Here is a 114,531-nt window from a genome sequence, read left to right as displayed (position 1 = left end):
GAGAAACGCCACGTTGCAGCGGTCGTGTTGCAACGTCGCGATATGTTTTGGATCGTGGCCCCACAGGACCACGTCGTGACCATTTCTTGCCAGCGTGATGGCAAGAGCGGTGCCGTAAGAGCCGGCACCGATCACAGTCATTGACGCATTAACAGTGCTCATCAGGCATCCTGATGTTGTTCGGCACCTTCGCCAGCCTGCTGCTGCAAATAGTTCATAAACAGCGCATCAAAGTTAACTGGCGCAAGGTTCAGTTGCGGGAATGTACCGCGAGAAACCAGGCTGGTGATGCATTCACGCGCATACGGGAACAGGATGTTCGGGCAGTATGCACCCAGGCAATGCGCCATCTGGTTGCCTTCGATGCCGCCGATGGAGAAGATACCGCCCTGCTGTACTTCGCACAGGAATGCAGTTTCTTCGCCCAGAGAGGCGGTCACGGTGACACGCAGTACGACTTCATACACGTCATCCGCCAGCTGGGTGGATGCGGTATCCAGATCAAGTTTAACCTCTGGCTGCCAGTCTTTCTGGAAAACGTGCGGCGCGTTTGGCGCTTCGAAAGAGACATCCTTGGTGTAGATGCGCTGGATCTGGAAAGTCATCTCGGTGTTGTTTTGTTCTGACATGGAAAAACCCTTTTTAATTGTCCTAAAGTCTCTAGCTCAGCAGCGGATCGAGTCCACCGCGGGCGTCGAGCGCATACAAGTCATCACAGCCGCCAATGTGCTGCGCATCAATAAAAATCTGTGGAACCGTTGTGCGACCACTGCGTTGGATCATCTCTTCGCGTTTAATCGCGTCACCATCGATCGGCAGTTCCTTGAACGTTACGCCTTTGCTGGACAGCAGCGCTTTCGCTCGGTGGCAGAACGGGCACGTTGCTTTGGTGTAGATCTCAATATTGGCCATCACTTAACTCCTTATTTACCGCGCACTAAAGGAAGATTCTCCCCGCTCCAGCCGGAGATGCCTTCTTTCAGCACCGTTACGTTTTCAAAGCCTGCTTTATGCAGTGCGTTGGCAGATTCCTGCGCCTGCATGCCTGTGCCGTCAACAACGATAATCGGCTGGGCTTTATGCTTCTCCAGCTCACCAATGTTGTTCGCTTTGATTTCCGCTGGCAGCAGGTTGATAGCACCTGCGATATGGCCCTTGCGGAAATCGTCGCGCTGACGCAGATCAACCACAACGGCGTCCTCTTTGTTGATCAGACGTGTCGCTTCACCGCGGGTGATCACCTTAATTTTAGACGTCAGTCCCTTAAATGTGGTGAACAGTACAGCGACCAGCAGGCCAATCCACGCGATGCTCAGAACCGGGTGGCGGCTAACGAATTGCATAATTTCTTGCATGGGGGGTAACAACTCCCGACTTAGTGATTAAAAAAACCAGGACAGGAGTATACCTGTGCGCTGTGGCAAATACAGCCAGCGACATAAAGCTAATCTATTTTCTGCGGCATGCCACGAAAAAAAAGCCTCAAAATGGCCCGAGAACGGCCTTGCCTCCACGCTTTCTTTGATCTTCTGCGGCTATTTTATCGATTCAGCTGTAGTAAAATTACGCAAATTTTTTGTCTCTTGAGCATGAGGTTGTCGCAATGTCGGTTTCTAAAAAACCTATGGTACTGGTGATTCTGGATGGCTATGGCTACCGTGAAGATCAGCAGGATAACGCCATTTTCAACGCCAAAACCCCGGTAATGGATGCGCTTTGGGCAAAACGTCCCCACACCCTGATTGACGCGTCTGGTCTGGAAGTCGGGCTGCCGGACCGTCAGATGGGCAACTCTGAAGTGGGTCACGTGAACCTGGGCGCAGGCCGTATCGTCTATCAGGACCTGACGCGCCTGGACGTTGAAATCAAAGAACGTACATTCTTTGCCAACCCAACGCTCACCGGAGCAGTGGATAAAGCTGTCGCCGCAGGCAAGGCCGTTCACATTATGGGCCTGCTCTCTGCGGGCGGCGTTCACAGCCACGAAGATCACATTATGGCGATGGTTGAACTGGCCGCTGAACGCGGTGCGGAAAAAATCTATCTGCACGCCTTCCTGGACGGTCGCGATACGCCGCCACGCAGCGCTAAGGGCTCGCTGCAAGCCTTTGAAGAGAAATTTACCGCATTGGGCAAAGGCCGCGTGGCGTCCATCATTGGCCGTTACTATGCAATGGACCGCGATAACCGCTGGGACCGCGTTGAGCAAGCCTACGATCTGCTGACCCTGGCAAAAGGTGAATTCCAGTTCCCGACCGCCGTCGCAGGTCTGGAAGCGGCTTACGCGCGTGATGAAAACGACGAATTCGTGAAAGCAACCGTGATCCGCGCTGAAGGCCAGGCCGATGCCGCCATGGAAGATGGCGATGCGCTGATCTTCATGAACTTCCGCGCTGACCGCGCGCGCGAAATCACCCGTGCTTTCGTCAACATTGATTTCGACGGTTTCGCCCGTAAGAAAGTGGCGAAGCTCGATTTCATCCAGCTGACCGAGTATGCAGCGGATATCAAGGCTCCCTGCGCGTATCCGCCAGCGTCGCTGGAAAATACCTTCGGCGAGTGGATGGCGAAAAACGATAAAACCCAGCTGCGTATCTCCGAAACGGAGAAGTATGCGCACGTGACCTTCTTCTTTAACGGCGGCGTAGAAGAGCCGTTCAAAGGCGAAGACCGCATCCTGATCAACTCGCCGAAAGTCGCGACTTACGATCTCCAGCCAGAAATGAGCTCTGCGGAGCTGACCGAAAAACTGGTGGCCGCGATCGAAAGCGGTAAATACGACACCATCATCTGTAACTATCCGAACGGTGACATGGTCGGCCATACCGGCGTAATGGAAGCGGCAGTGAAGGCGGTTGAAGCGCTGGACCACTGCGTAGAGCAGGTCGCAAAAGCGGTTGAATCCGTGGGAGGCCAGCTGCTGATCACCGCCGATCACGGTAACGCAGAACAAATGCGTGACCCGGCAACCGGTCAGGCGCATACCGCCCATACCAACCTGCCTGTTCCACTGATTTATGTGGGTGATAAATCAGTGAAAGCAGTGGAAGGCGGCAAGCTTTCCGACATCGCGCCAACCATGTTGTCGCTGATGGGTATGGAAATCCCTGAAGAGATGACTGGCAAGCCGCTGTTCATCGTGGAATAATCGCTCCCCATGAGGGGAAAGGCGATTTTTTCAATCACATGGGTCGTGAAGCCGCTTCGGTTATCAGTCAGACCTCTGCTTTGCGCCAGCGCACTCAGCGCTGGCGTATTGCTGTGCGCCGCATCCGCCCACGCGGATGACCGCGACCAGCTCAAATCCATTCAGGCCGATATCGCCGCTAAAGAGCGTGCGGTACGCCAGCAGCAGCAGCAGCGTTCTGCCCTGCTTGCCCAGCTTAAAAAGCAGGAAGAGGCCATTTCCGCCGCTGCGCGTAAGCTGCGTGAAACGCAAAACACCCTTGCCCAGCTCAATAAGCAAATCGATGAAATGAACGCATCGATTGCGAAACTGGAGCGCCAGCGTGACGCCCAGGAACGCAACCTGGCTGCACAGCTTGATGCCGCTTTCCGTCAGGGTGAACACACTGGCCTTCAGCTGATCCTCAGCGGTGAAGAGAGCCAGCGCGGCCAGCGTTTACAGGCCTATTTCGGCTATCTCAACCAGGCTCGTCAGGAGACCATCGCGCAGCTGAAACAGACGCGCGAAGAAGTCACCACGCAAAAAGCCGAGCTGGAAGAGAAGCAGAGCCAGCAGCAAACGCTACTCTACGATCAGCAGGCGCAGCAGGAGAAGCTTGAGCAGGCGCGCAATGAGCGTAAGAAGACGCTCGCCGGGCTGGAGTCCTCTATCCAGGCAGGAAAAAGCCAGCTGAGCGAAATGCGTGCCAACGAATCGAAACTGCGTAACAGCATCGCCCGGGCAGAAGCCGCAGCCAAAGCGCGCGCTGAAAAAGAAGCGCGCGAAGCGCAGGCGGTGCGTAATAAGCAGCAGGAAGCCTCCCGGAAAGGCACCACCTACAAGCCGACTGAAAATGAACGTTCCCTGATGTCGCGTACCGGCGGCCTCGGTTCCCCTCGTGGTCAGGCCTACTGGCCCGTTCGCGGTACGATCCTGCATCGCTATGGCGAACAGTTGCAGGGTGAGCTACGTTGGAAGGGGATCGTTATCGGTGCATCTGAAGGTAGCGAAGTGAAAGCCATCGCCGATGGCCGCGTGATCCTGGCCGACTGGCTACAGGGTTACGGGCTCGTGGTGGTGGTCGAGCATGGTAAAGGCGACATGAGTCTTTATGGCTACAACCAGAGCGCGCTGGTCAGCGTCGGTACTCAGGTGCGCGCCGGTCAACCCATTGCCCTTGTGGGCAGCAGTGGCGGTCAGGGCCGCCCGTCACTCTATTTCGAAATTCGTCGTCAGGGTCAGGCGGTCAATCCACAGCCGTGGTTGGGAAGATAAGTTTTGCTTCAATTTCGTCGAATTGTTTTTTCCGTCGCCAGCGCACTGGCGCTGGCTGCACCGGTTTATGCAGGCAAACTCGCGATTGTGATTGATGACTTCGGTTATCGACCACACTATGAAAATCAGGTGCTGGCGATGCCGTCAGCCATCTCTGTTGCCGTCCTGCCGAATGCGCCTCACGCGCATGAAATGGCGACCAAAGCACACAATGGCGGCCATCAGGTGCTCATCCATCTGCCGATGGCTCCCCTCAGCAAGCAGCCGCTGGAAAAAGATACCCTGCGCCCGGACATGAGCAGCGACGAGATCGATCGCATCATCCGCGATGCGTACAATAAAGTGCCGTATGCCGTGGGTCTGAATAACCATATGGGCAGCGCGATGACCTCCAGCCTGTACGGTATGCTGAAGGTGATGCAGGCGCTGGAGCGTTACAATCTCTATTTCCTCGACAGCATGACCATTGGCAACAGCCAGGCGATGCGTGCCGCTCAGGGTACGGGGGTGAAGGTCATCAAGCGCAAAGTCTTCCTGGACGACTCCCAGAACGAAGCGGATATCCGCGTGCAGTTCAACCGCGCGGTTCAGCTGGCGCGCCGTAACGGTTCGGCGATTGCCATCGGGCACCCGCATCCGTCTACCGTTCGCGTTTTGCAGCAAATGTTACCGAGCTTACCCGCTGATATCACGCTGGTGCGTCCGAGCGATCTGCTCAACGAACCTCAGGTGGTTACCTCTCGCCCGGGTAGTGCGCAACCGCCCGCAACGCAGCCGCGTAACCCGTTCCGTAGCGTGAAGAACTGCACGCTGAAGCAGCCGCCTGAACCGGTGTATGCCACCCGCTTCTTCACGGTAATTGGCGAAAGCGTAAGCCAGAGTACGCTGGTGCAGTACTTCCAGCACCAGTGGCAGGGCTGGGGGAAAAAAACAGCAGCGAGCCCAACCCAGTGACAGGCGATTAAGGTAGAAAGATGCCGCAACGACACAAAATTCTGCTCCTCGATACCGGTAAAGAGTGGGGAGGAGGCACCAACAGCATGCTCGAACTTCTGAAGCGGATTAACCGCGAGAAGTTTGATATTACCTGTTGTTTTTACAGCGATTACAGCCGGGCCGAAGGTCAAACCATCGGCCAGGTGTTGAACGGCATTGGCATCCCGTTAATTGTCATTCCGCAGAAAAAGCAGCCCGGTTGGGCGAAGGTTGCGAAAGAGCTGGGCCGTGGCCTGCTGTTTTTCTCGCGCAGCGCCCGCAAGGCGTTTACCCGACATATTGATACGCTCTGGCGCATCCGGCCCAACGTCAGCAAGATCGAGACGATTTTCAGGGAAGGCGGTTTCGATACGCTTTACATGAACAACCAGCCGGGCTCTAACGAAGAAGGGTATCTGGCGGGCGCGAACCTGCATGCGCGGATAATCCAGCACTGCCGGATTGAACCGGTGCTGACCCCGCCGCTGGTGAAGCTGGTGAATGCCCACGCCACAAAAATCATCGCCGTCTCGCACGGCGTTGAACGCGTGCTTCTTCAGCATGGTGTCCGGCCAGCGCTGTGCACCACGGTCAACAACGCCATTGACATCCACCAGCCCTTGCCCGACCGACGCGCCATGCGCCAGCGTCTGAACATTGATGACGACACGTTTGTGTTCGGTAGCATTGGATCGTTAATCCCCCGCAAGGCCAACCACCACACGCTGGAGGCGCTGGCCCAGTTCAACCAGAAGCACCCGCAGGCAAAATGGAAGATGGTGCTGGTCGGTGAAGGGGCTGAACGCGGCGCGCTGACGGCGCAGGCTGACGCGCTGGGGATTGCTGAGCACGTCATTTTTACCGGTTTCCAGAATACGCCTTTTGACTATCTCGCCACCTTTGACGCGTTTATTCTGGCTTCAAAGAGCGAAGGTTTGCCCCGCGTCGTACTGGAGGCAATGCTGCTGAACATCCCAGTGATTGGCTCAAAGGTGACCGGCACGGCAGAATTGATCGACCACGAGTCGACCGGGCTGCTGTTCCCGTGGAGCGATGTGTCGCAACTTGCTCAACATCTGGATAATATCTGGCAGGATCCTGCTCTGCGCGCCCGGCTCGCCGCAGCCGCGCACCAGAATGTCTGCAACGCGTATGCAATTGAAAGCTATGTTAACGGTGTCGAGGCCGTTCTTGGCGCGCAATAACCAAACGAGAAGAACATGTTTAAATTTCTGAATGCTCGCTACCGCCACATTACCGGGCGTCATAACATTCCTTACGCTTCCCTTCCGGCCACGCGCGATCTCGTTGCGGTTGATTCCATTGTGATCCCCTGTACGGGCGCGGATTTCGTCGAAGAGGCGTTATTGTCAGCGACCTTTGCAGCGCGTTACGCCACCGACGTCAGCGAGATTGTTATCGTCAGCGATCAGCCTGAATCCGCTTTCGGCGAGCTGCCGCCCAAAACCCGCGTTGTGACCCTCACGCTGCCAAAACGTGAAGAGGGGTACCGCTATAAGCAGATCTACCTCAGCCGTCTGGTGAAGCTTAACGCTCCGCTTCAGGCGCGCGGTGAAGGGGTGCTGATGATCGACTCCGATCTCAACCTGCTGAAGATGCCCCAGATCAACATGGCCGATATGCACATTTACTCCAGCTTCCGTCAGGGCAAAATGATTGCCAAGCTGGACGGCGCCCCCGCAGAAAAAGTGCCGGCCTATTACAAAGAAACGGTGCGCCCGTATCTGGTCGATCACGTTAACGGCGCGTTTCTTGCCGCAACCAAAAAAACCTGGCGCCGTATCTGCCCGCTGTGGCTGACGCTGTTCCAGGATACCTGGGAGCTGATGGACGACACGCAGCCGCCGACCGATCAGCTGCCGCTCGCTGCGCTGCTGGACATGCTGGATATAAAAACAGTTAACCTGGGCGACTGGATGAACTGGCCGGTCTCCAAGAAGATCGGCGGACAGGAAGCCGTTGTGCCGAAAGAGGTGATTGGCGCGCACGGGGGTTTCCCGCTTTCCGAATGGCAGAAGTATCTGGAATCGCCGGATAACAAACTGCTGTTCAAAGGGCAGGACTACACCCGCAAGGTGCGCTACCTGACGGATGAAGAGAAAAAGAATCAGTAAAAAAAGGGGCCTGAGGCCCCTTTTTGTTTACTTATCCCAGCTCAGGATCACTTTCCCTGACTGGCCGGAACGCATCGCGTCAAAGCCCTGCTGGAACTCATCGATGGAGAATCGGTGAGTGATAATCGGGGACAGATCCAGGCCGGACTGGATCAGCGCTGCCATCTTGTACCAGGTTTCGAACATCTCGCGGCCATAGATGCCCTTGATGAACAGCCCTTTGAAGATGACTTTGTTCCAGTCGATGGACATATCTGACGGCGGAATGCCCAGCATCGCGATACGCCCACCGTGGTTCATGGTGTCCAGCATGGTGCGGAACGCCGGCGGCGCGCCGGACATCTCCAGACCGACGTCAAACCCTTCGGTCATACCCAGCTCTTCCATCACGTCGGTCAGGCTCTCTTTCGAGACATCCACCGCGCGGGTGACGCCCATTTTGCGCGCCAGCGACAGGCGGTATTCGTTCACGTCGGTGATCACCACGTTGCGCGCACCCACGTGTTTCGCCACGGCTGCCGCCATAATACCGATTGGGCCAGCGCCGGAGACCAGCACGTCTTCACCGACCAGGTCGAAGGAGAGCGCGGTGTGTACCGCGTTGCCGAACGGATCGAAAATGGAGGCCAGATCGTCAGAGATATTGTCCGGGATTTTGAAGGCGTTAAACGCCGGGATCACCAGATATTCCGCAAAGCAGCCCGGACGGTTTACGCCCACGCCGACGGTGTTGCGGCACAGGTGGGTGCGACCGCCGCGGCAGTTGCGGCAGTGACCGCAGGTAATATGGCCTTCACCCGAGACGCGATCGCCAATGCTAAAGCCTTTTACTTCCTGGCCGATGCCGACCACTTCACCAACATATTCGTGACCGACAACCATTGGGACAGGAATGGTTTTTTGCGACCACTGATCCCAGTTGTAGATGTGAACGTCAGTACCGCAGATGGCGGTTTTACGAATTTTGATCAGCAGATCGTTATGACCGACTTCCGGCTCCGGCACGTCGGTCATCCAAATCCCTTCTTCCGCTTTCAGTTTGGATAACGCTTTCATCACACGTCCTCAGGCAATTACGCCCAGCTGTTTGCCGATGCGGGTAAAGGCTTCCACCGCACGCTCAATTTGTTCAGGCGAATGCGCCGCAGACATCTGGGTGCGGATACGCGCCTGACCTTTTGGTACCACCGGGAAGAAGAACCCGGTCACGTAAATCCCTTCTTTCTGAAGCTCGCGGGCAAACTGCTGCGCCACAACTGCGTCGCCCAGCATCACCGGGATGATCGCGTGGTCAGCGCCGGCCAGGGTGAACCCTGCGGCGCTCATTTTTTCGCGGAACAGACGGGCGTTTGCCCACAGGCGGTCGCGCAGCTCGGCGCCGGACTCCACCATCTCCAGCACTTTGATGGAGGCGGCCACAATCGCCGGCGCCAGGGAGTTGGAGAACAGGTACGGGCGGGAGCGCTGGCGCAGCCACTCAACCACCTCTTTACGCGCAGCGGTATAACCGCCGGACGCGCCGCCGAGCGCTTTGCCCAGCGTACCGGTGATGATGTCCACGCGGCCCATCACGTCACAGTATTCGTGGGAGCCGCGGCCATTTTCGCCGACAAAACCGACCGCGTGGGAGTCATCGACCATCACCAGCGCGTCATATTTATCCGCCAGGTCGCACACGCCTTTCAGGTTGGCGATCACGCCGTCCATGGAGAACACGCCGTCGGTCGCGATCAGCACGTGGCGGGCCCCCGCTTCACGGGCCTCTTTCAGGCGGGCTTCCAGTTCAACCATATCGTTGTTGGCGTAGCGGAAACGCTTCGCTTTACACAGGCGAACACCGTCGATGATAGAGGCGTGGTTCAGGGCGTCGGAGATAATCGCATCTTCTGCGCCGAGCAGGGTTTCAAACAGACCGCCATTGGCGTCGAAGCAGGAGGAGTACAGAATCGCGTCTTCCATTCCGAGGAAGTTCGCCAGCTTTTGCTCAAGCTGTTTGTGGCTGTCCTGGGTGCCGCAGATGAAGCGCACGGAGGCCATGCCGAAGCCGTGGGTGTCCATGCCGTTTTTCGCGGCGGCAATCAGCTCAGGGTGATTCGCAAGACCTAAGTAGTTGTTCGCGCAAAAGTTGATCACATGGCTGCCGTCGGCAACGGTGATGTCCGCCTGCTGGGCAGACGTGATAATACGCTCTTCTTTGAACAACCCTTCCGCACGTGCGGTGTCGAGGTCGCTGTTTAACTGTTTGTAAAAATCACCACGCATTGCAATTCTCCAGACTCGGCAAATTTTGGCACATATTACCCAAACCTATAGTTCATGACGAGATGACGCCGTATCTCTTCTCGTTTTTGCAGCATAAATCACGTGTACCCCTGCTGCATATCGGTGAATGGCTGAAGACCGGGCATTGTGATGATATGATATGACTATTAGCGTCCGGGATTGTCCCCGGGCTCAACACTTCAAAGGTTACAGTTATGATCATCGTTACCGGCGGCGCGGGCTTTATCGGCAGCAACATTATTAAGGCCCTCAATGATAAGGGCATCACCGACATTCTGGTGGTGGACAACCTGAAAGACGGCACCAAGTTCGTTAACCTGGTGGATCTGAACATCGCTGACTACATGGATAAAGAAGACTTCCTTATCCAGATTATGGCGGGTGAAGAGTTCGGCGAGATCGAAGCCATCTTCCACGAAGGTGCGTGCTCTTCCACCACAGAGTGGGACGGCAAGTACATGATGGATAACAACTATCAGTACTCTAAAGAGATCCTGCACTACTGCCTGGAGCGTGAAATTCCGTTCCTGTATGCCTCCTCAGCAGCAACCTACGGCGGGCGCACCTCGGACTTCATCGAATCCCGCGAATACGAGCAGCCGCTGAACGTCTACGGCTACTCCAAGTTCCTGTTTGACGAGTACGTGCGTCAGATCCTGCCGGAAGCGAACTCGCAGATTGTCGGCTTCCGCTACTTCAACGTTTACGGGCCGCGCGAAGGGCACAAGGGCAGCATGGCGAGCGTGGCGTTCCACCTGAACACGCAGCTGAATAACGGCGAAAGTCCAAAACTGTTCGAAGGCAGCGACGGCTTCAAGCGTGACTTCGTCTACGTAGGCGACGTTGCGGCCGTAAACCTGTGGTTCCTGGAAAACGGCGTCTCCGGCATTTTCAACCTGGGCACGGGCCGCGCGGAATCCTTCCAGGCGGTGGCTGACGCCACGCTGGCGTACCATAAGAAAGGCAGCATCGAGTACATTCCGTTCCCGGATAAGCTGAAAGGCCGCTACCAGGCGTTCACCCAGGCGGACCTGACCAACCTGCGCGCCGCAGGCTACGACAAGCCGTTCAAGACCGTTGCCGAAGGCGTGACGGAATATATGGCCTGGCTGAACCGCGACGCATAAGCATGAAGATTCTGGTGATCGGCCCGTCATGGGTGGGCGACATGATGATGTCGCAAAGTCTCTATCGCACGCTCAAGGCGCGTTATCCCCAGGCGATAATCGACGTGATGGCACCCGCATGGTGCCGTCCGCTGTTATCGCGCATGCCGGAAGTGAACGAGGCGATCCCGATGCCGCTCGGCCACGGGGCGCTGGAAATCGGCGAACGCCGCAAGCTCGGCCATAGCCTGCGCGAGAAGCGCTACGATCGCGCATACGTGCTGCCTAACTCCTTCAAATCCGCCCTTGTGCCCTTCTTTGCGGGCATCCCGCACCGTACCGGCTGGCGCGGCGAAATGCGCTACGGCCTGCTGAACGATGCCCGGGTGCTGGATAAAGAAGCCTGGCCGCTGATGGTGGAGCGATACGTGGCGCTGGCCTACGACAAAGGCGTGATGCGCAGCGCGAAAGACCTGCCTCAGCCGCTGCTCTGGCCGCAGCTTCAGGTTAACGACGGGGAGAAATCCCACACCTGCAATGCGTTTGGCATTTCCTCTGAACGCCCGATGATTGGCTTTTGTCCCGGCGCGGAGTTTGGCCCGGCAAAACGCTGGCCGCACTACCACTACGCTGAACTGGCGAAACAGCTGATCGACGAGGGCTATCAGATTGTGCTGTTTGGCTCGGCGAAGGATCACGAGGCGGGCAATGAAATCCTCGCCACGCTCAGCACCGAGCAACAGGCCTGGTGCCGCAACCTGGCTGGAGAAACGCAGCTTGAGCAGGCGGTTATCCTGATTGCCGCCTGTAAGGCCGTGGTAACGAACGACTCCGGTTTAATGCACGTCGCCGCCGCGCTGGATCGCCCACTGGTCGCGCTGTATGGCCCGAGCAGCCCAGACTTCACGCCGCCGCTGTCGCACAAGGCGCGCGTTATTCGTCTCATTACCGGCTATCACAAAGTCCGCAAAGGCGATGCGGCAGAAGGTTACCATCAGAGCCTGATCGACATTACGCCGCAGCGCGTTCTCGAAGAACTCAACGAACTGCTGTTGAGCGAAGAAGGATAACGGATGCGGGTATTGATCGTTAAAACCTCCTCAATGGGTGATGTTCTGCATACGCTGCCGTCGTTGACGGACGCGATGCGGGCCATCCCCGGTATCCGTTTTGACTGGGTGGTGGAAGAAGGCTTCGCGCAAATCCCCACCTGGCATGAAGCCGTTGACCGCGTGATCCCGGTGGCCATTCGCCGCTGGCGCAAAGCGTGGTTCTCCGCACCGATTAAAGCCGAGCGTAAAGCCTTCCGTGAAGCGGTACAGGCGCAGCGTTACGACGCGATCATCGACGCCCAAGGGCTGGTGAAAAGCGCGGCGCTGGTCACGCGTCTGGCGCACGGCATAAAGCACGGCATGGACTGGCACACCGCCCGCGAACCGCTGGCGAGTCTGTTCTATAACCGCCGCCACCACATCGCAAAGCAGCAGCACGCCGTAGAACGCACCCGTGAGCTGTTCGCAAAGAGTCTCGGCTATGCAAAACCCGACGTCCAGGGTGACTACGCCATCGCACAGCATTTTCTCCGCGAAACGGAGAAGGATAGCGAGCCGTATCTGGTCTTCCTGCATGCCACAACGCGCGACGACAAGCACTGGCCGGAAACGCACTGGCGAAGACTGATTGAACTAATGCAACCTTGCGGTATCCATATTAAACTCCCGTGGGGCGCTGAACATGAGCGGCAGCGCGCGGAGCGTCTGGCAGCAGGCTTTTCCCACGTCGAGGTGTTACCCAAACTCACGCTGGCGCAAGTTGCCGCACAACTGGCGGGCGCTAACGCCGTCGTTTCTGTGGATACAGGGTTAAGCCATTTAACCGCCGCACTGGATCGTCCTAATATCACGATTTTCGGCCCGACCGATCCGGGGTTGATCGGGGGTTACGGTAAAAACCAGCATCAGATGGTCAGCTCTACGCAACAAACGAAGGATATTAGCGCAGATGCTATTTTTTCATTTTTACAGGGCAGCCATCGGCTTTCCAACAGGGATATTTAACCCATGAGTTATGTATTTCTGCTGATTTTACTCTTTCCGGTGAAGCTCCTCCGGAAGCTGTTTCGGAAAGACACGGGCAAAAACCTTGTCATTCAGACAGCCAAAATCGGTGACTTTATTAATGCGACACCTCTTCTGGCACATCTGCAAAAAAGCGATGTGTTGGTCAGTCGCAGCGTTGGCGCGCTGGCGAAGCATGATGAGACTATCGAGCAGATCTATTTTATTGAGCAGCATAAGCGCAGCCTGTGGCGTAAGCTCTGCTTCGCTTGCAGGATCATGAACCGCTACGATAACGTCTACCTGCTACAGCCCAACAGCGTAAACCTCTTTTTTGCCGCCGTCTGCAATGCAAAAAACAAACAATTTTTAAACATTTACACGCGCAGGTGGTATCACGGGATTTTCTATCTCGCGGCCGACGGTACCGTTGAGCACGGCAAAAAAACGCTTTCGGTGACGAACTACCTGAAACTGGCCGACCGTTCGCTCACCTGGCAAGACTCTCCCAAGCACGCCACAAAGCCGCTCTTCAAACCGACGACTTACCCGGCCATTCTTGATAAACCAGACGTTATCCGCATCGGCATCAGCATTGCGGCGGGTAATAAAGCCAAAACGGTGCCGCCTGCCATCTGGAAGCGGATTGTGGATCGTCTCGCCGATTTACCCTGCGAGTTTTATGTCTTCGGCGCGCCAAACGAACAGTCGTGGATGGACGATATCACCCGCCTTTACGGTGACATCCCGAATTTTATCAATCTGATTGGCAAAATTTCGCTCGAAGAGCTTCCCTGGGCCATTTCTAAAATGGACTGCTACATCGCGTCTGATTCGGGCAATGTCTACATTGCTGACGCTGTCGGCGTGCCGGTGGTTCTGCTGTTTGGGCCTTGCTGCCACTATGAACAGCGTCCGCTTGGCAACGTGATGCTGATTGGTAATGACGACAACATTTGCTCTTATGTCTTTGAAACACGTTATTATTTCCCTCAGGAGAGGGAAGAGCTTTTCGCGGTGACTGAACCCGCTTTAGACGAACTCCAGCAGTTTATTCGACGCTTGCCGAAAGCCCGCTCACTGGATCGCGCTACCGACGCTCAAGGACTCTAATTTTTATGGCTTTTTTAAGCGTCATCATTGCTGCGCATAACGCTGAAGATACGCTGCCCGCCACGCTTTCGAGCCTGCTGGCAGCAACAGACCAAGACACAGAAATCATTATTTTTAACGACAATTCTGAGGATGCCACGCAGGCAATAATTGACGAGTGGTCGCCTAAATTTCCGCAGGTCATAACCCGGACCGTGAACTTTCGTAACGTAGGCCAGGTCCGAAACAGTGCCGTCGCGCTGGCATCGGGAGAGTACATTACGATGCTCGACAGTGACGATTGCTTAAAGCCGGGTAGCCTGAGAGACGCAATCACCTTCCTGAAAGCACAGCGCCCGGACATGCTGCTGACGCGTTTGCTTGAGATTCGCGATCCCCGGAAAATAAGCGCAGAGTGGCGGGGATTTAACCCTATTTCCTTGTCACAGCATGAAGCAATCTCCCGTTTCTTACGCCACAAAGATTTTCAGGCGCATCTCATCGGTCAGTTTGTTCATCGTAAGCTATATGAAAACAATCCGATTCCCTCTCTGCAATGCTATGAGGATTTCGCTGTTTTTCCCGGCATGCTAATGCAGTCGAGTAAAATAGCTTATCAGCGCCAGGGCCACTATTATTATATTAAACGCAGCGACAGTTTATCGAGCGTTCTGGATGCCAGCAAAATATCTACGCTGGTCGGGTGTACGCTACAGATGGAAAACACATTTCCATCCTCCTACAGGCATCTCGTCAATTGCCACTGGTTTGATATCTACAGCAACCATCGGACATATCTTTCAGACCAACACCTGGCGCTCGTTACGCAACGCGTAAAATCCATGTATACATTGTCGTTTTTCCTTTCCACCGATGTTCGTTTTAGCTACAAAAAAAGGGTTATTGAGGCGTTATGGAAAAAATAAGACCACGACTGTATCAGCTGACACTCATTTTGAGCCTCATCTCTTTGATGTTGGCATTGGTTAGTTCAGGAAAACAGAGAGAGTTTTTCTATATTGCTATTTACGTCAGCATTATCGGCCTGGCGTTTGAATATAAAAAAATCACGCTACGTCCCTTTACCATAGCGCTGCCGATTTTATTGATTGGATTACTGAACCTTAGCTGGTATGTCATCTATGAGTACCATAATCAGGGGATGAATCTTTACAGCGATTATCTCGATTCAAGTAAAAAATTAATCCTGGCGAGCGTTCTGATATTCTATATTGACCGTTTTAAATCCTATCTCGATAAAGAGACCTTTAAAAAATATTTCCTTTACGCCTCAGCTGCGGGGTTTGTACTCGCAACGGGATATGGCCTGTGGCAGGCAACGCAAGGGATGGCTCGCGTTGAAATGGCGATTAACCGAGCCACCGTTTCAGCTTATGTGTATTCCGTGTTATCGCTGGCATTCGTATACAGTCTTTACCTACAGAAGAACGTGACGCTTTACGTTGTTGCTGGTTTAACCATTTTACTTTCTTACTTCGTCATACTGCTCACGGGCACGCGCGCTGCAATGGGGCTTTATCTGCTCCTGGCGATAGTGCTGACGCTCTATCACTTCAGGCGTATTCACCTTAAATCCACCCTCATCTTTTTATGTATTGTGGCTGGTATTATCATCGTTAGCTACAAGCCGTTAATATCGCCTAAAATATCGCAAACACAGCTTGAATATCAGAGATATCAACAGGGTATTGACCGCACGTCCCTCGGCGCTCGTTTTTCCATGTGGACGGTAGGTATTCAGAATGGACTTGCCCATCCGTTAGGACAGTCACTCGAAGAGCGTGAAGCATGGACGCGGCAGTATATTAAAGACGGACATCCACACCTTGGCAGCGCGCTCGAATACATCAAAGTCCACCTGCACAACGAATTCATTGAGAAGTTCTCTTTGCAGGGGATCCCCGGCGTAGCGGTAATGCTCTTTTTCTTTGTTTCGATGATTGCGTATGCCCTGCGAAACAGAAATGCGCTGCTGCTAACGTCGATGCTTCTTTTGCTTTTGTATGGACTGACGGATGTCATACTGCTCAGCTCAGAAGCCCTCATCTTCTTTATGATTATCTTTGCGTTGAGTACACCTTTCTCGCAAACAAAGCAGCAATAGCAAATATGCCCGCCTGGCGGGCATTATGCTTTTTTGTACTGGTAAAACTCCGCCAGCGTCATTCCCACCGTTTTATCTGATAGCCAGGTAAAGAGCTGCTCCAAATCCTGATATAAACCTTCAATCGCCGCCTCATCTTTAAACGTCGGGCTGCCGCCAGGCATAAATTCTGACGAATGAAGCATGAACTCCACGTAGTCATTCCCCTGAGACAGACACTGCTGCGCAACCTTAATCATCTCCGCCGCGTTCCCGCCGGACGGGCGTAACCAGTTAACTGACGGAGAACGGTATTTACCACGAAGACGATCATAACCCTGCTTCAGGGAATTCAGCCATGCCGGGTGTTTATACTGGATGCTCATCGGCACTTCGAGTAACGGGCTGTTTCCAGGACGGGAAATATCGTCTGCGTCCAGAAAGTAAGCGCGATCGGGAAAATGCTGGTAATTCGTTCCGCCACTTCCCTGAGGGGCGCCTTTCGCATTTCGCCAGTTCACGCGCGGCGTGACGGAACAATCTACCTGATATCCCAGTTCAATCAGCAGCCTGGCGTAACGGCTGTCAAATGCCCAGCGCCCGGCGCGATGGCTGAGCATTTTTATCTGGAAGGTCTCTTCCAGTAAGCGGGTCATAAATACCACTTTCTCACGCATCACCTCGTCTGAAAACTCAATCAGATAAGGCTGCCAGAGCCAGTCATCACCGGTAAGATCGTGCTCCGGAGGGCTGTTCCAGGCATGGAGATGCATCCCCACCTCACCCTGGCCGCGGGCTATGACCTCTTTAGCGAACGCAATAAACACCGGCTCGACTGCCATCTCGTAGTTGGTCAGCCAGACGGGCTTAAAGCCGAAACGTTCACAAAGCGCCTGAAACCGCGCCAGGTAGCGCGCGTTTTCCGTTTTGATCACCCGGTGGTTCTGCCAGAGATTATCCCCTTCGGTATCGATCGTGATGATAAACGCTGGTTTTTTCATAATGAGCCCGCAAGACAAAATAGTTAGCGCTATGTTACGCACGCCCGAAAGCAGGAGTAAACCCTTCCGGGGAAATTCCCGACATTATGGAGAAAGAGTGCAAGTCGTTACCAGGTCTATTAGAATTGCCAATAGTACAACGCCGATAAGATGATGATGAATAACTTACCTGACACGCCTGATTTGCGCATTTTACTGATCAAACTTCGCCATCATGGTGACATGTTACTCACTACCCCCGTCATCAATTCATTACGCCAAAAATGGCCTGAAGCCCAAATCGACGTGCTTCTCTATGAAGAGACGCGAGACATGCTCGCCGCGCATCCGGCAATCGGTACGATCTACGGTATCGATCGTAAATGGAAGCAGCTGGGGACGCTGAAGCACCTGCAAAAAGAGTGGCAGCTGCTTCGTGCGTTGCGCGCTCAGCATTATCACCTGGTGATTAATCTGGCCGATCAGTGGCGCAGCGCTATTGTCACCCGCTTCACCGGCGCACCGGTTCGGCTCGGGTTTGCCTTTAACAAGCGCAATAATGCATTCTGGCGTTTTTGTCACAGTGAACTGGTTTCTGTGGCTAGCCATCAGTCGCTGCATACCGTTGAACAAAATCTCTCCATACTGTCAGCGCTGCCGGTAGCGTCCAACCCTACCGTCACCATGGCTTACAGCGCGGATGACTGGCACCACGCTCAGCAAAAGCTTATGCAAAAGGGCGTGGGAGAAGGCTTCATCGTTATTCAACCCACTTCACGCTGGTTCTTTAAGTGCTGGGACGAAGGCAAAATGGCGCAAACTATCGCCGCGTTGCAGCAGGACGGCCATACCATCGTTCTTACCGCAGGTCCGGATAAAAAAGAGCTGGCGATGATTGACCGCATCCTTGCCGCCTCCCCGCAAACGGGTGTTGTTTCGCTGGCAGGACAGTTAACCCTGCGCCAGCTGGCCGCGCTTATCGATCATGCGAACCTGTTCATCGGCGTTGACTCCGTACCCATGCACATGGCCGCCGCCCTTCAGACGCCCTGCGTGGCGCTGTTTGGCCCGTCAAAATTGACGTTCTGGTCGCCATGGCAGGTTAACGGCGAGGTCATCTGGGCAGGTAACTACGGCCCGCTTCCCAACCCTGACGCCATTGATACAAAAACGACGGAACGTTATCTCGACGCTATACCCGTTGATGCTGTCGTCTCCGCCGCAAGGAGATACCTGCAATGAAGCTTCATCGTCTGGCCATCGTGCGCCAAAAATATCGTCCGGATGGGGGAGCGGAACGTTTTGTCTCCAGGGCACTCACCGCGCTGAGCAATCAAAACCTTGAGCTCAACGTCATCACTCGCGAGTGGCAGGGCGAAAAGCAGGACGACTGGCACATTCATATTTGCGATCCACGGAAATGGGGCCGCATCAGCCGTGAACGCGGCTTCGCACATGCCGCGCGCGCGCTCTGGCAGCAACAGCAGTTTGATATTGTGCAGAGCCACGAACGCATTCCGGGCTGTGATATTTACCGCGCCGGAGATGGCGTGCATCGACGCTGGCTGCTACAGCGGTCGCGTATTCTCCCCGCCTGGCGCGCGAAGCTGCTTATGCACGATCGCTATCACCGCTACGTAATGCACGCAGAGCGTGAAATGTATCAGGCGCCCGAGCTGAAAGCCGTTATCTGTAATGCGGAGATGATCAAACGCGAAATCGTCGAAGACTTTGATATTGACGCAAAAAAGATACATGTGATTTATAATTCAATAGATTCCAGCCGCTTCGTTCCGGCAGAAGAGCGTCAGCGTGCTGTACTGCGTCAGCAATTTGGCTTACCCGCTGATGCCGTCATTTTCTGCTTCGTGGGTTCGGGGTTTGAACGCAAGGGTCTGGCAAGCGCTATTCAGGCGATAGCAGGAACATCGGCGTGGCTGATTGTGGTCGGTCAGGATAAAGCGGAAAGCCGCTATCGCGACCTCGCCCGTTCATTAGGCTGTGAGGGGCAAATCCGTTTCCTGGGGATGCAAAAAGAGACGCTGCCATTTTATCAGCTTTCTGATGGTTTACTGCTGCCGACGCTGTATGATCCTTTTCCTAACGTCATACTTGAAGCAATGGCCTGCGGACTGCCCGTCATTACGTCAGAGAGTTGCGGTGGATCAGAATTTATTGCGCAAGGCCAGAACGGGTTTTACTGTGATGCACTTGATATCCGCACATTGAAGGAGGCCGTCGTGTCCATTCCTTCACTGGCAAAAAATAACAATATGGGACTTGCGGCGCGTGAACGCGTCAGAGAAGCAACCCCTGAAAAACTGTCAAGTCAGCTTATTTCGCTTTATCAAAAATTACTGGATTAATAATGCGCATCCTAATGATTATTGATGGTTTACCCGGTGGAGGAGCTGAAAAAACGGTTCTCACCCTCTCCAGCGGACTGACAGAACTGGGGCATCAGGTTACCCTTTTCTCCTTACGGAAGGTGTGCGACTACGCCATTCCGGAAGGCATCGATTTTCAGGTTGTGCAGGATACCTGTAAAAAACCCTGGCGGAAGCTGACCGAGATCCCGCGTCGCGCCCGTTTGCTGGATCGCGCCATTGAGCAGGCAGAACGCAGCGGTAAATTTGACGTTGTCTTCTCGCATCTGCATAAAACCGACCGTATCGTGGCGCACAGCCGCGCGCTGGATCGGGATAAGGTCTGGTTCTGCGTACACGGGATGTTCTCTTTCTCCTATTTACGCCATCGCAGCGGGCTTTCCCGCTGGTTTAAGCATTATAAAATTCGCCATACCTATGAAAACCGCAACGTTGTGGCGGTATCCGGCGCCGTACTGCACGATCTCGCTGAAGTACTCGCTATCCCCCTGCGGCGCAAAGCGGTTATCCATAACCCCTTCGATATCCCTGAAATTCAGCGTCTGGCAGAAGCGCCCTTTGAGATGCAGGGGCAGGATTACATTATCCATGTTGGCCGTTTTCATGAACACAAGCGACACGACCGGCTTCTGCGCGCGTTCGCGCTGAGCAAGATTGACGCATCGCTGGTGTTAATGGGCAAAGGCTCTGACGCCAAAATAGACCAGCTCAAACAGTTAGCCGCTGAGCTTGGAATCGAAAATAAGATTATTTTCCGCCCGTTCGAAACCAACCCCTATCCGTGGATCAAAGGGGCTCGCCTTTTAGTGTTAAGTTCCGACTGCGAAGGTTTTGGTAATGTACTGGTGGAGTCCATTATCTGTCAGACCCCACCGGTGAGTACAAACTGCCCTGGCGGCCCTGCTGAGATCCTTACTGGCCCCCTGGCGCGTGGTCTGACAGCGTTAACCGACGAATCACTGGCGAAAACACTGGCAGAACTGTATGCCTCTCCGCCGGTTGTTGATCGCGAAACGATCGCATCGTTCGGTATCAACGCCATTTGCCAGCAATACATTGCTTTGGTCGACAACCAAAAATAATCAGGTTTCATATGCAAAATTCAGCGCCTTTATTAAGCGTGGTGGTTGCCGTTTATAACGGTGAAGCTTTTCTCGATCAGTTCTTTACCTGCCTTGTCAATCAACATATCGACAGTATGGAAGTCATCATTGTCAATGATGGCTCCACTGATAGTTCGATGCAGATTGTCGAAAAATGGCGTGAAACGCTGCCACAGATGCAGGTTATTGAACAACCTAATCAGGGCGTGTCCATCGCGCGTAATACCGGCCTGGCCGTAGCGACCGGCCAATATCTCTCTTTCCCGGATATTGATGACGTCTTTAAACCCGGCATGTACCAGCGTCTGCTGGATATGGCCGTCACGCAGAACCTGGACGTCGCCACCTGCAATGGCAACTACGTCTGGGAAAATAACAAAAAACCGTCTCGCCCTATCTTCCCTGAAGATAAGCTCGCCTCAACGGGCGTCATGAATGGCGCGGCATGGCTAAAAAAGGCGCTGGATTCACGTAAGTTCCTCCATGTGACCTGGCTGAATATCTATCGCCACGATTTTATTCGTCAGAACGGTTTCCGCTTCGAGCCTGGCCTGCGCCATCAGGATATCCCGTGGACTACCGAGGTGCTGCTTGCTGCGGAACGCGTTCAGTATACCAGCGAACGCTTTTACGACTACTACATACACTCCGCCTCGGTATCGCACACCCCGGATAATGACGACACGCTTATTCGCTCCGCGCGTCATTACATGAAGATCCTGAAGATGCTTGATGCCATTAACCAGCGTTACCCGGATAAAGTGAAAAATATCCCTGCCTGCCACTGGCAAATCGCCAAAGAGGGGCTGGGAATTATTCATACCTTCGACAACATGAAGGATGAGGCGAAGAAATCAATGATAATCAAAGAGTTCTTCGACACCGGGATCTGGAAGCTCATCTGGAAAAGTGCCAAAAGCCCGCGTTTGCGCTGGCGCCTGGGCCGCCGCTACTTCCGTTTAAAACGGTATCTGGCATAAGAGATAGCTTTAGCACGCTTAAATGCTTAGAATTTCCCGGCCGAAACTAAAAAAACGGATAATCGCTTGGAATTGTTGTATACCGCCCTGCTCTACATCATTCAGCCACTGGTGTGGCTGCGACTGTTGCTCCGTAGCCGTAAAGCGCCTGCGTACCGTAAACGCTGGGCCGAACGCTATGGCTACTGCCGCAATAAAGTGGCGCCGGACGGTATTCTGCTGCATTCCGTGTCAGTCGGGGAAACGCTGGCGGCCATTCCGCTGGTGCGTGCCCTGCGCCACCGCTATCCGTCGCTGCCCATCACCGTCACCACAATGACGCCAACCGGCTCAGAGCGTGTGATGTCTGCTTTCGGTAAAGACGTGCATCACGTCTATCTGCCGTACGATCTTCCCTGCGCCATGAACCGTTTCCTGAATACCGTTCGCCCTAAACTGGTGATCGTCATGGAAACCGAACTGTGGCCGAATATGATTTCCGCCCTGCATGCCCGTAAAATTCCTTTGGTTATCGCCAACGCGCGTCTGTCAGAACGCTCGGCGAAAGGGTACGGCAAGCTGGGTAAATTTATGCGTCGCCTGCTCAGCAAAATCACGCTGATTGCCGCGCAGAACGAAGAAGATGCCGCGCGCTTTATCGCCCTCGGGCTGAAACGCAACCAGCTTGCGGTCACGGGTAGCCTGAAGTTCGATATTTCCGTCACTCCAGAACTCGCCGCCCGTGCGGTCACGCTGCGTCGACAGTGGGCGCCGCGTCGCCAGGTCTGGATTGCCACCAGCACTCATGATGGCGAAGAAGCGATTATTCTTCAGGCTCACCGCCAGCTGCTGGAAAAATTCCCTGATTTACTGCTGATTCTGGTTCCCCGCCATCCGGAGCGTTTCAAAGATGCCCGCGAAATGGTGCAAAAAGGCGGTTTCAGCTTCACCCTGCGCAGCAGCGGGGAAATCCCCTCAGGCAGTACGCAGGTGGTGATTGGCGATACGATGGGCGAACTGATGCTGCTGTACGGCATTGCGGATCTCGCCTTTGTCGGTGGCAGCCTGGTAGAGCGCGGTGGCCATAACCCGCTGGAGCCGGCGGCCCACGCTATCCCTGTGCTGATGGGGCCACACACGTTTAACTTCAAAGATATCTGCGCTAAGTTGCAGCAAGCCGACGGCTTAATCACTGTGACCGACGCGGATTCGGTGGTCAAAGAGGTCTCTACCCTTCTGACTGACGAAGATTACCGCCTGTGGTACGGTCGTCATGCCGTTGAAGTCCTGCATCAGAACCAGGGCGCACTGACCCGTCTGCTGCAACTTCTGCAACCTTATCTGCCGCAGCGGAGCCACTGATGTCAACGCGTCTGTCGGTCGTGATGATCGCCAAAAACGCCGCCGACCTGCTTCCGGATTGCCTGGCCTCCGTTGCCTGGGCTGACGAAATCGTCATTCTCGACTCCGGAAGTACGGACAACACGGTGGACGTTGCCCGTGCAGCAGGTGCAAAAGTCTTTACCGACACCGACTGGCAGGGCTACGGCATTCAGCGCCAGCGTGCGCAGGGTTTCGCCACGGGCGATTATGTGCTGATGATCGACACCGACGAGCGCGTCACCCCGGAACTCCGGCAGGCCATTCAAACGGTGCTTGCCGCGCCGCAGCCTGGCGCGGTCTACAGCATCGCGCGTCGTAACTATTTCCTGGGCCGCTTTATGCGCCACAGCGGATGGTATCCCGACCGCGTGATGCGCCTCTATGCGCGTGAGCGTTACCAGTACAACGATAACCTTGTCCATGAGTCGCTGGCCTGCGATAACGCTCAGGTGATCCCCCTGACGGGCGATCTGCTTCATCTGACCTGCCGTGATTTCGCCAGCTTCCAGCGTAAACAGCTCAACTATGCCACCGCATGGGCGCAGGAACGCCACCAGCGCGGCAAGAAGGCCACGCTGACGGGTATCTTCACCCACACGCTTGGCGCGTTTCTGAAAACGCTGCTGCTGCGCGGCGGCGTGCTGGACGGCAAACAGGGCTGGTTACTGGCGGTGGTCAATGCCCAGTATACTTTCAACAAATACACCGAGCTGTGGGCGCTGAACCGCGGCTACTAAGAGAAAACGTGAGCCATGAGCACAAAAGCGATTTATCCGGGTACCTTCGATCCAATCACTAACGGTCATCTTGATATCATCACCCGTGCGGCGTGTATGTTCGACAAGGTGATTCTGGCTATCGCCGCCAGCCCGAGCAAAAAGCCGATGTTCGACCTGAACGAACGCGTGCAGCTGGCCACCGATGCGATTTCGCATCTGTCGAATGTTGAAGTCGTCGGGTTCAGCGATTTGATGGCAAATTTTGCCCATGCTCAGCAAGCCAATATCCTGATCCGCGGGCTTCGCGCGGTAGCAGACTTCGAATACGAGATGCAGCTGGCGCACATGAACCGCCATCTGATGCCAGAGCTGGAGAGCGTATTCCTGATGCCCTCCAAGGAGTGGTCCTTCATCTCGTCTTCGCTGGTGAAAGAGGTGGCGCGCCATCACGGGGACGTTACCCACTTCCTGCCGGTTAACGTCCACCAGGCGTTGATGGAAAAGCTAAAGTAACCTTACTTCTGGCACTGACGGCAGTAGAACGTGGCCCGCTGGGCATGCTTCGTGGCAATAATCGGCGTCCCACAGGCCCTGCATGGTTCACCCTTACGGCCATAAACCTGCAACTCCTGCGCAAAATAGCCCGGCTTCCCGTCGCTTTGCAGGAAATCCTTCAGCGTCGTCCCGCCCTGCTCAATTGAGCGCAGCAGTACCGCTTTAATCACTCTGACCAGCAGCTCGCACTCCTGTGCCGACAGCGAAGAGGCCAGCCGATCGGGATGGATCCCGGCGGCAAACAGCGATTCGCTGGCATAGATATTCCCCACGCCCACCACCAGCTTATTATCCATTAGCCAGGGTTTAATCGGGGTCTTCTTCTTCGCACACTTCTCTTTGAGATAATCCGCGTTAAACGCCTCTGAGAGCGGCTCAGGCCCGAGATGCGCCAGCACGTTGTGCCCTTCCAGCTCTTTGGTCCACAGCCATGCGCCAAAGCGACGCGGGTCGGTATAACGCAGCACTTTGCCGTTGCTCATCACCAGGTCAACGTGATCGTGCTTTTCCGCAGGCAATTCTTCGGTGAGGATGCGCAGACTGCCCGACATGCCCAGATGGATAATGATCCAGCCGTCAGGCAGCTCCAGCAGCAGATATTTCGCGCGGCGCTGCACGCTCAGGACGGGTTTATCGCTTAACGCGTGGATCTCATCGGAAACCGGCCAGCGCAGACGCCCGTTGCGAACGACAGCATGAAGAATAGTCGCGCCGACCAGATACGGCTCAATACCGCGGCGGCTGGTCTCTACCTCAGGTAATTCAGGCATGGTTCCTCCGTTGAGATGCAGAATGCAAAAAACCCCGCAGATGCGGGGTTTTCAATACAAGGAGACTAAAATTATTTGATTTTAGCTTCTTTGTACAGTACGTGCTGGCGTACAACTGGATCGAATTTTTTCAGTTCCAGTTTTTCCGGCTTAGTACGTTTGTTCTTCGTGGTGGTGTAGAAGTGACCTGTACCAGCAGAAGAAACCAGCTTGATTTTCTCGCGAATACCTTTAGCCATGATTTATTTCCTCTTTAAGTACTTAGTACTTTTCGCCACGGGCACGCAGTTCGGACAGAACTGTATCGATGCCTTTCTTATCGATTACACGCATACCTTTAGCAGATACGCGCAGGGTGACAAAACGCTTCTCGCTCTCAACCCAGAAACGGTGAGAGTGCAGGTTCGGCAGGAAACGGCGTTTAGTCGCGTTCAGTGCGTGGGAACGGTTGTTACCGGTCACCGGACGCTTGCCAGTAACTTGGCAGACTCGGGACATGTCTATTCTCCAAAAATCAAATTAGCTCGAGCTTCGTATGGGGTATCGGCGCCTCGTCAGGCTTTACAGCCCGGTCATCGCATAGTTCTATTGAACTCTCGATTGCCAGGCCCAAATGCCAAACCCGAGATTCTCAAAGGTGGCGTAGTATACGCTGACTCGGCGGTGTGCTCAAGTCCCGAACAGACAAAGATCCCGATGGATCGCGAGAAAAGGCCTAAATCCAGCCACGTTCGGCAAAAGAAATGTACTCTCCGCGGCCAATTATCAGATGGTCCAGCACACGAATGTCCATGAATTGACAGCATTTGATAATACGTTCGGTAATGGCTTTGTCAGCTCTGCTTGGTTCTGCACAGCCAGAGGGGTGATTATGCGCGAGGATCACGCCGGCTGCATTCACTTTTATCGCTTCCCGCACAATTTCACGCGGATGCACCTCAACATGGCTCAATGTTCCCGAAAAAAGGCGGGTATGTTTCAGTACCCGGTTTTTGTTGTCGAGAAAGATCACCATGAAGATCTCCCGCTCCAGATCGGAGAGCTGGCTTTGCAGAAATTCGCGGGTCATGTCCGGGGTCAGGATCGGGTCTTCTTCCTCCATACGCACGTTATAAAATCGCCGGGCAAGCTCCGCAATGCCCCGCAGCTGGGCATATTTCGCCACGCCGATGCCCTCCACGTGCGTAAACGCCTCCAGCTCGGCGGTCAGCAAACCATGCAGTGAACCAAAATGGTCTATCAGCTCTTTCGCCAGCGTAAATACCGTTTTTCCCTGCGTGCCGGTGCGTAAAAAAAGCGCCAGCAGCTCGTCGTCTTTTAGCAACGTGACGCCATGGCGCAGCATTTTTTCACGCGGTAGCAGCAGTTCAGTCTCTTCCATGCCCGGCCTCCTTCTGTTTGCCATTATGCTGCCACAGGCAAATTCGGGGCTCGACGCTGACGTTTCGTTCTTGCGTAACGCCTCGCAAAGTGAATAAAGGACATCATCACCCCGTTTTAGGGATTGTGATAAAATGCCCGCTCTCTGGTGAACCCAACAGGAAAGAATCATGATGAGCCTGGCCGGTAAAAAAATCGTTCTTGGCGTAAGCGGCGGTATTGCTGCCTATAAAACGCCAGACCTGGTGCGCCGTTTGCGCGAGCGCGGGGCCGACGTACGGGTCGCGATCACCGAAGGCGGCAAAGCCTTTATCACCCCGCTAAGCCTGCAAGCCGTCTCGGGATACCCGGTATCCGACAGCCTTCTCGACCCGGCGGCCGAAGCCGCAATGGGCCACATTGAGCTGGGGAAATGGGCCGATCTGGTTATCCTTGCTCCCGCCACGGCAGATGTAATTGCCCGCGTGGCGGCGGGTATGGCGAACGATCTGGTATCGACCATTTGCCTCGCCACGCCTGCGCCCGTCGCGGTTGTGCCCGCCATGAACCAGCAGATGTACCGCAATGCCGCCACCCAGCATAATCTGGAAACGCTGGCCTCACGCGGCCTGCTGATTTGGGGACCGGATAGCGGCAGCCAGGCCTGTGGCGACGTGGGGCCGGGCCGTATGCTCGACCCATTGACGATTGTTGATATGGCCGCCGCCCATTTCTCGCCTGTCAACGATCTGCAACATCTCAACATCATGATTACCGCGGGCCCAACGCGCGAGCCGCTGGATCCGGTGCGTTACATCACCAACCACAGCTCCGGCAAAATGGGCTTTGCCATTGCCGCCGCGGCGGCCAAACGCGGCGCGAACGTCACGCTGGTAAGCGGCCCGGTGTCGCTTACCACACCGGCGTTTGTGCAACGTATTGATGTGACGACCGCGCTGGAAATGAACGCCGCCGTACAGGCGCATGCACAACAGCAGCATATTTTTATCGGCTGTGCGGCCGTCGCTGATTACCGTGCTGAAACCATTGCTGACGCCAAAATTAAAAAGCAAGGCGATGAATTAACAATAAAAATGGTGAAGAACCCGGATATCGTTGCCGGTGTCGCCGCATTGAAAACTCATCGTCCTTACGTTGTTGGGTTTGCCGCAGAAACGAATAATGTGGAAGAATATGCCCGGCAAAAACGTACCCGCAAAAACCTCGATTTAATTTGCGCGAACGACGTATCGCTGTCCACGCAAGGATTTAACAGCGACAGCAACGCATTGCACCTTTTCTGGCAGGATGGAGATAAAGTCTTACCGCTTGAGCGCAAAGCACTCCTGGGCCAACAATTACTGGACGAGATCGTTACCCGTTATGATGAAAAAAATCGACGTTAAGATTCTGGACCCGCGCGTTGGCGAGCAATTTCCGCTGCCAACGTATGCCACCTCCGGCTCTGCCGGTCTTGACCTGCGCGCCTGTCTCGATGACGCCGTAGAACTGGCGCCGGGTGCAACGACCCTGATCCCGACCGGACTGGCGATTCACATTGCTGACCCGTCACTGGCAGCAGTGATCCTGCCGCGCTCTGGCCTGGGCCATAAGCATGGCGTCGTGCTGGGTAATCTGGTCGGCCTGATCGACTCTGACTATCAGGGTCAACTGATGGTCTCCGTCTGGAACCGTGGCCAGGACAGCTTCACCATTGAGCCGGGCGAGCGTATCGCGCAGATGGTGTTTGTACCGGTGGTGCAGGCAGAATTTAACCTGGTGGCAGACTTCGACGCCACCGACCGTGGCGAAGGCGGCTTCGGCCATTCCGGGCGCAAATAACCGCCCGACAAACACGCATCTCACAGCGCCATAATGCAATAACAAACCGCAAACGTCAGTTTGCGGGTCGCTGTGTGGTTGCCAGCCTGACAAGTGCTTATTTTCAGGGGTATTTTGTAACATGGCAGAAAAACAAACCGCGAAAAGGAATCGTCGCGAAGAAATACTTCAATCTCTGGCTCTGATGCTTGAATCCAGCGACGGCAGTCAACGCATCACCACCGCAAAGCTGGCGGCCTCTGTGGGCGTGTCAGAAGCGGCGCTGTATCGTCATTTTCCGAGTAAAACCCGGATGTTCGACAGCCTGATCGAGTTTATTGAAGATAGCCTGATCACGCGCATCAACCTGATTCTGAAGGATGAAAAAGACACCAGCGCGCGTCTGCGTCTGATTGTGCTGCTGATTCTGGGCTTTGGTGAACGTAACCCGGGTCTGACCCGTATTCTGACCGGCCACGCGCTGATGTTTGAACAGGATCGTCTGCAAGGCCGTATAAACCAGCTTTTTGAGCGTATCGAAGCTCAGCTGCGTCAGGTTCTGCGCGAGAAAAAAATGCGGGAAGGTGAGGGATATACTACTGATGAGACCCTGCTGGCAAGCCAGATCCTGGCATTTTGCGAGGGAATGCTCTCTCGGTTTGTGCGCAGCGAATTTAAATACCGACCAACGGACGATTTTGACGCCCGCTGGCCGTTAGTGGCAGCACAATTGCAGTAATGCCATCGCCGGATGGCGGCTTCGCCTTATCCGGCCTACGAACGGGTAGGCCCGGTAAGCGTCGCGCCACCGGGCAACGCAATTAAACCCCGAACGCTTCGCGATACGTTTTTACCGCTGCCAGATGGTCCGCCATCTCAGGCTTCTCTTCCAGATACGCAATCAGGTCTTTCAGGGTGATAATCGACGTGACCTTGCAGCCATAATCGCGTTCCACTTCCTGAATAGCAGAGATGTCGCCGCGCCCGCGCTCCTGACGATCGAGCGAAATCAGCACGCCCGCAAGCGTTGCACCGTTAGCCTGGATAATCTCCATTGATTCACGGATCGCGGTGCCTGCGGTGATCACATCATCGACCAGCATCACGCGGCCCTGCAACGCACTGCCTACCAGATTGCCGCCTTCACCGTGGGTTTTAGCCTCTTTACGGTTAAAGCAGTACGGCACGTCGCGGTCATGGTGCTCCGCCAATGCCACCGCCGTGGTGGTTGCAATCGGAATGCCCTTGTACGCGGGGCCAAACAGCAGGTCGAAATCAATCCCGGAATCCACCAGCGCTTCGGCATAGAAACGGCCTAACAGTGCCAGGTCGCGCCCGGTATTAAACAGCCCGGCGTTGAAGAAATACGGGCTTTTACGCCCCGATTTCAGCGTGAACTCGCCAAACTTAAGTACCTGCTTGTTAAGCGCAAACTCAATAAACTGGCGCTGATACGATTTCATGGATTTGCTCCTTTCATTTTTTCTGTCTTACAGGCAAAAAAAAGGCGACTCATTGGTCGCCTTAAAATCAATTTTCTAACGCCGCTTTCTGCGTCGTTACAATGGATTCGATACCCCCTCGGGCCAGCGCCAGCAAGGTAAGCAGCTCTTCGTGGGTGAATGGCTCGCCTTCCGCCGTGCCCTGCACTTCAATGATGCGACCATCTTCGGTCATCACCACGTTCATGTCGGTTTCTGCGGTAGAATCTTCAACGTATTCCAGATCGCAAAGTGCTTCGCCGTTAACGATACCGACGGAGACAGCGGCAACCATCCCTTTCATCGGGTTCGTTTTCAGCTTACCGGCGGCAACCAGCTTGTTCAGCGCATCTGCCAGCGCCACGCAGGCGCCGGTAATGGAGGCGGTACGCGTGCCGCCATCGGCCTGGATCACGTCGCAGTCCAGGGTGATGGTGAACTCGCCCAGCGTTTTCAGGTCAACCGCGGCGCGGAGCGCACGCGCGATCAGGCGCTGGATCTCCATAGTACGCCCGCCCTGCTTACCCTTTGCCGCTTCACGGGCATTACGGGTATGGGTTGCGCGCGGCAACATGCCGTATTCGGCGGTGATCCAGCCCTGGCCCTGACCTTTCAGGAAGCGAGGCACGCCCTCTTCGATGGACGCGGTGCAAAGCACTTTGGTGTCACCAAACTCAACCAGCACGGAGCCTTCAGCGTGTTTTGTATAGTTACGGGTCAGGGTGACGGGACGCACCTGATTGGCGCTACGACCTGCTGGACGCATGATGGATTCTCCGGCTTGAAACGAATGTGGCTGCGCATTATACGGATAAAGGACGCTTATTCCTATCCTGAGAAGCCCCTGAAAGCTATAATCCCCCCATCTCTCCTTTAAAAACGGGAATGTCTATGATCCGCAGTATGACCGCCTACGCCCGGCGTGAAATCAAGGGTAGCTGGGGTAGCGCTACCTGGGAAATGCGCTCGGTAAACCAGCGCTATCTGGAAACATATTTCCGTATGCCGGAACAGTTCCGCAGCCTGGAGCCTGTGGTGCGTGAGCGTATCCGTACGCGTCTGACCCGCGGGAAAGTGGAATGTAATCTGCGTTTTGAGCCCGATGCCAGCGCGCAGGGCGAACTGATCCTTAACGAAAAGCTGGCAAAACAGCTCGTTAATGCGGCGAACTGGGTCAAAATGCAAAGCGACGAAGGCGAGATCAACCCGGTTGATATTCTGCGCTGGCCTGGCGTGATGGCCGCCGGAGAGCAGGATCTGGACGCGATTACCGCCGAAATCCTAGCGGCACTCGACGGCACGCTGGATGACTTTATCGTTGCCCGCGAAACCGAAGGCCAGGCGCTGAAAGCAATGATTGAACAGCGTCTTGAGGGCGTGAGCGCCGAAGTGGCTAAAGTTCGCGCTCATATGCCAGAAGTGCTGCAATGGCAGCGTGAGCGACTTGTCGCCAAACTGGAAGAGGCGGAAGTCCAGCTCGAAAACAACCGTCTGGAACAGGAATTGGTGCTGATGGCGCAGCGCGTGGACGTGGCTGAAGAGCTGGATCGTCTGGAAGCGCACGTTAAAGAGACCTACAACATTCTGAAGAAGAAAGAAGCTGTGGGCCGCCGTCTCGACTTTATGATGCAGGAGTTCAACCGCGAGTCGAACACGCTGGCGTCTAAGTCTATCAATGCAGAGGTGACCAATTCAGCGATTGAACTGAAGGTCCTCATTGAGCAGATGCGCGAGCAGATCCAGAATATCGAGTGATCACTTTCCGGGTGGTGCTGCCTCGCGCATCACCCATTACTTTTTCTAATCCTTATTTAGCCTTACCTTCTCTCTCTCCCGCCTTAAATCAAGCCCGCCCGCCGTGCGCTGATAAATTCCTTTAGGGAAAACCACCTCGCCTTAGAAAATCTCAATCGTGATCTTCCGCACAAATCGTTAATCTCCCCCTCTTCATTCCGGAGGTTTTATGCTGCTTCACGTTCTCTATCTCATTGGCATTACCGCAGAAGCCATGACCGGCGCACTCGCTGCCGGACGTCGCCGTATGGACACCTTCGGCGTGATCATTATTGCCACAGCCACTGCGCTCGGCGGCGGGTCCGTACGCGATATCCTGCTTGGCCATTATCCACTCGGCTGGGTCAAAAACCCTGAGTACGTCATTATCGTGGCAACGGCAGCCGTACTCACCACGATTGTGGCTCCGGTGATGCCTCATCTGCGCCGCTTATTCCTGGTGCTTGATGCGCTTGGGCTGATTGTTTTTTCCATCATTGGTGCGCAAATCGCTCTCGATATGGGTGAAGGCCCGGTTATCGCCACCATTGCGGCGGTGATCACGGGCGTGTTTGGCGGGGTGCTGCGCGATATGTTCTGTAAACGTATCCCGCTGGTTTTCCAGAAGGAACTGTATGCCGGCATCTCCTTTGCCGCCGCAGTGCTGTATGTTGCCTTGCAGCACTATGTCACCAGTCACGATGTGGTGGTTATCTCCACGCTGCTGTTTGGTTTCACCGCGCGCATGCTCGCATTGCGCCTGAAGCTTGGCCTGCCCGTTTTCCATTACAAACACAATGCGCATTAATGTCAGAACGGGCAGGCGCCGGATTATCAGTTACTCGAATAGGTGTAGCCGTAGTGATGATAGCCGTAGCCGTAAGCGTTGCTTGCCCGCTTAACGACGCCGTTCAGGATCACCCCTTTGGTGTTGACGCCGCTCTGCTCCAGGCGTTGTACGCAGACCAGCATCTCCTTCACGCTGTTCATCCCGAAGCGGGCAACCAGCAGCGTGGTGCCTGCGCGGTGGCCGACTACCGCTGCGTCGGTAACCGCCAGAATCGGCGGAGTATCAATAATCACCAGATCGTAGCGTTCGTTCGCCCAGTCAAGCAGCTGCTGGAAACGCGCGTGCATCAGCAGCTCCGCCGGGTTAGGCGGGATCTGCCCGCGCACGATGATGTCGAATCCGCCTTTATCGAAGGTCTGAACGCTCTGCGTATACACCGCTTTGCCGGATAAAATCTCCGACAGGCCGCAGGTATTGTCGAGCTTAAATAGATCGTGGGCATACCCGCGGCGCATATCCGCATCAATATAGAGTACTTTCTGCCCCGCCTGCGCCACGACTGCCGCCAGGGTACTGCTGACAAACGTTTTTCCGCTGTCCGGCGTAGCGCCAGAGATCATCAGTATATTGTTCGCTGACTCCATCATCGCGAAATGCAGGCTGGTGCGCAGGCCGCGAATTGCCTCGACGGAGAGATCGACAGGGTTATCCGTCGCCAGGAAGGGGATATTTTTTGTCTTATGGCGCAGACGCGGGGACATAAACGCTTTTTTGCGCGAACGCATCTTTTTAGCCAGCCATTCCGACAGCGGCACGGTGGCATAAACGTTAATCCCGTGCTCCTCCAGCTGCTCTGGCGTTTCAATGCCCATACGCAGCATACCGCGCGCCAGGATCCAGCCCGAAGAGACGAACAGACCCAGAATAACCCCCAGCACCACGACCAGTGCTTTTTTCGGCTTGATCGGCTGCGGCCGGGTCACGGCCGGATCGATAATGCGGACGTTACCAATCGCGCTCGACTGGGCGATGCTCAGCTCCTGCTCGCGATTAAGCAGCTGCTGGTAGATGACGCGCCCCGACTCCACGTCGCGGCTCAGGCGCAACACCTCCTGCTGGGTGGCCGGCATCGACGATACCCGTTTATTCAGGCGATTTTTTTCCTGTTCCAGCGTCTGGCGTTTCTCCATCAGCGCCCGGTAGGTGGGGTGATCTTTTTTGTAGAGCTGCGAAATTTCCGCTTCCCGGAAGGTCAGTTCATTGAGCTGATTGTCTGCATTCACAATCTGCTCCAGCACCGCTTTTGCCTCCAGGTTCAGGTCAACGGAGTCGTTTTGCTGACGATAGCGGTTGAGCTTCTCCTCGGCCTGGTCCAGCTCGCCGCGCACCTGCGGAAGCTGCTGCTTCAGAAATTGCAGGCTTTTCGCATCCTGCGCCGCCTGGCGAGCCACGTTCTGGTGCAAATAGTTGTCGGCGATACAGTTAAGCACGCGGGCCATCTCAACGGGATCTTCCCCCGTGATGGTCAGGCCAAGCATTCCGCTATCCTTGCTGCGCTCGCCCACGGTAAAGCGCTGCTGTAGCGCGTCAATCGCCTCCAGCTCGCTCAGCTGCGTAATCGTAAACCGGGTACCCGGCTTCGCCTGGATATCGGCAATTTTAATGGCGAGATTCGCCGCGCTCAGCTGCCGCCCCACGACGCCCTGTAACGTCACGTTATTCCCTTCCAGCTGATAGTGGCCCTTCTCGCCGACGGTCAGCGTCAGCTTTTGCGCCCGGCCCGCGACAGGAGGGAGATTGAGCATGCTAATATCGACGATGCCAGGCTGCTGGCCGGTGAGCCGTGCCCAGCCGCGTCCGACGACGGGAAAATAGTTTTCGCTCACCTGCGTGCGCAGGTTCAGGTCATCAATCGTTTTACCGAGGATCATTCGCGACTGTAGAAGCTGAAGTTCCGGCGCCGACTCCGGCGAAGAGTCAGGAATAAACTCGCTAAGGTTACTGAGCAGCGCGTTGCCCTGCTTCTGTTCCACCTGTATCAGCGCATCGGCCTGATAAACCGGCGTGGCAAAGAGCGCATAAAGCAGCGCTGCCAGCGTGAACAGTGCGGTAAGGGCGAGAATAAATTTTCGGTGGTCGAGCAGCTCACCAAACAAACGCACCAGATCGATCTCGTTATTCGCGGCAGACGCATCATGGGCGTGAAGAGTATTTGTTGACATAAAACGTGACTATCCCGTGTGATTAACTGAGCCGTTTTGCCCATTCCTGACTGGCCTGCTCCAGCAGTCCATAAACATGTTCAAATGCGTTCCGGTTTTTACGGTAGGGGTCCGGGATCTCTTTTCTGCCCGTCCAGTGACCAAAGAGCATCATTTTGCCGCGCGCCTCCGGTGCGATAGCCGTGACCTGCTCAATATGTTCCAGCTCCATCGCCAGAATCAGATCGTAGTCGCGCACCATGGCGGGGGTGAGCCTGCGCGCAACGTGGCCCTCAAGCAGAGTGCCGCGTTCGGCGGCGATCGCTGTCGCCAGCGAATCGGCTGCGTGCCCTTCCAGACCGCAAATTCCCGCCGAATCGACCCGGGCGGCGGGCAGCAGCCGGCGCAGCAGCCGTTCTCCGATGGGGGAGCGGCAGATATTGCCGGTACAGATCACCAGGATGGCGTTAAGCGTTAATTTGGCCATGTTCTGACATATCTCCCTGTTTCAGTCAGGTCATGTACGCCGGTAATGGTCGGTACCAGCTGAGATATCACGCGGTTCCAGCGCACCAGCGGCGCGGTGGTGACATAGACGATGTCGTAAGGCTCCAGCTGAAATTCGGTGCTCAGCACCATCGCGGTCGCATCCCGGGCGTTCAGCTGGTAGACGCTGGCAATTTTGCCGTTCTGCTTGCCCTGTAACGGACGAATCACAAAGATCCCCGTGGCGTCGGCCATATCCTGATTCACGCCCTGCGCATTACCCAGCGCTTCCGCCAGCGTCATGCCGCTACGATCCATCTTCAGGGTGCTCTGTTTGCCGACCTCGCCCATGACAAACACTTTCAGGTCGTCATTACGCGGAATGAAGAGAATATCGCCCGGATAGAGGAGTTTGTTTTGGGTAAGGTCGCCGCGCTGCATCAGCGCGTAGAGAGAAATGTGCGTGTCCTTGCCGTTGTGGGTCAGCACCACGTGGCGCCAGTCCGCCTCCGACGTCAGGCCGCCTGCCGCATTGATCGCATCCATTATCGTCAGCGGAATGTTGGTAATGGGCTGCTGGCCCGACTTAGCCACTTCGCCCGTCACGTAGGCTTTTTGCGATCGGAACGCCGCCACGCTGACATCCACCTGCGGGCTCTCAATCACCGAGTCCAGCCGGGCGGCGATCTCATCGCGCACCTGAGCCAGCGTCTTGCCGACCACGTAAATTTTGCCGATATAGGGATAGAAGATCGTACCATCCGCATTCACCCAGTTGCCCGTATCGCTGGCGCTACGGTACTGGCCTGCGGGGGTAGTCAGCTCCGGGTGATCCCAGACGGTAACCATCAGCACGTCGCCGACGCCGATGTGGTATTGATAGCTCTGGAGCTGGTGGTCCAGTTCAGGATTGGCGCGGGAGTCGACTTTGCCAGGCAGCAACGCCTCGACCAGCCCCGGCGTGAGCGGATAGACGTTGACCATCTTATCCAGATCGTAACTGCTGTCAGGCAGATCGATAATATCTTTGCCATGGGTGCTGAGCCCCTGGCCCGGTACGATAGTACAACCGCTTAACGTCATCATAACCAACGCAAGCACGGAAAATTTAACGTTTTTCATTCAGGAAAATCATCTGGTTAAGTAATGTCTGTTTCATCCGGTACTACTGCCCTACCGGGGTTTCGCGTTCTGACGTCATGCTATAAAGCTGATATTTACGGCCTAACATCTGGCCGCCATCACGCGTGAGGGGCGTCCACGAGACCACCGCCCGGTTGCGATTTGGGCCGATCGTCATCAGATCGAGCGGGATCGAGATGTAGAAGCCTTTGCTAAAGCCACCTTCCCCATAATCCTCTTTCGAGACGTTCGTCAGTGCCGCCCAGACGCCTACCGTCACGCCGCTGTCGAATCGCTTCGCGACGTCGAGGGTGGCGCCTTTATCCTTCGCCAGGTACTGCCCGATGCTCAGCTTCATCAGCACGCTGTTGAGCTTCCTCGGGTTCCAGTAGCCGGTGATAAATCCGGTTGGCGCGCTGTAATCGGTAAAGCGCATCATGTCGTCCCAGTCGCGCTGTTTGACGTAGTTCGCATCCACACCCAGCGCCCAGTCACTGTCCAGTGGGCGCCAGAGCGCCTCTGCCCCCACGCCGCCGTACATGGTTTCGAGGTAACCGCCATAAATCTGGGCATAGAAGCCGTGCCCCAGCGCATCGACGTAGTTGGCCTGTAAGTTGTTGATGTAGACGTCATTGCCGACATAATCGCGAATATGGGTTCTGACGCGCGGCAGGCTGGAGTCGGCGGGGAGTAGCGAGGATTTAAACTTGTCGTAGTTGTTATAGAGGTTGGCGAACACGCCGCCGTCGAGCAGCAGACGATCGGACAGCCAGTAACTGGCGCTGGCCATCACTCCCACCTGGAACATGTAGAAATCTTCCGGACCGCCCAGCGACTGCGCCAGCGTTGGTTTAACGCTGTAGCTGAAGCGATCGGCGCGAATACGGTAGCCGCGCCCGAACGCTGTAGTATCCACAGGCTCGACGCGCTGCTGCCTGAGCGTCTCTTCCTGGCCGAGCGGCTGCCCCGCCAGCCGTTTGCGCAGGCTGGCGACATCGGTTTGCGTCGTGACCAGCGGCAGATGGTCACGCTGCTGGGTGATATCGATCGTGTCGACCCCGTCGGGCAGGTTATTGATGATAATACGGTTGGCGCGATCTACCGCTTCGCGCGGATCGCGATAGCGATACTGCTCGCCGGTCATGTATAACGTATTGCCGTGCTGAAGGATCTCCGGCGCATCGAAGCCTGCGTTGTACTTAAGCGCGGTGAGCTGGTTTGCCGCCGAGGTATAGTTCAGCGTCTCGCCTGCCGGTGCCGGTTGCCAGGCCGGTTTCGGGTTATCACGCAGCGCGGGGCGCAGGTCGTTGAAGTTGGTCCGCAGCGTAAAACCAAACATCAGCGTATCGCCGCGTTCATAGCTGAGATTGAGATCCGCCCAGTCGGCAACGCGATAGACCGCCCCCACGTTGATATGGCTCGACTGCTTAAGGGAGCCGGCAAAATCATCGGCATAGTTGTTGCCGTCATACTCCAGCTTCAGGCGCAGGGGCTGCCAGGGCGTCTGATACTGTAGGCCGCCAAACAGCGACGCCGGACCACGAAACATATCGCTAAAGCTGATATCCCCGGCATCATGCGACTCGCCGCGGGTGCAATAGGTATTGTTGTCGTGGCAAAGCGGGTTGCCCACGTTGTTACTATTACCGGGATATCCCCAGGCAATTCCAAAGGTAAAATCGACCGGACCGGCCATTTTGCTGGCAACCAGATATTCACCGTCGAACAGGCCGGTGCCCGCAATGTCGCGCTTGCCGAGCGCTATCTGCGGCAGGCTGTAGCCCTCTTCCCACAGACGAACCTTAAAGTCGAACGACTTATCCTTGTAGCTTTGCTCGCCGCTGAAATCCTCGTCGCTGCTGTATTTGCGGGTGCGGACGTCGGTATAACGAATCGTCCCTTCCAGCCACGGAAAGAGCACGACGGAAGAGGAGTAAAAACGGTACTGATCGTTATCGCGATAGTTGACGCTAAACTCTCCCTCCCTGCCAAAGCGCGCGTCGGGCATTTGCATCAGGCCGGTGCCGCCAAAGTCGGACTGCGAAGGTCCAGTGGGATCGGGCCAGGTACGCAGCTCCGCGTGGCAGGCAGCAGAGATAGCCAGAGCAAGGCCGCTCAGTAAAAAAAGTTTGTTCATTAGTCAGGTATCCGCCGCGTCAGGAGCGCAACGATTTGCTCATTCAGCCCGGTAAAATCGTCCGGCACCGTCCGGGGATCAAAACCCACCCACAAAACAGCGCCCGGCTCTGCTTCAATATGGCGTGCGTTCCAGTACGCCACCGGCGCAACAACCGTACTGCCGTCAGGATCGATAACGGTCACGTTATTCCTGTCGGCTCCGGCCAGCCGCGCCTGCCCCTGTAAGTAATCCCGAACGCTTGCGCCCGGTCGCCAGGCCAGTTTCCCCGGCGTAGCGACCGCCCCCATCAGCGTGACGGTGCGAGGTGCAGGCGAGAGCCACAGATCGTAACGGCCCTTCAGGGGACGATCGCCGTGGGCGTCGGTACGCACTGCGTCTGGATCGAGGCTGACAAACTGCCGCCCGACGATCCGCAGGGACTGGATCTGCGCAGCGACAGCACGAACGGTCGCGGTCCGCCCGTCATCAGCGCGATTCTGCCAGGCTGAAAGCGCCGCCAGCACCTGCTGCTGCGTCTGCTGCGCGCGCAGCGTGGCGGAAGGGGTTGCGATCGCAGCGCCCTGCCACCAGACGTTGTTCAGCTGCGGCTGGGTAACCAGTTGGGAGAGCGTGTCGGCCTGTCCGGCAGACCACGTTTTTCCCGGCTGATGCACGGTAACGACGCCTGCACATAAGCCGGGCAGGCTGAAGAGTGATAGCCCTACGCCAGGTAGCCATTTTTTGAGTCTGTTCATGGGGCGGGCTTCAACATCGTCATGGCGACAGGGAATACGCCAGCGCCGAGCATCTGTTCACTCTGGCGTACCTGGCCGGTGGCGGAATCAATCCAGAAGGTGTTCTGCCAGCGACGACCGAGGCCGTCGGCCTGCACCGTCTCCTGCCAGACCTGGCAATGCAGCGTATCGCCGGCAATGGTCAGATTTTCAGTCCCGCTCAGGGAGAAGCGCGAGGTCAGGCGTGCGGAGCGATAACGCCCCTCTTCCTGCCAGCGCACATCGCGCGACCACCGGCTGCCGTCGTGGAGCTGCTGCGCGTGGCGCAGCGGATCGTGCTCCAGGCTGGACACCTCAAGCAGGTTATAGGGAAGCTTCAGCGTGTGGATAAGGCGACCGTTATGCGTGACGATCATCGCATTATCCTGCGATAACCATTTACTGTTTTCCTGTTCGATATATCCGAGAACCACCAGGATCCTCGGGCCATTATCAAGACGCAGGTACATGGTTGAGTAAGGGAGCGCCTGAATCTGCCCGTCCGTTAGCGTCACATCCTGGCGCCCGGCCAGGCTGGCGTTAAAGGTCTCAATGATGCTCTGCTGACTCGGCGTACAGCCCTGGATCGGCAGAATCATGATGAGCAGAATAAACAGTCTCACCAGAAATCTTTTATTAAATAACATTAGAATCAACTAAATACCCGGCGTTGATGTTGCCACCGGGTCAGGTTGTTGCGCTGTTAAGCGGAAGGCTATTTCGCCTTGCGCACCAGCAGCCTTAGCGGGTAACTGTCGTCGTGGAAGTACCGTTGCCTGAGTCATCGCCACTGTCGCTTGCCGCGACAACGGCTAACGACGCTACACCGGCAATCGCAGCGGTGGTGACAACAGCGGTCGTGCCAATCGCACCTGCCGCCAGCCCTCCCGTGGTGCCAGCGGTAGCTCCCACCGTTGCACTGGTTGTCGCTCCGGTTGTTGTCCCGGTCGCTGTACCGGTTGTCGCTCCGGTTGTTGACCCGGTTGTCGTTTCGCCGGTTGCTGCGCTGGCGCTACCTGCTTCGGTGGTTGCCCCCATAGCAGGCAGTGCTGCCGCCAGCGTGAGTGCCGTAAGCACTGTACAAAGCCTCTTTTTCATTTATGTTCCTCATTCAAATGAAGGAAAGATGAGCACCTGGAAACCAGGCCCCCGTTAACGGGCAAAACGCCCGGGGCTGAATCCCGGCCCGACAGGGACGGGAAATCATCCATGTAAAAGCCCTGAGCTCTGAACACCAGCGCACATAAACCGTCAGGATATATTTCAATACTCTTAATGGCTTCAATAGGAGTTCAGATAGTTAACTCCCTTACGGGGCGCAAAAGAAAGGAAAACGCAGAAGTGATGCAAATTGCACCCCAGCGGTCACTACCTTAATAATTTCAGATAAGATAATTCTTAAAATAATTTGACGCAATGATTTCCGCCAGAATAAATATGACTAATTGTTAACCTGGAAAACGTTCAGCACATTATTAATAAAATAATTAAGTCACTGAAATAATAAGAAATAAGACCCCAAAAACCCAAGACAACGCCTCCATGAAACCTTCATGCCAGTCTATTATTCTTGATTAATAATGATTGAGATCAATTAAACCGATCCTTGAAAGAGTTGGCAGGAATAATATCCCATCAAATATATATGTCGTGAATACTTTATTTTTACTCATAATTATTATGTATATTAAACCCCTTTTCATAAATACGCGTATTAACAACAGCGTAATAATGCGCCCCTTGCCAGTCTCTTCAGGAGCGCACGCAGATTAAAATCCACCAATGTGCTGTGCGGCCAGCCACCTCGCCAGCGCATCAATCTGCGGCTGATGCAGCCAGTCTACGATCTGACGGGCCTTCTCCTGTCCGGTACCCGGCAGCCTCCGCCACTCCGCTTCGCTTCGTTGAACCAGCGCCTGCCAGGAGCGATCCCCTGCCGCCTTCAGCGTCGACCGGGACAGCGGTATTCCCATCGCGGCGATCCAGCGGATAAAAGGACGCTCCCGCGCCAGGTTAAACTGATGCCATAGCGCAGCGCCATGCGTTGCCGATATCCCCGGCGTCGCAGCGAGCTGCGCCTGCGTGAGCTGTAGCCAGGAGAAGAGATGCTCAAACCGATGCGCCTGATAGAGGTTACGCCACCCCGACTCGCCCATCCCTTTGATATCTAACGCCTGGCTGGAGCTTAGCCACGTCAGCCGGGCAAAAAATTGCTCCATGCATTCCGTGGAGGCGTAGAAACAGGTTAAGCCGTTATAGCGCGATGAGGGCGGCTGTGGTTTATGGCGATCCACATTGCGCCATACCACCTTATCCAGCCGGGGAATACCTTGTCCCGCCAGGCTTACCAGCACCTGATCGCCGGGCGCAATATCCAGCATCTGCCAGCGGTTGACCGATCCCAGGCTCACGCGCTGTACACGTTTATCGTCGAGCATAAGCGGCTCAAGCTGCGCAATCGCCGTGATCCGCCCGGTACGGCCAACGGTAAAATGAATGGCTTTGACTTCCGTCACCTGGGCCACAGGACGATATTTCCACGCGATGACCCAGTTCCCTTCTCCCGGCAGCCATTGCTCGCCCGGCGGCTCTGCCGAGGCGCGAACCACAATGCCATCCGTGGCAAAGGGTAACGAAGCCTTAAACCAGGCCGTCCGCTGCGCTTCCACGTCAGTCGCGTTTTTAACCGGCAAGGTATAACGCGCAGTCAGGGTAAAACCGGCCTCGGCCAGCGCGGAAAGGCGTGCTTTCATCATTTTTGGACCGTTCGGCCAGGCCCAGATAAAAATGCCTGTCTGCTTCAGCGCTGCGCGATCGGTCGCGCGCATCATCGCTCCCGCCACCTTCGCTCGCGCATTCATACCGCCCATCTGCTGTTGAATATGCCCCTCGCGAAGCAGAAAAAGTTCACCCTGCAATACGCTGTTGGCAAGCGGCCCGGACAGCGTTTGCGGGATAGCGGGGATCATTCGCGCCTGAGCCGTCCACTCTTCCCCCTGCAAACCATCGCCGCGGCTGATGGCCTGCACCAGCCTTCCGTTTTTGTAGACCAGGGTGACCGCTACGCCATCCACCTTTGGCTGCACCCAGAGATCCTGCTGCGCGGCCATCCAGCGGCTAAGCGCCTGCTGGCTATCTGCCTTATGCACGCCGGTATGGGCGAAGGGGTGCTTCACCGTCCCGCTGGCGGCAGGGAGATCGTCGTGCAGCGGCTCATCGTGAAAACAGCGCTGCCACTGTTTTAATCGGGCGTTAAGCCTGTCGTAAACGTCGTCGCTCACCTCGCTGCTGCCCTGCTTCCAGTAAGCATCTTTCCAGCGGGCCAGCTGCGCCTTCAGGGCCGCGATCTCCTGCCCGGCCTTCGACGGCGACCAGACCGGGCAGATTGCCATCGCCCCGCTGCTTAAGAAGAACATCAGTATGCTTATCCATCTCACCATTATCATCCCTCCCGGTTTTGCGAAGGGTATACCCCGCCCGGGAGCCGCAGACCAGCGGCAAAAAGGCATTTTACGAGCGTGCTTCAGCGCATTGTTTTTATTGCAGCAAAAGGAGGGTAAAACCTGAAAACGGCACGCAAAATCAATAATCCAGGGGAAAAAGTGTGACAAAGGCTACGTCACACAGCGGCGACGTGTATAATAAGCCCGTATGTAGGACTTCTTCGTTAACACATACAAAAGACTCTCATGGCTCAAGGCACGCTTTATATTGTTTCTGCCCCTAGTGGCGCGGGTAAATCCAGCCTTATTCAGGCACTGTTAAAAACCCAACCGTTGTACGATACGCAGGTTTCTGTTTCTCACACCACGCGGGCGCCGCGTCCGGGTGAAGTGCACGGTGAACACTATTTCTTTGTGAATCACGATGAATTCAGGGCGATGATTGGCAGAGACGCGTTTCTTGAACACGCAGAAGTTTTCGGTAACTACTACGGAACCTCGCGTGAAACCATTGAGCAGGTTCTGGCGACAGGCGTGAACGTGTTCCTGGATATCGACTGGCAGGGCGCGCAGCAAATTCGCAAGAAAATGCCTGATTCGCGCAGTATCTTTATTTTACCACCATCGAAAGATGAGCTGGATCGCCGCCTGCGTGGTCGCGGTCAGGACAGCGAAGAAGTTATCGCAAAGCGTATGGCGCAGGCTGTTGCAGAAATGAGCCATTACGCGGAATATGATTACCTTATTGTGAATGATGATTTTGATGCCGCGCTGAGCGATCTCAAAACTATCCTTCGCGCAGAACGTCTGCGTATGAGCCGCCAGAAGCAGCGACATGACGCATTAATCACCAAACTGTTGGCAGACTGAACCCACTTTCAGTATCATGCCCAGTCATTTCTTCACCTGTGGAGCATTTTAAGTATGGCACGCGTAACTGTTCAGGACGCTGTAGAGAAAATTGGTAACCGTTTTGACCTGGTGCTGGTCGCCGCGCGTCGCGCTCGTCAGATGCAGGTAGGCGGTAAAGATCCGCTGGTACCGGAAGAAAACGATAAAACCACCGTTATTGCACTTCGCGAAATCGAAGAAGGTCTGATCAACAACCAGATCCTCGACGTGCGTGAGCGCCAGGAGCAGCAAGAGCAGGAAGCCGCTGAATTACAAGCTGTTACCGCTATTGCTGAAGGTCGTCGTTAATTAAACCTGCGGGTCGCCCTTGTATCTGTTTGAAAGCCTGAATCAACTGATTCAAACCTACCTGCCTGAAGACCAGATTAAGCGTCTTCAGCAGGCGTATCTCGTTGCACGTGACGCTCACGAGGGCCAGACACGTTCAAGCGGTGAACCTTACATCACGCACCCGGTAGCGGTAGCCTGTATTCTGGCCGAGATGAAACTCGACTACGAAACGCTGATGGCCGCCCTGCTGCATGACGTGATCGAAGATACCCCTGCCACCTACCAGGATATGGAACAGCTGTTTGGCAAAAGCGTTGCCGAACTGGTGGAAGGGGTCTCTAAGCTTGATAAGCTGAAATTCCGCGACAAGAAAGAGGCGCAAGCCGAAAACTTTCGCAAGATGATCATGGCGATGGTGCAGGATATCCGCGTCATTCTCATCAAACTTGCTGACCGCACCCACAATATGCGCACGCTGGGCTCACTTCGCCCGGATAAACGTCGCCGCATCGCCCGTGAAACCCTCGAAATCTACAGTCCGCTGGCGCACCGTTTAGGTATACATCACATTAAAACCGAGCTGGAAGAGCTGGGTTTTGAGGCGTTGTACCCGAACCGCTATCGCGTGATTAAAGAGGTGGTGAAAGCCGCTCGCGGCAACCGTAAAGAGATGATTCAAAAGATCCTCTCTGAAATCGAAGGGCGTTTGCAGGAAGCCGGTATACCGTGCCGCGTGAGCGGTCGCGAAAAGCATTTGTACTCTATCTACTGCAAAATGGTGCTTAAAGAGCAGCGTTTTCACTCAATCATGGATATTTACGCGTTTCGCGTGATCGTCCATGACTCAGACACCTGCTATCGCGTGCTGGGGCAGATGCACAGCCTGTACAAGCCACGTCCGGGGCGCGTCAAAGATTACATTGCCATTCCAAAAGCGAACGGATATCAATCTTTGCACACCTCCATGATTGGCCCGCACGGTGTCCCTGTTGAGGTGCAAATTCGTACCGAAGACATGGATCAAATGGCAGAGATGGGTGTCGCGGCGCACTGGGCCTATAAAGAGCACGGTGGCGAAAGCAGCACTACCGCGCAAATCCGCGCCCAACGCTGGATGCAGAGCCTGCTGGAGCTGCAACAGAGTGCAGGTAGCTCGTTTGAATTTATCGAGAGCGTTAAATCCGATCTCTTCCCGGATGAGATTTACGTTTTCACGCCGGAAGGGCGCATTGTCGAACTGCCTGCGGGCGCGACACCGGTCGACTTCGCGTACGCCGTGCATACCGATATCGGTCATGCCTGCGTAGGTGCCCGCGTCGACAGACAGCCTTACCCGCTCTCCCAGCCGCTCTTCAGCGGACAGACGGTAGAAATTATTACCGCGCCGGGCGCACGGCCTAACGCCGCCTGGCTGAACTTTGTCGTGAGCTCAAAAGCGCGCGCAAAAATCCGCCAGTTGCTGAAAAACCTCAAGCGTGACGACTCCGTCAGTCTGGGGCGTCGTCTGCTCAATCACGCGCTGGGCGGCAGCCGCAAACTGGCTGAAATCCCGCCAGAGAACATTCAGCATGAGCTGGAGCGTATGAAGCTCGCCTCGCTGGATGACCTGCTGGCTGAGATTGGCCTCGGCAACGCCATGAGCGTGGTCGTGGCGAAGAATCTGCAACAGGGCGAAACGACAGCCGTTCCAGCTAACGCACAAAATCATGGTCACCTGCCGATCAAAGGCGCTGACGGGGTGCTCATCACCTTCGCCAAATGCTGCCGTCCTATCCCGGGCGACCCGATTATTGCGCACGTCAGCCCAGGTAAAGGGCTGGTGATCCACCACGAATCCTGCCGTAACATCCGTGGCTACCAGAAAGAGCCTGAGAAGTTCATGGCGGTCGAGTGGGATAAAGAGACGGCGCAGGAATTTATTACTGAAATCAAGGTGGATATGTTTAACCACCAGGGTGCACTGGCGAACCTGACGGCAGCGATCAACACGGCCTCGTCCAACATTCAGAGCCTGAATACGGAAGAAAAAGATGGCCGCGTTTACAGCGCCTTTATTCGCCTGACCGCCCGTGACCGCGTGCATCTGGCGAATATTATGCGCAAGATCCGCGTGATGCCGGACGTCATTAAAGTCACCCGAAACCGAAACTAGCATTATGAATTCAAAACGTTACGAGCGAATCTGCGAAATGCTCGCCAGGCGTCAGCCTGATCTGACGGTCTGCATGGAGCAGGTCCATAAACCTCATAACGTCTCTGCTATCGTTCGCACCGCAGATGCCGTCGGCGTGCATGAAGTACACGCCGTCTGGCCGGGCGCGCGTATGCGTACCATGGCCTCCACCGCCGCAGGCAGCAACAGCTGGGTATCCGTTAAAACGCACCAGAGCATTGGTGAAGCGGTCTCGCACCTGAAAGGGCGTGGTATGCAGGTTCTGGCAACCAACCTCTCTGCTAAAGCCGTGGATTTCCGTGAGATCGACTATACCCGTCCAACCTGTATTTTAATGGGCCAGGAGAAAACGGGGATCACGCAGGAAGCACTGGAACTGGCCGATCGGGACATCATCATTCCGATGATCGGCATGGTCCAGTCGCTCAACGTGTCGGTCGCCTCTGCGCTGATTCTGTACGAAGCGCAGCGCCAGCGTCAGAACGCCGGAATGTACGAGCGCAGCAACAGCATGCTGCCGGAAGATGAGCAGCAGCGCCTGCTGTTTGAAGGTGGCTATCCGGTGCTGGCTCGCGTTGCGAAGCAGAAGAAATTGCCTTACCCCCACGTCAACGCGCAAGGCGAAATTGAAGCCGATGCCGAGTGGTGGTCCACCATGCAGTACGCAGGGTAAAAGATGAAAGGCCGCCTGCTGGACGCCATACCGCTCAACAGCCTGACGGGCGTGGGCGCGGCACAAAGCAGTAAACTGGCCAAAATTGGCCTGCACACCGTGCAGGATCTCCTGCTCCACCTCCCCCTGCGTTACGAAGACCGCACCCAGCTTTATAAGATTGGCGATCTGCTGCCTGCCATCTATGCCACCGTTGAAGGGGAAGTGCTGAACTGCAACATCACCTTTGGCGGACGCAGGATGATGACCTGCCAGATCAGCGACGGGACCGGCATTCTTACCCTGCGCTTTTTCAACTTCAGCGCGGCGATGAAAAACAGCCTTGCCACGGGACGACGCGTGCTCGCGTACGGCGAAGCGAAACGTGGCAAATACGGCGCGGAGATGATCCACCCGGAATACCGCGTGCAGGGCGATCTTAGCTCACCTGAGCTACAGGAGACGCTCACGCCGGTCTATCCGACCACCGAGGGCATCAAGCAGGCAACGCTGCGCAAGCTCACCGACCAGGCGCTGGAGCTGCTCGATACCTGCGCCATTAACGAGCTGCTGCCACCGGAGCTGGCGCAGGGCATGATGAGCCTGCCGGAGGCGTTGCGCACCCTGCACCGTCCACCGCCAACGCTTCAGCTTATTGATTTAGAAAGCGGTAAACACCCCGCCCAACGGCGTCTTATCCTTGAGGAATTACTGGCTCATAACCTGAGCATGCTGGCACTGCGCGCAGGTGCGCAGCGCTTCCACGCGCAGCCATTAAGCCAGCGCGATGAACTTAAAGATAAGCTGCTGGCCTCACTCCCGTTTAAACCCACCGGCGCACAGGCGCGGGTCACCGCCGAGATCGAACGCGATATGGCGCTTGATGTGCCGATGATGCGTCTGGTGCAGGGCGATGTCGGTTCCGGTAAAACGCTGGTCGCCGCGCTGGCCGCGTTACGCGCCATCGCCCACGGCAAGCAGGTGGCGCTGATGGCGCCGACGGAACTGCTGGCCGAGCAGCATGCCAACAATTTCCGTAACTGGTTCGCCCCGCTGGGCATAGAAGTGGGCTGGCTGGCCGGGAAGCAGAAGGGCAAAGCGCGCCTTGCGCAGCAGGAAGCCATTGCCAGCGGGCAGGTGCAGATGATTGTCGGCACGCACGCTATTTTCCAGGAACAGGTGCAGTTTAACGGCCTGGCGTTGGTCATTATCGACGAACAGCACCGCTTTGGTGTGCATCAGCGTCTGGCGCTGTGGGAGAAAGGCCTGCAACAGGGCTTCCATCCGCATCAGCTGATCATGACCGCCACGCCTATCCCGCGCACCCTGGCGATGACGGCCTATGCCGATCTGGATACCTCCACCATCGACGAACTGCCGCCAGGCCGTACGCCGGTGACCACGGTCGCCATTCCGGACACGCGCCGCAGCGACATTATTGACCGTGTGCGCAACGCCTGCACGCAGGAAGGCCGCCAGGCTTACTGGGTCTGTACCCTGATTGAAGAGTCTGAGCTGCTGGAAGCCCAGGCTGCCGAAGCCACGTGGGAAGAGCTGAAGCTCGCCCTGCCGGAGCTGAACGTTGGTCTGGTGCACGGGCGCATGAAGCCCGCCGAGAAGCAGGCGGTGATGCAGTCGTTCAAGCAGGGTGAGCTGCATTTGTTGGTCGCCACGACGGTCATTGAAGTGGGCGTGGACGTGCCAAACTCCAGCCTGATGATTATTGAGAACCCGGAGCGCCTGGGTCTTGCGCAACTCCACCAGCTGCGAGGCCGCGTGGGCCGTGGCGCGATCGCCTCTCACTGCGTGCTGCTCTACAAAGCCCCGCTGTCGAAAACCGCGCAGATGCGGTTGCAGGTCTTACGCGACAGCAATGACGGCTTCGTCATTGCGCAAAAAGATCTGGAGATCCGCGGCCCGGGCGAACTGCTGGGCACGCGTCAGACGGGTAACGCCGAATTTAAAGTGGCGGATTTGCTGCGCGATCAGGCCATGATCCCCGAAGTACAACGCCTTGCGCGCCATATTCATGAACGCTACCCCGAACAGGCGGCAGCGTTGATTGAACGCTGGATGCCGGAAACCGAGCGGTATTCCAACGCCTGACGGTCAGCCAAACATCGGCAGCATCAGGTAGAGCTTAATGACCAGCGCGTTGACGATATCAATGAAGAATGCGCCCACCATCGGTACCACCAGGAACGCCATGTGCGACGGGCCGAACCGTTCGGTGATCGCCTGCATGTTGGCGATGGCCGTTGGCGTTGCCCCCAGTCCAAACCCGCAGTGTCCTGCTGCCAGCACCGCCGCATCGTAGTTTTTGCCCATCATGCGCCAGGTGACAAAGATGGCATACAGCGCCATAAACACGGCCTGCACCGCCAGAATCGCCACCATCGGCAGCGCCAGCGAGGCGAGTTCCCACAGCTTGAGGCTCATCAGCGCCATCGCCAGGAACAGCGACAGGCTGACGTTCCCGAGCACGGACACCGCGCGTTCAAAGACGCGGTAGAAGCCCATCTGCGCCAGACCGTTGCTCAGGATCACCCCGATAAACAGCACGCAGACAAAGGTTGGCAGTTCGAACGCCGTTCCCGCCAGCCATTGCGCAACGATTTTGCCCACGGTGAGGCAGATGGCAATCATGGCGATGGTTTCAATCATCACCAGCGAGGTGATGCTGCGGCCAACGTCCGGTTTTTCAAACGCGGTCGGGACCATTTCATCGTCTGGTCTGCCTTCCGGCGTGGTGGAGTGCTTTACCAGATAGCGCGCCACCGGGCCACCAATCAGGCCGCCAAGCACCAGACCAAAGGTCGCGCAGGCCATCGCCACTTCCGTTGCGTTTTCAAAGCCATAGCGTTCGATGAACAGCTTGCTCCACGCCGCGCCCGTTCCGTGGCCGCCTGACAGGGTAATCGACCCCGCCAGCAGGCCCATCAGCGGATCCAGCCCCAGCAGCGACGCCATACCGATACCGATGGCGTTTTGCATCAGCAGCAGGCCCACCACGACAATCAGAAAAACGCCCAGCACCTTGCCGCCCGAACGCAGGCTTGCCAGGTTGGCGTTCAGGCCGATAGTGGCAAAGAAGGCCAGCATCAGCGGATCTTTCAGGGACATATCAAAATCGATTTCCCAGCCCATGCTTTTTTTCAGCACCAGCAGGGCCAGCGCCACCAGCAATCCACCGGCGACGGGTTCAGGAATGGTGTACTTTTTCAGAAAGGAAACACTGTGTACCAGCTTGCGACCAAGCAGAAGAACCAGCGTTGCGGCAACAAGGGTCGACAACGTATCGAGATGAATCATAGAAGGCTCCTGTTATGCGCGTGTTCCATACACACGCGGCGTTATCCTGGGCCGGGTGATGCTCGTCATGAGCCGCCGGCGCGAAAAGTGTAATTTTTTTTTCCTGTTGGTTGTAGAAAACCTGCTCACACCGGCAGATTTTCTCTCTTTTTTTTGCTGGCAATCGTTTGCTTTTACCAGGTGGTCAGCTAAAATGCCCGCTTTTCCACCGTGGGATTGCCGCCGATGTCTGTTAACACTCTGGAGTCTTCTGATGCGCAACCGATTGCGCAGAAGCAAAACAGCGAACTGATTTACCGCCTTGAAGATCGTCCCCCGCTGCCTCAAACCCTCTTTGCCGCCTGTCAGCACCTGCTGGCGATGTTCGTGGCGGTCATCACGCCGGCGCTGCTGATTTGCCAGGCGCTGGGGTTACCGGCACAGGATACGCAGCACATCATTAGTATGTCTTTGTTCGCCTCCGGCGTGGCCTCCATCATTCAAATTAAGGCCTGGGGTCCGGTGGGATCGGGCTTGCTGTCGATTCAGGGCACCAGCTTTAACTTTGTGGCACCGCTGATCATGGGCGGTACGGCGCTAAAAACCGGCGGCGCGGACGTGCCGACCATGATGGCGGCGCTTTTCGGCACCCTGATGCTGGCAAGCTGCACGGAGATGATTATCTCCCGCGTTCTGCACCTGGCGCGCCGGGTGATCACCCCGCTGGTCTCCGGCGTGGTGGTGATGATTATCGGCCTGTCGCTGATTCAGGTAGGTCTGACCTCCATCGGGGGCGGCTACGCGGCAATGAGCGACCATACCTTTGGCGCCCCGAAAAACCTGCTGCTGGCAGGCGTAGTGCTGGCGATCATTATTCTGCTTAACCGCCAGCGTAACCCGTACCTGCGCGTTGCATCACTGGTGATCGCCATGGCGGCCGGTTACCTGCTGGCGTGGGCGCTGGGTATGCTGCCGGAAAACACCGCGCCGACCAACAGCGCGCTGATTACCGTGCCAACGCCGCTCTACTACGGCCTGGGCATTGACTGGAGTCTGCTGCTGCCGCTGATGCTGGTCTTTATGATCACCTCGCTGGAAACCATCGGCGATATCACCGCCACCTCCGACGTTTCCGAGCAGCCGGTCTCTGGCCCGCTGTACATGAAACGCCTCAAAGGCGGCGTGCTGGCAAACGGGCTGAACTCGTTTGTCTCGGCGGTATTCAACACCTTCCCGAACTCCTGCTTTGGCCAGAACAACGGCGTGATCCAGCTGACCGGCGTGGCCAGCCGCTACGTGGGCTTCGTGGTGGCGCTGATGCTGGTCGTCCTCGGGCTGTTCCCGGCAGTGAGCGGGTTTGTGCAGCACATTCCTGAGCCGGTACTGGGCGGCGCGACGCTGGTCATGTTTGGCACCATTGCCGCCTCCGGCGTGCGTATCGTCTCCCGCGAGCCGCTGAACCGTCGTGCAATCATGATTATCGCGCTGTCGCTCGCCGTGGGTCTGGGCGTCTCCCAGCAGCCGATGATTTTGCAGTTTGCTCCGGACTGGGTGAAAAACCTGCTCTCTTCCGGCATCGCCGCGGGCGGTATTACCGCTATCGTGCTGAACCTCGTTTTCCCGCCTGAAAAGAACTGATCCCCCTCACGGCAGGCTGTCAATGCCTGCCGTGACACCTCTTTACACCATTCCCGCCTTGAGCATTGCGCATAAATCGTGCATAACTCCTTTATGTACGTTTCGCGGGAAGGAAGACCATGAAATTTATTGGAAAGCTGCTCATCTATCTTCTGGTAGCCCTGCTCATCGTAGTGCTCGCCTTTTATTTTCTGCTCCAGACCCGCTGGGGCGCATCGCAGGTCAGCAGCTGGATCACGGTGAATACCGATTACGAGCTCAACTTTGACCTGATGGATCACCGATTTTCATCCCCTTCTCACATCCTTCTGGAAAACGTCACCTTTGGACGAGATGGCAAACCGGCCACGCTGGTCGCTAAAAAGGTGGATATCGGCTTAAGCAGTCGCCAAATCACCGACCCTCTGCACATGGACGCCATCACCCTGTCCGACGGCACGCTGAACTTATCGCCGCAGACGGCGCCGCTGCCGTTCCAGGCCGACCGTCTGCAACTGAATAACATGGCCTTTAACAGCCCGAACACGGCGTGGGATCTCAGCGCGCAAAAGGTCACGGGCGGCGTCAGCCCGTGGCAGCCCGAGGCGGGAAACGTGCTGGGGAAAAACGCGCGCATTCAGATGAGCGCCGGCTCGCTCACGCTCAACGGCATACCGGCGAATAACGTGCTGATTCAGGGGCAGCTGAACGGCAATGAGGTGGTGCTTAACACCATCGGCGCCGATATGGGGCGCGGCTCCCTGACGGGCTCTGCCCAGCGTAATGCCGATGGCAGCTGGGTGATTGATACCCTGCGTCTGAATGAGATCCGCATGCAGAGTGACAAATCGCTGCTGGATTTCTTCGCCCCAATCGTCACCCTGCCTTCGTTACAGATTGGGCGGCTGGACGTGACCGATGCCCGTCTACAGGGGCCTGACTGGGCGGTAACCGACCTCGATCTCAGCCTGCGTAACCTCACCCTGAGTAAAGGTGACTGGCAGAGCCAGGAGGGACGGTTATCCATGAACGCCAGCGAGTTTATTTACGGTTCGCTGCATCTGTTTGATCCCATCCTGAACGCGGAATTCTCGCCTCAGGGCATTGCGCTGCGTCAGTTCACCTCCCGCTGGGAAGGGGGCATGGTGCGCACCTCCGGCAACTGGCTGCGCGAGGGTCGGGCGCTGGTGCTGGATGACGTTGCCATTGCCGGGCTGGAATATACGCTTCCGGAAAACTGGAAAACGCTGTGGATGGATCCGCTCCCGGCATGGCTGAACAGCGTGACGCTGAAAAAATTTGGCCTGAGCCGCAACCTGGTGATCGACATCGATCCTGCCTTCCCGTGGCAGATCACCTCCCTTGACGGCTATGGCGCGAATCTGCGGCTGGCGAAAGATCGCAAATGGGGCATATGGGGCGGTAACGCAACCCTGAACGGCGCGGCAGCAACCTTTAACCGCGTCGACGTGCGACGCCCGTCGCTGGCCCTGAACGCCAACGCCGCGACGGTAAATATTACCGACCTGAGCGCCTTTACTGAGAAAGGGATCCTGGAAGCGACCGCCACCGTGTCACAGCTGCCCCAGCGGCAAACCACCGTGAGCCTGAACGGGCGCGGCGTACCGCTCAACGTATTGCAGCAGTGGGGCTGGCCAGCGCTGCCGATTGCGGGGGACGGCAATATTCAGCTCACCGCCAGCGGCAGCGTGCAGGCGAATGCGCCACTGAAGCCGACGGTGAATGGGAAGCTGAGCGCGGTAAATATGGATAAACAGCAGGTGCAGCAGACGATGACCGGCGGCGTGGTGTCGGCGGTGGCTCCGGCACAGTAAAAAGCCGGGTGGCGGCTTCGCCTTACCCGGCCTACGAGGTTTTGGTTCCCTCTCCCACGGGAAGAGGGTTTGGGTGAGGACATCAAACATCATAATTACCGTAGGCCCGGTAAGCGAAGCGCCACCGGGCATTTTTACGGCTCAGAGGTGAACCACCACCTCATCCCCCTCCGCTTTCACCACCACACCCCACTCGCTGCCCGCGTGTGAGCCGCCCTTCACGCCGCCGACCTTCTGCACGTTGCGCAAGCAAACGGACCAGTTACGCGCCTCGCCTGCGCCCATAAAGGTGACGATGTCGCCCTGACGTGACACCTTCAGCGTAAACATCACCGAGCCGTCCGCGGCCGGCACCTCGCTCACCGCCGTTGCGCCATCGCTCAGGTTAAAGAGCTGGAAGGCTGTCCCCGCGTGCCACGCGTAGTCCGGCTTCTGGTTATTGTTACCCAGCGCCAGCAACGTGTTATCGCGCACGTAGACCGGCAGGCTCATAAAATCGTGCTGCTGCTTATGCCAGCGGCTGCCCTGGATTTCATCGTTGTGCCACAGGTGCGTCCAGCGGCCTTCCGGCAGGTAGAACTGCACGTCGCCCGCCTCGGAGAAGACTGGCGCGACCATCACCGAATCTCCCAGCATGTACTGGCGGTCGAGGTAATCGCACGCCGGATCGTCCGGGAACTCCAGCATCATCGCGCGCAGCATCGGCGTGCCGAACTCGCGGGCCAGCGCCGCCTGACGGTACAGGTACGGCATCAGCTGACATTTCAGCTGCGTGAAGTGGCGCACCACGTCGCAGGACTCGTCATCGTACACCCACGGCACACGGTAGGATTTGCTGCCGTGCAGGCGGCTGTGGCTGGAGAACAGCCCGAACGCGCACCAGCGTTTATAGACGTGCGCCGGGGCGGTGTTTTCGAACCCGCCGATATCGTGGCTCCAGAACCCGAAGCCGGACAGGCCAATCGACAGCCCACCGCGCAGGCTTTCCGCCATCGATTCGTAGTTGGCGTAGCAGTCGCCGCCCCAGTGTACCGGGAACTGTTGCGCCCCGACGGAGGCAGAACGGGCAAACAGCACCGCCTCTTCTTCACCCACCGTCTCTTTCAGCACGTTCCACACCAGCTCGTTATAAATGTAGGCGTAGTGATTGTGCATCTTCTGCGGATCGGACCCGTCGAACCACTGGACGTCCGTCGGGATGCGCTCGCCGAAGTCGGTCTTGAAGCAGTCGACGCCGATATCCACCAGGCCTTTCAGCTTGTCGGCATACCATTGGCACGCGTCCGAGTTGGTGAAGTCGTAAATCGCCAGCCCCGGCTGCCATTTGTCCCACTGCCACAGGGAGCCGTCCGGGCGCTTGAGCAGGTAGCCCTTCTCTTTCAGCTCCCGGAAGATCGGCGACTTCTGGCCGATGTACGGGTTAATCCACACGCAGACCTTCAGCCCTTTCTCTTTCAGGCGACGGATCATCCCTTCCGGATCCGGGAAGGTTACCGGGTCCCACTCAAAATCACACCACTGGAAGGCCTTCATCCAGAAGCAGTCGAAGTGGAACACGTGCAACGGCAGGCCGCGTTCGGCCATGCCGTCGATAAAGCTGTTGACCGTCGCTTCATCGTAGTTGGTGGTGAACGAGGTGGTCAGCCACAGGCCGAACGACCACGCAGGCGGCAGCGCCGGACGCCCGGTGAACTGCGTATAGCGGTTGAGCACCGCTTTCGGCGTCGGGCCGTCGATCACGAAATACTCCAGATACTCCCCTTCCACGCTGAACTGCACTTTGGACACCTTCTCGGAGCCGACTTCAAACGAGACGTTTTCCGGGTGATTCACCAGCACGCCGTAGCCGCGGTTGGTCAGGTAGAACGGGATATTTTTGTAGGACTGCTCGGTGCTGGTGCCACCGTCGCGGTTCCAGGTTTCGACCGTCTGGCCGTTGCGCACCAGGGCGGTAAAGCGCTCGCCCAGGCCGTAGACCGTTTCCCCCACGCCGAGATCCAGCCGCTCGAACATGTAATTGCGGTCGGTGTTGCTGTCCTGCACGTAACCGTTGTTTTTCAGCTGGCTGCCGGTAATCCGCTGGCCGTTGCGCAGGAAATCCAGCGCCCAGAACTTGCCTTTGGTGACGCGCACGCTGACGCTGCCGCTTTTCAGCTCGGCAAAGTCGGCGTTGTTTTCAATCTCGACCTTCACCTCTTTCAGAACGTTCAGCGGATAGTGCGGGCCGTTATTCAGCGCGCCCTGGAAGTGCTCGATGCGCACCCCGACAATCCCTTCCTGCGGAGCAAACAGGCGCACCGTGAACATCAACGTGTCGAGTTGCCAGGTGCGTTCGCGCACGTCACGCGGCGCCACATACACCACCAGGTCATTGCCCTGCTGCTCCACGTCGAACACCTGAACCGGATACGTCACGTTCAGGCCCGGTTGAATAAGCCAGTTTCCATCACTGATTTTCATGCTTTCGTCCTCTTAGTTCTGCAATTCTTTACTGACCGGCAGGTTTTCAAAATCCTGCTGATTGCGGCGCGCGCCCTGCGCCAGCTCGCTCAGGATTTTGGTCAGGAAGGGGGTTTTCAGCGTGTAGTAGCGTTTGGCGATGATGGCGCTCAGCACGTAGCAGATCGCCGGCGCCAGCGTAAACAGGCCGATAATGATGCTGATGGTCGCGCTGTTCTGGGTTTTGGCCGCCGCGTCGTAGCCGCCGCCTGCCAGCATCCAGCCGATCATCGCTCCGCCCAGCGCCAGGCCGAGCTTTAGCACGAACAGCGTGCCCGCAAAGCTGATGCCGGTCAGGCGTTTGCCATTGGTCCATTCGCCGTAGTCGACGGTATCGGACATCATCACCCATTGAATTGGCGTCACCAGCTGGTGCAGCACGCCGATGACAAAGATAAAGGCGAACATCAGCACGGTGGCATGCATCGGCACGAAGAACATCGCCACGCTGACCACCGCCAGCGCGGCGTTGGTCCACCAGAAGATGCTGACCTTACACTTCCAGTCGGTGAGCGGTTTCGCCAGCGCGGAGCCAATCAGGTTGCCGACGCAGTAGGTGGTGAGGAACGCGACGAACACTTCCGGCGAGCCCATGATCCAGGTGCAGTAGTACATCATCGCCCCGCCGCGCACGCAGACGGCGAGAATGTTGAGGATGGTCAGCACGCCGACGATGCGCCACTGGTCGTTTTGCCAGATATCGCGCAGGTCTTCCCGCATGGAGGTAGTGCTTGGCGGCACCTGGATGCGCTCTTTGGTAGTAAAGAAGCAGAACGCCAGCATCAAGAACGCAACCACCGACAGCACGGCGATCCCGCCCTGGAAGCCGAACGCCTTATCGTCGCCGCCAATCAGGTTCACCAGCGGCATCATCAGCACCGTGGAGAGCATGCCGCCCGCCGTTGCCAGCACGAAGCGCCAGGACTGAAGGGAGATACGCTGCGTCGGGTCGTTGGTGATCACCCCGCCCAGCGCGCAGTACGGGATGTTGACGACGGTATAAAGCAGGGTCAGCAGCGTGTAGGTGATAGCGGCGTAAACCATTTTGCCGTTGAGGCTGAGGTCCGGCGTGGTGTAGGCCAGCACGCAGACGATGCCGAACGGGATAGCACCGAATAAAATCCACGGGCGGAACTTGCCCCAGCGGCTGCGGGTGCGGTCGGCGATCAGCCCCATGCACGGGTCGGAGATCGCATCCAGCGCGCGCGCCAGCAGGAACATGGTGCCGACAAACCCGGCGGGAATACCAAAAATATCGGTGTAGAAAAACATCATATAAAGCATGACGTTATCAAAAATGATGTGGCTGGCGGCGTCTCCCATGCCGTAGCCAATCTTCTCTTTTACTGACAGGACTTCGCTCATCTTTTTATCCTTCACGCTGTAGGGGGCGCTGAGACCGGTTACCGTTTTTTAAACCATTGTTTCAGTAGCGGGTATTGCGTTTTCTGGTTAGCAGATTACGTTTCTTGTTTTTTGTGATCGGGATAAAGGTTGGTGAGCACAAAATGCTAACCTGAGGATTTTCTTAAGAATTAGCCGAAACAGGGGGGTTAAGGTCAAAAGAGAGGTGAAAAAAGTGGTGTGGGGTATGTGGTAAATGCCTGAAAGTAGCTATAATGCGCCCGCCTCCATGTAGCAATGCAGGCGCGGAAGATCGTCATCTCCGGTGAGGTGGCTGGACTTCAAATCCAGTTGGGGGCGCCAGCGTTCCCGGGCAGGTTCGACTCCTGTGATCTTCCGCCAATTCTCCAAAGGACCGCTTTACTTTGATCATCATTGATATTAATTTATGTCTATTAAATTGCATCAGTGAGTTACATTATGGACGAAATACTTTCTTTAAATGATAAAGACGAAGAAATTAATGAATCACATGTAGATACTGAGGAAGAAATTGATGAAACCCCATTTGTAGAATTCGATATTTCTGTATCTCCTGCGGATCCAACACTTGAACTATTAGTTAACCAAATAATTAGAAATGATATCATTATCCCTTTCTACCAACGTAACTATGTCTGGAAAATAGAACAAGCCTCAAAGCTTATTGAATCATTTTTAATGGGTTTACCAGTTCCACAAATATTTCTTTACGTTAACGATGATGACCAATTAGAAGTCATTGATGGCCAGCAAAGAATAATGTCTGTAAAATATTTCATGGAAGGTTTTTTTGGCGAAGAAATCAAAGGTCGCAGGCAAATATTTAAGCTGAAAGGGCTTTCTGAAGTTTCTCAATATAATGGACTAACCTTTAATGACCTGTCACCTAAAGATCAAAGAAAGATAAGAAACTCAACCCTCCGAGCAATACATATTAAACAGCTTAAGCCAAGCAAAAGAAATGATAGCGTATTTCATATTTTTGAGCGTTTGAATACTGGCGGCACACAACTTAAACCCCAAGAAATAAGAAACGCTGTGTATCGCGGCCCAATAGTTGAAGTTTTAAGAAAGTTAGCATCTGATAATAATTGGCGTAAAATCCTTAATATTAAAACCGGAGATAAACACCAGAAAGATATAGAAATATTACTGCGAGTATTTTCTCTTTACCAAGCGTGGGAAAATTATGAAAAACCTATGCTAGGCTTCCTGAATAAATCAATGCATGAAGAAAAATCATTTCAAAGCCAAAAAGCCATTTCGTTCAAAAATAGATTCCCGGAAGTTATTGATTTTGTAGCAAAGACAATTGAAAAACCATTTAGACCAAGAAATGTTGTAAATTTGGCGGTGTTAGACTCCATAATGGTGACTTTATTAGAAAACCCAGAATATCTTAATGATAATTTTTACGATAACTATTATGCTTTATTAGATAATTCTGTTTTCATAAATTGTACATCAACTTCCACTGCTGATGTTGCCGTGTTACAGATGCGATTCGAAAAAGCAAAGGAGTACCTTTCGAAATGAAACAAAGTTGCATCAGCGAATTTTTCGAAAAAATTGACGTTCTTTATCGGGAGTTAAACAATTTAGCTCCCGAGACTGATATAAAAAGAAGTAAAATAAGAAACGAATTTTCTGGATTGATGGTTGTATCTCTTGCAGCAACGTATGAAAACTGCGTAAAAACAATCTTAATAAATTATGCGGATTTTTATCACGATAAATTTTCTCATCAAGTAGAGCGAAAATACAGCTATCTAAACAGTAGAATAAAATTTGAAACCTTAAAGGAGTATCTTTCTCATTTTGACGGTGATATTACTTACTTTGAGAGCAAAATTCAAAAAGCCACTGTAAAACTTCGCAATGAAATCAATAAAACTTATGACCAAATATTAACCTGGCGTCATTCATATGCGCACACGCACAACAATGTAACGTCTTTGAATGATGCTTATAAAGCTCACAGATATGCAAAATATGTTTTATATTCTTTTGAAGATGCTCTGATTGGACATTTAAAAAGGAACAGCACGAGATTGATAAAGGTATTCCACACTAATGCAATTAAGGCTTTTTCTGCTTTAGAAAACAATTGTGAAATAATTATGGAAAAAGCAGAAAAAGATCCTAAATATAAAAAACAATTCGAAGATGCATGGTTTCATTTTTTGACCGCATATAAATTCAAATGTGCATGTAATGAAATAATCACAAAATTACCATCTTGCTCTCTTAGCGATTTACCACATTTTGTCACTATAGCCCAAAGCTCCGCGATTGAATGCCAGCAGGCATCAAAGTTATGTTCGTCGATAAAAAAATCAATTGATTGAATTATTTTTTAATTTAAGGTTTTCTAATTCTTTACGGCCTAAGCTTTTTAGCCAATTGCCCAAACTGACTCCCTCATGCCTAGCAGCCTCTTCAAACTGCGCCTTCAACTCCGGCGTAATACGAATCTGGAAAGTCGGAGCTTTTCCGGATTTAGATTTGTTAGGGTCGCGTTTAGCTGTTGACATGTACGTACCTACAAGAGCAAGATATCTTCACTGAGGTACGTACCTTAACATACGAAAACCTCAAATTGAAACGCCCTCGCCCAGTGCTCGCAACACCAGACGAGAGCTAACCTCACCAACTATCAAGGAGTTGATTATGGCTGATTCGCATTCTACCCCAAATACCGACCAATCCGGAACCGAGCATTCGTTAATTGTGGGATACCGCCCGAATGTATACGACAAATCTACGCCGAGAATCATCCTTTCCGGAAAGTGGCTGCGCGCGGCGGGGTTTGATACCGGACAGCAGGTCACAGTAAAGGTCATGAAAGGGTGCATCGTACTGGTGGCGTATAACGAGCAGGAGCAGAGGTTGCAGGACGATTATAAAAGGACGAAGGCAAAGCTCACCGAGATAGAAGACGCGCTTGCAGCGATTCAAACACAGCTTCCTGGAAAGCACCTCGCAAAATCAAATACAAACCACCTGGCGTAGCGACTATTTCTGGCATACTACGAGCTTACAGACATTACCCTTATGAAGTATTTCTGATAAGGGTTAACGGGTCGAAAATGCAGTTGTTCGGTTTTATCGAACAACTGCCAGCGAGGCAGCCAAGTGAAAACCTTAAATGAAGTGATTGCGTCACGCTCATCGGAAAGCCAACAGCGCATTCAGGAGATGGCAGAGGAAATGTTCCTCGAAACCGGCCTGCAACTTCTGCGTGAAGAGCTTCAGCTCTCGCAAAAACATGTCGCCGATCTTATGGGCGTAAGTCAGCCTGCGGTAACACAGCTGGAGCAGCGTGGAAACGATCTGAAGATTGCTACGCTTAAGCGTTACATCGAAGCGATGGGCGGAAAACTTTCCATCAACGTGGAACTTCCCACTGGCAAGCGGGTTGCGTTTCATCTCTAGCGCGATGGTATCCACAGTTAATGGCGCAACCACATAAGCCGCATTTTACATCCACGTCAGACATTCAGTTCTGCGACGTGCGCCATACGCCAGGCGTACAGCCATACTCCATCTGGAAATGACGAATAAAATGCGCGCAGTCGCTGAACCCCATCCGCTGCGCAATATCCGTCACGCTTTGCTGTGAGTTCTTCAGCAGCCAGCAAGCATAGCGCAGCCTGGCGCTGCGGATAAACTCGCGGGCCGTTTTGCCAAACTCGGCGGTGAACAGCCGGTTAAGCTGGCGTTCACTCAATGCCACTTCTCGCGCAAGCCCGGCGGTTGTGAGCGGCCGGGTCAGGAATTGTTCTATCAGCATGACGGCGCGACGCAGCCGGCAGTCGGGGATCAACGCCAGATTCGCCGGGCGGGGGGTGGCAATTTCATGCGGGACGAGCGACAAACGCTGGCAGGTGGTGCTGGCGATATCATCCCCGGCATGGGCGCGGATAAGCTCAGTTGCCAGCGTCAGGGTGGAAATGCCGCCCGGGCAGGTCAGCACATCGCCATCATCAATAAAGTCATACCCTTGCTCAGCGTAGACCAGCGGGAATGCCTGTCGAAACGCGTCCAGGTGGAAAGGATGTATAGAGGCTCTTCGTTCATTCAGCAATCCTTCCTGCGCGAGGACAAAACTGCCGGTGCCAATGCCAATAAGCGGAACGCCGGCATGGTGGGCATACGCCAGATATGCTTTATCTCCCCGATACCCTAAATCCAGATACTGCAATTCACCGCCGATAACCGCAAGGTAGTTAAAACTTTCCGGCGGGGCATGAGGGGAATCCGGTCTCATGATTATTCCCGCATTGCTGATAATCGGGATATCAGGAAACTCACTTATCAGGCTGATTTTAAATGCTAATTTATCCTGCGCTTTCGCTGCATAACGCAGCGCTTCCAGCAATCCAGATACCGCCAGAAGTGAATAACGGGGCCATAATAACAACCCAATATGCAGACACTTTGCCGGTACTGATTTCCCCCCATCGGGAGAGTCAAATACAGTTTTCATTTTACTTGCCAAATTTAAAATTAATTACATTATCGCAACATGAGATGTCGCACTTTATATTTCTAAGGTAATCCTGATATTTTAAATCAAGCATAAATGAGACGGGAGGAAAATATACTGTTTTTCTCGTTTATATCATTCTTTTTTTGTTCCCCGGCACACATATGTCGGTAATGTTCCTAACGTAAAGATATAGTTACCATTATGTTGTTCATTGATACGCATATAAATACTTTTTCCTGGATACACAAAAAATTGCGGTTCGTATTTTTCCAGCCAGCGGTCTTCGACATTATCGTCCGGGAACGTCATGTTTTTTTCTGAGGTCAGCAAATACAGGTGATCCTTTCGCTCCACCCGGAAGGAAATTTTTCTGTCGATGGTTTTACCCGGATCGCTCTGCGCGCGGGCATTCATGCTCAGGGTACCGAATTTCCCGTCAAAGTTATAATTCAGCCAGACCGTTAGCGTCTCATCCGGATGGTGCTGTACCAGATTAGCCTGGCATGAGAAAGGCTGAACATAGGAACGGTGCCACAGGTAATAGCCCATCAGCACGCCTGCCGTGACGAGGCACGTCGCAATGAGGTACAGCATCTGCCGAAAACGAGTCATGCTAGCTATCCTTCAGGAAATAATCAGATATACAGCGGTTCGGTTCTTTCATGGGCCGATCGCAGCGAATAACCGACGCACGGGGCAGCAGAGCGTACCAGCTGATGTAAACCCAGGGGTATTGCGCGCATTCAGCCTTGAATTGCTCCACATAGGTCAGCGCGGAGGCACGTTCAGCGTGGGTCTGGATGTCGTTCGCAAGATAAACGCGACAGGCGCCGATGGATGCCGCGAAGCGGTAGTCCTCAACAAAACGATTTTCCCTGGCGTTCAGATACGCCGTCACGCCTGCCACCGCCAGCACGAGCAATAACCCTATGACCACAGCCATCCAGCGCGTGTGCTTTTTAGCAACAGGGGCTGCTGGCGCGGGAGTTATTGACGCCTCCTCGAACGCCGGTGCCTCCACGCACTGTTCATCAACGGGTTGAGCCGCGGCAGGCGAAGGCTCTCTGACGGTTATTTGCGTATCGCTTGCCAGCGTCAACCCAATGCGGGGAATGGTAACGATAGGGTCAGTTTCAAAACCAATCTTTTTGAGCCCTTTACGCAGGATTGAGATGTTCTGGTAATAGGTATTGGAGGAGACAAGCATGCCACGGCTTTGCCAGACAATATCCAGGAACTCTTGCTGAGTGACAATCGACCCTGCTCTGTCGATTAATAGCAACAGGCATCGGCCTGCTGGCGAATTTAACACAACCACGCGGTCAGGATTGTTGATATCACGTAACGTGCTGGCCGCAGGATGAAATTCGACGATATTATTTATTATGTAATGCTTATGCATAGGGGCAGTATGAATTCTCCGGTTAACATATGTTGAACCTGAGTCACCGCATGTATGTGATGACAGTCGCGTCGGGATCAATGTGACTGATTAAAGGCACGCTGTATATCTCAGCAATTGGCGAAAAATCCTATTTTATATTGCTTCTCTTAAGCTTCACTGAACCTGCATAAGTACTCAACCCTTGCAGAATGCGGCTTGCAGAGCCGCCGTATCAGCATCCTCTCCCGTTATGATGTTTTATGAAGTGAATTTTCGCTCACGAGAATTATCTGACTACCAGCAGCATCTCAATATTCAGAACCTCTCCTTTTGGTGCACGGCTCGCCTCTTGACATTGACGAATCCCTACATAAAAAAAGATTGTACGCCACGGACATCCGTGTCCGAAATATTCAGCACCCTGAAGGCTTAACTTTTCTTAACCTGAGTAATATCAATAACTTTTAACTGTTTCGTATACTATCCAACCACCTTTTCATCAGTTTTTATCGATGATAACACTCGTAAATTGTTATCCCCCGTCAGCAACTTCACACCCGCACTGACACCAGAAGACAAACTCCTTACAAAACATTTATCAAAGCTAAATTTTCATGAAAAATTGCGGTTATCATAATTTACAGAAAGCGAAGCGGAATAAGACCAATCAGAGGGAAACGTCGTAACCGGTCTCGATCTTAGTAATTAATACAATTTTAGATTAATTCAGATTACCTCTTTATTGGCCGACGTATAGTAGGCCTACACTATGCAATACGTCATTGCTTCGAGAATACTGGCGATAACGCTGTATATAATTCGCCTGATTACTATTATAAATCGAGGGGATAACATGACGCACACTACCCAAATAACACAGCATATTACAGTTGCACTGATGGGCGGCGATCATTATGCAAGAAATGGCATTAAAACGTTATTAAGCAGCATCCGCGATGACCTTCAGATAAATATCGTAGAAGGAGGTTATCACGAACTGGATAAGGTACTGTCGTCGATTCGTATCGATATCTTATTTATATCAGGCGCAGAGAAATATCATACAGGGTATGACTCCCTGAAATATTTAAAAAAAATCAAGGCCGCACATCCCGAGGTGATTATCTGCCTGTACTCCACCTCTGCCCATTGTCTGTTATGGGTCCGGGAAAATATTGATGCCTATATCTCGCTACAGAACACGGTTTATCAGTGGCGGATGAAGCTAGCAAAAATGGTTGATAGCCATTATCGGCCCCAAAAGCAGCCAGCGGCGTTATCGCTGACGCCAGGAGAAAGGAGGGTATTAAAGGAACTCAGGAACGGACTGGATATACGTTACATCGCAGAACTGGAGAAACTTTCTTATCGCCGCGTGAGCGCCTTAAAAAGCTCAGCAATAAGAAAACTCGGGCTCAGGAATAAGACAGATTTGCTGGTCTTTTTAACCAGTTAGACCTGCCGCTTTCAGAGCAAATCTCGTAATAAAAAAAACCAAGGAACTATGAAATGAAAGCACGCCTTACTTGCCATTCTCTGCTGGCATTAAGCATTGCCGCCCTGCTGCCAGCGGGCTCAGCACTGGCCGCTACCACCAGCGGCGGCACGGTCAACTTCAGCGGTAAAGTGGTGACCTCCGCCTGCGCCATCAGCGCTGGCAGCGCCAATATTGACGTCGACATGGGTGAAGTGCGTACCGCAACGCTTGCCGCCGCAGGCAGTGAAGCCAGTACCGCAAAAACCTTCGCCATTACGCTGGAGGATTGCGAAATCGCCGATACCTCCGCTTCCACGGAACAGAACCCCATTGCCGCAACGACCGTGGCTATCACCTTCACCGGTACGCCGGACAGCACCGATGTGAATAGCCTGGCCGCGGGCGTAAACGGCGGTGCCGGCTCGGCGCAGCATGTCGCTATCCGTCTTTATGACGAACAGGGCAACGTCGTAAGGCTGGGTGAACCGGCAGCAGCCATCCCTCTGCGTAAAGGGGAAAACACCCTCAACTTCAGCGCGAAATATTACTCACCGCAGGGCAACGCCACGGCGGGTGATGCCAGCGCGGTCGCAACCTACACCGTGACCTATTCGTGATCTTCAGGCCCGGCCTGTTGGTCGGGTCTGACTCAGATTCAGGAGATGCACAATGCGCGTAAACACATGGATTTGTCTGGCTGGCACGTTATGTTCATCCGCTGTGTATGCAGGCGGCGTGGGGTTGGGCGCAACGCGGCTGGTCTACGCAGGCGCGACGACGCAGACGATGATGCAGGTAAGAAATACCCATCCTGATGCCACTTTCCTGATCCAGTCCTGGATGGAAGACGAGAAAGGGAGCCGTACGCACGACTTCGTCATCACGCCGCCGCTGTACGTTATGAAACCCGCCAGCGAAAGCGCGGTGAAAATCATGTTCAGCGGCAAAACCCTGCCAGACGATCGCGAAACGCTGTACTGGATGACGGTCAAAGCCATCCCACAGCAGATTAAAAACGGTTCCGGCAATTCACTGCAATTTGCCTCAGCCAACCGCATCAAGGTCTTTTATCGCCCTGAGTCGCTCCGGGAAGGCGCAGGAGAGGCATGGAAAAACCTTGCTGGCGCATACCGCGCGGGGAAGGTCACGCTGACCAACCCAACGCCGTATTACCTCACCACCATTAACCTGAAAATTGATGGCAGGCCGGTGTCGCCCGTCATGGTGCCGCCGAAAGCCAGCGTGACGCTGGCAGACACCTTCAGCCAGGCGAGCAGCCTGAGCTACCAGACCATTAACGATTATGGGGCCTGGACGCCCGTCATCCGCACGTCGTTGTCCCAATAATAAAAACGGTAAGGCGTGACCACATGAAAATAAAAATCCTGTGCGCCACGGCGATCGCCCTGGTGATTCGGCAAGCCGTGGCTGCCGAAAGCGAGCTGCACTTTAATCCTGCGTTTCTTAACGGCGAACAGGCAAACAGCGCCGACCTCGCCTGGGTCAACGCCGGGAGCGCGTTGCCGCCGGGCGAGTACAACCTTAACGTATACATCAACACCCAGTTCGCGTTCACAGGTAACGTCACGTTTCGCGCCGCTGAAAATGCCTCCGGTGAAGCCCTGCCGTGCCTGACGCCTGCGCAATTCGCCGCACTTGGCATCGATAGTCGTCAGGCGAAAGGGGGTGAGCTGTCGCCTGCGCAGCGCTGCATTTTTTTAACCCAGTCGTTCGCCGATACCCGGTTTGATTTTGACCAGAGGACGCTTACCCTCAACTTCACCGTACCGCAAAGCGCGATGCGCACTCTGCCGCGCGGGTACGTCAACCCGGAAAGCTGGGAATCCGGCATTACTGCCGCGTGGCTGAACTACGTGGTCAATGGGGCGAATAATGCGTATCGGGGCGAGACGCGCACGCGGGAACAACAGCTGTTCGTGAGCCTCAACAGCGGCGCCAACCTGGGCGCATGGCGGCTGCGTGACTTCACCACGTGGACTAAAGGGAGTCACGAGCTTACCCACGTGCAGACCTGGCTACAGCGGGATATTCGCGCCCTGCGTGCTCAGGCTTATGCCGGTGAAACGTTCACGTCATCTCAGGTGTTTGACGCCGTTGGCCTGCGTGGCATCGCCCTGAAGACCGATGACAACATGTTGCCCGCCAGCCTGAGCGGTTACGCGCCAGAAGTGCGTGGCATCGCGCGCAGCAACGCCACGGTGACGGTTCGCCAGAACGGTAACATCATCTATCAAACCTCCGTTCCGCCGGGCGCGTTTGTGCTGAAAGATCTCTATCCGACCTCTTCAGGGGGCGATCTTGCGGTCACCATTCAGGAGAGCGACGGCAGCCAGACGCAATACACCCTGCCCTTTGCCAGCGTGCCGAATCTGGTGCGTAACGGCCAGATGAAATATGCCCTGGGGGCGGGGAAATACCGTCCGACGGGCAATCAGCAGTCACCCTCCTTCGCGCAGGGCGAGCTGTTCCTGGGCTGGCGATATGGCCTCACGTTTTATGGCGGGGCGCAGTTTTCCGATCGCTACAACGGCCTGGCCTTCGGCATCGGGCAGAATCTCGGCCGCTTTGGCGCGTACTCCCTCGACCTTACCCATGCCCGGAGCCAGCTGGCCGATAATCAGCGCTACACCGGTGACTCGGTGCGCCTGCGGTACAGCAAGCTGCTGAACGATACCGGTACGCGGGTTAATTTCTTCTCGCTGCGTTATTCAACGGAAGGGTTTTATACCCTCAGCGATACCACTTACAAAGGCATGACGGGCGGAGCGCCAGAACAGACCTTGGAAGATGATGGCACCGTCACCACCCGCTACGACACGCTTTACAACCTGCATATGTCGCGTAAGGCAAAAAATCAGCTGCTGCTGTCACAGCCGATGGGCGAATACGGGGCGCTGTCGCTGTCATGGGATCAACAAACCTACTGGAATACGTCAAAAACCACGCAGAGCTTGCAGTTCGCGTGGAACGCAACGTTTCGTAACCTGTCGCTTGGCATCAGCGCCCAGCGTAGCGCAAGCCTGTACGACAACAAGAAAGACAACATCGTGGCGTTATCCCTGTCGGTACCGCTGGGTAACCCGGCGCTGTCGACCCGCCTTCGTTTTACCACCACCCATGCGGATCCCGCCGGCACCACCGCCAGTACGGGCATAAGCGGCTATCTGCCGGGACAGGAAGATCTTTTCTATAGCGTCAACCAGCGCTACAGCGCGCAGCAGCACTACGGCGGCGATGCCGCGCTGCAATACGAGGGCGCGTGGGGAGACTACAACCTGGGCTACAGCTATTCCGGCGACGCCCGCAACCTCAGCTACGGGATGAGCGGCGCTGCGGTGCTGCATGAGGATGGCCTGACGCTGAGCCAGCCGCTCGGCAACACCAATATTCTGGTGAAAGCCCCGGGCGCCAGCAACGTCGCTGTGCTCAACCAAAAGGGCATCAAAACCGACAGCCGGGGCTATGCGGTGATCCCGTACGCCACGCCGTATCGCGTCAATCAGGTTGCGCTGGATGTCACCACCGTGGGCAATGACGTGGAGCTTGAGAACGCCATCGCCAATAAAATACCCACCGACGGGGCGCTGGTTCGCGCCACCCTCACCACGCGTCAGGGGGCAAAAGCGATGTTTATCGTGCGTCACGCCAGGGACGTGCTCCCCTTCGGCACGCTGGTCTCGTCAGAGGATGACAACGCCAGCGGTATCGTCGGCGATGGCGGCAGCGTGTATCTGACCGGCCTGTCCGCGAGGGGAACGTTACGTGCCGTGTGGGGGCGCAACAGCACCCAGCGCTGCACGATCCACTATGCGTTGAACCCGCAGAATTATCACGCCCGCACCGGGCTTTATTCCCAGGAGGTTCTATGTCAGTAACCCTTCGGTTCCTCCCGTTGATCCTGCTGCTGTTCATCACCGTCCCCGTGCGCGGCTATGACGTGCTGGTTTCCGTGACCGGCAGTGTGATCGGCAATACCTGCATTGTCGCGGAAGATTCAAAGGAGCAAGACGTGCCGCTCGGAACCGTCGGCATGAAGCAGTTTAGCGAGGCGGGTGCGGTCAGCCCTGTTAAAACGCCCTTCACGCTCACCCTGGAAGCGTGCGGTCCCACCTTTGCTGGCGTGAAAATCCGCTTCAGCGGCACGCCGGATGACGAAAACCCGCAGCTTCTGAAAGTTGCTGACGGCGGCGCGACCGGCGTGGCGGTGCAGATTCTGGATAAAGACGGCGAGCTCATCCCGCTGGACACGCAGACCACCTCCTACGGTGCGGCGGGGGATGACAGCGTAAAAATGACCTTCTATGCGCGACTGGCCGCCACGGGTGCGCCGGTCAATGCCGGAGACGTTTCGGCAGTGGCGACCTGGACGACGGAGTACCAATAATGCGTTTACTGTTTTTAGCCCTGTTATTCATGACGTCTCAGGCGTTTGCCCTCTCCTGGACATCGGATATCACACTTTCACCCACGCCCATGTCCTGGTCAGGCCCGGCAGATTCCATCGTGCCCGGAAAGACGATCGGCTCTGAATGGAGTGCAAGCGCGAGCGTATCGGAAGTGTTCTGGTGCGGCCTGGTATTTACCTGCTCCAAAGGTACGCTGGAGCCGAGCAGCAGCGTAACGGCCACCGGCATCACGGTGATTCTCGATGGCGCCAGTTACATGGTATTTGAAACGGGCGTGCCCGGCATCGGCTTCATTCTTGGGCTTAAGGATTATAACGGGACGACCTATGTCCCGATGCAGGCGGGCATTACGCAGAGCTATCCGGCCGAGGGGACAAACGGGTACGCCACCACACTGGGCTGGTCGGCAAAAGTGACGTTTATCAAGACCGGCGTTCCGCTGAAATCCGGCGTATACCAGACCCCAACCATTAACGCGGCGATCCTGACGGCCTATAACAACGAAGTGAAAACCGCACAGGTGATCATCAACCCGACTACCATCACGGTGACGGCAAGCGGCTGCACGGTGGGAACGAAAAGCACCAACGTCAAACTGGGCACCATTGACGTTCACACGCTGCCCACCGTAGGCAGCACCTCGCCGTCGGGCGAATTTAACGTCAGCCTGACCTGCGATGAGAACGTGGCGGTTAACGCCGTGATGACCGATCAGACCACGCCGTCAAATACCTCGTCGGTCGTGACGCTGACCGGGGACTCCACGGCCTCCGGCATTGGCGTGCAGTTCTTCTATAACGGCACCGGGCCGCTGATGATGGGGCCGGACAGCTCGGCCGCAGGCACGACGGGACAGTTTTTCATCCAGACCACCAGCGCAGCACAAACGCTGTCGCTGCCGTTCCAGGCGCAGTACATCCGAACCGGAGAACTGGTCCCCGGCTCGGCTAACGCCCTGGCGAGCATTACGTTTTCGTACCAGTAGGTCAGTGTTTAACCCACACCAGCTGATCGACCCGGAAGCCCAGACCGCGCGCGGTGTTCAGGTAGTCCTGTTTTACCGCATCCGGGATGGTCGGCGTACGCGATAAAATCCACAGGTAGTCGCGGTTCGGACCGCTGACCAGCGCGTACTGGTACTTATCGTCCAGCTTGATCACGTTATAGCCGCCGTAGAACGGGCCGAAGAACGACACCTTCAGCGCGGCCGTGGTGGGTTCGCCGGTAAAGTACGCCTTCCCTTCGCTCTCATTCCACTTGTTCTTCACCGGATCGTAGCCGCGGTTAAGCACGCTGATCCCGCCGTCGCTGCGCGTGCCGTAGGTCGCGGTAACCTGTTCCAGACCGCGCTCGAAGCGGTTTTCCAGTCGGGCGACTTCATACCATTTGCCGAGATAGCGGCTGGCATCAAAGCCGGTTAGGGGCTGCACGCCTTTCGGCGGCGTGGGAGATTTACAGGCAACCAGCGTCAGCGCAATGGCGACACCGGTGACAACAGGCCATAGCCTCATGAGAGCTCCTTTCATTTACGCGGTTGGATGTTAAGTGTAGTGCACCAATGCGGCGCTTCATCCCGTCGGGAAATATTCGTAGTATATTGAGATTATTCCTCCTCTTCGGATGCAGACATGGCTTACTCCATCGGCGAATTCGCCAGACTCAGCGGCATTACCGCCACCACGCTCCGGGCGTGGCAGCGACGCTATGGCTTGCTCAAGCCCGAGCGTACGGACGGCGGCCACCGCCTGTACAGCGATGAGGACGTTCAGCAGGCGCTGAAAATCCTCGACTGGGTAAAAAAAGGCGTACCCATCGGCCAGGTAAAATCCCTGCTGGAACGCCCTGCTCCGCGCCGCGCCAATAACTGGCAAACCCTGCAACAGGCCATGCTGCAAAAATTGCAGGAGGGCAAAATCGAATCCCTGCGTCAGATGGTTTACGACGCCGGGCGCGAATACCCGCGGCCAGAGCTGGTGGCTAACGTGCTGCGTCCGCTACGCGGCCAGATGTCGGCCAACGTTGCCGCCGCCATGACCCTGCGTGAGATCCTCGACGGCATCCTCATCGCCTACACCTCGTTTTGCCTTGAAGGCGATAAAAAAGCGCCGGGCGATAACATTCTCATCAGCGGCTGGTATCTGAACGACCCGTGTGAGATCTGGCTTGAAGCCTTAACGCGCACCGGCCAGGGCCACCGCATCGACATACTGCCGGTTCCCCCTGCCGCGCTGGCCCCGGAAATTTTCCCGGACCGCAAATGGCTTTTGGTCACCAGCGGCAAGCTTAACGCCGCACGGAAAAAGCAGGTTGCGCAGTGGCAGCAGCAGGTTTCCCTTGAGGTCATTATCCTCTGATTATTTTCTGCTGTGGCAATCTTCACGAAAAGTTGAATATTTTTTCGCGCAGCGAGTGCTAACGTTTTCCTGTCAACGACAACTTAACAGGAAAACACGATGAAAAAGACACTCCCTCTGATGATGCTGGCTTCAATGGCTTTCGCTCCTGCCGCGTTCAGCGCTCCGGCAGGCACCCTGAGCGTGCACGTTCTGGACCAGCAAACCGGTATGCCGCCTGCGGATGTAACCGTCACGCTGGAGAAGCAGGAGCAGAACAAGTGGACCCAGATTGCCAGCGGTAAAACCGACCACGACGGGCGCATCAAATCGCTCTATCCGCAGGATGAGGACATGGTGCCAGGCGTGTATAAAGTGACCTTCAAAACCGCAGATTACTTCCACGGTAAAAAGCTGGAATCCTTCTTCCCGGAAGTGCCGGTGCTGTTCACCGTCACCCGCACCAACGAAAAACTGCACATCCCGCTTCTGCTTAGCCAGTACGGTTACTCGACCTACAAGGGCAGCTGATTGCCCTTGATTTTAAAGCAGATTAAAAAATAATCTCGCCAATACTTGGACAAACTTGCATTGTTGTGTAACTTTTAGATATGAGATCGGGAGGTGCACACCATGACAACGAAACCTGTGCTGGGTATTAGCGGATGTTTGACCGGTTCCGCCGTTCGCTTTGACGGCGGGCATAAGCGTATGGGCTTTGTGATGGATGAACTGGCTCAGTGGGTTACTTTCCGTCCGGTATGCCCGGAAATGGCGATTGGCCTGCCAACGCCTCGTCCGGCGCTGCGTCTGGTGATGACCACCCGCGGCGAGACAGAAATGCGTTTTAGCAAAGCGCCGCATGATGACGTCACGCAGAAGATGGCCGCATTCACAGCGGATTATCTGCCGAAAATCGGCGATCTGTCGGGCTTTATCGTCTGTGCAAAATCCCCAAGCTGCGGCATGGAGCGCGTGCGGCTGTATGATGAAAACGGCAACCGGGGCCGCAAGGAGGGTGTCGGGCTGTTCACCGCCGCCCTCCTTGACACTTTCCCCTGGCTGCCCGTCGAAGAAGATGGTCGCCTGCACGATCCGGTGCTGCGGGAAAACTTTGTAGAGCGCGTTTTCGCCCTGCATGAACTGAACATGTTGCGTAAAAATGGCGTGACGCGCCGCGCCCTGCTCGACTTCCACAGCCGCTATAAGCTACAGCTTCTGGCGCACCATCAGGCGGGCTACCGTGAAATTGGCCCGTTCGTGGCATCACTGCATGAGTGGGACGATCTGGACGCGTTTTTCGTGGCGTATCGCGACAAGCTGATGACGATCCTGAAAAAACCCGCTTCGCGGAAGAACCACACCAACGTGCTGATGCACATTCAGGGCTATTTCCGTAACCAGCTGAACAGCCGCCAGCGCGGAGAACTGCGTGATGTGATCCTGCATTACCGTGACGGCCTGCTGCCGATCCTCGCGCCGCTGACGCTGCTGAAGCATTACCTGGCTGAATACCCTGACCGGTATCTGATGACGCAAAACTACTTTGATCCCTATCCTGATGATTTGGGTCTGCGTCTGGCCGTTACCTGATGAGAAAGAAGCGAAGGCCCCATTGACCCACAGAGGCCCAAAGCTGTACCCCGTTTAGACGACACCCTCACTGTCGTCTTTTTTTTTGCGCTCAGCGCAAAATACTGTAATTCTGTACAGGTTACGATTGCACAGCGGAGTACCCCGATGATCAAAAACCTGCATATTCAGAACTACCGCTCGATTCGCGATATGTCGCTTGAGCTGGAGCAGCTCAACATTGTGTTCGGCCCCAACGGCACGGGAAAATCCAATATTTATAAAGCGATTTACCTGATGCACAGCGCGGCGCAGGGGCAATTCTCCCAGGCGCTGGCGAACGAGGGCGGCATTTTGAAGGTGTTCTGGGCGGGCAAAACCCGGAGCGATCAGCTGCGACGCATGAACCTGGCGGTGGAAACGGAAACGTATGAATATGAGCTCCAGGTCGGGTTCGTGGAAAAGCTGCCCTATCCGTCACAGTTTCAGCTCGACCCGGTGATCAAAGAGGAGTCCATCTGGCTGAGCGGGCAGCACCGTCGTCCGTCGTCACAGCTGATGAAGCGTAAGAATCAGGCGGTCTTCCTGAACAACGTGCATCACGAAAAAGTGACCCACAGCGGTACGCTGTATGAGAACGAGTCGGTGTTCGGGCAGCTCGGCGAGCCGCACCTCTACCCCGAAGTGTCGCAGATGCGCGAGTCCCTGCGTAACTGGCGCTTTTATCATGAATTTTCCGTTTCGTCCGGCTCGGCTATACGTGCGCCGCAGGTGGGCTTCCGCTCGCCGGTGCTGGCCAGCGACGGCGCGAACCTTGCCGCCGCGTTTCAGACCATTGTCGAAATCGGCGACGAGCTGCTGCTGATGCGCATTCTCGACCAGGCCTTCCCCGGCTGCGTGTTTTACAGCGACAACACCGGCGGACGCTTTCGCATGATGATGCAGCGCGAAGGCCTGAGCCGACCGCTGGAACCGGCTGAATTTTCCGACGGCACGCTGCGTTTTCTGTGCCTGGCGGTGGCATTGCTCAGCCCGCGCCCACCAGCCTTTATTGCCCTTAACGAACCGGAAAACAGCCTGCACCCGCAGATGCTGCCCGCCCTGGCGAGCCTGATTGCCGAAGCCAGTCGCTACTCGCAGATCTGGCTCACCAGCCACTCGCCGGAGCTGGCGCAGTTGATTGAGAAGCACCGTTCGTTTTCGCTGTATCAGCTGTCGATGGTGGAGGGGGAGACGAGGATGGAGCGGTTGGGGTAATTGCCAGGTGGCGCTACGCTTACCTGGCCTACAGGCGAGAACGAAACGTCTTACGCCACTCCGCCGGACTGACGCCAAAGCGCGCCTTAAACTGTTGCCGGTACGTCACCGCTGATAAAAACCCCACCTGCTCGGCGACGCTTTCGATGGGCAGGCTGCCGGACTCCAGCAGGATCTGGCTGCGCCGCAGGCGCTCGGTGGTAAGCCAGTCCGCAACGCTCATGCCCGTCGCCTTGATAAAATGGCGGGTCAGCGTGCGTCGGCTCATCGACACCACGTCCGCCAGCGAATCCAGGTTATGCGGCTCGGAAATATGCTCCTGAAGGTAGTCAATCAGACAGTTGATCCGCCCGTCGCGGGTATCTTTCGGCACAGGCTGCGCAATAAACTGCGCCTGTCCGCCCTCGCGGTGCGGCGGGACGATCATCCGGCGGGCGATCTGATTGGCGACGACGCTGCCAAAGCGCTGGCGGATGATGTACAGACAGCAGTCGAGCGCGGCGGCGGTACCTGCCGAAGTGATCATATTGCCGTCATCCACGTAGAGCGCGTTGATGTCCAGTCGAACGTTCGGAAACAGGGACTGGAACTGGCGTTCAAACTCCCAGTGGGTGGCGGCCCGTTTGCCATCAAGGATGCCCGCATAGCCCAGCACAAACGACCCAAGACACAGCCCAACGATTTCCGCCCCGCTGTCTCTGGCCTGCACCAGGCTGTCGAGCAGCGTCTGAGACGGGCGCTCCAGCACGTGCTGCCAGTAGGGTACAACCACAATTTCAGCCGATACGATTGCGGAAAAATCCTGCGTCGCGTGCAGGGCAAAACCGTCTTTCGAGGTCAGGAAACCCGGTTTTTCAGCGCAGATCGTGACGTTAAAGCGCTTTTCCCCGGATACCGTATCGCCAAATAAAATGCAGGGAACGGAGTAGTGGAACGGGCTAAACCCATCCACCGCGACAATAGCAACGTTAACAAGCGGCATCTGTCTCTCCTTTCCCCTTTAACACTCAGAATACAACGGTTTCGCCGTCCTGAGGAATGCTCACCGCGTCCCCAATCTCGTTGGCGTCAACATACTCGCGCAGCGCGCGGCGGGTCAGCAGGCAGTGGTTGATGGCTTCCATATGGGTGGCCACAATTTTGGCCTGTGGCAGCAGGAAATGCACGTTAAGGAGATCTTCTTCTCCCATGATAATCGGCCCAAACCCGATGACGTGGGCGTAACCGGCGTTGAGCACGACAACGTCCGGCTGGTGCTTTTGCAGATCGGCCGCAACCGCGTCGCGCCAGATGGTATCTCCTGCAATATAAAGCGTCTTCTCGTCGGGATGACGTAAGACCACGCCGCAGGCTTCGCCCAGACGCTCTGCCAGCTCCGGCACGGCGTAAGCGCGGTCGGTGCCGTGCTGGCCGCCATGCGTTTTCGCTATCCGGATATCGCCGAACGTCGTTTCATCGGTCATGACCGTCAGGTTGTTGAAGCCCTGACCGCGCAGCAGCGCGGCGTCGCTATCATTTTGCACGTAGATCGGCTTGTCTTTGGCGATCAGCTCAACGGCATACTGATCCCAGTGATCGTCATGGGTATGGGTGACGATCACCGCATCGGCGTCCAGCAGCGTTTGAACGTCAATGGGTAGCTCGACCATCGGGTTGCGAATATCAGCCCGCGCCGTGCCGGGAAAACCCGGGTAAGCGCCTTTCGGCGCCAGCATCGGGTCGATCAATAAGCGTTTTCCCGCGTAGGTAATCAGCTGGGTGGCATTGCGAATTTGCGTAATGTTCATGGGCTATCCTCCGGTTGGTATGAGAAGGAGAATAGCCACAGAACGCCGTTAAATATGTGGGCTAAAGGGCGATGATCGATGAAATCGGGTCAATCGATAAACCGCTTGCGCACCCTTTCCAGCGGCGCAATCAGCAGATTGATAAGCGGCTTACGATCGATAACGATATCGGCGTTCACCGTCATCCCGCCCATCAGCATGCGCTTTTTCTTGTCCGGGTCGGTAAACCAGGAGGGGACGCGCACCTTGGCCAGGTAGTAGTTCTGCCCTTCCTGTAGCGGGATCAGCGCCGAATGGGCATCAATATTGACCTCATAGAAATCGGACAGCGTTGCCTCCACCGAACCGTATTTGTCCACGGGCCAGGAGTCAAAGCGCAGCTTAACCTTATCGCCTTTCGCCACGCGCCCCACTCCCGTTGCCGGCACATACAGATACCCCTCCATCGTCGCCGCGGTATTTTTACGGATCACCACCACCACCTCGCTGTTTTGCGTAATGGCCCGACCAGGCGGGAAGTTAATCGCCACCACGTAGCCATCCGAAGGGGCGAGCATGGCCATGGTGGAACTTCCCCGGCTGGACAGGTTGCGATCGATTTCGCTGATGCGGTTTTTCACGTACAGCTGCTCTTCGCTCAGCGAGTCAATTTGCGACTGGGTGCTGTCGGTCAGGCTGGTTTTGCGTGCCTCAAGCTCAAGAATAGTGCTCTCCTCCAGCGTCAGGTTGAGCTGGGCGTTGAGCACATCGTTATGGCTTTTATCGAGATCCACTTTGGAGACATAGCCCTTCCCGGAGACGGATTTCCACGCCTCGTAGGTGTCGGTGCTGTTTTTAAGCAGCGCGCGCAGCTTCTTCACCTTATCGCGGGAAACGGCTATCTGCTTGTCGGTGAGAGCCAGCTGCTGCGCCAGGTTTTTGCGGTACGACGCAATAGAATCCTCAATGGCCTGAATGCGCTGCTCGCTGCGCTTTTTCTCCGCTTCCATCTGCTGGCGGTCAAACTGCACCACCGACCCCTGCTTGCCGCCATAGTCCTGCGACACGGTGAACAGCGGATCGTTTTCCTTCACGTACTGGCCGGGCCGGACGGCAAAATCAACAAGGGTTCCGGACTCTCTGGCGCGCACTTCCACATCGCCCTGCGCCGGGATCAGCACCCCGCGTGCCAGCGTGGTTTCCGAAAAGTTGAAAGCAATCGCAAAGACCAGCAGGCAGAGAAAAAAGGCGATGAACAGCGTCAGCACGGTTTTCAGCCGCGGCGCGTTGATTTGATAGCTTTTTGAGAAGTGGTGCGGGATTAGCGCCCGACGCTGTCGGCTTCGGTTTTTTAATTTCACGATATGTCATCCATGATAAATCACTGAAAGATCGTCCCATCCACTCCAGAGCGTGGGGGTTTTGCGCAGCGCGTTCAGCGTGTCGGCGGCGGCCAGACGGTAATCCTCTGGCGCATATGCCTGGCTCTCCAGCCCAAACTCTACCGCGTGCAGCGAACAGACCGGCAGCAGCGTTCGGACGCTGTAGCCATAGCGCGATAAAAACCGCGTGGAGACGTCCGTTAACCACGCCTTGCGATCGCCTGCCTGAATTGGGAACAGCGGCGCATCCGGCAGGCGTTCATCCATCAGCAGCACCGTCACCAGGCGCTGAGGGGCGAAAAACGAGCCGGCGCGCCGTCCGTCGTGCGCGGCCATCAGCTTGTGCAGCGCAGGGTGACGGGTAATAAACTGAAAGCGCACGTCGTCTGGCGCGGTGGCGAGCAGCGCATCCATAATCAGGCCAAAGCCCGCCCAGCGCATGCCCAGAAGCAGGGTGCGAGGCGAACTGTAAAACCCCTGCTCCTGCGTCCACTGCGCCACGTACGCATGCAGATCGAAGCGAACGTTGCGCGCCCACAGCGCGGGCGGGAAAATCTGCTCCACGAAGTTAAACCCGCTCAGCTCATGGGCGTTCTGATGCAGGAAATCAGCCGGCACATCGGCCTCCGGGCAGGGCATAAACTGGCTGTAGTTTTGCGCAATCCGGTTTGCCATTAAGGTGCGTCCGGCCTGGCGCGCGCAGAGTCGGGCATAGAGACGCGGCAGAAACATCATGGCGCACTCTCCCGCAGGGTTCCGTTTTCCATGGTATAGAGACGACCATGGCAGCCCACCACGTCCGGCGAGTGGGTGACAAACACCAGCCCAATCCCCAGGCTACGCAGGTTCGCCAGCACCTTTTGCGCGGTGGTCTTATCCAGGTTCGCCGTCACTTCGTCGCAGAGCAGTAGCTTAGGCTGGCTGTACAGGGCACGCGCCAGGACCAGACGCTGCATCTCCCCGGCCGAGAAAAAGGTGTTCCCCGGCAGCATCTCCGTTTCGTAACCGTGCGGCAAACGGGCGACGACGTGGTCCACTTCCGCCAGCCGACACGCGGCGATGACCTGCTCTTTATCCGGCGCGCTGTCAAAGCAGGCGATGTTGTCCAGTATCGAGCCGGTGAAGAGAATATCGTCCGCATGAACGATGCGGATGTGCTGGCGCAGCGAGGAGAGATCGCACTCCTCAATGGGGATCTTATTGATCCGCAGCGTGCCTGACGATGCCAGCAGCATGCCGGAGATCAGACGCAGCAGCGTGGTTTTTCCGGACCCGCTCTGGCCAACGATCACCGCCTCTTCGCCCTGCTTCAGGGTCATGTTGATATGCTGTAGCGTGGCCTCCCGGCCTGGATAAGCAAATGAGACATCCTCAAATTGCAGACAGACCGGCGAGGTGACAATCCGCTTCCCAAACTGGCTGGTTTCAGAGGGGGCATACAGCAGATCGCCCACGCGATCCAGCGGCCCCTTAAGGGCATTTTTGTCGAGCAGCTTCTGCGCCACCTGCACCATGGCATCGGAAAAATAGCGCTTGTAGCTGATGTAGGCGTACAGCATCCCGATGCTCATCTGCCCTTCCAGGATCAGCCACGCGCCAAAGCAGACCACCAGCAGCTGCTCGGCATTGATCACCAGCAGCGAAGCCACGTCAAAACGGGCCAGCAGCCGCTCTTTACGCATCAGCCCGGCGATGTGTTCGCGCTGGGATTTGTCCATCACCGCGTCCCGGGCCTGCTCCATATTGTTCGCCTTGAGCGTAATGATCCCTTTCTGCGTCTCTACCAGCAGAGATTCATACTGGGCGGTACGCTCGATGGAGTCATCCACGGCGCGTTGATAGGGGCCGATCAGCGAAAAGCGGATCAGGAAGAACACGCCCATCAGCAGCATTGTCAGCACCGCAATTTTGACGTTATACAGCAGCATAAACAGCAGGCTGGTCACGGCGATCAGGCTGGAAAAAAGAATTTGTACGTAGCCATTGCTGATGAACTCCGCGCAGGCGTGGAGCGATTTTTCAATAGCCAGCACGATGCCCGGCGGGCGCGAGCGGAACCAGCTGGTCTGGGTGCGCAGCATGTAGTGCCGCACGGACTGGCTTAGATCGTCATAGGCAATGTTGCGCATCAGGATCTCAAGCAGCTGCTTGAGGAATTTACCGATGACTTCAAAGATAAAGACGATAGCGAAGATCGCGGTGAGCAGGATCACCAGATCGCTGTCGCTGCGGGAAATGGCCTCATCCATTATCAGCTGCACGTAGGTGGGGCTCGCCAGCATGGTGATAAGGGTAAAAATACAGAGCACAAACAGCAGCAGCTGGCGCTGGAACAGGCTCGGAGATTTATTGGCTAACCGGCCAAGCGTGAGCTTTTCATCCGGGGATTTCTTTTCGAAGCTCGGCGTGGGCTTAAGCTCAAGCACATAGCCGGAAAAGAGTTTTTCCGCCTCTTTCAGGCGGTAACGACGCACGCCGCTGGCGGGATCGTGGACGGTCACGCTGCGGCTGTCGATCTTCACGATGACCACGAAATGGTTACCGCGCCAGAAGGCGATGAGCGGCAGCTCAGACGTTTCTATTTCAGTGATTTCGCCTTTAAGCACCCGGCCAGACATATTTTTATCGCTGGCAAGGGTCAACAATTCCGCCATTGAGGTTCCCGAATCGGCGGAAACGGAAATCTCCCGGCGCAGCTGGCTGACAGATACATGGTGCTCGTAGTGCCCCAACACCATTGCCAGGCAGGCCAGGCCACATTCGGTAAATTCATGCTGGCGAATAACAGGGGTCTTTCCCTGTTTTTTATACTGAAAGAGCGAAAACATAGTGATCCGTGGCTGAAATAAAAAAATGGCCCGGCAATGCGGGCCATGAGTGCTAAGGTCAACAACTTACGCGCTGAAGAAGCCGCCGATCAGACCGCCAACCAGGCCAAACGCACCGCCGATGGCACCGCCAATAACGCCTAACATCTGGCTGCCCGCGTTATAGCCCGCGCTTGCACCCTGAATAGCAGAGGCAATAGGATCCCAACCACCAACGATGGCCTGTGCTTTTTTGATGTCGATAACTTGCATGGTTTATTCCTTTGAAAAAATAAATTAGTTAAAGCTGCCGAAAATCGCGCCCACGAAGCCCATAGCACCACCCAGCACACCACCAACGATGCCACCGATGGAACCTAATCCAACGCTTGCACCCGTGTTCCAGCCCAGCTGTGCGCCTTTAATCAGGCCATCGATTGGGTTCAATGCACCACCGATAATTTCTTTCGCTTCTACGAATGAAATCGCTTTCATTTTTAGTCTCCTGTAGTAGTAAATCTTCAGCTTGTGCCGAAGGTTAATTTCCTTTTATGAAGGAAAGCGCTTGTTACGAACAGCTAGAAAGTGGAATGATCTTATTCCCATAAATAATCATTCGTCTTGCAGGCTGTGCGTAATCATCTATTTCCAGCCGTTGTCCCGGCGGAAGATATTTTGAGTCATTATATTGGGTACTGCACCCTTGTGAGGATACGTATTTGAAATACGTATTCCCGGTATTACTCACCACCCCGTTATTAAACGTATAACTAAATTGCCGGTTCCAGGGGCGGACTATTAATATAGCTTCAAGCGAAACCACCACATCCGACTGAATGCGTTGGCCTTTGCTCACTACAGCCCTTGCCTGAAGCGGCGTCTCGGTGAATTTGACGCGATAGTAGCGTTCTTTATTATCGTGCGGGCCGGTATAAAAAAACTTAAACCCTGCCCGCTCACCGCTCTCCAGCGTTAATTGTTTAGGCGAATACATGACTTCGCCATCTTTTATTTCAGTCTCTTTCCCACGCTCTTTTGGTACATCGACCTGAATGAGTGAAACTGTATAATTCTGACGTTCGCTTGTATCATTTTTTATGGGCTGAAAAACGACTTCTTTTTCTGGCAAAAAATCTATATTCAGACTTTCGATAATTAAAGCATTTGCTCCTGTAGAAATGAAGCAATTTATTGCAAAAATAGCCAGGAATTTTCCAGTCATAACATGTTTAATTCCAGGAAGCGCTGACATCAATTCGACCCTGAGCAGTAACTTCACCAAACCAGCTATTACCATCATAGGTGGTTTTCGAGACCGGGTTATTCATCACAAACTGCAATACCAGCGGCGTTTTCCAAAGCCACATGTCCGTCACTCCAGAGCTTATCTTCTCCCACTCTTCCGCATGGGTGGCAGGCGCCGGGATGGAGAGCACCTCGCCTTTACAGTTATGGGCCTTCAGCGTCTGACTCTTACCCAGCAATACGTTGCCGGGAATGGGCACGGTGAAGCCGTTTCCGCTAAAGGCACAATAGTCTGTGCCGTTCAGACTCTGGGTAGGCCCGGTAACTTTCACCGTCACTGCCACTGCGGCATCCTTTTGCGCGCCGCTGTAGGTAATGGTGTAGGGAATTTCAATTGGCGCTTCGCCAATTACCCCTTTTCCGGAGCCGCCAAGGCCGTTCGAATCCACGGTGTAGTCTGGGTTATCCGGCACGATAGCAAGCCCCGGCTGGATAGGATTAATTACCAGTCCGCTGCCAGGCTGGAAACAGAAGTCCGCCGCCAGCGTGCTGTTAGCAGGCGACAGGCACATACTGACGATATTGCCGATGTTACTACCATCCCCCGCCTGCGCTACGCTCAGAATTAACCCTTTAGGAATGAAGATCTTAAGATATGCTTTACCGCCATTTTTTTGCGGCGCGCTGATAAAGGTATTCGCCAGCACGCGGGTGTCGCTCAAAATACCGCCGGAGATGCTGTACCAGGTTTTCTCATCGAAGGTAATTTCCGCGGCAAGGCCCGTTCCGCCATTCATGTGCGACTGAAGCACGCTGTTAATGCGCGATGCGGTAAGCGCCAGACCAGGGCTGTAACCGGTAACGTCTTCTCCGATGAAGGTATACTCCAGCAGGTTGCACAGTACGCCCGATACCGTATTACGCGTATATTTGGTACAGGTATCCCCGGTTGAACCATCCACAATCGTGACCTCGCCGGTGATCGGATCAATCCCCAGATCCAGCGCTCTGGAGTTGGTCATGGTCAGCGTGCCCACTTTATGCAGCGTATTGGTCTTGCTGGACGTGGAATTTTGCGGCTTAGAGGTAATGGTCACCTCGTTGCCGGGAGCCGCATTGAGCAAATAGTCAAAGAACGGATCGCCCAGAACCCAGCGGCCATAGGCGGTAGCGGGTTCCATGATCGGTGGCTTCACCACCATCGACGTATCGGTATAGCTGGTCGTCGGGGTGTAGCCCACCGTACCGCAGCTAGATGAGCACGAGGTACCCTTGAAGAATGGCGAAGCGCTGGAGCCCGTTACGCTAAAATTGATGGTTAGCGCGCTGCCCGGAGGTCCGCTAAAGCCGTTGTCCGGAATATAGGTGGCAATCCCGTTATTCACCTTGTTACTCAGGCTTGGCCATTCCCGCGACCCATGTAAAAACGAGGCCGAGCTGGCGTTGAGGCTAAACAACGCCGCACTGTTACCCGTCCCGTTACTGTCCGGGTTATTGATGGCGAAATAAGGCAGCTGATCCGCCTGCGCTGCGGCGCTTATCAATAACAGATTAAGAGCGAATATCTTTTTCATCGTCACGTTCCTGCGTTCCTTTTGCTTCCTGCCAGACGTAATCGCCTTTTCCGCAGGAGATGTCCCCGAGCCACAGCGCACCGCGGTTAGACTCAATGTCCAGGCGCACTTCGCAGACGCTGTCGTCCGGCGTGGCGATGCTCAGGACAGGGTTGTTCTTATCAACGTCGATCACGAAGCGTCCGTCGTTTTCCGTCCGGGTCAGCCCGACGTGGTTTTTGATCTGCGTGGCGCCAATCGGATTGCCGTTTGCATCCACAAGACGGCCAAACAGGGTGACGATTTTCTTCACCTGCGGCTTCATCACCACGGTGTTGCCCGGATAAACGGTGATATGGCGACGCGCGTTCGCGCCAATCTCATAGCTTTCCGTACCGGTTTCACTGTTCATCACCTCCAGGTCATAAGCCTGGTATGCCGGCAGCGACAGCCAGGTTTTATCCCCTTTGATGCGTTCCGCGCGGCCGTTAAGCTTCAGGGTCAGTGCTTCATCAGGTTTGAGACCGGTGCTGACAATCACCCCTGCGCTTTCGGTGCCTTTCCCGGCGGCGATGGCCTCTTTGGACCAGCCCACGCTCCCGTCGCTGGTCAGCGTGGAGTTCCAGCCTTTGCTCATGCCGCTCTGAACACTAAGGATGTTGCTGTTCCACGGCGTATCGAAGTTCACGCTGCCGCCGCCGCTTACGCTGCGATCCTGGCGGCTGTTGAAGGCTTTCGACACGTTGGCGGTGGCCGATTTCAGGTAATCGCCCTCAAACTGGCGGCTGGCGCTGACGTTCAATGCTGTGCCGGTATCGCGGTTGTGGGAAACGCCAACCGACACGGTATTGCCGAGCGGTATGGCGAAATCGAGCATCACGTAACGATCTTTCTCTTCGTAATACCCGTCGTATTTGTTGCGCGACATCCCCACGCGCAGGCGCGCCGTGCCGTAGCGGCCAGCGTACAATCCCTGCGAGTAGTCCAGCTGATAGCGTTTATAGCGATAAAGGTCGTCCTCCTGGCGCATCAGGCTCAGGTTGCCCGCCGAGGGCAGGCCGAACGACGGCAGGCTAAACGAGGCGCCCCAGGTGTTGCCCTTGCTCTCATAGATGTCCAGGAACTTGCCGCTGGAGAGCTGTTCATGGGAGTACCAGACCGAACCGATCTGCCACGGCAGGCTAAGATTCATGCCATAGTTGGCGCGGTACGTTCCGTCGGAGGCCGCCATGGTCTGGGTATTCACCGAGAAATAGCCCGTCAGGTTCAGGGAGGCCCACAGCTCGCTGACGATGTGTTCCCGCATCATGTAGGTGGAAGCATTCCAGTCGACCATCCCGCTGCGCTTGCTGAACGAGGCCCCCACCAGCGACATGGTGTCTTTATGTTTGGTGTCGTAATCGTAGTAGTACGTGTCGTCCTGCTCGTTTTTGCGCTTCGCGTATTTTTTATAATTGACGACGGACTTATCGCGGCTATACATCCCGCCCCACATCTGCCAGCGCAGCGTTTCCGACACGTTGCTGGAGAACGGCTTATTGACGGTGTACATGCTGCGCGACACGGTGCGGCTTCCGCTTACCACTTCGACTTCGATGCTGTAGATCCCGTAAGGCAGGCCGCTGGTGTCAATTTCATGGTTACCGACGTCAAAGCGCTGAATGCCGATAAGCTGCCCGTCACGACGAATACGGGCCTCGCCCGCCGTCGGGAAATAGACCACCACTGGCGTCAGGGAGAGCGTGTTATCGCGCTTGCGCGAGTTGGCCTGGTTGCCCATGGAAACGCCGTAGACTTCACCGCCGGAAATGCCGCTGACGCTCGCCAGAGACTGCATTGCCCAGCCGTTCAGCATGCCTGCGGCGTAGCGCATACCCTGATAGTCGCGCTCCCACATGACCGCGTTCATCTGAGTGTCGCTGCTGCTCTCGTTGACGTAGCCAGAGCCGTCGATCAGCACATGATCAACGCCCATTGAGATCCAGTTTCTCGCGTTCAGGTAACCCGATGACCAGCTGTCGCCGTAGCCGCTCTCGGTGTGATACGCCCCGAGGTTGTAGGAAAAGGTGCCGCTCAGGTCGTCAGACTCCGGCGCATCAATGTCCACCTCACGCGGGCGAATATTCACCCCGTAATCGCTCTGCGACAGATTCAGCAACAGGCGCATTTTTTTCTGGTCCAGCTCGAACGCGGACCCCGCACTGACCGGAATGCGCATCTTATCGTCGAACTGCTTATCGTTAATGCTCTTCAATAACGTTCGCATCTCTTTTGACAGACGAATGCCGTTATCAGACTCCTGGACCTGAACATCCCTCAGCCCCAGCTTCATATCCTTCGCAAAGAGCGTCACGTCACCCAGACGAACATATTCGCTCGCCGTGCCTTCGTGGTTCCCTTGTTGTGCTGAATGTGGCCGCGTATTGACCAGATAGACGGGAATTTTGATCCCCTGCTCCAGCAGTGCATAAAGCGAGTCGGGAAAACGGTAATTAGCGATAACCACGGAGCTTGAGGCTGCATGCGCAAGCGCGGGCAGCGTGCCGGATGCGCAAGCCATCATCACCGGCAACACTAATTTATTTTTCACCATGCATCCTTACTTAACAGGTATGAACTGTTTCAGGTCCCATATTCCAAGATGAAAATGGTTATCCGTAACGTTGATATCCTCGATAGCGCGCGAGGTATCCGGCATCAGGTAGAAGTTTTTGGTACACGGCGTAGTCGGTGATTCCGGATTCGGCTTCAGGCAGGTCCCGGTCGCATTGACGCGAAACGAGGTGTTCCCTTTATTGGTTATTTTTCCCGCCACATAGACGAAGTCGATCTTCTTATCACGAGGCTGAACCACCAGAATGGTACTCACCACCGCGCGCGTCATCCCGGTGCCGTTTTTTGGCGAACCGCTGTCCACCTCTTCGCTCACCCCTTCATCCGTGAAGGTAATGCGGTAGTAACGCTCTTTGTTATCGGCATTACCGTGATAGTAAAATTTGACAATATTGCTGGTACCGGCGGGCATCACCATGCGCGTGGGCGTCAGCAACAGCTCGTCCACTTTCTCCGGATTAATGACGATCCCTTCATCCATCGGGCTGCTGATCCGCTGTGCGCGAACAGAAACAATACGCACGCTGTCTGCTTCGTTTTTTATTTCCTTGGCGGTGGAATCAGCGTCCGCTGGAATAATGGTGGTGACTTTTCCCACATTAATGGCCAGCGCGGAGGAAGAAATAAATAATAAAAATAAGAAGGCGGATTTGAGGTTAAACATGCTATTTCCCTAAACAGGGGCTTGCGCCCCTGGATCGATCAGGCCTTAGCCCCAGGTTGCGCGGAACGCAACGGCAACGGTACCTTCCCACAGGCTGTTGGTCAGGTCTTTGAACTCTTTCGTCGCGCCTGCGTTGTCCTGAGCGGAGTCAACGTAGAAGACGAATTTGTCCTGGCCGGTAATTTCGGTATCAGCCACCGCGCCAGCGCTGGTGGTCAGGTTCCACAGGCCAGAAGAAACGCCGGTGTTAGAAGAAGAATCAACCAGCGTGGTCCATGCGGTAGATTTTGCACCTACGGTGCCACCGATAGAGCCCAGATCGTTACCGCCCCAGCGCGCGCCTACCTTCAGTTTGGTCGCTTCACCACCCACGCTGAACAGCGTGTTGTTGGAATCGTCGAGGATGGCTTCAAGCTTGAAGCTGGTCGCCGTCGAGTGATCGCCACGGATAGCCACATCAAACAGACCGGTATCGGTGTTGAAAGATTTCGTGTTGGCGCTGTAAACGAAGTTCAGAGCACGCGTTGGCGTAACAACCAGGTCAGATTCGCTGTCTTTGGTCGCGGTTGCCTGCCAGGTAGCAGACGCCGTAGTTTCTGCGGCATTAACTGCGCTCAGCGCAGAAACAGACAGCAGGGAGCCCAGAACGATAGCGTTCAGTTTGTTCATTTATTTAGTCCTTCAAAAAAGAATCCACGTGTATAAAAAGGGGAGCCCCTTTTTCGAGGCGGAGTATAGACAGCCGCAAAATAACGAGGCAATACAGAAAAATTCACTCGGCGGTGCGCAACAATAAAAACATAAATAAATCTCCCGTATCTTATTGTTACGTATTGAGTAAATTACTCAACTTCTCGAGCGATAGATAAATATCGATTTTTCAGTAAAGAGAAATATCAGGACGTTGGAACAGCCACACACATCATTACAGGTAAAACCAGCCCCTTAATTAACCAGGCGTGCGGTTTAACGCTGGTAATATAGAAGAAGTTGATATTATCAAGTAACATTTCGTTTACAACACCATCCGGCGCTACATCATCTTCAGATTTATTCAGCTTTTTATCCTTAATATAAAAGATATTGCTTCCGTCGACTTTTTCTACGCTAAGCGTGTAATTCCTGTCAATCAGGTAGCTTTTGCCCTCTTTCTTTAGCACGCCTTTGTGAATAACCGTCACAACATCTTTGTTGTTAAACAGGAATAGCGTGGTTAACGACATATCGGTTAAATCACCCGTGGAATAGGTTTTCCAGGAAATGGTATCTGACTGGCAGCCAAACCCCTCATCCTGCGTTCTGGTAAAATAGACCCACACTAAGGCGATAACAGAAAGTACCAGTACGATACCGAACATGACACTCATTTTAGTCCTTGACATATTTTAACTCCCGGTCAGGCTTCTGTAAGAAATGCAGTTCTTATAATCGTCGATACTGTCCTGCTGATAACAGATAGCCAAAAAATAATTTTCTATCTGTGACTTTTTAAACCTGGAATAGTAAGCGTCGGCAACCTGGTGTTGACAGTCGGTATGTTGTTTTGCAAGGACCTCTTTTACGTGATTAAAGTAGTGTTGCCGCGGTTGAAACATATTCTTATCGATAAGGTATACCGTACACCTGTCCACTTTACCGAGCAGATGCATATCAGAATCTTTCAGGCTCTCGGCATAGGACACTCTCTGGTGCAACAGTAAAATAACGGTGCCAATAACGATAACCAGTAACAACGTGCACAGTGAAAGAAAGAGCGTATGCATCGATATTATTCGTTTAGGCGGATCGGCGTCTTTCTTATGCAGTAATGTATCAGCCTCTTCAGAAGCAGATTGTTCGCTAAGCGCTGACACAACCGGCGGCCTGACCGTGTGATGCTCAATATGCGCGGCAAGGCTGAAGCCCTTGCCGCGTATGGTTTTTATCAGCAACGGGTCGCACCCTAATGTTCGAAACGCTTTTCTGATTTCACTGACGGCAACGTTCAGACTCACCGAGGAGCCGGAGAAGCCATGGTCCTCCCAGACCTTCTTTATCAGGTCATCTCTGTCGAGTGTTTTACCATTGTTGATGATAAGTTCATAAAGCAGACGTCCCGCCTGGTTAGATAACTTAATGGATGACTCTTCCTCTCCATTAATCATGATCATACCGGCATCCACTTCATAAAGCATTGTAAGATCAATGAGATACTTCATATAATTATTACGCCATTGTTAAAATTTTGTGCATTTGCCAGGCAATAATAAGTCTAAAGTTTATGTGGTCAAGTCGCGTGATATTAATTAAGAGAGGAATTCATAAAGCTTCATTAATTAACGATTATTAATTCATTAATAAAAATCTTCGAACTTACGCATTTAGGTTAAAACATTAAAAAAAACGTCCAGACAAGATTATAATCTTAAACTTTCGAAGTTGTTGGAATAATGTTTTGTTGTGTACATTTTTAGTGCAACATAATATCGTCAAAGCACTTTCCCGCGTCGCCATGCGTCTAGCCGGTACATCAGGGACATGTGTAGCCGATTAACATTCATTCTAAATTACACAAATCTTTATGGAGTTTATCATGTTCAAATCGATCATGACCGTTTCACTTCTGGCTGCCGCTGTGGCTTCTACCAGCGCTATGGCCGCAGACAATTCGGCGGGTGGTATCATTAACTTTACCGGCGCAATTACCGATACAACCTGTACCATTAACGGTGGTAAAAGCGCGGACTTTACCGTTGCGCTTTCCCCTATTACGGTAAAAGATGCAGGCACCACGGTTGGCCTGATCACCAAGAATAAAAAATCTATTTCGCTGACCTTCTCAGGCTGTACGCCGGCAGCAGGAACGACCGGTACTCCGCTGAAAATTTATTTCTCCAGCGCGGATAATATCTCCACTGACGGTAAATACCTGCTGAATAACAGCGTGAACGAAAACGATGCCAGCGTGGCGCGTAATGTTGGCTTTGCGCTGGTAGAGACAGGCTCGTCTACGCCTATTACGCTGAACCAGGCTTACACTACCAAGATTATGGGCACATCGACCAAGCCAGATTCCGAAACGCTGACGCTGGATGTTTATTACTATAAAACAAACGCCGCTGCCGCAACGGTGGGCGAGTTAAGCTCCAACGTAACGTATACCATTTCCTACCTGTAATAATGATTATTCAGGCTCTGCTTTCGCAGAGCCTGCATTTAAGGTTGCAATCATGCGCAAGGCAATTTTGCTGGCAGGCTTACTGCTAAGCACGGGTCACTCATGGGCCAATATTGTCATTAATGGCACCCGTGTCCTTTATCCTGAAAATAACAAAGAGGTGATCGTCCAGTTAATGAATACGGGCGATGCGCCCGCTCTGGTGCAATCCTGGATAGATGACGGTGATATTAATTCCACGCCGGAAACCGCAAATGTGCCGTTTCTGCTGTCGCCACCGGTGATAAAGGTCGATGAACATAATGGCCAACAGCTTCGCATTAAAAAGCTGCCGTCCAGTTTACCTGCGGATCGCGAATCCGTCTTTTTCCTGAATGTCCTCGACATTCCGCCCAAGCCTGAAAATTTGCAAAACCAGAATACCGTTCAGCTGGCGATTAAATCCCGTATCAAGCTTTTTTATCGGCCCGCTGCACTTACAGGCACGCTGGATGACGCGGTGGCGAAACTGACGCTCGCCGCCGACGGCGATCGCCTTCGCATCGCCAATAACAGCCCGTTCCATATTACTGTGGCCAATATTTCGCTGGGTAAAACGAAATTACTCCAGGAATCCCCGATGGTTTCCCCGTTTGGGCAGCTGACGGTTACCACAAAAAATACGGTTAAGCGCGGACAGACCCTCGAGCTGATGTATGTGGACGATCTTGGCGCGTATAAAACCCGGACTTTCACCAGTCAGTGATCGGAAAGACTCACCATGAAAATGAAACAAAACAGACTCTGTCTGCTGGCAGTCTGCACGCTTCTGCTTTCGCATAAATCAGGGGCCGTCTCGTTTGATCCCTCCCTGCTTGCTGGCGCATCCGGTGAGTCCGATCTGTCACGCTTTTCCGAAAACAACGTCATGCCTGCCGGCAGTCAGGAGATGGATATCTACGTAAACGGCAGCTGGAGGGGGCGTTATACCGTCATCTACGGCGAGCAGCGTGACGACATCCGTCTTGCCTGGAAAGATGCCCAGTCGCTTGGCATTAATACCGCGTCCGTTCCTGCGCCTGCCATTGCGCATGGGCAGGTCCAGCTGCGCGATCTGGTTCAGGGCGGTGAAGTCAAAACCGATACCAGTACCCTGAGCCTGGCGCTCACCGTTCCGCAGGCGGCCGTGCTGCGTACAGAAGAAGGTTACATTGCCCCCCAGTTCTGGAGCGAAGGGATCCCGGCGCTGATGCTCTCGTGGAACACGACCTGGTATAACACCCGTACTAAGGGCACGGCGAAAGACACGAACGATGATTTTTATGCCGGGCTGGATTCCGGCCTTAACCTGTTCGGCTGGCAGTTTCGCGACAGCAGCGCCTGGCGGAAATCGGCCAGCGGGGAGAGCCAGTGGCAGAATAATACCCGTTACCTGCGCCGCCCCCTGGCCTCGCTGACCTCCAACCTGACGCTGGGTGACTTTTACATGCCGGGCGATCTGTTTGATTCGATGCGCGTGCGCGGCGTGTCGCTGGCGTCGGACATGAAAATGCGCCCAAATTCGCAGCAGGGTTTTTCACCGGTGGTTCACGGCGTGGCGCGGACGAACGCCCTGGTGAAAGTTATCCAGAACGGCAACGTGATCTACCAGGAGAACGTGCCGCCAGGCCAGTTTACGCTCGACAGCATTCAGCCTACCGGCTCTGCGGGCGATCTGCTGGTCGTTGTGCGTGAGGCAGACGGATCGCAGCAGTCCTTCACGGTGCCGTTTTCCGCCGTGCCCGGCATGTTAAAAGAGGGAGTAAGTCAGTACAGCGTGGTGGCGGGTAAAGTGCACCAGAACACGCTCGACGCCGAACCCGCATTTATGCAGGCTACGCTACGCTACGGGTTCAACAACCTTATCACCGGGTATACCGGGACGATTATTAGCGATGACTACCAGGCCGGGCTTGTCGGTACCGGGTGGAACCTTCCCTTTGGCGCGGTCTCGTTTGATGTCACCCACGCTAAAACCACCCTACAGGATCGCACCAGCAGCGGTCAGAGCTACCGCGTGTCGTACAGCAAATTTATCGATACCACCGCCACCAACTTCACCCTGGCGGCCTATCGCTATTCCACTAAAGGCTATTACAGCTTTAGCGACGCACTCTATTCACGTGAAGGGTATCAGCGCCTCAGAGCGCAATACGACGAATACGAAGATCGGTTTGGCGTGGCGCCCGACATGTCCCTGAGCACCTGGGATGCCCTGCGCGCCGCACAGCCCAAAAACACCTTCACGCTTAACCTTAATCAGCGCCTGCTCGATAACTGGGGCACGGTATTTATCTCCGGCACACAGCGCGATTACTGGAATTCGCAGCAAACCACGCGCGAGTATCAGATGGGCTATTCCAACGCCATTGGCCGCGCCAGCTATACCCTGTCGGCCAGCCGGGTGCGTAATAAAGACAGCGAAGAAGAGACACGCCTTTATCTCTCTCTCAGCCTGCCGTTCTCGCTGTTTGATAATAATGCCTGGATCACCTCCAGCCTGACGGCCAGCGATTCACATTATGAGCAGAGCAACATCAGCATGAGCGGAAATGCGCTGGCGTCGAACCGCCTGAGCTACACCCTCTCCGGCAGTAATGCGCGTGGGGGTAAAAATGCGGCAAGTGTTAACGCGGCGTACCGTTCGAACTTTGCGACACTCGGCGGCTCTTACAGCGAATCCTCTGACTACCGCCAGACCGGGCTCAGCGGACGGGGAAGCCTGGTGGCCTACCCATGGCACGTTCTCGCCTCAAACGAAACCGGCAGCACCATGACTATCGTCGATGCGCCTGAGGCGGAGGGGCTGATGGTGAACGGCGATGAAAGCATTGTGACTAACCGCGATGGCGTAGCGCTGGTGCCTTACGCTACCCCGTACCGCAAAAACGCCATTACGTTATCGCAAACGGAAAACAGCGCGGGGGCGGAAGTGATCGGCAACATGGCTAACGTGGCCCCTTACGACGGGGCGGTGAGCTATATCCGCTTTGAAACCGACAAACGCCAGTCGTGGGTGCTGCATGCGACGCGTGCCGACGGCAAACCGCTGCCCTTCGGGACCGAAGTGCTTGATGAAAACGGTGAGTCTGTCGGGTATGTCGGCCAGGCCAGCGTACTGTATATCCGCGCTGAACAGCCGCCACGCGCGCTCAACGTGCATCTCCGCGGCGGGAAGTGCGAAATCTCTGCCCCGGCCTGGGGGCTGAACAGCCCCTCATCGGTTTGCCATTAATTACGGATTATCATTATGTTACGATCATTCATGTTCCTGCTCCTCACCAGCATTAGCGGGATGAGCTATGCCACCTGCTCCGGCAGCAGCATCGTTTATGGCACGCCCATTACCGTGGATTTATCGGATAAGCTGAGCCCCGCCACGCCGACCTGGACAGGCAGCTTCTCCACCCAGTACAGCGGCTCGTTCAACTGCACGACGGGTAACAGCGAGTTTTCATACACGCCGATCCTGTCGACCGACAGTAAATACGCCACCATCCTCGGGTTCAGCAACAATAAGTATATGGTGCGGGCGGAGATCACCAATCCCCCGGCCAACAAAACGCTGCCCGCCAGCGGAAACCATACGGCGGCTGAACTGAACACGCCGTTTACGGTTCGCTTCACCCTCGTTAGCCAGAGCGGCACCACGCTGACGGGTGATACGGCGAACATGAGCGACGTTCTGTTCGTCAGCGACATGAGCGGATTGTCGTTTTTGGAAATCATCCTCTGGCCAATCAATCAGGTCATCAAAATCGCCCAGTGGTTATTCAGCGGGTTCAAGTGGCCTTACGACAACCGCGATATGTTTGGTCAGCCGATGATCATCAAATACGCGCCGAAGCTGACTACCTGCTCCTTTGACAACGCGGGGCTGACCGTGGCGCTTCCGACGCTCGGCATTCCCCAGCTCAGCGCGTCCTCACAGCCGGGGCTGACGCCTTTTTCACTGAACATGAGTTGTCAGAACGTCGGGGTTAACGGTAATTCCGATCGAACAATCGAGATGTTTCTTTCCAGCACGCAGCTGCTGTCAACCGACAGCTCGGTGCTGATCGACGGCAGCAGCAGCGCAGCGCAGGGCGTGGGGCTACGGCTGATAAAGCGCGATGCCCCGCAGACGCCGGTAACCTTTTCGACCTCAACCACCAGCCGCGGCAACGCCACGATGATTTTCAGTGTGGCGGCTGGCGCGGCGCTGAACGACCATTTCACCGTTCCTATGGCCGCGTACTATTACGTGTGGGCACCCGCCCGGTTAAGCCAGGGCAAGATCAATACCTCGGCTACGCTGAATATTATCTATCCCTGATGTGAACTATTCCTCCATCTTTCCAACCATTTGCACATACTTAATCAGTTCGCTATGGTTGGAAAGATTCAGCTTTTTCATCGCATTGTGTTTCTGCGTGGCAATGGTGCTTACCGAGCGGTTTCGATGACGGGCAATCTCGGTCGTTGAAAATCCTTCCACGATAAGATGAAGCACCTCCCACTCTCTGGCCGACAGGATAGATCGCGATCGGGAACCTGAACGCACTACCCGCCTGAGCCACGAAGAGAGCAACGGTTTTTGTTCATCCGTCATGAGCAACGCGGGTAATTCTTTTTTCAGTTCAGTTAATTCATCCTGCTGGCTGATGGTTAATTCAAATTTCATCTCCAGAACTTTTTTTAACAGCCCGTACGGCAGTTCGGGTACCAGAAGCACACGGCTGACGTGATGTGATTTACATAAAGATGTGAAACGGCTGCTGATCTCTGCACTCCACTCTTTATGATTTAGTAGATAATTAAATTCAGTGAAGAAAACATCCACATCATTATCCGCCACCGCCGCCAGAACCTGTTCTGTGGAATCGACCTGAGTAATCTTCAGTACGTAATCGGGTAAAAGGTCCTGGAGTGCCCGGCATATTATCTCTTTAAATATATTTATTTTGTAAAACACCATTACCCTTACGACACGCTCAGTATTATCCATATCTTTTCTAAATTCTCGTGACCGGAGGAAAATGATAATAGTTTATGTATTCACCACTCACAACCTCTTCGCGCCAGGATTTTATCCTACTCAGACTTAAAATTCTGAACAAGGACATTAAATTTATAGAAAAAATTCTATTTTATTCTGTAAACGCTTTTCTCTCGCAGACAAAGGTCTGTAGATAATCCTGAAACGATCGTAACCTTTCTGACATAAACACCAGTAAGCCACTGAAAAAACGGGGCATAAACCCCATTAAACAACCGCCAAAAGCTTATTATCCACGCTTTTGCAGAATAAAAATCTGGCATGAATATTATTAGAAGATTAAAAAGATTGCATTTATCATTAAAACCATTTTTCAATTTTATCTTCCGCTAATAATTGGCAGCAGCTTTACTCGACAGATTGTATTGGCTTACATTGATGTCATCGCATCGCGTTATTTGAAAAAAGTGTTCGCTATTCTTTGTGAAATAAGAGAGTGCGAGTCCACCAGTATCTCTTATATGGACTGTTTACTCAGCGAAAGGAGAATGCCAATGCAAAATAAAAAAACAATTCACGTTGCCGTTGTTGACAGCTGCGAATTCACGATGATTGGCCTGCAATCGCTTGGAAAGCGTGAGCCTGACGAAAAACAGGATGTTATTTTCCATGGATTTACACATATCGAAGAACTCGCTAAGAGTGAACAACTCTTTGATATCATCATTTATGATCCATTGAATACGCGTCATTTCCGGGTGACAACAAATGACGACATCCTTTGTATTAAACAGAAGCAAGTGACGGCGAAGATCTATATCTATTCGTTATCCGCAGGCTATTTGAAATTCAAACATGTTGATGGGGTAATCAGTAAAAGAGTCTCACTGGGGGATATCAAAGCGCTGTGGCAAATACTGATGAGCCAGACGCCGCAAGGATCTGGCCGTTACAACGTGGGCATGACCACCCGCTTACGCACCCCGGCAAGGCTGTCCAGCGAGGAGGCCAGCGTACTGCGCGGCTATTCCTGTAACCTCAAAACCAAGCAAATCGCCCGCCAGCTGGGGTGTAACGTCAGGCTGGTGTATTTCTATAAAAACAACGCCATGAACAAGCTGAAAGCCGTGCGTGGCCCCTCGTTTTACCAGAGCATTCGCTGGATCCTGAATTAAGAATTTGACCGTGTGTCGTTTGCCTTTTGTTCCCGTGTCCGCGGGAACCTTTTTCATTTTCTTAAGGCTGTAGCATGTATACCGTTCTTCCCTCTCCCCTGCTGCAACGTATCTCAGGGCTGCGATTTCAGCCGCTTGTCGATCTTCATTCGGGCCAGGTTTTCGCGCATGAAGTTCTCGTGGAGATCCATAACGTCAATCTGGAGATATTGTTTGCCTCTCTGCCTTCGCGCAGCGCGCTGCAAATCTTCTTCTGGCAGGCAAACACCCTTTTACAGATACCTGCCCGGGACGCTTACTGGCTAAACCTTCCCGCAGAACACCTTCTTAATGAACACGCTATCCGGCTGTTGCTGGCGTTGCGCCATCAGCACCGTCTAACGATTGAAATTCAGGATCCCCTCACCATTACGCGGCTGAGTGATGCTGAGCAAGGCCGTCTTCATACCACGCTTGTTCGGCTTAAAGAGGCGGGATGGCAAATCTGGCTGGACGATTTAACCCGGGAGCTGGCTGAGGCGTATGCGCGGCTTGCGCTGCCGCTGGACGGGGTAAAAATCGATCGCTCAGCGCTGCGGGAGCGCGCGCCGCTTGCCCCGTTTGTACAGGAGGTCAGGGCAGGCATCGCGCAATCAATTCTTATCGAAGGCATCGAGAATTCGCGGGATCTGGAGCGGGCCCGCGCGTCCGGCGCACAGTCTGGTCAGGGTTTTCTGTGGCCCGAAAGCCGCACCGATGCCCGCGTTACGCTATGAGGGCCAGCTTACCGTGGCCTACCAGCCCGGCACCGCGCCACCGTTAAAAAGGCTCTCTGCCGCTTTCGCCACTTCCGGCGACTGATAGGACTGGATAAATTCCTTCACGTTTTCGGCGTCTTTGTTGTCTTCACGCGTGACCACTATATTCACGTAAGGCGAGTTTTTGTCCTCAATAAAGACGCTGTCATGCACCGGCGACAGCCCCGTTTGCTGAAGATAAGTGGTACTGATGATGGCCACATCGACTTTCGGATCGTCCAGCACACGCGGCAGCTGCGCCCCTTCCAGCTCCATAATCTGTACGTGTTTGGGATTCGCGGTAATATCCAGTGCCGTCGGCAGCAGGCCAACATCCGGCTTAAGAGTAATCAGCTTCTCTTTTTGCAGCAGCAACAGCGCGCGACCCAGGTTGGTCGGATCGTTTGGAATCGCAATGGTGGCGCCGTCCTTCAGCTCAGCAACTGATTTTATCTTTCGGGAGTAGCCCGCCATCGGAAAGACAAAGGTATTGGCGACGGCGACCAGCGTGTAATTGTGCGCCTTGTTATCTTCCGCGAGAAACGGGCGGTGCTGGAAAAAGTTAGCATCCAGCTCGCCCTGGTTGGTGGCATCGTTGGGTAGCAGCGAGCCGCTAAAGCCCACCAGCTCCACGTCCAGACCGTATTTCTCCTTTGCCACCTTTTTGGCGACTTCCGCCACGTCCTGCTCAGCGCCATTAATCACGCCGACTTTAATGTGTTTGGCATCATTGCCGCCTTGATCGCAACCCGCCAGCAGCAGGCCCGCGAGCACCAGAGCACTCAACTGAAATTTCACGAGACAGTTCCTTTCGACAGTGGTTTTGAAGACTATATCGACAACGAGACGGCAGGCTAAAAAACGAAAAGGCATCAGTAAGACGGATAGGTTATATGCGGCCTGTTGCCGGGTGGCGCTGCGCTTACCCGGCCTACGTGACTCTGATTTCTCTCCTCCTTACTTAAAAATGAATCGGGTACATTCGTGTTTTCCAACAACCGGAAAAAATTATCCCAGGTTTTCACCTGCTCAGCCTTCGGGGTCAAAACCACATTCCCCTCCTCATCCCGGCGGATATAAACACTCTCCGTTTCAAACGCAAATTCCTCAGGCAAGACCACGGCCTGGTGTCGTCCTTTTTTGAATAGTTTCGCTGTGCGCTCCATGGCAACCTCTGTCGGTTTATTGACCAGCCCACAGCATGCGCTCGCGCCCCGGAAAGCGACAAGAGAGACATTTAAAATTCAGAAAGCGACTCGCAATAAATAACAGAACCGCTAACCTCACGCCTGCCGACGCAGCGGCGCTTCGCGCAAAAACCACGACAGCACAAACGCCAGCACCATAATCCCTGCCGCAAGCATAAACACCGCATGGATAGCCGAGCCGAACGCATCCAGATAGTCCAGACGCAGGGCATCAGGCAAATGGTGAATGGCAACGGGATTGAGTTCACGCGGCAGTTCAGCCCCTTCCGGCAGTCTTTCTGTCAGGCCTGATTGCAGAATATGGGTGAACACCGCGCCAAACAGCGCAACGCCAATAGCCCCGCCGATGGAGCGGAACAGCGTCACCCCAGAGGTCGCTACGCCGTATTGATCGGCAGACACGCTGTTCTGCACCGCCAGCACCAGCACCTGCATCACCAGCCCAAGCCCCATGCCGAGCACGCTGGTAAACAGATACAGCTGCCAGGTGGGGGACGTGACTGAAATGCGCGTCAGTAAGGCCATCCCCACCACGCCGAGCAGCGTGCCGAGGATCGGAAACAGGCGGTATTTCCCGGTGCGGCTGATGATGCGCCCGCTGATGATTGAGGTGAGCAACAGCCCGCCCATCAGGGGGATCAGCTGCAAACCGGCCTGCGTCGGCGTGGCATCTTTTACCACCTGTAAATAGAGCGGCAGGAAAGTGACGGAGCCAAACAGCGACATGCCGATAATAAAACCGATCAGGCTACAGAGCAGAAAGCTGCGGTCGCGGAACAGCGACAGCGGGATAATCGGCTCCCACGCCAGCCGCTCTTCGTAAATAAACCCGGCGATCCCCGTCAGGCCAAAGGCCAGAATGCACCACAGCTGCGGGTCGCTCCACTGGCGAAGCGTCCCCCCTTCGGTGGTAAACAGAATGATGCACAACAACGCCATGCTGAGGTAAATCGCCCCCAGGTAATCAATCTCGTGCTTGCTGCGCCGCGCGCTGCCGTGGAAGACCGCGCCAATAACGAGCAGCGCAAACAGCCCCAGCGGCAGGTTGATGTAGAAAATCCAGCGCCAGGAGGCGTGCTGAACGAGAAACCCGCCGATAAGCGGGCCTATCACCGTCGCCAGGCCAAACACGCCGCCAAACAGCCCCTGATAGCGACCACGCTCGGCAGGCGGGATCACATCCGCCACGGCCGCCATGCTGATCACCATCAGACCGCCGCCCCCCAGCCCTTGCAGGGCGCGCATCAGCACCAGCTGGGTCATGTTCTGCGCCAGACCGCACAGTGCCGACCCCACAAGGAAAAGCACAATCGCGATTTGCAGGACGATTTTACGCCCAAACAGATCGCCGAATTTGCCGTACAGCGGTACCACGATGGTCGAACTGAGGATATAGGCCGTCACCACCCAGGAGAGCTTATCCAGCCCGCCCAGCTCGCCGACGATGGTCGGCAACGCGGTGGAGACAATGGTCTGGTCCAGCGCCGAGAGCAGCATCACCAGCAGAAGTGCGCTGAACAGCAGCTTGATCGACGGCGCGTTTTTCGCAGGTTGAGTCATGACGTCAGACTCCATAAGAGAATCGCTTGAAATTAATTAATCGAATAATTAATATTCAGGTAAGTTATGGATAAGATCAAGAGACAGCGCGACCGTGCCAGCACTAAAAGACAATTCTGAACCCCGCCGTCCCGGTCGTCCGCGCGGCGGCAAACGCGTTACCGCCAGCCGCGAGCAGCTGCTGGATATCGCCCTGAACCTCTTTTCCCGCCAGGGGATTGCCAATACCTCGCTGAACGCCATCGCCCGCGAAGCTGGCGTGACGCCCGCCATGCTGCACTATTACTTCAACTCCAGAGAGCAGCTGCTGGATGCGATGATCGAGGAGCGCTTTCTGCCGTTACGCGAGCGGATCGGGACCATTTTCGCCGACAACCGGGAGTCTCCGGTCAATGCCCTTACGAAAATGGTTAAGGTGCTGGCCGAACTGGCGGAAGAGCACCACTGGTTTGCACCGTTGTGGATGCAGGAGGTGATTGGCGAGATGCCGGTACTGCGTACGCATTTGCAGGAACGTTTTGGCGATGAGAAATATCAGACCACGCTGGCAACCATTAAAGGCTGGCAGCAGGAAGGAAAGCTGAATCCGGCCCTGGCCCCCGAACTGCTGTTCACGTCGCTGCTGAGCCTGGTGCTGGTGCCGTTCTCACGCATGCGCAACGACGAGAGGCTTAGCGCCCTCTCGCCGGAGAAAGTTGTGCGCCACGTGTTAGCCGTGATCGGCAACGGGATCGGCGGTTAAAGATGTTTGGTCAGATAGTGTCTCTGCATTCCCTGATAAGGGTAATCCTGCAAGGACATCTGCACCTGATAACCCTGCTTTTCATAGAACGGACGCGCCTGGAAGCTGACCGTATCCACCAGCGCGTGACGACAGCCTTTGCGGCGGGCCTCTTCTTCGGCCGTTTTGATGAGCTGGCTGCCAACGCCCGTTCCGCGCACGCTGTCGCTAACCCACAGAAAGTCGATGTTCAGCCAGTCGCCTTTACGTACGCCGATTAATCCGCCCAGCATGACGCCGTTGTCGTCTCGCACATATACGCCAATATCGCCGCTAAACGTCGCAAGATCTAAATACTGCGCGTTATAGGCTCTTAGCCCCGTTAATAATTCTTCTTTTTCTTCAGCCGTGACGTTCTCTGTCGTGGTCAGATGCATAGCGTTCTCCTTATTTTTTGTGCTGTTTCACTATCGCACAGATGCATAGCAGGGAAAATTCATACTTTCGGCTGGGGTCATGACGCTGAAAGCCGCCCTATATTTCAGGAAAAAGCCGTGGCTTTACCGGAGGTCAAGATGAAATCAGCGCACCTGGGCGCCTGTTGGGATGCGGTGAGTCAGGTAGATTGTATGGAAGATTACTGAGGGTTAAGCGCCGGGTGACGCTACGCTTACCCGGCCTGGAAAACATCTCTAACGCTTGCGCACATCCGGAATAATTAAATCCCCACGCAGCACGTACGACCCCAGCATCTGCGTTTTTTCATTCAGCCAGGTCACGATGCGCGCCGCCATGGCGTCCATGGAATACTCAATAGCCGGGATCACCGGGATACCCGGCAGATGCAGCGAACCGGCCAGGCTAAAGACCATGATGTCTTCCGGTACCGATTTATTAAACGCCTGAAGCTGCGGGATCACCCGCTGGGCTTCCTGCTCGTCTGCCACCAGCAGCGCGTTGAAGTTCAGCGTGGACGCGTTGTTGAGTAATTCCTGAAGTGCAACGGACGACGAGGTCGCGTCCATAAACACGAGGTTGCGATTAAAGGGCAGAAAGTTTTTCTCCAGCGCGTGCTTGTAGCCCAGCAGCACCTGGTCAGCGAATCCGCTGCCGTGCGGATGGATCAGGGCAATCTGGCGGCGCCCCTGGCTGGTGAGGTAGTTACACGCCGTTTCAGCCGCGAACGCGTGATCGAACTGAATGCTGTTGGCGTTATCGGCCTCCATGCAGTCGACCAGAATCACGTTGTCCATGTCGACATCCAGCGGGAAACGCGCGCCAATCACCAGAATGTCATCACATAAGCCGCAGGAGAGTTCTTCAAGGGCGTTCATCACTTCTGTTTTGGTGTGCGCGAAACGCAGCAGCAGGTGTTTCTGATGCTGGCTGAGGTGCTTTTCCAGCGCGTAAAGGTAACCGGTGGTCTGGTTAATGTTCTCCTGCGCGCAAATCACCCCAATGCAGCCCGTCGACTGGCTGAGCAGCGACTGGGCAATCACGTTAGGACGATAGTTCAGCTCATCCACCGCTTTCAGCACAGCCTGACGGCTGGCTTCCTTAACGCCACGCGACCCGCTCAACACCCGTGATACCGTGGCTTTGGACACCCCGGCCAGACGTGATACATCGTTGATTGTAGACATCTTTCTCCCCTGTCAGACGCAACTGGCGCCTGTAATTTCCATCACCGCTACGGCTCACATTATAGCCAGAACGGAGTATATCCGTTTCCGTTTTCCATGGAAACCGATTTTCCGTTTCCACTCAAATTGATGTCAAAACAGCCAAATTATGTGACCCACATCCAGTTAATAAGCCCCATAAGCAGGGGATATTGATGGTTGTCACACTTCTGTCTTTTATAAATGGAAACCGGTTTCCGTATCATGTCCAATCATCCTCGCAATAACTTTTTACATTTTGAGGATGGTTGTCGATGTTCAAGATTATGCTGTGCTGCTCTGCCGGGATGTCCACCAGCCTGCTGGTCAGCAAAATGGTCGATGTTGCAAAAGAACGGGGCTTGCCCGTGAAGATAGATGCGTACGGCGTATCCGAATTTGATACGCAGTTTCCGCACTATCAGGTGGTACTTCTCGGACCGCAAGTGAAATACATGTTAAAGACGCTTTCAGACAAGGCAGCGACGCAAGGCATTCCGGTGCAGCCCATCGACATGATGGACTATGGCATGCAGCGTGGCGATAAAGTACTGGACTATGCTCTGTCGCTCATCGAAGCGGCACACTAAAAGGTGTTCACATGAGTTCGTTATATCAATCTATGGTCGCGGTCATTGAGCAATCAATTACCCCGCTGGCCGCGAAGCTGGGTCAGCAAAAGTATGTGATTGCCATCCGCGACGGCTTTACCGCCGCGCTGCCGTTCATGATCATCGGCTCGTTTATGCTGGTGTTTATCTTCCCGCCGTTTTCGGCGGATACCACCAACAGCTTCGCCCGCGGCTGGCTGGACTTTTCCGAGACCTACCGCGAACAGCTGATGCTGCCGTTTAACCTCAGCATGGGGGTGATGACGTTCTTTATCTCGGTGGGGATTGGCGCGAGCCTGGGACGTCAGTTTAACCTCGACCCGGTGATGTCCGGTCTGCTGGCCTTTATGGCTTTCCTGCTGGTCGCCGCGCCGTATGCCGACGGGAAGATCTCCACGCAGTACCTCTCTGGTCAGGGCATTTTCACCGCGCTGATCACTGCGATTTACTCTACCCGCGTCTATGCGTGGCTGAAGCAGAACAACGTCACCATCCGCCTGCCGAAGGAAGTGCCAACCGGCGTGGCACGTTCGTTTGAGATCCTGATCCCGGTGATGGTGGTGATCGGGACGCTGCACCCGCTGAACCTGTTCATTGAAGCGCAGACCGGCATGATTATCCCGCAGGCGATCATGCACCTGCTGGAGCCGCTGGTCTCGGCGTCTGACTCCCTGCCCGCCATTCTGCTCTCCGTGCTGCTGTGCCAGATCTTCTGGTTTGCCGGTATTCACGGGTCGCTGATTGTCACCGGCATCATGAACCCGTTCTGGATGGCGAACCTCTCGGCAAACCAGGCGGCACTGGCGGCGGGCGCAGCGCTGCCGCACGTTTATCTGCAAGGCTTCTGGGACCACTACCTGCTGATTGGCGGCGTAGGCTCAACCCTACCGCTGGCGTTCCTGCTGCTGCGCAGCCGCGTTACGCACCTGCGCACCATCGGCAAAATGGGCGTTGTGCCAAGCTTCTTTAACATCAACGAACCGATTCTGTTCGGCGCGCCGATCATCATGAACCCGATGCTGTTTATCCCGTTTGTGTTTGTTCCGCTGGTCAACGCCTGCCTGGCGTACGGCGCGACGAAGCTCGGCTGGCTGGCGCAGGTGGTGTCATTAACCCCGTGGACCACCCCCGCGCCGATTGGCGCCTCGTGGGCGGCGAACTGGGCGCTCAGCCCGGTGGTGATGTGCCTCGTCTGCATGGTGATGTCGGCGCTGATGTACCTGCCGTTCCTGCGCGCCTACGAGCGTACGCTCATCAAAAACGAAGAGCAGAAAGCGCAGGCTGCAACCGTGGGTGCCGCTGAAGCCACAAGCAATTAAGTCAAAGAGGAAGAGTCATGAAATACGCATTTCCCGATAACTTCTGGTGGGGCAGCGCCAGCTCCGCTCTCCAGACCGAAGGGGCAAGAGTGGGGGAAACCACGTGGGATTACTGGTTTGCCCGCGAGCCGAACCGTTTTCACAACGGCGTGGGGCCGCAGCAAACCTCCACGTTTTATCAGCACTGGAAAACGGATATTCAGCTGTTAAAACAGCTGAACCACAACAGCTTTCGCACCTCGATTAGCTGGGCGCGCCTGATCCCCGACGGTATCGGTGAAGTGAACCCGGAAGCGGTCGATTTTTACAATCAGGTCATTAATGAGCTGAATGAACAGGGCATCACGCCGTTTATGACCCTGTTCCATTTCGACATGCCGATGGCGATGCAGGAGATCGGCGGCTGGGAAAACCGTGACGTGGTGGACGCTTACGCCCGCTATGCGCAGATTTGCTTCGAGCTATTTGGCGATCGCGTGCTGCACTGGTTTACCTTCAACGAGCCGATTGTGCCGGTTGAGGGCGGTTATCTGTACGACTTCCACTACCCGAACGTGGTGGATTTTCGTCGGGCGGCCACCGTGGCGTATCACACCGTGCTGGCCCACGCGAAGGCGGTTCAGGCCTACCGCGCCGGTCATTACGCGGGGGAGATCGGCATCGTACTGAACCTGACGCCGTCCTACCCGCGTTCGCAGAACCCGGCGGACGTGAAGGCCGCGCACATTGCAGACCTGATGTTTAACCGCAGCTTCCTTGACCCGGTCCTGCGCGGGGAATATCCGGCGGACCTGGTGGCGCTGCTGAAGGCGTACGACCAGCTGCCTGCCTGCAAGCCGGAAGACAGCGCGCTGATTGCGGAAGGAAAAATCGACCTGCTCGGCGTGAACTACTATCAGCCACGTCGCGTGAAGTGTCGCGACAGCGCGGTGAACCCGCAGGCGCCGTTTATGCCGGAGTGGTTCTTTGATAGCTACGAGATGCCGGGCCGCAAGATGAACCCGCACCGCGGCTGGGAAATCTACGCGCCGGGGATTTACGATATTCTGGTCAACCTGCGCGACAATTACGGTAACCCTCGCTGCTTTATTTCGGAAAACGGCATGGGCGTCGAAAATGAACAGCGCTTTATAGAAAATGGTCAGATTAACGATCAATACCGCATCGAGTTTATTTCAGAGCATTTATCGTGGCTGCATAAAGGGATTAGCGAAGAGTGCAATTGCCTTGGCTACCATATGTGGACGTTTATTGATAACTGGTCGTGGTGTAATGCGTATAAAAACCGCTACGGTTTTATACAGCTCGATTTAGAGACGCAGCAGCGCACTATGAAGAAAAGCGGCGAGTGGTTTGCCGCCACTGCCTTAAATAATAGTTTTGAAAAAGAGTAATAATGATGATCGCACTAGAAGAAGCCGTAATGGAAATTATCGTCAACGCCGGGCAGTCCCGCAGCCTGTGCTTTGAAGCGCTGCACGCGGCGCGCCAGGGGAACCTTGATGAAGCCAAAAGCCTGCTGCGCGAAGCCGACGGCTACGCGCGCCAGGCGCACAAGATGCAGACCAAACTGATCGAGCAGGATGCGGGCGAAGCCCGCCAGCCGATGACGTTAATTATGGTGCACGCCCAGGATCATTTAATGAATTCCCTGCTGGCGCGTGAATTATCTGAAGAAATTATTCATTTATATCAGAGATAGTCTATGGCGAATTAATTACTGTAATACCTCTGTACCCTAAATAGAGATCCACTTGTTCTGATGATAGCGACATACTCTGTCAGATCGGAGCGGGATGGTTATTGTCTGAATAAAATTAAACTATATTGAGATAACCATGAATACGATTAAAAAACTTCCATTAACCATGGCGGTTATCGCCGCGCTGTGCCCAATTTCCGTCCTCGCACAAGAATTTACCCAGGAGCAAATCGACGCCATTGTGGCCAAAGCGGTGGATAAAGCCCTGGCCGAGCGTCAGGCCAAAATGGATGCGGCGGTCGCGAAAAAAGCGGACGTCATTACCGAGCCGCAGAGCGCGGCGCAGTCTCCAGATATGGCGATCCCGTTCGGGGTGAAATTTACCGGCTACGCCCGCTACGGCGCGCACTTCCAGGCCGCCGATCAGAAATACGTGGCGGTGGACGGCTCCTACAACGGCGCGTCCGCGATTGGTCGTCTGGGTAACGAAGGCAACGGCGGTGAATTCCAGCTCTCCAAGGCCTTCAAAGGGGACAACGGCGCCATCTGGGACATCAACGTGATGATCGACCACTGGGGCGACGAAGTTAACCTGAAGAAAGCCTACGCGGGCGTGACCAACATTATGGCCTCCAACCCGAACGCCTACTTCTGGGCCGGGCGTGACTTCCACCAGCGTCCGCAGCAGGGCATTAACGATTACTTCTGGATGAACCACGACGGCCAGGGCGCCGGGGTGAAGAACTTCGACATTGGCGGCGTGCAGTTTGACGTGGCTGCCGTGGCGGCGGTCGAATCCTGTAGCCCGGAGGTGATGGAAGACGAAGCGAACCCGTCGCGCATCACCTGTACCGGCGGTTCCGGCACGGGCGATAAGGGCAACTACGCCGCGACCTCCAAAATTCACGGCATGAAGCTCGGCCCGATCGACATGGAGCTGTACGCCAACTACGGCTTCGACTCTAAAGCCGTTGAGAGCGACGAACGCCTGAACGCCTGGCAGGGCGGCGTGGTGCTGAGCCACACCAACGACAGCGGCGTGAACAAGGTGATCGCCCGCTACTCCGATAACGCGGACAACAGCGTGTTCAACAAAACCGAAGACCTGACCACGGTCTACGCCAGCTTCGAAGGGCTGTATAAATTCACCCAGGCCACGCAGGTGGAGTACATCCTCGCCTTCCACGACTATGACAACAGCCGCGATGACGCCGACAACCGCAAGAACTACAACGCCATCGTGCGCCCGATGCACTGGTGGAACGACGTTCACTCCACCTGGCTGGAAGCGGGCTGGCAGCACGTTGACTACGACAACGGCGGCGACAACAAGGGCTGGAAGCTGACCCTGTCGCAGAACATGTCTATCGCCATGGGGCCGGAGTTCCGTCCGATGCTGCGCTTCTACGTAACCGGCGGCAAGGTGGATAACGAACGCACCGCGCGCGTAAACAATACCAAAGACGAGACGCTCGACGACTTCAACGTCGGCGCAATGTGGGAGGCGTGGTTCTAATACAGTGCCGTTTGTTTCGCCCGGCGGCGCTGCGCTTGCACGGGCCTACAAGGTTTTGTAGGCCGGATAAGCGTAGCGCCATCCGGCAAGATCCCATGTTATGCTACAAAAAAACCAACATAACAGGGGAGAACATGGGTTCCACACGCAAAGGGATGCTGAACGTCCTGATTGCCGCCGTTTTATGGGGCAGTTCCGGCGTTTGTGCGCAGTACATCATGGAGAAAAGCCACATTTCTTCGCCTTACCTGACCATGGTTCGCCTGCTGTTTACCGGCGTGATCCTGCTGACGCTCTCCTTCGTTCACGGCGACAAAATTTTCTCGGTCATCAAAAACCACAAGGACGCCCTCAGCCTGCTGTTTTTCTCGCTGGTCGGCGCGCTTACCGTGCAGCTTACCTTCCTGCTGACGATTGAAAAATCCAACGCTGCTACGGCGACCGTGCTCCAGTTCCTGTCGCCGACCATTATCGTGGCGTGGTTCGCCCTGGCGCGGAAAACGCGTCCCGGCGTGTTTGTCCTGTCCGCGATTTTCACGTCGCTTGTGGGCACCTTCCTGCTGGTGACCCACGGCGACCCGACCTCGCTCTCCATTTCCCCTGCCGCGCTGTTCTTCGGCATCGCCTCGGCGTTTGCCGCCGCGTTTTACACCACCTATCCGTCGACGCTGATCGCCCGCTACGGCACGCTGCCCATTGTCGGCTGGAGTATGTTGATTGCGGGACTGATGCTGACGCCGTTCTACGCCGGACGCGGAACAACCTTCGCCATCGACGGCGGCCTGCTACTGGCGTTTTTCTACCTGGTGGTGATCGGCACGGCGCTGACGTTCAGCCTGTATCTGAAGGGCGCGCAGATGATCGGCGGGCCGAAGGCGAGCATTCTGAGCTGCGCCGAGCCGCTGAGCAGCGCGCTGCTGTCGGTGGTGTTGCTGGGCGTGGCGTTCACCCTGCCGGACTGGCTGGGGACGCTGTTGATTGTGTCGTCGGTGGTGCTGATTTCGATGGATTCGAGAAGACGGGTGAAGGCATCGGCGTGATCTACGAAGAATAATGATAGCGGCACATTAAAATAGTGAGAGCACTATCCGACACCCCGTAAACCAGACGGTCAGTATCATTGATTCGGCGGGACCAGTATCCGGAAAGGTTACCTTTAAGCGGTTCCGGCTTACCCAGGCCATCGAAGGGTTGACGCTTCGCATCTTCAATCAATTTATTGATTCTGCGAAGCGTTTTCTTATCCTGCTCCTGCCACCACAGGCAATCATCCCAACCGTTATCAGTCCAAATCAGTAGCCTGGTCATCTATCAAATCCCTCTGCGTGGTTTTTCCGGTGTTGACCTGTGCGATTGACTCCATCAGTCGACTGGCGTTGGCAGGCGAACTCATCAGATGGATGGTTTCCATCATCGAGTTGTAGTGCTGTAAAGACATCACCACCGCATCCCCCCCGTTTCGGCGGCTGATGATGGTGGTCTCCACGTTGTCATTCACGTCGTCCAACACATCTTTGAGTCGGCTTCGTGCTTCGGTAAACGTCACAACCTGCATATCTCCTCCTGTACAAGTTACGGTACAAGTATATCGATGGGGTGACTATTAATCAATCAGCGCGCCTTCACCTTTCCCGCCACCAGCAGCGCGGTCAGCAGCATCAGCGTGCCGGAAATCACCAGCGGTGACGTCAGCCCCAGATGGTCGAGCGCCACGCCGCCCACCGCCGCGCCGCAGGTGTTCGCCAGCTGGATCACTGCCACCTGAATCGACCCGGCTTTTTCCGCCTGATCGGCAAGCGAGCGGGTGATCCACGTCGACCAGCCCACCGGCACCAGCGCAAACGCAAAGCCCCAGACGATCGCAATCGCCGACGCAACCCACTTGTCGCTGCCCCACAGCACCAGCACCGCGGCGCTGATCGCCAGCACCAGCGGCGCACCCGCCAGCGCCACCTTCAGGGAGCGCTTCAGGAATTGGGACGACAGCGAGGTGCCGACGAAGCTGGCGATACCAAAGCTCAGCAGCACCAGCGTCAGGCCGTCCACGTCAAAGCCCGCCATGGTCATATAGACCGGGCGAATATAGGTGAAGAAGGCAAACTGCCCGGCAAAGGCCATGAAGATGGCGGTCATCCCCGCCAGCACGCCCGGACGCTTGAGCAGCGCGAACATGTTCTGTTTGTGGTGTGCCGCTTCGCCCGGCAGGGACGGCAGCGCTTTCCACACCCAGATAATGCACAGCACGCCCATCACCGCCGCCGCGTTGAACACGTTACGCCAGCCGATAATCCCGCCGAGGAAGCTGCCCAGCGGCGCGGCGATCACCAGCGCGATGGAGACCGCGCCGAAGATAACGGACAGCGCTTTTGGCACGGTGCGCGCGGGCACCAGGCGCATGGTCAGCGAGGCCGACATCGCCCAGAAGCCGCCTAGTCCCAGCCCCAGGCAGGCGCGCCCCAGCAGCAGCAGGGTGAAGCTTTCAGCGAAAGAGACCAGCAGGCAGGAGAGCGTCAGCAGCACGCTGAACAGGATGACCACTTTACGACGGTCAATGGTGCCAATCGCCTGGGTGATAAACAGGCTGGCGAACATCGCCACAAAGGCGGTAACGGTAACGGATTGCCCCGCCACGCCTTCGGAAATGCCCAGATCCTGTGCCATCGGCGTCAGCAGGCTGACCGGCAGAAACTCAACGGTGATCAGGCAGGCGACGCAGAACGCCACGGAGAAAACCGCCGACCAGTTGGGGCGTGAAACCTCGCTGGTCTGCGGTCTGGTCGAGGGCTGAATATGTTCTGTCATGGCATCACCTGAAGATAAAAACGTGCGGAAAAGTCGCGCAGTTTATCATCAAAAGTGTGACGGATTTAACGATTTGACAACTTTTCTTGCATCGCCGCATTCGCCAGCCCGACGATCCACTCCTGATGCCCGTTAATCATCGGGTTCGGCACGGTGCGAGCAAGCTCCTGCGCCGGCACGCCTTTCTGCGATTCCTGCGTCAGAATGCGCACGCGGTTTCCCGGAAGATCTTCAAACAGCCAGGCGTGGATCACGTCCAGACGAGAATTCGCATCCCCTTCCACCCAGCCGTGCCAGGCAATGCGCGCGGCTTCACCGTCCGCCGGCGGAACATACTCCGTCACCTGCGCTTCAACCGGGAAGCCGAAGGTGGTGAAGCGAAAGCGGGCGTTAGCGCTCAGCGCCGGGCCGCTGCCGTCGTGAAAACGAATGTCTTCGGCATTGCTGTAGTAGCCCGGCCAGAGGGAGGTGTCGTTGAGCTGCGCCCAGACTACTTTCGCGCTCAGCCCGGCAACAATGATTTCGTTAGATGCAAAGTTATCGGTGGTACCCGGCAGGTAGTCGTTCGGCCAGATAATGGCGGATTGTTTCATGGTTCACCTCATCAGTTAGTTGATGAGATGATGGTGCCCCCGCGAGTGGTATAAATCTAATGACGATGCTTTATACTCTTCATCACGATTCGTGATATCAGTGCAGATAGAATACTCCCTCTTCCGGCAGGAAGAGCTGGTTGTAGCGCAGCTGGAAGGCGTTAAGCTCCTGCGGATCGGGCTCAATTTCGCGCATAAAGCCAAGTGCCAGACGAATTTGCGCATCGGTAATGGGTGCGGCAAGGCGAGCCTTACGCAGCATACGGTGCCAGGTATGCAGATTTTCTTCGCTGCCATCGACGATGCAGACCTGCCAGATCAGTAGCACCTGCGCGGCATTTTGCAGATGCGCCTCGTCAGGGCGTTCAAGGTAGCGGATAAATTCATTGCCCGGCGTTTTACCGAACTGGTCAATCATCGACTCGACCGGCATCGGGGTGATCCCCAGCCGCTCGCTTAAACGTTTGATGGCGCGGCGGGAGTCTGAAGTCAGGACACGAAATCCAACCACAAACACCACGGCAAGCGTTGCCAGCATTATCCAGACCATGCGTTCTCCTTAGACTAGCCGCTCATCATAGCGGGAAACGCAGCGCGTCGACAGCGGGCAGCGCCATAATAGTGAACGGAAAAGAGATGGAAAAACGTCATGAAAGCGGATCTGCGTACGCTGGATCTTAACCTGCTAAAAACGCTGGATGCCCTGCTGGACGAGCGCAGCGTCACCCGCGCGGCGGGGCGTCTTGCCCTGACCCAGCCTGCGGTAAGCGGCATGCTCAACCGCCTGCGGGATTACTTTGACGATCCGCTGTTTATTCGCGCGCCGCACGGGATGGTGCCAACCACGCGCGCCGAAGCGTTAGCCGCTCCGGTGAAGCGCATTCTCGCTGATATCGACATGCTGCTTCAGCCCGTGGCGTTTGACCCTATCACCGCAGCGCTCACCTTCACCCTCGTTGCGACTGACTACGCCCTGCGTGCGGTCGTCGTACCCTTTATCGCCGCCCTTAAGGTGCAGGCTCCCTCTGTCCGCGTGCGCGTCGTGCCCGTGGAACCGGGTCGCCTGGTCAGCCAGCTTGAACAGGGCAGCGTTGACGTGGCGCTGATCACTCCGCACACCACGCCAGATGAGCTTCACAGCCGTGCGCTTTATGATGAACGGTATGTTTGCATGATGCGTGCCGACCATCCGGATGCCGGAAAACCAATCACGTTAGACCGTTTTTGCGCCCTGGAGCATGTACTCGTCTCTTACGAGGGCGATGGTTTTCGTGGCGTAACGGATAGCGCGCTGGAGAAAATTGGCCGCATGCGGCACGTGGGATTATCGGTGAGCAACTTTTTGGTGCTGCCGGACGTGCTGGCCCTCAGCGATATGATTGCCGTCGTGCCGTCACGCATCGCGGAAAACCAGACGGGAATATTCGTCTGCGAGACACCGATTCCCGTACCCGGCTTTACCAAAAGCATGGCCTGGCACGGCAGAACGCACCGTAACCCCGCGCAGGCGTGGCTGCGCGGGCTGTTGCTGGAAACCAGTCAGCGCGCCTGAAGCCCTTTCAGCAGCGCCTCGTGGAAGCGTGCGGGGTCCTGCATCTGCGGCGCGTGGCCCATGTCGTTAAACTCGACCAGCGTCGCGTGCGGAATGCGCTTCGCCGTCTCTTTCCCCAGCACCGCATAGTTGCCGAGCGTCTTGCGGATCTCCGGCGGGGCGAGGTCTTTCCCGATGGCGGTGTTGTCCTTCGTGCCGATCATCAATAATACCGGCATCTTCAGGTCGCTAAATTCGTAGATAACCGGCTGGGTGTAGATCATGTCGTAGAGCAGCGCCGAGTTCCACGCCACGCGCGATTTACCCGGCCCGTTGTTCAGCCCGGCAAGCATGGTGACCCAGCGCTCGTATTCCGGCTTCCACTCCCCGGCGTAGTAGGTGTTTTTCTCGTACTGACGAATGCCGTCGGCGCTGACCTTCAGCTCGCGCTGGTGCCACTGGTCAACCGTGATATGCGGCACGCCGCGCGCTTTCCAGTCTTCCAGGCCTATCGGGTTCACCATCACCAGCTGCTCTACCTGCTGCGGCCACATTAGCGCGTAGCGGGTTGCCAGCATGCCGCCGGTCGAGTGGCCGATAACCGTCGCGCGATCGATGCCAAGCGATGTGAGCAGCGCGTGGGTGTTGTCCGCCAGCTGCTGGAAGGTGTACTGATAATGGTCCGGCTTGGTGGATTTACAGAAGCCGATCTGGTCGGGTGCGATCACGCGATACCCGCTGGCCGACAGCGCACGGATCGTGCCGTCCCAGGTACCGGCGCAGAAATTTTTGCCGTGCATCAGCACCACGGTACGTCCGTTGGGTTTTTCCGGCTTCACGTCCAGGTAAGCCATATCCAGAGGCTGGTTTTGCGAGGTAAAGGTAAAGTGTTTTACCGGCCAGCCGTAGTCGAAACCTTCCAGCTTCTCGCCGTAGGTGGGGGCATCCGCGGCCATTGCGGGGGACGCCAGCGCCATCAGCAGCGCCAGGCAGGACAATCGTCGGGTTAACATGCAAGCTCTCCGTTAGCAAAAGGGGCTAAGGCTGCACGAAAGGCGGCAGCAAAAAACACTGTAGAGCATGGAGAGGAGCGAATGTGTAAAGCGGAGTAAAGGTAGGACGCGCAAATAAAAAAAGCCCGGCATCACACACCGGGCAAAGACGTTACCTGCACACTCAGGCCGCTTTTAATTTCTGCGCGCGGTTCTCGCGGCGAATTTTACGTTCTTCCAGCACCGCGACCATCGCCATCAGGACGATACAGCCAATCGCTGCCGCATCCAGCGCCGCGAAGGTGCCCGCCCAACCGGTGAGGCCGAAAATCGGCGTGCCGTCGGCGATCATCCCCAGACCCAGCTTGGCGAAGCTGTCGCCGATCAGGTAGGCGAAGGTGCCTTTAATCCCATCGGCGGCGCCGATCGCTTTTTTCGGCACGAACCCTACGGCCGCCACGCCAATCAGCAGCTGCGGGCCAAACACCAGGAAGCCGAGCGCAAACAGGGACGCCAGGTAAACGTACTGGTTGCTGGCGTGCTGGTAGACGCCCAGCGTGGCGATAATCAGCGCCAGCGCGACGCAGGCCACCAGCGCGCGGCGGCCGTTGGCGAGATCCGAAAGCCAGCCCCACAGCAGCGTGCCGACCAGCGCGCCCACTTCGAACAGAGTGAAGCCCTGAATCGCCACCTCTTTCGAGAGCTTCAGCTCCTGGAATGCGTATACCGTAGACCACTGGTCGATGCCGATGCGCACCACATAAAGGAAGATGTTCGAGAAGCAGAGCAGCCAGATCACTTTGTTTTTCAGCACGTACTCAACAAAGATCTGCCATTTGGACATCTCGTTCTCTTCGGTCTCTTTGTCCTCTTCGCTGATCTCTTCCCCGAACAGCTCTTCAGCTTTGCCGAGGCCGTAGGATTCCGGGGAGTCGCTGCCGAAGCGCAGGCCGATAAAGCCGACGATCAGGGCGATAATCGACGGGAAGATAAACATGCCGATCACGTGGCCGTCGAACAGGTAGTTCGCGCCAAACAGCGCCACGCCTGCCGCACCCGCCCCGCCGAGGTTGTGGGAGATGTTCCACATGCCGAGGTACGAACCCCGCTTGCGGCGCGGCGTCCATTTGGTGATGGTGGAGTAGCTGCACGACCCGCCGGTGCTCTGGAAGAAACCGCTCAGGGCGTAGAAAGTAATCATCAGGAACAGGCTGACGGAGCCCGCGCCCATGCTGGCGCTGAAGCCGAGCATACAGATGGCGGAGAGGATCAGCATAAACGGCAGGAACTGCTTGGTGTTTTTGCCGTCCGCGTAGTAGGACACCACCGTTTTCCCCACCCCGTAGGTGATGGAGAAGCCCAGGCCAATCATCCCCAGCTGCGTCATGCTCAGCCCGTAGGTCGAGATCATGTCGTTCTGCGCGATGTTAAAGTTTTTGCGGATCAGGTACATGGTCAGGTAGCCGATGAAGACCACCAGATAAGACTGCATGAACGGTTTGAACCACATCTTGCGCCGCACGTCGAGCGGCAGATCCAGGGTCGGCTTGCGCACCTGGTTTAAGAAGGCCAGCATGGTTGGTTTACTCCTGAGCTGATTTTTGCAGCATTGTAAAAATCAGCCGGGAGAGATGCCTGAGACAGCGTCCAGGTGAAACCGGGAAAATTTCTTAGTTTTGCGCCATTCGGCAACAAAAGGTGAGGCGCGTCACGCTTCGCGCGGCGCCTGGGCGTGCAAAAACGGCAGCAGCAGCAGGGCCGAGATGCCCGCCGCGATGGCGATCGCCGCGAAGAACCCGCTCCAGTGCCAGATGTCGATCACCCGCGCCAGCGGCCAGCCGGAGAGCGACGCGCCGAGGTAGGCAAACAGCCCGACAAAGCCCGTCGCCGCGCCTGCCGCCTCTTTGTGCGAGCACTCCGCCGCCGCCATGCCGATCAGCATCTGCGGGCCAAAGACGAAAAAGCCGATGGTGAAGAAGCACGCCGCCTGCATGACGTAGCTGGCGAATGGCATCAGCCACAGCGAGCCCACGGAGAGTAAAATCCCGGCGGCAAAAATCAGGTTCATCGGGCCGCGGTTGCCGTTGAACAGCTTGTCCGATCCCCAGCCCGCTACCAGCGCGCCGATAAACCCACCCAACTCGAACATCGTCACCGCCGAATTAGCGGTGACCAGATCCACACCCA

Annotated in this window: 115 protein-coding genes and 1 tRNA gene (2 of these 116 cut by a window edge); 59 read left to right on the top strand and 57 right to left on the bottom strand. The window is 55.3% G+C overall.

The window, feature by feature from the left end; all coding sequences use genetic code 11:
* The 4 genes in view from gpsA to INF58_RS08655 are tightly spaced (at most 31 nt apart) and all read right to left on the bottom strand, a layout consistent with a single transcriptional unit that may run on beyond the window.
* Positions 1-162: the 5' portion of an NAD(P)H-dependent glycerol-3-phosphate dehydrogenase gene (gpsA, locus tag INF58_RS08670; protein WP_006812398.1), read on the bottom strand. Its footprint begins 858 nt before the window's first position; only the first 162 of its 1,020 coding nucleotides appear in the window; it begins with the start codon at positions 160-162; the stop codon falls past the left edge of the window.
* Complete coding sequence (gene secB / locus INF58_RS08665) at positions 162-629, bottom strand: protein-export chaperone SecB (protein ID WP_003860835.1); 468 nt, start codon at positions 627-629, stop codon at positions 162-164. Before secB ends, gpsA begins: the two co-directional genes overlap by 1 nt.
* A 31-nt stretch (positions 630-660) precedes the next feature.
* A complete protein-coding gene (gene grxC / locus INF58_RS08660; RefSeq protein WP_003860837.1) occupies positions 661-912 on the bottom strand; it encodes a glutaredoxin 3 in 252 nt (83 codons plus the stop codon).
* A gap of 11 nt (positions 913-923) precedes the next feature.
* Positions 924-1,355: a rhodanese-like domain-containing protein gene (locus INF58_RS08655; RefSeq protein ID WP_003860840.1), complete on the bottom strand. Its 432-nt coding sequence runs from the start codon at positions 1,353-1,355 to the stop codon at positions 924-926.
* A 248-nt stretch (positions 1,356-1,603) separates the two neighbouring features.
* On the opposite strand from INF58_RS08655, the gene gpmM reads away from it, so the two are divergent.
* Genes gpmM through INF58_RS08630 form a run of 5 tightly spaced genes read left to right on the top strand, consistent with a single transcriptional unit; the run spans position 1,604 to position 7,551 of the window.
* Entirely contained in the window at positions 1,604-3,148 is a 1,545-nt protein-coding gene (gene gpmM, locus INF58_RS08650; RefSeq protein WP_193527520.1) for a 2,3-bisphosphoglycerate-independent phosphoglycerate mutase, read from the top strand.
* Between the two features lie 33 nt (positions 3,149-3,181).
* Positions 3,182-4,441, top strand: a complete 1,260-nt coding sequence (gene envC, locus INF58_RS08645; RefSeq protein ID WP_370552647.1) for a murein hydrolase activator EnvC — start codon at positions 3,182-3,184, stop codon at positions 4,439-4,441.
* Positions 4,442-4,444: 3 nt separating this feature from the next.
* Positions 4,445-5,395 (top strand): divergent polysaccharide deacetylase family protein, encoded by a 951-nt coding sequence (locus INF58_RS08640; RefSeq protein ID WP_193527518.1) that lies wholly within the window; start codon positions 4,445-4,447, stop codon positions 5,393-5,395.
* A gap of 20 nt (positions 5,396-5,415) precedes the next feature.
* Positions 5,416-6,621, top strand: a complete 1,206-nt coding sequence (locus tag INF58_RS08635) for a glycosyltransferase (RefSeq protein WP_193527517.1) — start codon at positions 5,416-5,418, stop codon at positions 6,619-6,621.
* A 15-nt stretch (positions 6,622-6,636) separates the two neighbouring features.
* A complete protein-coding gene (locus INF58_RS08630) occupies positions 6,637-7,551 on the top strand; it encodes a hypothetical protein (RefSeq protein ID WP_063868801.1) in 915 nt (304 codons plus the stop codon).
* A 27-nt stretch (positions 7,552-7,578) separates the two neighbouring features.
* Here INF58_RS08630 and tdh read toward each other — a convergent pair whose 3' ends face one another.
* Both tdh and kbl read right to left on the bottom strand, forming a co-directional pair.
* Complete coding sequence (tdh, locus tag INF58_RS08625; RefSeq protein ID WP_006812404.1) at positions 7,579-8,607, bottom strand: L-threonine 3-dehydrogenase; 1,029 nt, start codon at positions 8,605-8,607, stop codon at positions 7,579-7,581.
* A gap of 9 nt (positions 8,608-8,616) precedes the next feature.
* Positions 8,617-9,813 carry a glycine C-acetyltransferase gene (kbl, locus tag INF58_RS08620; protein ID WP_045260056.1) on the bottom strand — a complete coding sequence of 399 codons (1,197 nt, stop codon included), beginning with the start codon at positions 9,811-9,813 and terminating at the stop codon, positions 8,617-8,619.
* A gap of 215 nt (positions 9,814-10,028) precedes the next feature.
* Between kbl and rfaD the strand changes: the two genes are divergently transcribed.
* The 6 genes from rfaD to INF58_RS08590 are packed head-to-tail and all read left to right on the top strand — an operon-like array spanning position 10,029 to position 16,214.
* On the top strand, positions 10,029-10,961 hold the full coding sequence (rfaD, locus tag INF58_RS08615) for an ADP-glyceromanno-heptose 6-epimerase (RefSeq protein ID WP_041911658.1): 933 nt from the start codon (positions 10,029-10,031) through the stop codon (positions 10,959-10,961).
* Positions 10,962-10,963: 2 nt separating this feature from the next.
* Complete coding sequence (gene rfaF / locus INF58_RS08610; RefSeq protein ID WP_063868799.1) at positions 10,964-12,010, top strand: ADP-heptose--LPS heptosyltransferase RfaF; 1,047 nt, start codon at positions 10,964-10,966, stop codon at positions 12,008-12,010.
* 3 nt (positions 12,011-12,013) lie between these two features.
* On the top strand, positions 12,014-12,997 hold the full coding sequence (rfaC, locus tag INF58_RS08605) for a lipopolysaccharide heptosyltransferase RfaC (RefSeq protein ID WP_193527516.1): 984 nt from the start codon (positions 12,014-12,016) through the stop codon (positions 12,995-12,997).
* A gap of 3 nt (positions 12,998-13,000) precedes the next feature.
* Complete coding sequence (locus tag INF58_RS08600; RefSeq protein ID WP_193527515.1) at positions 13,001-14,110, top strand: glycosyltransferase family 9 protein; 1,110 nt, start codon at positions 13,001-13,003, stop codon at positions 14,108-14,110.
* 5 nt (positions 14,111-14,115) lie between these two features.
* Positions 14,116-15,015 (top strand): glycosyltransferase family 2 protein, encoded by a 900-nt coding sequence (locus tag INF58_RS08595; RefSeq protein WP_193527514.1) that lies wholly within the window; start codon positions 14,116-14,118, stop codon positions 15,013-15,015.
* Positions 15,003-16,214: an O-antigen ligase gene (locus tag INF58_RS08590; protein WP_193037118.1), complete on the top strand. Its 1,212-nt coding sequence runs from the start codon at positions 15,003-15,005 to the stop codon at positions 16,212-16,214. The genes INF58_RS08595 and INF58_RS08590 overlap by 13 nt, the downstream gene beginning before the upstream one ends.
* Before the next feature lie 23 nt (positions 16,215-16,237).
* On the opposite strand, the gene INF58_RS08585 is transcribed toward INF58_RS08590, so the two are convergent.
* A complete protein-coding gene (locus INF58_RS08585; protein ID WP_193527513.1) occupies positions 16,238-17,194 on the bottom strand; it encodes a polysaccharide deacetylase family protein in 957 nt (318 codons plus the stop codon).
* Positions 17,195-17,344: 150 nt separating this feature from the next.
* On the opposite strand from INF58_RS08585, the gene rfaQ reads away from it, so the two are divergent.
* From rfaQ to coaD, 7 genes are all read left to right on the top strand, one after another.
* A complete protein-coding gene (rfaQ, locus tag INF58_RS08580) occupies positions 17,345-18,415 on the top strand; it encodes a putative lipopolysaccharide heptosyltransferase III (RefSeq protein ID WP_107534405.1) in 1,071 nt (356 codons plus the stop codon).
* Positions 18,412-19,539, top strand: coding sequence for a glycosyltransferase family 4 protein (locus INF58_RS08575; protein ID WP_063868786.1), 1,128 nt, complete (start codon positions 18,412-18,414; stop codon positions 19,537-19,539). The genes rfaQ and INF58_RS08575 overlap by 4 nt, the downstream gene beginning before the upstream one ends.
* 2 nt (positions 19,540-19,541) lie before the next feature.
* The gene (locus INF58_RS08570) at positions 19,542-20,642 is read left to right on the top strand and encodes a glycosyltransferase (RefSeq protein ID WP_064910019.1); all 1,101 of its coding nucleotides are present in this window, start codon (positions 19,542-19,544) and stop codon (positions 20,640-20,642) included.
* 11 nt (positions 20,643-20,653) lie between these two features.
* Positions 20,654-21,643 (top strand): glycosyltransferase, encoded by a 990-nt coding sequence (locus INF58_RS08565; protein WP_193037114.1) that lies wholly within the window; start codon positions 20,654-20,656, stop codon positions 21,641-21,643.
* 66 nt (positions 21,644-21,709) lie between these two features.
* Positions 21,710-22,984 (top strand): lipid IV(A) 3-deoxy-D-manno-octulosonic acid transferase, encoded by a 1,275-nt coding sequence (gene waaA / locus INF58_RS08560; RefSeq protein WP_003860874.1) that lies wholly within the window; start codon positions 21,710-21,712, stop codon positions 22,982-22,984.
* A complete protein-coding gene (locus INF58_RS08555) occupies positions 22,984-23,742 on the top strand; it encodes a glycosyltransferase family 2 protein (protein WP_193527512.1) in 759 nt (252 codons plus the stop codon). Before waaA ends, INF58_RS08555 begins: the two co-directional genes overlap by 1 nt.
* 15 nt (positions 23,743-23,757) lie before the next feature.
* Positions 23,758-24,237, top strand: coding sequence for a pantetheine-phosphate adenylyltransferase (gene coaD / locus INF58_RS08550; RefSeq protein WP_193527511.1), 480 nt, complete (start codon positions 23,758-23,760; stop codon positions 24,235-24,237).
* Between the two features lie 2 nt (positions 24,238-24,239).
* Here the strand turns inward: coaD and mutM are convergent, their stop codons facing one another.
* From mutM to radC, 4 genes are all read right to left on the bottom strand, one after another.
* Entirely contained in the window at positions 24,240-25,049 is an 810-nt protein-coding gene (mutM, locus tag INF58_RS08545; protein WP_126291836.1) for a bifunctional DNA-formamidopyrimidine glycosylase/DNA-(apurinic or apyrimidinic site) lyase, read from the bottom strand.
* 71 nt (positions 25,050-25,120) lie between these two features.
* Positions 25,121-25,288, bottom strand: coding sequence for a 50S ribosomal protein L33 (gene rpmG, locus INF58_RS08540; RefSeq protein ID WP_003024094.1), 168 nt, complete (start codon positions 25,286-25,288; stop codon positions 25,121-25,123).
* A 22-nt stretch (positions 25,289-25,310) separates the two neighbouring features.
* Complete coding sequence (gene rpmB, locus INF58_RS08535) at positions 25,311-25,547, bottom strand: 50S ribosomal protein L28 (RefSeq protein WP_002436699.1); 237 nt, start codon at positions 25,545-25,547, stop codon at positions 25,311-25,313.
* A 217-nt stretch (positions 25,548-25,764) separates the two neighbouring features.
* A complete protein-coding gene (gene radC / locus INF58_RS08530; RefSeq protein ID WP_063868776.1) occupies positions 25,765-26,430 on the bottom strand; it encodes a DNA repair protein RadC in 666 nt (221 codons plus the stop codon).
* Positions 26,431-26,602: 172 nt separating this feature from the next.
* Here radC and coaBC point away from each other — a divergent pair, with 172 nt between their 5' ends.
* The 3 genes from coaBC (at position 26,603) to slmA (ending at position 28,968) form a co-directional block, all read left to right on the top strand.
* Positions 26,603-27,814: a bifunctional phosphopantothenoylcysteine decarboxylase/phosphopantothenate--cysteine ligase CoaBC gene (coaBC, locus tag INF58_RS08525; RefSeq protein ID WP_107535641.1), complete on the top strand. Its 1,212-nt coding sequence runs from the start codon at positions 26,603-26,605 to the stop codon at positions 27,812-27,814.
* Entirely contained in the window at positions 27,792-28,250 is a 459-nt protein-coding gene (dut, locus tag INF58_RS08520) for a dUTP diphosphatase (RefSeq protein WP_015570042.1), read from the top strand. Before coaBC ends, dut begins: the two co-directional genes overlap by 23 nt.
* A gap of 121 nt (positions 28,251-28,371) precedes the next feature.
* Positions 28,372-28,968, top strand: a complete 597-nt coding sequence (gene slmA, locus INF58_RS08515; RefSeq protein ID WP_063868771.1) for a nucleoid occlusion factor SlmA — start codon at positions 28,372-28,374, stop codon at positions 28,966-28,968.
* An 82-nt stretch (positions 28,969-29,050) separates the two neighbouring features.
* On the opposite strand, the gene pyrE is transcribed toward slmA, so the two are convergent.
* Together pyrE and rph are read right to left on the bottom strand one after the other, a co-directional pair.
* A complete protein-coding gene (pyrE, locus tag INF58_RS08510) occupies positions 29,051-29,692 on the bottom strand; it encodes an orotate phosphoribosyltransferase (RefSeq protein WP_193527510.1) in 642 nt (213 codons plus the stop codon).
* A gap of 67 nt (positions 29,693-29,759) precedes the next feature.
* Positions 29,760-30,476 (bottom strand): ribonuclease PH, encoded by a 717-nt coding sequence (gene rph, locus INF58_RS08505; protein WP_193527509.1) that lies wholly within the window; start codon positions 30,474-30,476, stop codon positions 29,760-29,762.
* Between the two features lie 125 nt (positions 30,477-30,601).
* On the opposite strand from rph, the gene INF58_RS08500 reads away from it, so the two are divergent.
* Together INF58_RS08500 and INF58_RS08495 are read left to right on the top strand one after the other, a co-directional pair.
* On the top strand, positions 30,602-31,465 hold the full coding sequence (locus tag INF58_RS08500; RefSeq protein ID WP_003860907.1) for a YicC/YloC family endoribonuclease: 864 nt from the start codon (positions 30,602-30,604) through the stop codon (positions 31,463-31,465).
* Positions 31,466-31,673: 208 nt separating this feature from the next.
* Positions 31,674-32,291, top strand: coding sequence for a trimeric intracellular cation channel family protein (locus INF58_RS08495; protein WP_063868767.1), 618 nt, complete (start codon positions 31,674-31,676; stop codon positions 32,289-32,291).
* Positions 32,292-32,317: 26 nt separating this feature from the next.
* Here INF58_RS08495 and etk read toward each other — a convergent pair whose 3' ends face one another.
* From etk to ligB, 8 genes are all read right to left on the bottom strand, one after another.
* Entirely contained in the window at positions 32,318-34,495 is a 2,178-nt protein-coding gene (gene etk, locus INF58_RS08490) for a tyrosine-protein kinase (protein WP_193527508.1), read from the bottom strand.
* A 22-nt stretch (positions 34,496-34,517) separates the two neighbouring features.
* Positions 34,518-34,961, bottom strand: a complete 444-nt coding sequence (locus INF58_RS08485; protein ID WP_193527507.1) for a protein tyrosine phosphatase — start codon at positions 34,959-34,961, stop codon at positions 34,518-34,520.
* Positions 34,949-36,082: a polysaccharide export protein gene (locus tag INF58_RS08480; RefSeq protein WP_112792073.1), complete on the bottom strand. Its 1,134-nt coding sequence runs from the start codon at positions 36,080-36,082 to the stop codon at positions 34,949-34,951. Before INF58_RS08480 ends, INF58_RS08485 begins: the two co-directional genes overlap by 13 nt.
* Before the next feature lie 43 nt (positions 36,083-36,125).
* Positions 36,126-38,219, bottom strand: a complete 2,094-nt coding sequence (locus tag INF58_RS08475; protein ID WP_193527506.1) for a YjbH domain-containing protein — start codon at positions 38,217-38,219, stop codon at positions 36,126-36,128.
* Positions 38,219-38,956 carry a capsule biosynthesis GfcC family protein gene (locus INF58_RS08470; RefSeq protein WP_227415049.1) on the bottom strand — a complete coding sequence of 246 codons (738 nt, stop codon included), beginning with the start codon at positions 38,954-38,956 and terminating at the stop codon, positions 38,219-38,221. Before INF58_RS08470 ends, INF58_RS08475 begins: the two co-directional genes overlap by 1 nt.
* A complete protein-coding gene (locus tag INF58_RS08465) occupies positions 38,953-39,597 on the bottom strand; it encodes a YjbF family lipoprotein (RefSeq protein WP_193527505.1) in 645 nt (214 codons plus the stop codon). The genes INF58_RS08470 and INF58_RS08465 overlap by 4 nt, the downstream gene beginning before the upstream one ends.
* A gap of 118 nt (positions 39,598-39,715) precedes the next feature.
* The gene (locus INF58_RS08460) at positions 39,716-40,072 is read right to left on the bottom strand and encodes a hypothetical protein (protein ID WP_193527504.1); all 357 of its coding nucleotides are present in this window, start codon (positions 40,070-40,072) and stop codon (positions 39,716-39,718) included.
* Positions 40,073-40,743: 671 nt separating this feature from the next.
* Positions 40,744-42,414, bottom strand: coding sequence for an NAD-dependent DNA ligase LigB (gene ligB, locus INF58_RS08455; RefSeq protein WP_193527503.1), 1,671 nt, complete (start codon positions 42,412-42,414; stop codon positions 40,744-40,746).
* 249 nt (positions 42,415-42,663) lie between these two features.
* Between ligB and gmk the strand changes: the two genes are divergently transcribed.
* The 5 genes from gmk to recG are packed head-to-tail and all read left to right on the top strand — an operon-like array spanning position 42,664 to position 48,530.
* Positions 42,664-43,287, top strand: coding sequence for a guanylate kinase (gene gmk, locus INF58_RS08450; protein ID WP_006177710.1), 624 nt, complete (start codon positions 42,664-42,666; stop codon positions 43,285-43,287).
* 54 nt (positions 43,288-43,341) lie between these two features.
* The gene (rpoZ, locus tag INF58_RS08445) at positions 43,342-43,617 is read left to right on the top strand and encodes a DNA-directed RNA polymerase subunit omega (protein WP_000135058.1); all 276 of its coding nucleotides are present in this window, start codon (positions 43,342-43,344) and stop codon (positions 43,615-43,617) included.
* Positions 43,618-43,636: 19 nt separating this feature from the next.
* Entirely contained in the window at positions 43,637-45,751 is a 2,115-nt protein-coding gene (spoT, locus tag INF58_RS08440; RefSeq protein ID WP_022646616.1) for a bifunctional GTP diphosphokinase/guanosine-3',5'-bis pyrophosphate 3'-pyrophosphohydrolase, read from the top strand.
* 4 nt (positions 45,752-45,755) lie between these two features.
* Positions 45,756-46,445, top strand: coding sequence for a tRNA (guanosine(18)-2'-O)-methyltransferase TrmH (gene trmH, locus INF58_RS08435; protein WP_063868761.1), 690 nt, complete (start codon positions 45,756-45,758; stop codon positions 46,443-46,445).
* Between the two features lie 3 nt (positions 46,446-46,448).
* Entirely contained in the window at positions 46,449-48,530 is a 2,082-nt protein-coding gene (gene recG, locus INF58_RS08430; RefSeq protein WP_063868759.1) for an ATP-dependent DNA helicase RecG, read from the top strand.
* A 3-nt stretch (positions 48,531-48,533) separates the two neighbouring features.
* Here recG and gltS read toward each other — a convergent pair whose 3' ends face one another.
* Positions 48,534-49,736 (bottom strand): sodium/glutamate symporter, encoded by a 1,203-nt coding sequence (gene gltS / locus INF58_RS08425; RefSeq protein WP_006812438.1) that lies wholly within the window; start codon positions 49,734-49,736, stop codon positions 48,534-48,536.
* A 225-nt stretch (positions 49,737-49,961) separates the two neighbouring features.
* Between gltS and xanP the strand changes: the two genes are divergently transcribed.
* Both xanP and INF58_RS08415 read left to right on the top strand, forming a co-directional pair.
* On the top strand, positions 49,962-51,353 hold the full coding sequence (gene xanP / locus INF58_RS08420) for a xanthine/proton symporter XanP (RefSeq protein WP_063868754.1): 1,392 nt from the start codon (positions 49,962-49,964) through the stop codon (positions 51,351-51,353).
* A gap of 119 nt (positions 51,354-51,472) precedes the next feature.
* Positions 51,473-53,167: an AsmA family protein gene (locus INF58_RS08415; protein ID WP_193527502.1), complete on the top strand. Its 1,695-nt coding sequence runs from the start codon at positions 51,473-51,475 to the stop codon at positions 53,165-53,167.
* A 141-nt stretch (positions 53,168-53,308) separates the two neighbouring features.
* Here INF58_RS08415 and yicI read toward each other — a convergent pair whose 3' ends face one another.
* Together yicI and INF58_RS08405 are read right to left on the bottom strand one after the other, a co-directional pair.
* Positions 53,309-55,627 (bottom strand): alpha-xylosidase, encoded by a 2,319-nt coding sequence (gene yicI / locus INF58_RS08410; protein WP_193527501.1) that lies wholly within the window; start codon positions 55,625-55,627, stop codon positions 53,309-53,311.
* 12 nt (positions 55,628-55,639) lie between these two features.
* Positions 55,640-57,031, bottom strand: coding sequence for a glycoside-pentoside-hexuronide family transporter (locus INF58_RS08405; RefSeq protein ID WP_193032425.1), 1,392 nt, complete (start codon positions 57,029-57,031; stop codon positions 55,640-55,642).
* A gap of 286 nt (positions 57,032-57,317) precedes the next feature.
* Between INF58_RS08405 and INF58_RS08400 the strand changes: the two genes are divergently transcribed.
* The 3 genes from INF58_RS08400 (at position 57,318) to INF58_RS08390 (ending at position 59,400) form a co-directional block, all read left to right on the top strand.
* Positions 57,318-57,412: transfer RNA gene (locus INF58_RS08400), tRNA-Sec, on the top strand.
* A 78-nt stretch (positions 57,413-57,490) separates the two neighbouring features.
* Entirely contained in the window at positions 57,491-58,588 is a 1,098-nt protein-coding gene (locus INF58_RS08395; protein ID WP_193527500.1) for a DUF262 domain-containing protein, read from the top strand.
* Positions 58,585-59,400, top strand: coding sequence for a HEPN domain-containing protein (locus INF58_RS08390; protein ID WP_193527499.1), 816 nt, complete (start codon positions 58,585-58,587; stop codon positions 59,398-59,400). The genes INF58_RS08395 and INF58_RS08390 overlap by 4 nt, the downstream gene beginning before the upstream one ends.
* Here INF58_RS08390 and INF58_RS08385 read toward each other — a convergent pair.
* Positions 59,389-59,586 (bottom strand): toxin-antitoxin system HicB family antitoxin, encoded by a 198-nt coding sequence (locus INF58_RS08385; RefSeq protein WP_193527498.1) that lies wholly within the window; start codon positions 59,584-59,586, stop codon positions 59,389-59,391. The genes INF58_RS08390 and INF58_RS08385 overlap by 12 nt on opposite strands.
* 136 nt (positions 59,587-59,722) lie before the next feature.
* Here INF58_RS08385 and INF58_RS08380 point away from each other — a divergent pair, with 136 nt between their 5' ends.
* Together INF58_RS08380 and INF58_RS08375 are read left to right on the top strand one after the other, a co-directional pair.
* Positions 59,723-60,064 (top strand): SymE family type I addiction module toxin, encoded by a 342-nt coding sequence (locus INF58_RS08380; RefSeq protein ID WP_193527497.1) that lies wholly within the window; start codon positions 59,723-59,725, stop codon positions 60,062-60,064.
* A gap of 123 nt (positions 60,065-60,187) precedes the next feature.
* Positions 60,188-60,487 (top strand): XRE family transcriptional regulator, encoded by a 300-nt coding sequence (locus INF58_RS08375; RefSeq protein ID WP_063868738.1) that lies wholly within the window; start codon positions 60,188-60,190, stop codon positions 60,485-60,487.
* Between the two features lie 64 nt (positions 60,488-60,551).
* On the opposite strand, the gene INF58_RS08370 is transcribed toward INF58_RS08375, so the two are convergent.
* The 3 genes from INF58_RS08370 to INF58_RS08360 form a co-directional block, all read right to left on the bottom strand.
* Positions 60,552-61,322 (bottom strand): GlxA family transcriptional regulator, encoded by a 771-nt coding sequence (locus tag INF58_RS08370; RefSeq protein ID WP_226847972.1) that lies wholly within the window; start codon positions 61,320-61,322, stop codon positions 60,552-60,554.
* A 354-nt stretch (positions 61,323-61,676) separates the two neighbouring features.
* Entirely contained in the window at positions 61,677-62,156 is a 480-nt protein-coding gene (locus INF58_RS08365) for a hypothetical protein (RefSeq protein WP_064910040.1), read from the bottom strand.
* Position 62,157: 1 nt separating this feature from the next.
* Positions 62,158-62,946 carry a winged helix-turn-helix domain-containing protein gene (locus INF58_RS08360; RefSeq protein WP_107534385.1) on the bottom strand — a complete coding sequence of 263 codons (789 nt, stop codon included), beginning with the start codon at positions 62,944-62,946 and terminating at the stop codon, positions 62,158-62,160.
* Positions 62,947-63,781: 835 nt separating this feature from the next.
* Between INF58_RS08360 and INF58_RS08355 the strand changes: the two genes are divergently transcribed.
* Genes INF58_RS08355 through INF58_RS08330 form a run of 6 tightly spaced genes read left to right on the top strand, consistent with a single transcriptional unit; the run spans position 63,782 to position 69,817 of the window.
* Positions 63,782-64,384, top strand: a complete 603-nt coding sequence (locus INF58_RS08355; protein WP_063868730.1) for a LuxR C-terminal-related transcriptional regulator — start codon at positions 63,782-63,784, stop codon at positions 64,382-64,384.
* Positions 64,385-64,437: 53 nt separating this feature from the next.
* Positions 64,438-65,022, top strand: coding sequence for a fimbrial protein (locus INF58_RS08350; RefSeq protein ID WP_112792086.1), 585 nt, complete (start codon positions 64,438-64,440; stop codon positions 65,020-65,022).
* Positions 65,023-65,074: 52 nt separating this feature from the next.
* A complete protein-coding gene (locus INF58_RS08345; protein ID WP_193527496.1) occupies positions 65,075-65,752 on the top strand; it encodes a molecular chaperone in 678 nt (225 codons plus the stop codon).
* Positions 65,753-65,775: 23 nt separating this feature from the next.
* Positions 65,776-68,301, top strand: coding sequence for a fimbria/pilus outer membrane usher protein (locus INF58_RS08340; RefSeq protein WP_193527495.1), 2,526 nt, complete (start codon positions 65,776-65,778; stop codon positions 68,299-68,301).
* A complete protein-coding gene (locus INF58_RS08335; protein WP_193527494.1) occupies positions 68,292-68,810 on the top strand; it encodes a fimbrial protein in 519 nt (172 codons plus the stop codon). Before INF58_RS08340 ends, INF58_RS08335 begins: the two co-directional genes overlap by 10 nt.
* Positions 68,810-69,817 (top strand): fimbrial protein, encoded by a 1,008-nt coding sequence (locus tag INF58_RS08330; RefSeq protein ID WP_193527493.1) that lies wholly within the window; start codon positions 68,810-68,812, stop codon positions 69,815-69,817. Before INF58_RS08335 ends, INF58_RS08330 begins: the two co-directional genes overlap by 1 nt.
* A gap of 1 nt (position 69,818) precedes the next feature.
* Here the strand turns inward: INF58_RS08330 and INF58_RS08325 are convergent, their stop codons facing one another.
* The gene (locus INF58_RS08325) at positions 69,819-70,343 is read right to left on the bottom strand and encodes a lipocalin family protein (RefSeq protein WP_193527492.1); all 525 of its coding nucleotides are present in this window, start codon (positions 70,341-70,343) and stop codon (positions 69,819-69,821) included.
* Between the two features lie 117 nt (positions 70,344-70,460).
* Between INF58_RS08325 and INF58_RS08320 the strand changes: the two genes are divergently transcribed.
* The 4 genes from INF58_RS08320 (at position 70,461) to INF58_RS08305 (ending at position 73,994) form a co-directional block, all read left to right on the top strand.
* The gene (locus INF58_RS08320; RefSeq protein WP_063868720.1) at positions 70,461-71,186 is read left to right on the top strand and encodes a MerR family transcriptional regulator; all 726 of its coding nucleotides are present in this window, start codon (positions 70,461-70,463) and stop codon (positions 71,184-71,186) included.
* Positions 71,187-71,285: 99 nt separating this feature from the next.
* Positions 71,286-71,696, top strand: coding sequence for a hydroxyisourate hydrolase (gene uraH / locus INF58_RS08315; protein ID WP_063452109.1), 411 nt, complete (start codon positions 71,286-71,288; stop codon positions 71,694-71,696).
* 102 nt (positions 71,697-71,798) lie between these two features.
* Positions 71,799-72,758: a DUF523 and DUF1722 domain-containing protein gene (locus INF58_RS08310; protein ID WP_193527491.1), complete on the top strand. Its 960-nt coding sequence runs from the start codon at positions 71,799-71,801 to the stop codon at positions 72,756-72,758.
* 147 nt (positions 72,759-72,905) lie between these two features.
* Complete coding sequence (locus tag INF58_RS08305) at positions 72,906-73,994, top strand: AAA family ATPase (protein ID WP_046621824.1); 1,089 nt, start codon at positions 72,906-72,908, stop codon at positions 73,992-73,994.
* Positions 73,995-74,022: 28 nt separating this feature from the next.
* On the opposite strand, the gene INF58_RS08300 is transcribed toward INF58_RS08305, so the two are convergent.
* The 14 genes from INF58_RS08300 to INF58_RS08235 all read right to left on the bottom strand — a co-directional run bounded on the left by INF58_RS08300 (position 74,023) and on the right by INF58_RS08235 (position 88,222).
* On the bottom strand, positions 74,023-74,976 hold the full coding sequence (locus INF58_RS08300; RefSeq protein ID WP_193527490.1) for a GlxA family transcriptional regulator: 954 nt from the start codon (positions 74,974-74,976) through the stop codon (positions 74,023-74,025).
* A gap of 25 nt (positions 74,977-75,001) precedes the next feature.
* The gene (locus INF58_RS08295; RefSeq protein WP_193527489.1) at positions 75,002-75,781 is read right to left on the bottom strand and encodes an MBL fold metallo-hydrolase; all 780 of its coding nucleotides are present in this window, start codon (positions 75,779-75,781) and stop codon (positions 75,002-75,004) included.
* An 89-nt stretch (positions 75,782-75,870) separates the two neighbouring features.
* Complete coding sequence (locus INF58_RS21090; protein WP_023298992.1) at positions 75,871-77,121, bottom strand: HlyD family secretion protein; 1,251 nt, start codon at positions 77,119-77,121, stop codon at positions 75,871-75,873.
* A gap of 6 nt (positions 77,122-77,127) precedes the next feature.
* Complete coding sequence (locus INF58_RS08285) at positions 77,128-77,877, bottom strand: hypothetical protein (RefSeq protein WP_193527488.1); 750 nt, start codon at positions 77,875-77,877, stop codon at positions 77,128-77,130.
* Positions 77,874-79,970, bottom strand: a complete 2,097-nt coding sequence (locus INF58_RS08280; RefSeq protein WP_063452105.1) for a peptidase domain-containing ABC transporter — start codon at positions 79,968-79,970, stop codon at positions 77,874-77,876. The genes INF58_RS08285 and INF58_RS08280 overlap by 4 nt, the downstream gene beginning before the upstream one ends.
* A gap of 66 nt (positions 79,971-80,036) precedes the next feature.
* On the bottom strand, positions 80,037-80,222 hold the full coding sequence (locus INF58_RS08275; protein ID WP_063452104.1) for a hypothetical protein: 186 nt from the start codon (positions 80,220-80,222) through the stop codon (positions 80,037-80,039).
* Between the two features lie 24 nt (positions 80,223-80,246).
* Positions 80,247-80,444 carry a hypothetical protein gene (locus INF58_RS08270; RefSeq protein ID WP_063452103.1) on the bottom strand — a complete coding sequence of 66 codons (198 nt, stop codon included), beginning with the start codon at positions 80,442-80,444 and terminating at the stop codon, positions 80,247-80,249.
* Between the two features lie 73 nt (positions 80,445-80,517).
* Positions 80,518-81,201 carry a hypothetical protein gene (locus INF58_RS08265; protein ID WP_226847971.1) on the bottom strand — a complete coding sequence of 228 codons (684 nt, stop codon included), beginning with the start codon at positions 81,199-81,201 and terminating at the stop codon, positions 80,518-80,520.
* Positions 81,179-82,768 carry a receptor gene (locus INF58_RS08260; RefSeq protein ID WP_102749923.1) on the bottom strand — a complete coding sequence of 530 codons (1,590 nt, stop codon included), beginning with the start codon at positions 82,766-82,768 and terminating at the stop codon, positions 81,179-81,181. Before INF58_RS08260 ends, INF58_RS08265 begins: the two co-directional genes overlap by 23 nt.
* Entirely contained in the window at positions 82,746-85,340 is a 2,595-nt protein-coding gene (locus tag INF58_RS08255; RefSeq protein WP_107534371.1) for a CS1-pili formation C-terminal domain-containing protein, read from the bottom strand. Before INF58_RS08255 ends, INF58_RS08260 begins: the two co-directional genes overlap by 23 nt.
* A 6-nt stretch (positions 85,341-85,346) precedes the next feature.
* Positions 85,347-86,024: a fimbria/pilus periplasmic chaperone gene (locus tag INF58_RS08250; protein ID WP_063452099.1), complete on the bottom strand. Its 678-nt coding sequence runs from the start codon at positions 86,022-86,024 to the stop codon at positions 85,347-85,349.
* 45 nt (positions 86,025-86,069) lie between these two features.
* A complete protein-coding gene (locus INF58_RS08245) occupies positions 86,070-86,693 on the bottom strand; it encodes a common pilus major fimbrillin subunit EcpA (protein ID WP_063452098.1) in 624 nt (207 codons plus the stop codon).
* Between the two features lie 227 nt (positions 86,694-86,920).
* Positions 86,921-87,391 carry a hypothetical protein gene (locus INF58_RS08240; RefSeq protein WP_063868698.1) on the bottom strand — a complete coding sequence of 157 codons (471 nt, stop codon included), beginning with the start codon at positions 87,389-87,391 and terminating at the stop codon, positions 86,921-86,923.
* A gap of 18 nt (positions 87,392-87,409) precedes the next feature.
* The gene (locus tag INF58_RS08235; protein WP_193527487.1) at positions 87,410-88,222 is read right to left on the bottom strand and encodes a winged helix-turn-helix domain-containing protein; all 813 of its coding nucleotides are present in this window, start codon (positions 88,220-88,222) and stop codon (positions 87,410-87,412) included.
* A gap of 374 nt (positions 88,223-88,596) precedes the next feature.
* On the opposite strand from INF58_RS08235, the gene INF58_RS08230 reads away from it, so the two are divergent.
* From INF58_RS08230 to INF58_RS08215, 4 genes are read left to right on the top strand one after another with little or no spacing between them, the layout of a single operon-like run.
* Positions 88,597-89,181, top strand: coding sequence for a fimbrial protein (locus tag INF58_RS08230; RefSeq protein WP_107534369.1), 585 nt, complete (start codon positions 88,597-88,599; stop codon positions 89,179-89,181).
* Between the two features lie 52 nt (positions 89,182-89,233).
* The gene (locus tag INF58_RS08225) at positions 89,234-89,926 is read left to right on the top strand and encodes a molecular chaperone (RefSeq protein WP_193527486.1); all 693 of its coding nucleotides are present in this window, start codon (positions 89,234-89,236) and stop codon (positions 89,924-89,926) included.
* A 15-nt stretch (positions 89,927-89,941) separates the two neighbouring features.
* Positions 89,942-92,434 (top strand): fimbria/pilus outer membrane usher protein, encoded by a 2,493-nt coding sequence (locus INF58_RS08220; RefSeq protein WP_193527485.1) that lies wholly within the window; start codon positions 89,942-89,944, stop codon positions 92,432-92,434.
* A gap of 15 nt (positions 92,435-92,449) precedes the next feature.
* Entirely contained in the window at positions 92,450-93,514 is a 1,065-nt protein-coding gene (locus INF58_RS08215; protein WP_107534363.1) for a fimbrial protein, read from the top strand.
* Between the two features lie 6 nt (positions 93,515-93,520).
* Here the strand turns inward: INF58_RS08215 and INF58_RS08210 are convergent, their stop codons facing one another.
* The gene (locus tag INF58_RS08210) at positions 93,521-94,156 is read right to left on the bottom strand and encodes a LuxR C-terminal-related transcriptional regulator (RefSeq protein WP_193527538.1); all 636 of its coding nucleotides are present in this window, start codon (positions 94,154-94,156) and stop codon (positions 93,521-93,523) included.
* A gap of 575 nt (positions 94,157-94,731) precedes the next feature.
* On the opposite strand from INF58_RS08210, the gene INF58_RS08205 reads away from it, so the two are divergent.
* Both INF58_RS08205 and INF58_RS08200 read left to right on the top strand, forming a co-directional pair.
* Positions 94,732-95,352, top strand: a complete 621-nt coding sequence (locus INF58_RS08205) for a LuxR C-terminal-related transcriptional regulator (RefSeq protein ID WP_063868682.1) — start codon at positions 94,732-94,734, stop codon at positions 95,350-95,352.
* 74 nt (positions 95,353-95,426) lie between these two features.
* Entirely contained in the window at positions 95,427-96,107 is a 681-nt protein-coding gene (locus INF58_RS08200) for an EAL domain-containing protein (protein WP_107534359.1), read from the top strand.
* 18 nt (positions 96,108-96,125) lie between these two features.
* Here INF58_RS08200 and nlpA read toward each other — a convergent pair whose 3' ends face one another.
* The 3 genes from nlpA to INF58_RS08190 form a co-directional block, all read right to left on the bottom strand.
* Positions 96,126-96,926 carry a lipoprotein NlpA gene (gene nlpA / locus INF58_RS08195; protein ID WP_193527484.1) on the bottom strand — a complete coding sequence of 267 codons (801 nt, stop codon included), beginning with the start codon at positions 96,924-96,926 and terminating at the stop codon, positions 96,126-96,128.
* Between the two features lie 74 nt (positions 96,927-97,000).
* Positions 97,001-97,294 (bottom strand): antitoxin, encoded by a 294-nt coding sequence (locus tag INF58_RS20930; protein WP_227415045.1) that lies wholly within the window; start codon positions 97,292-97,294, stop codon positions 97,001-97,003.
* Positions 97,295-97,411: 117 nt separating this feature from the next.
* Positions 97,412-98,911, bottom strand: a complete 1,500-nt coding sequence (locus INF58_RS08190) for an MDR family MFS transporter (protein ID WP_193527483.1) — start codon at positions 98,909-98,911, stop codon at positions 97,412-97,414.
* A gap of 79 nt (positions 98,912-98,990) precedes the next feature.
* On the opposite strand from INF58_RS08190, the gene INF58_RS08185 reads away from it, so the two are divergent.
* Positions 98,991-99,638 carry a TetR/AcrR family transcriptional regulator gene (locus tag INF58_RS08185; RefSeq protein ID WP_193527482.1) on the top strand — a complete coding sequence of 216 codons (648 nt, stop codon included), beginning with the start codon at positions 98,991-98,993 and terminating at the stop codon, positions 99,636-99,638.
* On the opposite strand, the gene INF58_RS08180 is transcribed toward INF58_RS08185, so the two are convergent.
* Both INF58_RS08180 and INF58_RS08175 read right to left on the bottom strand, forming a co-directional pair.
* A complete protein-coding gene (locus INF58_RS08180; RefSeq protein ID WP_193527481.1) occupies positions 99,635-100,054 on the bottom strand; it encodes a GNAT family N-acetyltransferase in 420 nt (139 codons plus the stop codon). The two genes, INF58_RS08185 and INF58_RS08180, sit on opposite strands and share 4 nt — an antisense overlap.
* Before the next feature lie 255 nt (positions 100,055-100,309).
* Positions 100,310-101,260 carry a LacI family DNA-binding transcriptional regulator gene (locus INF58_RS08175; protein ID WP_063452081.1) on the bottom strand — a complete coding sequence of 317 codons (951 nt, stop codon included), beginning with the start codon at positions 101,258-101,260 and terminating at the stop codon, positions 100,310-100,312.
* A gap of 293 nt (positions 101,261-101,553) precedes the next feature.
* On the opposite strand from INF58_RS08175, the gene INF58_RS08170 reads away from it, so the two are divergent.
* From INF58_RS08170 to INF58_RS08145, 6 genes are all read left to right on the top strand, one after another.
* Positions 101,554-101,868, top strand: a complete 315-nt coding sequence (locus INF58_RS08170; RefSeq protein ID WP_045336018.1) for a PTS sugar transporter subunit IIB — start codon at positions 101,554-101,556, stop codon at positions 101,866-101,868.
* An 11-nt stretch (positions 101,869-101,879) separates the two neighbouring features.
* On the top strand, positions 101,880-103,208 hold the full coding sequence (locus INF58_RS08165) for a PTS cellobiose transporter subunit IIC (protein WP_003861036.1): 1,329 nt from the start codon (positions 101,880-101,882) through the stop codon (positions 103,206-103,208).
* Between the two features lie 17 nt (positions 103,209-103,225).
* Positions 103,226-104,602 carry a glycoside hydrolase family 1 protein gene (locus tag INF58_RS08160; RefSeq protein WP_193527480.1) on the top strand — a complete coding sequence of 459 codons (1,377 nt, stop codon included), beginning with the start codon at positions 103,226-103,228 and terminating at the stop codon, positions 104,600-104,602.
* Positions 104,603-104,607: 5 nt separating this feature from the next.
* Positions 104,608-104,910: a PTS lactose/cellobiose transporter subunit IIA gene (locus INF58_RS08155; RefSeq protein WP_014168006.1), complete on the top strand. Its 303-nt coding sequence runs from the start codon at positions 104,608-104,610 to the stop codon at positions 104,908-104,910.
* Between the two features lie 136 nt (positions 104,911-105,046).
* Entirely contained in the window at positions 105,047-106,426 is a 1,380-nt protein-coding gene (locus INF58_RS08150; RefSeq protein ID WP_063868667.1) for a carbohydrate porin, read from the top strand.
* Between the two features lie 134 nt (positions 106,427-106,560).
* Positions 106,561-107,466, top strand: coding sequence for an EamA family transporter (locus tag INF58_RS08145; protein WP_193527479.1), 906 nt, complete (start codon positions 106,561-106,563; stop codon positions 107,464-107,466).
* A 1-nt stretch (position 107,467) separates the two neighbouring features.
* On the opposite strand, the gene INF58_RS08140 is transcribed toward INF58_RS08145, so the two are convergent.
* The 5 genes from INF58_RS08140 to INF58_RS08120 form a co-directional block, all read right to left on the bottom strand.
* Positions 107,468-107,734 (bottom strand): Txe/YoeB family addiction module toxin, encoded by a 267-nt coding sequence (locus tag INF58_RS08140; protein WP_193527478.1) that lies wholly within the window; start codon positions 107,732-107,734, stop codon positions 107,468-107,470.
* Positions 107,709-107,981, bottom strand: a complete 273-nt coding sequence (locus tag INF58_RS08135; RefSeq protein WP_080329782.1) for a type II toxin-antitoxin system Phd/YefM family antitoxin — start codon at positions 107,979-107,981, stop codon at positions 107,709-107,711. Before INF58_RS08135 ends, INF58_RS08140 begins: the two co-directional genes overlap by 26 nt.
* Before the next feature lie 56 nt (positions 107,982-108,037).
* On the bottom strand, positions 108,038-109,228 hold the full coding sequence (gene nepI, locus INF58_RS08130; protein ID WP_107534342.1) for a purine ribonucleoside efflux pump NepI: 1,191 nt from the start codon (positions 109,226-109,228) through the stop codon (positions 108,038-108,040).
* 65 nt (positions 109,229-109,293) lie between these two features.
* Entirely contained in the window at positions 109,294-109,821 is a 528-nt protein-coding gene (locus INF58_RS08125) for an SRPBCC domain-containing protein (RefSeq protein WP_193527477.1), read from the bottom strand.
* Positions 109,822-109,918: 97 nt separating this feature from the next.
* Positions 109,919-110,371: a DUF1198 domain-containing protein gene (locus INF58_RS08120; protein ID WP_063452074.1), complete on the bottom strand. Its 453-nt coding sequence runs from the start codon at positions 110,369-110,371 to the stop codon at positions 109,919-109,921.
* Positions 110,372-110,470: 99 nt separating this feature from the next.
* Here INF58_RS08120 and INF58_RS08115 point away from each other — a divergent pair, with 99 nt between their 5' ends.
* Positions 110,471-111,373, top strand: coding sequence for a LysR family transcriptional regulator (locus INF58_RS08115; protein ID WP_193527476.1), 903 nt, complete (start codon positions 110,471-110,473; stop codon positions 111,371-111,373).
* Here the strand turns inward: INF58_RS08115 and INF58_RS08110 are convergent.
* The 3 genes from INF58_RS08110 to INF58_RS08100 form a co-directional block, all read right to left on the bottom strand.
* Positions 111,361-112,365 carry an alpha/beta fold hydrolase gene (locus INF58_RS08110; protein ID WP_193527475.1) on the bottom strand — a complete coding sequence of 335 codons (1,005 nt, stop codon included), beginning with the start codon at positions 112,363-112,365 and terminating at the stop codon, positions 111,361-111,363. The two genes, INF58_RS08115 and INF58_RS08110, sit on opposite strands and share 13 nt — an antisense overlap.
* A gap of 163 nt (positions 112,366-112,528) precedes the next feature.
* Positions 112,529-113,920 (bottom strand): hexose-6-phosphate:phosphate antiporter, encoded by a 1,392-nt coding sequence (uhpT, locus tag INF58_RS08105; RefSeq protein WP_107534337.1) that lies wholly within the window; start codon positions 113,918-113,920, stop codon positions 112,529-112,531.
* A 132-nt stretch (positions 113,921-114,052) separates the two neighbouring features.
* Positions 114,053-114,531 carry the final stretch of an MFS transporter gene (locus INF58_RS08100; protein WP_112792466.1) on the bottom strand. It continues 832 nt past the right edge of the window, so the window shows 479 of its 1,311 coding nt (coding positions 833-1,311); its start codon lies off the right edge, out of view; it ends in the stop codon at positions 114,053-114,055.

The organism is Enterobacter cloacae complex sp. P24RS (assembly GCF_014982165.1).
Classification (GTDB): domain Bacteria; phylum Pseudomonadota; class Gammaproteobacteria; order Enterobacterales; family Enterobacteriaceae; genus Enterobacter; species Enterobacter quasihormaechei.
Note: the sequence above shows the minus strand (reverse complement) of the source record. Positions and strands in the feature narration are given on the sequence as shown.

Coding starts and splice junctions, on each gene's coding strand:
- rpmB (WP_002436699.1), bottom strand. CDS start 25,547: ATGTCCCGAGTCTGCCAAGTTACTGGCAAGCGTCCGGTGACCGGTAAC.
- INF58_RS08245 (WP_063452098.1), bottom strand. CDS start 86,693: ATGAACAAACTGAACGCTATCGTTCTGGGCTCCCTGCTGTCTGTTTCT.
- INF58_RS08240 (WP_063868698.1), bottom strand. CDS start 87,391: ATGAGTGTCATGTTCGGTATCGTACTGGTACTTTCTGTTATCGCCTTA.
- INF58_RS08585 (WP_193527513.1), bottom strand. CDS start 17,194: ATGAAAAAACCAGCGTTTATCATCACGATCGATACCGAAGGGGATAAT.
- rph (WP_193527509.1), bottom strand. CDS start 30,476: ATGCGTCCAGCAGGTCGTAGCGCCAATCAGGTGCGTCCCGTCACCCTG.
- pyrE (WP_193527510.1), bottom strand. CDS start 29,692: ATGAAATCGTATCAGCGCCAGTTTATTGAGTTTGCGCTTAACAAGCAG.
- INF58_RS08110 (WP_193527475.1), bottom strand. CDS start 112,365: ATGTTAACCCGACGATTGTCCTGCCTGGCGCTGCTGATGGCGCTGGCG.
- etk (WP_193527508.1), bottom strand. CDS start 34,495: ATGTCAACAAATACTCTTCACGCCCATGATGCGTCTGCCGCGAATAAC.
- xanP (WP_063868754.1), top strand. CDS start 49,962: ATGTCTGTTAACACTCTGGAGTCTTCTGATGCGCAACCGATTGCGCAG.
- INF58_RS08310 (WP_193527491.1), top strand. CDS start 71,799: ATGACAACGAAACCTGTGCTGGGTATTAGCGGATGTTTGACCGGTTCC.
- INF58_RS08475 (WP_193527506.1), bottom strand. CDS start 38,219: ATGAACAAACTTTTTTTACTGAGCGGCCTTGCTCTGGCTATCTCTGCT.
- INF58_RS08630 (WP_063868801.1), top strand. CDS start 6,637: ATGTTTAAATTTCTGAATGCTCGCTACCGCCACATTACCGGGCGTCAT.
- INF58_RS08330 (WP_193527493.1), top strand. CDS start 68,810: ATGCGTTTACTGTTTTTAGCCCTGTTATTCATGACGTCTCAGGCGTTT.
- gpmM (WP_193527520.1), top strand. CDS start 1,604: ATGTCGGTTTCTAAAAAACCTATGGTACTGGTGATTCTGGATGGCTAT.
- uraH (WP_063452109.1), top strand. CDS start 71,286: ATGAAAAAGACACTCCCTCTGATGATGCTGGCTTCAATGGCTTTCGCT.
- INF58_RS08170 (WP_045336018.1), top strand. CDS start 101,554: ATGTTCAAGATTATGCTGTGCTGCTCTGCCGGGATGTCCACCAGCCTG.
- INF58_RS08255 (WP_107534371.1), bottom strand. CDS start 85,340: ATGGTGAAAAATAAATTAGTGTTGCCGGTGATGATGGCTTGCGCATCC.
- INF58_RS08215 (WP_107534363.1), top strand. CDS start 92,450: ATGTTACGATCATTCATGTTCCTGCTCCTCACCAGCATTAGCGGGATG.
- INF58_RS08340 (WP_193527495.1), top strand. CDS start 65,776: ATGAAAATAAAAATCCTGTGCGCCACGGCGATCGCCCTGGTGATTCGG.
- INF58_RS08115 (WP_193527476.1), top strand. CDS start 110,471: ATGAAAGCGGATCTGCGTACGCTGGATCTTAACCTGCTAAAAACGCTG.
- INF58_RS08565 (WP_193037114.1), top strand. CDS start 20,654: ATGCAAAATTCAGCGCCTTTATTAAGCGTGGTGGTTGCCGTTTATAAC.
- INF58_RS08155 (WP_014168006.1), top strand. CDS start 104,608: ATGATCGCACTAGAAGAAGCCGTAATGGAAATTATCGTCAACGCCGGG.
- radC (WP_063868776.1), bottom strand. CDS start 26,430: ATGGAAGAGACTGAACTGCTGCTACCGCGTGAAAAAATGCTGCGCCAT.
- INF58_RS08460 (WP_193527504.1), bottom strand. CDS start 40,072: ATGAAAAAGAGGCTTTGTACAGTGCTTACGGCACTCACGCTGGCGGCA.
- INF58_RS08305 (WP_046621824.1), top strand. CDS start 72,906: ATGATCAAAAACCTGCATATTCAGAACTACCGCTCGATTCGCGATATG.
- nepI (WP_107534342.1), bottom strand. CDS start 109,228: ATGACAGAACATATTCAGCCCTCGACCAGACCGCAGACCAGCGAGGTT.
- INF58_RS08370 (WP_226847972.1), bottom strand. CDS start 61,322: ATGAGACCGGATTCCCCTCATGCCCCGCCGGAAAGTTTTAACTACCTT.
- secB (WP_003860835.1), bottom strand. CDS start 629: ATGTCAGAACAAAACAACACCGAGATGACTTTCCAGATCCAGCGCATC.
- INF58_RS08205 (WP_063868682.1), top strand. CDS start 94,732: ATGCAAAATAAAAAAACAATTCACGTTGCCGTTGTTGACAGCTGCGAA.
- INF58_RS08235 (WP_193527487.1), bottom strand. CDS start 88,222: ATGAAGTATCTCATTGATCTTACAATGCTTTATGAAGTGGATGCCGGT.
- INF58_RS08190 (WP_193527483.1), bottom strand. CDS start 98,911: ATGGAGTCTGACGTCATGACTCAACCTGCGAAAAACGCGCCGTCGATC.
- INF58_RS08300 (WP_193527490.1), bottom strand. CDS start 74,976: ATGCCGCTTGTTAACGTTGCTATTGTCGCGGTGGATGGGTTTAGCCCG.
- INF58_RS08480 (WP_112792073.1), bottom strand. CDS start 36,082: ATGAAAAACGTTAAATTTTCCGTGCTTGCGTTGGTTATGATGACGTTA.
- INF58_RS08415 (WP_193527502.1), top strand. CDS start 51,473: ATGAAATTTATTGGAAAGCTGCTCATCTATCTTCTGGTAGCCCTGCTC.
- rfaD (WP_041911658.1), top strand. CDS start 10,029: ATGATCATCGTTACCGGCGGCGCGGGCTTTATCGGCAGCAACATTATT.
- uhpT (WP_107534337.1), bottom strand. CDS start 113,920: ATGCTGGCCTTCTTAAACCAGGTGCGCAAGCCGACCCTGGATCTGCCG.
- kbl (WP_045260056.1), bottom strand. CDS start 9,813: ATGCGTGGTGATTTTTACAAACAGTTAAACAGCGACCTCGACACCGCA.
- gltS (WP_006812438.1), bottom strand. CDS start 49,736: ATGATTCATCTCGATACGTTGTCGACCCTTGTTGCCGCAACGCTGGTT.
- INF58_RS08470 (WP_227415049.1), bottom strand. CDS start 38,956: ATGAACAGACTCAAAAAATGGCTACCTGGCGTAGGGCTATCACTCTTC.
- INF58_RS20930 (WP_227415045.1), bottom strand. CDS start 97,294: ATGGAGCGCACAGCGAAACTATTCAAAAAAGGACGACACCAGGCCGTG.
- slmA (WP_063868771.1), top strand. CDS start 28,372: ATGGCAGAAAAACAAACCGCGAAAAGGAATCGTCGCGAAGAAATACTT.
- INF58_RS08260 (WP_102749923.1), bottom strand. CDS start 82,768: ATGAAAAAGATATTCGCTCTTAATCTGTTATTGATAAGCGCCGCAGCG.
- INF58_RS08555 (WP_193527512.1), top strand. CDS start 22,984: ATGTCAACGCGTCTGTCGGTCGTGATGATCGCCAAAAACGCCGCCGAC.
- rfaF (WP_063868799.1), top strand. CDS start 10,964: ATGAAGATTCTGGTGATCGGCCCGTCATGGGTGGGCGACATGATGATG.
- mutM (WP_126291836.1), bottom strand. CDS start 25,049: ATGCCTGAATTACCTGAGGTAGAGACCAGCCGCCGCGGTATTGAGCCG.
- INF58_RS08500 (WP_003860907.1), top strand. CDS start 30,602: ATGATCCGCAGTATGACCGCCTACGCCCGGCGTGAAATCAAGGGTAGC.
- INF58_RS08165 (WP_003861036.1), top strand. CDS start 101,880: ATGAGTTCGTTATATCAATCTATGGTCGCGGTCATTGAGCAATCAATT.
- INF58_RS08265 (WP_226847971.1), bottom strand. CDS start 81,201: ATGTCAGCGCTTCCTGGAATTAAACATGTTATGACTGGAAAATTCCTG.
- INF58_RS08335 (WP_193527494.1), top strand. CDS start 68,292: ATGTCAGTAACCCTTCGGTTCCTCCCGTTGATCCTGCTGCTGTTCATC.
- INF58_RS08175 (WP_063452081.1), bottom strand. CDS start 101,260: ATGTCTACAATCAACGATGTATCACGTCTGGCCGGGGTGTCCAAAGCC.
- INF58_RS08220 (WP_193527485.1), top strand. CDS start 89,942: ATGAAAATGAAACAAAACAGACTCTGTCTGCTGGCAGTCTGCACGCTT.
- INF58_RS08495 (WP_063868767.1), top strand. CDS start 31,674: ATGCTGCTTCACGTTCTCTATCTCATTGGCATTACCGCAGAAGCCATG.
- INF58_RS08200 (WP_107534359.1), top strand. CDS start 95,427: ATGTATACCGTTCTTCCCTCTCCCCTGCTGCAACGTATCTCAGGGCTG.
- trmH (WP_063868761.1), top strand. CDS start 45,756: ATGAATTCAAAACGTTACGAGCGAATCTGCGAAATGCTCGCCAGGCGT.
- rfaC (WP_193527516.1), top strand. CDS start 12,014: ATGCGGGTATTGATCGTTAAAACCTCCTCAATGGGTGATGTTCTGCAT.
- tdh (WP_006812404.1), bottom strand. CDS start 8,607: ATGAAAGCGTTATCCAAACTGAAAGCGGAAGAAGGGATTTGGATGACC.
- INF58_RS08250 (WP_063452099.1), bottom strand. CDS start 86,024: ATGTTTAACCTCAAATCCGCCTTCTTATTTTTATTATTTATTTCTTCC.
- INF58_RS08270 (WP_063452103.1), bottom strand. CDS start 80,444: ATGAAAGCGATTTCATTCGTAGAAGCGAAAGAAATTATCGGTGGTGCA.
- INF58_RS08295 (WP_193527489.1), bottom strand. CDS start 75,781: ATGAACATTACGCAAATTCGCAATGCCACCCAGCTGATTACCTACGCG.
- INF58_RS08120 (WP_063452074.1), bottom strand. CDS start 110,371: ATGGTCTGGATAATGCTGGCAACGCTTGCCGTGGTGTTTGTGGTTGGA.
- INF58_RS08180 (WP_193527481.1), bottom strand. CDS start 100,054: ATGCATCTGACCACGACAGAGAACGTCACGGCTGAAGAAAAAGAAGAA.
- rpoZ (WP_000135058.1), top strand. CDS start 43,342: ATGGCACGCGTAACTGTTCAGGACGCTGTAGAGAAAATTGGTAACCGT.
- INF58_RS08125 (WP_193527477.1), bottom strand. CDS start 109,821: ATGAAACAATCCGCCATTATCTGGCCGAACGACTACCTGCCGGGTACC.
- INF58_RS08280 (WP_063452105.1), bottom strand. CDS start 79,970: ATGTTTTCGCTCTTTCAGTATAAAAAACAGGGAAAGACCCCTGTTATT.
- coaD (WP_193527511.1), top strand. CDS start 23,758: ATGAGCACAAAAGCGATTTATCCGGGTACCTTCGATCCAATCACTAAC.
- INF58_RS08380 (WP_193527497.1), top strand. CDS start 59,723: ATGGCTGATTCGCATTCTACCCCAAATACCGACCAATCCGGAACCGAG.
- ligB (WP_193527503.1), bottom strand. CDS start 42,414: ATGGTGAGATGGATAAGCATACTGATGTTCTTCTTAAGCAGCGGGGCG.
- INF58_RS08575 (WP_063868786.1), top strand. CDS start 18,412: ATGAAGCTTCATCGTCTGGCCATCGTGCGCCAAAAATATCGTCCGGAT.
- INF58_RS08635 (WP_193527517.1), top strand. CDS start 5,416: ATGCCGCAACGACACAAAATTCTGCTCCTCGATACCGGTAAAGAGTGG.
- INF58_RS08275 (WP_063452104.1), bottom strand. CDS start 80,222: ATGCAAGTTATCGACATCAAAAAAGCACAGGCCATCGTTGGTGGTTGG.
- INF58_RS08600 (WP_193527515.1), top strand. CDS start 13,001: ATGAGTTATGTATTTCTGCTGATTTTACTCTTTCCGGTGAAGCTCCTC.
- recG (WP_063868759.1), top strand. CDS start 46,449: ATGAAAGGCCGCCTGCTGGACGCCATACCGCTCAACAGCCTGACGGGC.
- INF58_RS08320 (WP_063868720.1), top strand. CDS start 70,461: ATGGCTTACTCCATCGGCGAATTCGCCAGACTCAGCGGCATTACCGCC.
- INF58_RS08595 (WP_193527514.1), top strand. CDS start 14,116: ATGGCTTTTTTAAGCGTCATCATTGCTGCGCATAACGCTGAAGATACG.
- gmk (WP_006177710.1), top strand. CDS start 42,664: ATGGCTCAAGGCACGCTTTATATTGTTTCTGCCCCTAGTGGCGCGGGT.
- INF58_RS08230 (WP_107534369.1), top strand. CDS start 88,597: ATGTTCAAATCGATCATGACCGTTTCACTTCTGGCTGCCGCTGTGGCT.
- INF58_RS08385 (WP_193527498.1), bottom strand. CDS start 59,586: ATGTCAACAGCTAAACGCGACCCTAACAAATCTAAATCCGGAAAAGCT.
- INF58_RS08590 (WP_193037118.1), top strand. CDS start 15,003: ATGGAAAAAATAAGACCACGACTGTATCAGCTGACACTCATTTTGAGC.
- INF58_RS08570 (WP_064910019.1), top strand. CDS start 19,542: ATGCGCATCCTAATGATTATTGATGGTTTACCCGGTGGAGGAGCTGAA.
- INF58_RS08395 (WP_193527500.1), top strand. CDS start 57,491: ATGGACGAAATACTTTCTTTAAATGATAAAGACGAAGAAATTAATGAA.
- INF58_RS08350 (WP_112792086.1), top strand. CDS start 64,438: ATGAAAGCACGCCTTACTTGCCATTCTCTGCTGGCATTAAGCATTGCC.
- INF58_RS08485 (WP_193527507.1), bottom strand. CDS start 34,961: ATGGCCAAATTAACGCTTAACGCCATCCTGGTGATCTGTACCGGCAAT.
- rpmG (WP_003024094.1), bottom strand. CDS start 25,288: ATGGCTAAAGGTATTCGCGAGAAAATCAAGCTGGTTTCTTCTGCTGGT.
- INF58_RS08225 (WP_193527486.1), top strand. CDS start 89,234: ATGCGCAAGGCAATTTTGCTGGCAGGCTTACTGCTAAGCACGGGTCAC.
- INF58_RS08210 (WP_193527538.1), bottom strand. CDS start 94,156: ATGGTGTTTTACAAAATAAATATATTTAAAGAGATAATATGCCGGGCA.
- dut (WP_015570042.1), top strand. CDS start 27,792: ATGATGAAAAAAATCGACGTTAAGATTCTGGACCCGCGCGTTGGCGAG.
- INF58_RS08655 (WP_003860840.1), bottom strand. CDS start 1,355: ATGCAAGAAATTATGCAATTCGTTAGCCGCCACCCGGTTCTGAGCATC.
- rfaQ (WP_107534405.1), top strand. CDS start 17,345: ATGATGATGAATAACTTACCTGACACGCCTGATTTGCGCATTTTACTG.
- INF58_RS08135 (WP_080329782.1), bottom strand. CDS start 107,981: ATGCAGGTTGTGACGTTTACCGAAGCACGAAGCCGACTCAAAGATGTG.
- INF58_RS08365 (WP_064910040.1), bottom strand. CDS start 62,156: ATGACTCGTTTTCGGCAGATGCTGTACCTCATTGCGACGTGCCTCGTC.
- coaBC (WP_107535641.1), top strand. CDS start 26,603: ATGAGCCTGGCCGGTAAAAAAATCGTTCTTGGCGTAAGCGGCGGTATT.
- INF58_RS08360 (WP_107534385.1), bottom strand. CDS start 62,946: ATGCATAAGCATTACATAATAAATAATATCGTCGAATTTCATCCTGCG.
- INF58_RS08325 (WP_193527492.1), bottom strand. CDS start 70,343: ATGAGGCTATGGCCTGTTGTCACCGGTGTCGCCATTGCGCTGACGCTG.
- grxC (WP_003860837.1), bottom strand. CDS start 912: ATGGCCAATATTGAGATCTACACCAAAGCAACGTGCCCGTTCTGCCAC.
- INF58_RS08145 (WP_193527479.1), top strand. CDS start 106,561: ATGGGTTCCACACGCAAAGGGATGCTGAACGTCCTGATTGCCGCCGTT.
- INF58_RS08150 (WP_063868667.1), top strand. CDS start 105,047: ATGAATACGATTAAAAAACTTCCATTAACCATGGCGGTTATCGCCGCG.
- INF58_RS08285 (WP_193527488.1), bottom strand. CDS start 77,877: ATGATGTTTCTGCCGCGTCTCTATGCCCGACTCTGCGCGCGCCAGGCC.
- INF58_RS08345 (WP_193527496.1), top strand. CDS start 65,075: ATGCGCGTAAACACATGGATTTGTCTGGCTGGCACGTTATGTTCATCC.
- INF58_RS08390 (WP_193527499.1), top strand. CDS start 58,585: ATGAAACAAAGTTGCATCAGCGAATTTTTCGAAAAAATTGACGTTCTT.
- INF58_RS08405 (WP_193032425.1), bottom strand. CDS start 57,031: ATGAGCGAAGTCCTGTCAGTAAAAGAGAAGATTGGCTACGGCATGGGA.
- INF58_RS08355 (WP_063868730.1), top strand. CDS start 63,782: ATGACGCACACTACCCAAATAACACAGCATATTACAGTTGCACTGATG.
- INF58_RS08160 (WP_193527480.1), top strand. CDS start 103,226: ATGAAATACGCATTTCCCGATAACTTCTGGTGGGGCAGCGCCAGCTCC.
- INF58_RS08140 (WP_193527478.1), bottom strand. CDS start 107,734: ATGACCAGGCTACTGATTTGGACTGATAACGGTTGGGATGATTGCCTG.
- yicI (WP_193527501.1), bottom strand. CDS start 55,627: ATGAAAATCAGTGATGGAAACTGGCTTATTCAACCGGGCCTGAACGTG.